This window comes from Rhodococcus sp. MEB032 (assembly GCF_030208925.1).
Taxonomy (GTDB): Bacteria; Actinomycetota; Actinomycetes; order Mycobacteriales; family Mycobacteriaceae; genus Rhodococcus_F; species Rhodococcus_F qingshengii.
On the sequence record NZ_JARVSY010000001.1, the window covers coordinates 515,373 to 621,991 of the forward strand.

The window sequence follows — 106,619 nt, forward strand, 5'->3', positions numbered from 1 at the left end:
TGCGCCAATCTGGGAAGAGTGGGTCGAGCGCTGGCCGGTGCCGTCGGCGATGGCAGCGTCGAGCCAGGCAGAGGTGCTTCGCGCGTGGGGCAAACTCGGTTATCCACGACGCGCGCTGCGGTTACACGAATGCGCGGGCGTCCTGGCTGCCGAGCACGGTGACGTGGTCCCGGAAGACGTCGATACCTTGCTCTCGCTACCGGGAATCGGTTCGTACACCGCCCGCGCCGTCGCGTGTTTCGCCTACGGACAGCGAGTGCCTGTGGTGGACACCAACGTACGACGCGTAGTTGCGCGAGCCGTCCACGGCAATGCGGAACCCGGGAACCCGTCCAACACGCGAGACCTCGCCGACGTGGCGGCGCTGCTGCCGAGGACGCGTGCGCGCGCCGCCACCTACAGCGCAGCTCTCATGGAACTCGGTGCACTGATCTGCACGGCGCGGAACCCGAACTGCGAGAACTGCCCTTTGCCGAACTGCGCGTGGGTCGCTTCGGGCAAACCGGCACACACCGGACCACCCAAGAAGGTGCAGAAGTTCGCGGGCACAGATCGCCAGGTTCGTGGAAAATTGATGGCCGTTCTTCGCGAGAGTCACCGTCCGGTCGAGCGCGCGCAACTCGACATCGTCTGGCCGGCCGATCCGGGTCAGCGTGACCGTGCGTTGCATTCACTGCTGGTCGACGGACTGGTCGAGCAGACCGACGACGGCCTGTTTGCGCTGGCCGGAGAGGGTACGGCTTAGCCGACTCGCAGCGGGGTGCATTCTTCGGCTGAGGGTTCGTCGGTCTGGAGCGGTGCGACTTCCGGATCAGAACGCCGAAGTACAGCAGGAACGGCAGGCACCACTGGATCGCAAGGCGCAAGCGTCGGAATCTGTAGGGCAGCGCCGGGCGGGGGCCCGCTGGTGGAGGTCGCCGACTCGGCGCCGATGTTCGGGCTATCCGTGGACACCGCGCGCGACCCGTCCGGCGACAGAGCGATCAGCAACCCCGTCAACATGAGTAGAAGCGGCAGTACTATTGCCGCCGCCCACCGGACCCTGTTGACGGGCCGGGCAGCCATGCCGCCACCGGACCGAACTTCGCTTCCGCGATCGGCCGCTACCAGCGCAGCCCCTATCGCCAGTTGGGTCCGCTCGCCGAGAAACAGGAAGCCGAGACCTGCCAGTTCAGCGGCTTCCGCGGACGGCTGCCGAGAGTCTTCCTTCACGAGCATGGCGACGAGCATCTTGGGCACAGGGTCTCGTTCGGCGACGAGGAGGTCCAATGTCGCAGCAAACGTCGAGCTGTCCGCAAGCAACTCGGCCGTGTCGTAACGATGCGCCGAGTCCACGACGCCTGCTCTCGGGTCGACGGCCGCGATCACGGTCTCACTGCCGTCCGGCCAGAACGCGAGAATCGGCGAAACACCAATGAGAGCGTCGACCGTCCGAAGGTAGGCAAGCCGTGCGTCGAGACCGTTGACCAACTCGATGTTCTCGAAAGGACTGGAGGACAACGAATCCGAGACAAGTTCGCGCACGTCCGCACGCTCGCACATCACTCCGACGACGGTGGGGCACAGATTCGAGCGCAGGGCTCGACCGGTGGCGACCTCGGCCGCGGAGGCGAGTGCGCGCGCCGACGCTTGCGGAGAGGGAACAGTCCCGTCTGCACCCCAGGGGTGACGGAACTCGTCGATCGAGCCAAGAAGGGGTGTGTCCGCATCTACGAGAGCTGTTGAAATTGACTGATTTTCGAATACAACGCCCAGGCTTTCACGCACTGGATCCTCCATTGACTGCTACTGACTGTTACGAGTGTTGCCATTCCTGCGAAGCTGTATCAGAACGTCAGGCCACCGACCGCCATTGCACCTGGTTCCAGCACCACATCCACCGGCGCTCGGCCGTCGACCGTGACGCGATACGTCCCCGGTAGCAGTCCGACAAACGAGAAGTGACCCTCGAACGGTTTCACCGTCCGCGCTGTCGCGTGCCCGCATTGATCGACGCCGTCGATCACCACCGCCTCCGAGATGCCCGATGTCACCAGACCTGAGATTCGTCCATCTGCCGAGACAGCAGCCCACTGGCTTCTCTGACCACCAACAGAAATCCCGTACGGATCACACACTCCCGGGGTGGTCGCCACCCGCACCGTGACATCGCCCGACCGCACGCGAACCGCCCCCCGATCTGCGGTGACCAGTGCAGCGATCGGTAGACCGTCGGCGTCTTCCCGCTTTCCCGCAGTCATCGTCGCCGTTCGGGTGAAGTACCGGTCCGCTTCCAGATTGCCTATCAGGCAATGTAATCCGACCTCGTCGACACCCGAGCCGTCTCCGCAGTAATCAGGCACGGACGGCAGAACGAAACCTCGAGGCACCGGAAGTTGCACGACCACGTCGGAGAGCGGGTTGCCCCGGACACCGATGTCGATGACATACGTCACCGGATCACCCTCTCGGACAATGCCGTTGGACGGTCCCGAATCGAGCCCTGGACCGTCAGCGGGATCGAAGGGCGGTGCACCGTCAATCGCCGTCAACTCGACGGTGAAGGGAGGCACGAACTCTCCCTCGGCCGCCAATCGAACATCCGACTGCATCGGCAGCAAGCCGAGCGCAGCAGCGCCGACCACCAGAGCTCCGGTCACGACAACTATGCCGATACCTCGCACTCCTCGGCGCCACGCTCTCGGCCGGAGTCCGACGACAACGGCCTTCGACCGCACCTCTGACAGACGAGTTCTCACGACGCTCCTTTCGATGTCTGACTCTCTCGGGCCTCCGACAGGCGCTCGCGGCCACATTTGGCGAATCCCGAGCTACGTTCAATAGAAGTCGCTCGAGGGACTCGAAAGCCAATGGTGACGGCGTGATTGTGTGGGTGAACTTCTCTCAGCCGGGGTGAATTCCCGGGTGAATTGCCCGGGATGGCACGCTCTGGATTCGCACCAGCTACGCTCCTCCCTGTAGATAGATGGATCGAGACAATCCGCCCAAACTCTTCAATCATTGCGGGGCGCGAAAGCAGAAAGGGTCCGCGCTGATGTTCGGGATGGACGGCCACGACTGGGCAGCTATTCCCGAAAGGCGCACCCTCGCGACGTCGATTCCCCGGCAAGCGCTCTTCGACAAACTTGACCGACGTGCCGCGCTGACCATCGTCCGTGCACCGAACGGCCACGGGAAATCGTCGTTGATCGCATCGTGGCTGCGCGCCCATTTGGCATCCGAACGAATACTCGTCTGGGTCTCGGCCCCACGGCCCTCGTCGACACTCGAAGATTTCTGGGCCGTTGTCCTCGATCGAATCCACGCTGCCGGAATCGCACTGCCCGACGTCGACGATCTCGCCGATCCTTTCACCGCTGTCGCCAAATCCCTGAACGCCCTCAGCCGCCCCGTGCTGCTCGTGCTGATCAGGCCGGATCTGATATCGGAACCAGAGTTGGACGATCAGTTGATCGAACTCCTCGCCCTCTGTCACAACCTGGACCTCGTGGTCACGCTCTCGGGCTTCGGCATGTTCTCCGAGCCGTACCTGCTCGACACGGACCACGAGGTGATAGGCGCGAGTGAGCTGTTGTTCACGAGAGCCGATACCGCCCATTTGCTCGCACAAGCTGACGTAAACACGACTGACGGTGATGCCGAACAAATCACATCCCTGACAGGTGGGCTGCCAGCGCTGGTTCGTGTCGCCGTTCCCGCCGTCCAGACATCGGGTAGCCGCAACCGCGAGCAGATGATCAGGAAGAACATCGCGCAGGCGATCGACGACTACGTGAACAAATCCGTTCTCATGACCGCTGATCATGTGGAACAACTCGAGTTCCTGCTCGCGACGGCCTTTGCGCGATCGATCACCGTCGACATCGCCGCCATGCTGTTCGAGTCCCAACACCCTGAGGATGGCGAGACCGTTCATCAGATTCGCGTGCGCCTGGCGATACTGGAGACAGCCGGGTTGTTGTCACGGGTCGAGACCGAAGCCGAAGAAACCTGGGAGCTGCCTCCCGCCATTCGTCGATCGATACTCGCGCACCAAAAGCGCGCTGGAGTCGATCCGGCGCAACGTCTTTCGTTCCTCGCACACAACCGACTCGACCACGGTCATCACGCGTCGGCGCTGGACTACGCGGTCGAGGCACAGAACTGGACCCTGGCAGTAGACATCGTCGAGCAACACTGGGTGACGATGATCGTCCACAATCTGGACTCGGTTCGCTCTGCTCTCCAACGGATTCCGGCGGAAGCAGCGGACAAACACTCTGCCGTGGAGGCAGGGCGCGCACTGTTCATGCATCCGAGCGAGCGCTCGACGGTAGTCGACTTGCTACCCGAATCGCCGGCAGAACTGTGGGCTCTCGGCGCTGAAGCCGGCGCGAAGGACGCCTTGAGCATTGCCTGCGTTCAATCGATCATGCTCAGGATGGCAGGCGAGTACGGGCTCGCAGCAGAAACCACCAGGCGCCTGTCTCATCTCAGTCGCAGTGCGCTGGAGAACAACCCGGAAGCGGTCAGCGCACAGCTCCCTCTCATGCGACTTCAATGGGCGATCAATTTTCAATTGAGCGGCAGGTTCACAGAATCCACGATCAAGGCACGAATGGCGTACCACGGCGCCCTGTCTCATGGAGTCGACTTCATCGCTCGTAACTCTGCGGGAAGTGCCGCCCTGAATTGGGCGCTGGCTGGTGAGCCGCGGCAGGCCACACACTGGTCCGAACTCGAACAGAAGCATCCGGACCCCGGCGGTTGGCTCGAACCTGTGGTCAAGATCGCCGGCCTGACAGCACGGGCGCTCACTGCTCTCGACACACTCGACTTCGCCGACGCACGTCTCGCATTGACCGAACTCGGTCTTCCGTCCGACACCGAGGAACTGTGGGCATTCGTCGTCTATGCGCATTGCCAATTCGCCTTGACCTCCGGCGACCACACTGCGGCACTACTGTTGCTCCACAATGCGATCGAAGCACATTCCAAGCAGTACACGGCTACATCCTTCGCGCTTCCTCTGTTGCAATCCGCAGAGATCGATCTCTTGCTCGCTCTCGGACAGGGGAACAATGCCGTAGCACTGGCCAAGGAGATCATCGATCCTGCCGCCAATCCGTGGACGCTCACGTCGGTGGCACGTTTGCGTCAGCGGATCGGCCAGAACGAGGCCGCGGTGGCGCTGTGTCACCAGTTCGACTGGTCTGGCGTATCCTATCCGCGGGCACAGATGGAATCGCTTCTGGTGCAAGCGGTTGCACACTCCGAGCTGGGTGAGCCACGCCTCGCCTCTCAGGAGTGGTCCAGAGCGTGCAGCATCGCGGATCAGACCGGACTTCTACGTTCGTTCGCGACCATCGCATCGGCGGACGTCGAGAAACTCGAATCGATGGCCGAAACGAAATCGCGTGCACTCGCCGAATTCTCGAAAAGGTCGCCTGCGGAATCATTTCCGGAATTCGTACATATCGTGGAGCTGACCGAACGCGAGCAGAAAGTCCTCTCACTCCTGGCGCTCGGCATGGGGTCGGCTGCGATGGCCGACAAACTGTACGTGTCCGTCAACACCGTCAAGACTCAACTGCGCACTCTCTACAAGAAGCTCGACGTACACAATCGAAACGAAGCGATCACGAGGGCACGCCAACTGCGCTTGCTGTAGTCAGGGTCGGATCTGATTTCGGACTACATTCTGTAGGCATGAGCACCGATTCCTGCGTCTTCTGCAAGATCGTCGCGCTGACCGAGCCGGCGATTCTCGTTCACGAGAGCGAGACAACTCTCGCATTCCTCGATGCACGGCCGGTGAGTCGCGGACACACCCTGGTGGTCCCCAAGCGTCATGCAGAGAACCTCGATGCTCTCGAAAGTCACGAAGGCGCAGAGATGTTCCGCGTCGGCACGCTCATCGCCGGAGCTCTACGCCGCTGCGACATCGCCGCTGACGGAGTCAACTTTCTCGTCAACGACGGGCGTGCCGCGGGCCAAACCGTGTTCCACTCGCACCTGCACGTCGTCCCCCGCCATCGCGGCGACAAGGCGAAGTTCGCTGCCGGACTCCTGGCCAGGCGAGCCGTCGAGCTGGAGCAGGTGGGCGCGTCGATCCGAAGTCAGCTCACCGTGTGAAGGAATTCCGTCACCACTTCGCGATAGCGCTGCGGTTGATCGTCGTGGACCAGGTGGCCTGCATCGGCAATACGTACGTACCGAGTTCCCGGCCTCTCGGCCATCTCTCGCATCTGTCCCTCAGGGGTGATGGTGAACTCTCCCTCGATCAGCAAGGTCGGCACCTCGATCGCCTTCCACTGATCCCAGAAATGCCTCGTGCCCCACTCCTCCGAGATGTCGCGGAAGGTCGACACGTCGCCGTGCAGGTACCACCCGTCGTCGCGGCGGTCGAAAGAATCGAGAAAGTACTTGCCGGCGACGGGGCCGAAGAATTCCTTCATCGCCTCCTCGGAAGCAAACGGCTGCGGCCACGCCGAGATCATCTGCGCCCAGTCCGCAGCGGTGCGTCCACGAAAGTCCGGGGCCATGTCTTCGAGGACCAGCGCACAAACCTTTTCGGGATGCGCGGCGGCGAAGCACCACGCATGCAGAGCCCCCATCGAATGACCGATCACGATCATCGGCTCCTCGATGGACGCAACCGCCGATGTCAGGTCCTCGACGAATGCCTCGGTAGTCAGTGCCGCTGGCGCCGGCCTGCCGTGACCGGCAGCGTCGAAGGTGTAGACGTGGCCGAACTCGCGGATCCACGGCACCTGGCGTCGCCACGTTCGGGAGCTGCCCATGAGGCCGTGCAACAACAGAATCGGTTGTCCCGTTCCACCTTCGTCATGCAACACGAGTGTCACGGTACGCGGTGAAGGTGCGCGGGTAATGTCGCTTGCATGGCAGTCGTGAAGATCAATGCAATCGAGGTCCCCGAGGGCGCCGGCCCCGAACTGGAGAAGCGCTTCGCAGCACGCGCTCACGCAGTCGAGAACTCCCCGGGCTTTCTCGGATTCCAACTCCTCCGCCCCACCGCCGGTGAGAGCCGCTACTTCGTGGTGACCCAATGGGAGTCCGAGCAGGCGTTCGCCGATTGGCGTGACGGCCCCGCCCGTGAAGCCCATTCCGGCGAGCGCGCGAAGCCCGTCGCTTCGGGTGCGTCGTTGCTCGAATTCGAAGTTGTCCTGGACGTCGCCGCAAAGAGCTGATCTCGAGCGATTGTGCCTGCCTTGGCGGGCACAATCGACGGTCATCTCGGCTTCACGCGTTGACACGGTGCGGGCTGTAGTGCAAAAGTTCGCATGTAAACGCGATGGTCCGACAGGAATCCGGTGAAAGCCCGGAGCGGTCGCGCCACTGTAATTCGAGGTGAAGTGCCTTTTTCGGCACGACTATTTCGACAGCCAGACACTTCGGCCATCGCATGGACCTAGGGGACGCGAAAATCCCAGGAGGCTTCGATGGCTCTCGCCTATTCTCCCGATACGTCGATCGATTCGACTCGTCTTGCTTTCCTCGCCGCTGCAGTAGTTCTGTTCGCGATGCTGGCTCTCTACCTGGTCGGATTCGACCAGGGCGCTATCTCTCGCACCGGCATGTACATGCATGAATTGATGCACGACGGTCGACACTTGATGGGCCTGCCGTGCCACTAGTCGACAATTTCACGAAGCTTCTCATTCGTGGTTTGTTGGCTGGTCTGATCGCAGGCATCCTTGCCGGCGGAGTTGCATTCGTGCTGGGTGAACCGCACGTCAACGCTGCCATTGCGATCGAAGAAGCCAACAGCGCCACCGGTGAGGTTTCCGGCGAAGCCGCTGGGCATTCGCACGGTGACGAAGAAGAACCACTGGTGAGCCGCGACGGGCAGCGCGCCGGGCTGTTCCTGGCCACGGCGCTTGCCGGACTGGCGCTCGGGGCGATCTTCTCGGTCGTTGCCAATTACGCTCGACGACTCACCGGAATGTCCGGGCCGTTGTTGGCGATCACCATCGCCGTCGGTGGTTGGCTGGCTATCGAGGCTGTCCCCTTTTTCAAGTACCCGGCCAATCCGCCGGCCGTCGGAGATCCCGACACCATCAACCAGCGCACACTGCTGTGGCTGGCCGCCGTGATTCTCGGGCTGCTGTCCGTCACCGCGGCAGCAGCGGCTGCAAAGGCAGTTTCCGGGCACGAGTTCCTCAGTGTGCGCATCGCTGCTCCGGTGGCTGCGTTCCTGGTGATCGTCGCGATCGGTTACGTCTCGCTTCCCGGCATCAACGAGGTGGGCGAGGACTTCCCGGCAACTCTGCTGTGGGAGTTCCGACTTTCCTCGCTCGCTACGCAGGCGACGCTCTGGCTCGTGCTCGGGTTGGCATTCGCCTTCCTCACCGAGCGCGCGACCAAGGACACCGAAGTAGCAAAGAAGTACGCCCTTCGCTGAACCTGCTGTGCGCCTTTATTAACCTCCCGCGGTTAATAAAGGCGCACAGCAGTTCTTTTTCAGCTCAGATGATGCACTTCTTGCAGTCCGTACACCGGCGTCGGGATGCCCTCGTAACGCGCCTTCAATTGCAACGCCAAGTACAGCGAGTAGTGGCGCGACTGGTGCAGATTGCCTCCGTGGAACCACAGCGCTTCCTGCTGCGTCGGCTTCCACATGTTGCGCTGCTCGCCTTCCCACGGTCCCGGATCCTTGGTGGTGTTCGACCCCAGGCCCCACACCTTGCCGACCTTGTCGGCGGTGTCCTGACCGATCAGATCCGCCACCCAGCCATTCATCGAGCCGTAGCCGGTCGCGTAGACCACCACGTCGGCAGGCAATTCCGTACCGTCTTCGAGGATCACGCTGTTCTCGGTCAGCTCACGAATGTTGCCGTGCGCGAGCTTGATGTCTCCATTGGCAACCAGTTCGGCAGCGCCGACATCGATGTAGTAGCCCGAGCCACGGCGTAGGTACTTCATGAACAGGCCCGAACCGTCGTCGCCCCAGTCGTGCTCGAAGCCCGCCTTCTCGAGGCGATCGTAGAAATCCTTGTCGCGCTCACGGATTGCGTCGTACACCGGGATCTGGAACTCGTGCATGATCCGGTACGGCAGCGAACCGAACGTGAGGTCCGCCTTGTGTGTCGTCATGCCGGCGGCCAGTGCTCGCTCCGAGTACAGATCGCCCAAGCCCAAATCCATCAGCGAATCCGACTTCACGATGTGCGTCGAGCTGCGCTGCACCATCGTGACGTCGATACCGTTCTCCCACAGTGCGCCGCAGATGTCGTGCGAGGAGTTGTTGGCCCCGATCACGACGACCTTCTTGCCCACGTACTGATCCGGGCCGGGGTGCTTGCTCGAGTGGTGCTGATCGCCGAGGAACTTGTCCTGCCCGGGGAACGTCGGAACGTTGGCCTTGCCGGACATACCCGTCGCCATCACCAACTGCTTGGGACGCAACGTCAACTTCTCGCCGTTGCGGTTGACCTCGACGGTCCATTCCTGGGTCTTCTCGTCGAACGACGCCGAGGTGCAGGTCGTGGAACTCCAGTACGGAACCTCCATGACCTTGGTGTACATCTCGAGCCAGTCGCCGATCTTGTCCTTGGGCGCGAACACCGGCCAGTTGTCGGGGAACGGCATGTAGGGCAGGTGGTCGTACCAAACCGGATCGTGCAGGCACAGGGACTTGTAGCGTCCGCGCCACTGATCGCCGGGTCGCTCGTGGCTGTCGATCACGATGGCCGGTACTCCGAGCTGACGCATCCGGGCGCCGAGCGCGATGCCGCCCTGGCCGCCGCCGACGATCACGACGTAAGGCTGTGTGGTGTAACCGAGTTCGCGGTCTTCGATCTCCTTCTGCTCGGCCCACGTGATGCGGTTCGGGTCTGCCCCATGCTTGGCGCCACGAGGCCGGCGAGTGCCCTTACCTTCTTCGTGTCCCTTCAATTCCTGCAACGACGTCAGCAGGGTCCAACCTTCATCTCCTTTCAAACGAAGGTGCCCGTGCGCGCGACCGGTTGCAGTCTCGAATTCGATCCAGGCCGACGTGACGCCGTCGGCTTCGTCGGGTGTCTCGGTGGTCCGGAATCCCGAAGGATCGGTGTCGTCGAGACGCTCGGAGAGCATGTCGGCAATCTGCTCGCGACCTTCGACGGTCTTGATGTTCCAGGTGAACGACACCAAGTCGCGCCAGAAGCTGTCGAGTGCAAATTTGCCTGCCACACGCTCGATGTCACGAGCCGCGAGGGCCGACTCGAAATCCGCCAGCCAGGCGTCGACGCGTTCCTGAGGTGTCACCGCCGTCAACTTCACCTCGGGGGTGACTGCGGAATCGATGGTTTGCGTCATCACTTCTCCTTGTTTGTGAATGTGACACACAGCACATCCCATAAGTGGCCCCGGTCACAAGCGTTGCAGTCTGTTGCAATCAGTGGACGCGGTGCCGGCGTCCGACACCGGTTGCCCGCACCGATGTGCGGGCAACCGACTCACCCCTCAGCAGGCTTGAATTTGCCGAGTCCCAGCGACTGAAATCCCACGACGTAGAACAACGTCCACAACACGGCCCAATCCACGAAACCCAGTGCATTGCCGTGTAATCCGTCGACAACTGCCGGCTCGTGAAGAATGTGCTCTGCTGCAAAGCGGTAATAGAACAAGAATGTGACCACCGCGAGCACAAACGTGAGCAGCGCGCGGATCGCCAGGTTGACCCCGTCCGCAAAGCCCGTGGGTTTGTTACCGAAGGCGTTGGCCCAGAAGATCATCCAGAATGCCCAGCACACACCGAGCTGCGCCGGGAATTGATGGATCACACCGCCCAACTCGGCAACGGCATCGCTTCCCAAAAGTGCCTTCACCACTGGAAGCGCCACGAAGTACAAGCCGGTTCCGACGGCGAAGTTACCGATCGTGGCTGCGAGCGCCGTCTTACCCCCGCCGCCGAACAGTCGCCACGGCCAGTTGTCGAGCGTCTGGCCAGTCAGGATCACGACCACCACGACGCAGTAGAACCACCCGAGCACGGTGTCGACGGTCATCAACGGATCCGTGGCGGACAGCGACACGGACGGCAGACCGAACACGAAGTACAGCGCCAGCGTCGGGACGGCGACAAACGCGATCTCACACAAACCCACCAACGGCTGCTTCATCCCCAGGGAAGTCCACGGCCAATGCTGCCAGTTCAGGACCACCATCACCCAGGTCCCAAAGCCGAAGAGTACGAACAGCGCACCCGCGAAATATCCGAGGCCGCCCTCACGATCGGCCGCGAAATCCGGGTACAAACTCCCCAAGCCGTTTGCCAGGAGCCACGTCACCACGACGGCGAAGACCGCGGTCGCGACCATGATCGCCAGGCCTTTCGCCGGCTGCGGGAGTCGGTCGAAGCCGGCGAACTCGCAATTGAAGCCGATGAACACCACAAAAAGGATTGCCCAGAAAAGCGCCGCGTTGAACGGCAGAGGATAGAAACTCCAGGGACTGGTGGTCGGATCGGCCAGAAGGTACCAACTCGCCACGGCCAGCACGAGAACGATCACGAGGTTCGCGATCCCGAACCCGATCCAGCGGCGTGACGGTTGTCGGCTCGGCGTGGCCGGTTCCGTGGGTGTGTCGACTGTAGCGGTCATGTGCCCTCTCCCAGATTGTCTCGCAAGATGATTCGCGAAGTGGTGGCGCAACTATGGAGCCGTCGCGCGGGGTACCGGGAGGGTTGCCGAGGGTTGCAACCGCTGCCCCATTCTGCGGAATTGCAACACGGTGCAACCCTTCCGCATTGTGGTCGCCGTCACATACAAATCACTCACCGGTTCACAACCGACTGGTTCACTGCTTACGAGGAGAAACTGCATGAGCATCACGGGCAAGGTAGTACTGGTCACCGGCGCCGGCCAAGGCATCGGACGCGGAATCGCTCTCCGCCTCGCCCACGACGGCGCCGACATCGCGTTGGTCGACCTCGACCAGACCAAGCTGGATGCGGTTGCCGACGAGATCAGACAGATCGGTCGTCGTGCGACGACGTTTATCGCCGATGTCAGCGATCGCGCGCAGGTTCACGCCGCAGTCGAACACGCGCACAGTGAGTTGAGCGGATTCGACGTCATCGTCAACAACGCGGGAATCGCTCTCGTCGGCCCGATCTCCGATGCGACGCCGGAAGAGGTCTCCAAGATCTGGAGCGTCAACGTCGACGGTGTCCTGTGGGGAATTCAAGCTGCAGCGGCAAAGTTCCAGGCGCTCGGTCAGCGCGGAAAGATCATCAACGCGTCGTCCATTGCCGGTCACGACGGGTTCGCCATGTTAGGTGTTTACAGCGCAACAAAATTCGCGGTCAGGGCCCTCACTCAGGCTGCGGCCAAGGAATACGCGTCCGACGGAATCACCGTCAACGCGTACTGCCCCGGCGTCGTGGGCACCGACATGTGGGTGACGATCGACAAGAGGTTCGCCGAGTTGACCGGTGCGCCAGAGGGCGCCACCTACGAGAAGTTCGTCGGCGGAATTGCGCTGGGTCGAGCTGAAACCCCCGACGACGTAGCCGGTTTCGTCTCGTACCTCGCTGGGCCCGATTCCGACTACATGACCGGGCAGGCCGGTCTCATCGACGGCGGCCTCGTCTACCGCTGACCGAGGTGTCTTCACTGAAAGCGGCGTCTTCGCCGAAAGCGGTGTCTTCACTGAAAAAGCGGTTGCCAGAGCCTGCGATGCCGCCCGGCGAGGATCCTCGCGACTACGCGAGGACCCTCGCCGCGGTGTACGACGCGACGATGGCCGGAGACCGCGCACCGGCCCGCCCGAGGGACGTGGTTCGCCAATCGTGGCAGCGCCTGCGCGAACTCGGTATCGATCCCGAGCACAGCCGGGTCGAACCGTCGATGGACGTCGCCGAACTCGATCTCCGTCGTCGTGAGTCCGGACTGTACGACGTCCTCGACGACGTGACACGCGGACTCGAATCGGTCACCGCGAGCGGTGAGAACATCATGGTCGTCGCAGATCTTCGCGGAACTGTACTGTGGCGCAGCGGTTCCCATCGCGTACTGGACCAAGCTGCGCGTCTGGGATTTGTCGAAGGGGCGAACTGGGCGGAGGACAACGTCGGCACCAATGCCATCGGAACGGCATTGGTGTCACGACAGGCGGTTCAGATCTTCTCGGCGGAACACTATGCGCGCAGCCATCATCCGTGGACGTGTGCGGGGGCGCCCATCCGCGATCCGCGGGACGACCGTGTCATCGGCGTCGTCGACATCAGTGGTCCTGCCAAGACCGTCCATCCCACGACGCTCGCTCTGGTCGACGCCGTCGCACGCCTCGCGCAATCACACCTGCGCGACAAGCATCGGGACAATCTCGATCAATTGCGTTCTGTTGCAGGGCCGATGCTTGCTCGTAGCGGATCACCGGCATTGGTGATCGATACTCATGGCTGGGTAGCGGCGGTCGATGCGCTACCTCATCGCTCGCGCGTGCTGCTCCCCGCGGCTTTGGCTCCCGGCAGGACGTGGTTCCCAGCTTTGGGTCTGTGCGAACTGGATCCACTTCCCGGCGGGTGGGTGGTCCGGCCGATCGCCACCGGCGAGAAAATCAGTGCGCCCACGGTGCATATCGATCTGCGCGATTCCGAGAACATGTCGGTGACCGTCACGTCGGGGTTGGGCGAATGGGCCTACTCCCCGACCCAGCGGCATGCGGAGATTCTGTTTCTCCTCGGATCCGAGAGGCGTGGACTGACCGCATCGCGGTTGGCGCAGGATCTTTTCGGTGACCCGGCCCGCACGGTGACCGCGCGGGCCGAGATGTCGCGTCTGCGCAAGAACCTTGCCGGAGTTGTTGCAGCGCAGCCGTACCGGTTCGTCGATGCAGCGCACGTCACGCTTTCCTGCCCCGACGACGGTGCACATCTGTTGCCGTTCTCGAACGCCCCGGCAGTTCGTGCCGCTCGCCTTACTCAGGCCGGTTCGGAGGCCTGAGTAAGCAACTGCAGAAACACCTCTTCGGGTTGAGCGCCGGATACTGCGACCGCACGGTTGGCGACGAAGAACGGAACGCCGCTGACCTGCAGTTGGCGGGCCATGGACAGATCTTCGCGAACAGCCTCGGCTGCGGCATCGGAGCCCAGTTGCTCGCGCACGACGTCGGCGTCGAGGCCGACGCTCACGGCCAGCTCGACCAGCACCTCACGGTCGTCGATCACCTTGCCGTCGCTGAAGTGCGCTTTGAACAGCGCTTCGAGGAGTTCGTTCTGCCGCTCACCCGCGAGATGCAGCAACCTGTGCGCATCAAAGGTGTTGGCGGCGATCACGGTGTCGAAGTCCAAGGTCAAGCCGACCTCGGCTGCCGTCGCGCTGACGTGGGCGAACATCTGACGTACCTGTTCAGGCGCCATCCCCTTCATCTCGACCAAGGCGTCGAGTTCGGTTCGTCCCTCTCCCACCGGGGTCTCCGGAGCGAGCTGGTACGAGCGCCAGATGACGTTGACGCGGTCCTTGTTCTCGAAACGATCCAGAGCCGAAAGGAACCTGGTCTTTCCGATGTAGCACCACGGACAAGCGACGTCAGACCACACTTCGATGGTCACGTCTTGGTCAATCACGATTTGATCAGTCACCGAAGGTGCAACAACGAACAGGGCCGGGATTAGTCCCGGCTCGCGTCACGAGGTCACAGAATCACGTGACCAGACCACACCGGAACGCGATCAACGACGCACTCACCCGGTTGGGCACACCGAGTTTGGCGAACAACGAGGAGATATGCGTCTTGACGGTGGTCTCACCGAGGTACAGCCGCTCCGCGATGACGCTGTTGGCCGCGCCTGTCGACAGGATTGTCAGCACTTCGCGCTCACGCTCGGTGAGCGAAGCGAGGGGAGTCAGGTCGGGTGCTTGCCGACGCGGCGCCGAGGCCACGATGGCACGTAGAGAATCGGAGCTGAACAACGAGTGGTCCGACGCCACCACCCGTACTGCCTGCTGGAACGCCTGTGGGGCCGCGTCCTTGCTCAGAAAACTGTGCGCGCCCGCCTCGACCGCCTGCACGACCATGTCGTCGACGTCGAAGGCGGTCATCGCAATGACCTTCGGCGGATTGCTCATGGTCATCAACTCTCGGGTGGCCTCCAAGCCACCGACCCGTGCCATCTTCAGATCCATCAGCACCACGTGCGGACGAAACCGAGTGACTTTGGCTGCGACCTGATCGCCGTCCTCGGCCTCGGCAACCACCACGATGTCCGGCGCTGCTTCCAGGATGTCCTTCATTCCGCGCCGAACCCAGGCGTCGTTGTCGACGATCAAAACTGTGATGCGCGAGTCAGCGTCCATAGTGCGCTCAGATTACCCAGAGCCCCCGACAGTCGGAGGGTGGGAGGGTTACGACGACCAGGGCACCCAGCAACTGACGAGGAAATCGTCCCCCAGCGCGCCTGCCTCCACCTTGCCGCCGATTTCTCTTGCCTGTTCGGCCAACCCGCGTAAGCCGGACCGCGAACCGATCGACGTCATGGGTGCAAGCTCGCTCAGCTTGTTGCGTGCGAGGATACGAATTCCGTCGTGCGGCGACCCGGTCACCGAAATGACGAGCATCTGGTCGCTCGCGTACTTCTGGACGTTGGTCAACGATTCCTGAACGACGCGATAACAGACGTGCCCCGCCAACATTCCGACATCACCCGGGAGCAACTCCGATTCGAGACGGCAGTGAATGCCCGCGGCGCGTGCACCGTTGACCAGATCGCCGATCGCGTCGATCCCCTGGTGCCCGCCGTGTTCGCGGCGATCACCGCTTCCCCTGAGCACTCCGACGATTCCCTTCAATTCGTCCAAAGCCTCGTGCGCGGTGGTTCTGATCATCGCAGCGGTGTTGACGACCTTCTCGGGATTGTCTGCCGCGCTGACCTGTAACCCACCGGCGAACAACGAAATCCGGCTCAGACTGGCCGCGATCGTGTCGTGCATGTCGCGCGCGATCCGCGTTCGTTCCTCGGTGCGAATCATCTCGTCGCGCATCACGTCTGTTTTCTCGGTGGCAAGATCCCGTACGTGCTCTGCCTCGACGAGTTCGGTTCTGGTCCGAATCAGGAGCGAGAGCGCCACGACGATGCCGACCATGACGGCTGCGACGAGCCACGGGATCCAGATGGCGACGTCGTATTGAACAACCGCCGAACCGTCCTTGGGTTTCATCGTTCCCATCGTGAGAACGGAGTACTCACGATTGCGAAAAGCGTCGTAGGTCAACGAAATTCCGCACGCGACGAAGACAGCTGCCGCAGCGGCAGCAAGCCGAGGCCCACGCGCGATCCGAGCAACGGCGAACAATGCGATGAGCGCCGCCGTCGCATCGGTGGGGAAGAACAACGGGCCGACCAGCGTAATCGCCAGAACCACCCAGGGATACTGATGGCGCCACACAAGCGATATCCCACCGGCCACGCCCAGGACGAACCCGATACCGACCAATACCGGTGGCATATTTCCCGACGCGCCTGCGATGCCCACCGTCATGAAGGAACAGAAAAGGCTGAACGCGACAGCGGCGGTAGTCCATACGCGTCGTCGCACAACGGTCCCTTTGGTGGTGATCACCGAGCAAGCGTATCCACCGCCACCGACGCCTCGAATCAGCCGAACGGGTGGACGAACCGCCAGGCTCCGACCGAAAGGATGAGGCGGACCGATCTTTCGACCGAAGCGGTGAGCAGTCCTCACATCGTTGACTTGTGCCATACCAACTCTCGAAAGGCGCACATCATGCGATCACTCCGCACTCCCCTCGCCCTCCTCGCCGTCGGCGCAGCCCTGTTCGCAACCATCGCCTCGGGCGAGACCGACGAAGCGAAGAAGGTCGACGACAACGGTTCTTCCGCCGCACCTGCGGCCGCCTTCGGAATCGGTGACGTCGTCGAACTGGGCGACTGGCGCGTCCAGGTACACGGCGTCGTCGATCCCTACGTCTCGACCAATCAGTTCATCACCGCTGATCCCGGAAACCGCTACGTCGTGGTCGACACCGAGGTCACCAACAACAGTGACAAGCCGTCGACGGTCTCGTCGATGATGTGCTTCGAACTGCAGGACTCGGCAAACAAGTCGTACAACATCACGTTCACCGACAGCAGCACGTCGAGTGTCGACGGAGAGCTTGCGCCGGGCGCTGCCAAGCGAGGCGAATTGGCGTACGAGGTCCCCGAAGCCGCCACCGGTCTGCGCCTTCAGTTCAAGTGCGATCTGTTCTCGTCCGGCTCGGCAACCATCAACCTGTCGTGAATCGTCCGGGCGATCTGCTGCTGAATCCGTGGGCACTGGTCTCGGTGGCCGTCATCTTGATCAACGACCACGTACTCAAAGGGGCATTCGGGAACACGATGACGGGCAAGCTGTCCGACGTCGCCGGTGTGTTCCTGCTTCCCCTGCTTCTGCTCTCGGTTCTCGAGGTGCTCAGGCGAAGTCTGGTGGGGCGAGCAGCGATCGCCTGGTCCATCGCGGTCACGGGGATCGGCTTCGCCGCCGTGAAGGTGATACCGCCGATCGGCGACGCATACGAGTGGGTGATCGGGTTTCTCCGCCTGACCGCAGGAGGATTCCGCGGAGATCTCTTGCCGATCCTGGTCTATCGCGATCCCTCGGACCTGTGGGTGCTCCCGATCCTGTTCGCGAGCTACCTGGTCGTCACACACCACCGCACTCGGGCGCCGGAGGGGGCGCCCGAGCGCGAGATGATCAGTCCAGGGCCGCATCCAACGTGATGTCGACGCCGGTCAGTGCCTTGCTGACCGGGCAGGTTTCCTTGGCCGCCTGGGCAACCTTGGCAAAACCGTCGGCGTCGAGGCCGTCGACCTCGGCGCGAACGGTGAGCTTGATTCCGGTGAGCTTGAATCCGACCGCGTCGGGGCCGAGTGACACGTCCGCGGTGATGTCGAGGCTCTGCGGGGTCCCGCCGGCCTCGGCGATCAGGGCCGACAACTGCATCGCGTAGCAGGACGAATGCGCCGCGGCGATGAGTTCCTCGGGGCTGGTGGTTCCGCCGGCCTCCTCAGCTGCGCGCTTGGGGAACGACACGTCGAAGGTGGCGACGCCCGAGCTGGTGAGTTCCACCTGCCCCGATCCGGCCTCGAGGGTGCCGTTCCAGGCGGTGCGTGCGGTACGAGTTGGCATTGCTGTCCCTACTTCCGTCTTCACATGATTCGGTGAACGCCTTGCGATCACGAACCTACCCGCGATACGTGAAGTCACACCTACTGTTTCGGACGGGACTACCCGAGGAGCGTCGCGGACAGCAGTTTCTCGACGCGGGCCTGCGCGGAGTTCTCCGAGGAAAAGTGCACGATTCGGCCGATGTCGAAGACCAGTCCGAGCGCCGCGTGGACGAGAAACCGCGCTTGGACGATCGACAACTCCGGACGCGCCTCGACACACAAGTGCGCCCACTCCTCGACGTTCAAACGCTGAATGTTGCGCAACTCGGTCCGTGATCGATCCGGCAAACTGCCGATCTCGGCAAAGTACACGGCCAACAGTTCGCTGGTTCCGAACGAAACCTCGACGTACATCTTCGCCAACGTCTCGACGGCCGCGAGAGGAGTCTCCGACTCAGCCAACGCCGAGCCCAACGTCATAGTCAGACGATCGGACGCACGGTGGAAGGCCGCAGCAAGAAGGTCGGCCTTGCTCGCGAAGTGCCGATACACACTCGACGCGTTGATACCCGCCGCGGCACCGATCTCCTCGATGCTCACGTCGTGGTAGCCGCGCTGATAGAACAGCAACACTGCTTCCTGAAGCAGCACTTCGCGTTTCGACGTCCGTACGAGGCCTGTTTTGCGTTCGGACGCCCCTGCCCTCGCGCCGTCCTCCTCGGCAGCGGGCAATTCGACGCCGATGACGGACCAGCATGCCGCAAGAATCAGCGCTTCGATCTGCTTGGCGGACAACGCGGATCGATGACCGGTGATACTGGCGATCACACTGAGCACGGCGGGCGCGATGAGTTCTACATCCGCCGGGTCGAGTTCCGGACGAACCGCTGCCAGCGGCTCGGCGATCCGAAGATTGAGCGTGCGCATTCCCACCCGCAATTGCTCACGATCCTCGTCGACCAGGTACCTGCCCTCCCATCGGTAGAGCCCTCCCCGGCGCCGATTCTCGATCGTCGCGCGGATGACACCCACCATCGTGGAGTTCAACTGCTCGCGTGGATTTTCGTTTCCGTGCACAGCTGGATCGCTGGCATCCAACAACGCCTGCGTCAGGTTGTTCACGGTGTAGACGAACAGGGCGTATTTCGTGGGGAAATGACGATAGAGGGCCGGACCGGAAATTCCGACCTTCGCTGCGATCTCGTCGATGCCCACCGCGTGGTAGCCACGTTCGCTGAATGCTTCCGCAGCAGCGGCCGCGATTTGCGCCTTCCGATTCTTCGGACGCGTCCGTGGTGCAGGGTCGCCGCCACGCACGGAGACGCGTGTCTGTCCGGGCACCTGACCCTCCACTTCCGTTGCTTTCTCTTGCACTGCCTTCGTCCGCTGCACCGCACTTCCACGGGCGCGAGTCCGAACGGATCATGTTAACCGTCGCGAAGGTCGCAATTCGCGCCCGGTACTGCTTCACCCGAAACCCTACAACGCAGTTGTAGCGGCGGACGGATTCCGGAAAAAGAGTCTTGACACCCGCTCTCTCAGCGGTGTTATGTTAGTGACGATTCGCACAACCTCGCACGTAGTCCGCTGGCGGGCTCGTTCCCTGCGGCGTGAAGTTTTCTTCGCCCGCAAGAGGGTTCGATGCCGAATGACCGACCGTAAGAAAGTAGTTGTGAGCAGATGATTCGCACTCGCTTCACCGAAATGTTCGGCGTTGACCATCCCATCGTGCAAGGGGGCATGATGTGGGTGGGACGGGCAGAACTTGTTGCGGCCACGGCAAATTCCGGCGCCCTCGGGTTCTTGACGGGCCTCACTCAACCCACACCGGAAGACCTCGTCAAGGAAATTGCTCGAACCCGCGATCTCACCGACAAGCCTTTCGGCGTCAATCTCACTATTCTGCCGTCGATCACGCCGCCGCCGTACGCCGAATACCGCCAGGCGATCATCGAATCCGGGATCAAGATCGTCGAAACCGCCGGTTCCAATCCGATCGATCATCTTCCGCGTTTCAAGGACGCGGACGTGAAGGTTATCCACAAGTGCACTGCAGTTCGACATGCGGTCAAAGCCGAGAGACTGGGCGTCGACGCCGTCAGCATCGACGGCTTCGAATGCGCCGGGCACCCAGGCGAGGACGACATACCAGGGCTCATTCTGATTCCGGCGGCCACGCAGCAACTCACGATTCCGGTGATCGCTTCAGGCGGAATCGCAGATTCACGTGGACTCGTCGCGGCGCTTGCGCTCGGAGCAGACGGCGTCAACATGGGAACTCGCTTCATGTGTACCGCGGAATCCCCTGTCGCACAATCGGTTAAAGAGCAGATTGTCGCAAACACCGAACGCGACACCAAGCTGATCTTCCGGACGCTTCACAACACCGCGCGCGTAGCCGCGAATGCGATCAGTGCCGAGGTCGTCGACATCGAAGCACGTGGCGACGCGCAGTTCAGCGACATTCAGCATCTGGTAGCCGGAGCCCGCGGACGCAAGGTCTTCGAGGACGGCGACCTCGATGCAGGCATCTGGTCCGCCGGACAGAGCCAAGGATTGATCAACGACATCCCGACCGTCGCCGACATGATCGACCGCATGGTCTCGGAGGCCGAACACCTCATCACCTCACGGCTTTCCGGATTCGTCACGGCTGTGAGCGCGGCATGACCGCCACCGCCGAGACGGGCTTTCGCTCCGAAATCACCGACGGTGTACTGCGATTGACCTTCGACCGCCCGAAGCGGATGAACGCGATCGATCTGCCCACGATGACTGCTTTCGCAGCTGCCGTCCACGACGGCGGCGCAGACCCGGCCGTTCGCACCATCGTCATCACCGGATCCGGTCGAGCGTTCTGCACCGGAGCCGACCTCGCCGCAGCGGCCGTCAACCCCGCAGACCCGAAAGTCGTCATGGATGCGGCGACTTCGCTGATTCGCGCCATCACCAGCGCCCCGGTCCCGGTGATCGCCGCGGTCAACGGCCCGGCCGCCGGCGTCGGAGTGTCCATCGCTCTCGCCGCGGACCTGACGTACGCCGCATCGAGCGCCTATTTCCTCCTCTCCTTCGTCAACATCGGCCTGATGCCCGACGGCGGCGCCAGTGCGTTGGTACCGGCAGCGATCGGACGCGCCCGAGCGGCCGAGATGGCATTGCTGGGCGAGCGAGTTTCCGCCGAGGACGCAGAGCGGTTCGGGCTCGTGTCCCGCACCGTCGCCGACGACGCGTTCGACGCACTCGTCGACTCCGTCGTCGATCGCACGTCGAAGGCTCCCCGACGCGCCCTCGAACTCACCAAGCGCGCGCTCAATGCGGTGACACTGGACCGCCTCGATGCTGCGCTGGAGCTCGAAAATACCGGTCAGGCAGAACTTCTCACTGGCGAGGACTTCAAAGAAGGCGCGATGGCGATGCTGCAGAAACGCGCGCCCCACTTCAAGTAATCACTGCGAATTTTCGTTAACAAAACCACTGTACGAATCGACGGCTCACTGTAGCCTGAGTCACACAATCACCCACGCATGAGAGGAACCCATCGATGGCCTCCACCGATGCAGTCTCCGAGGCGCAGCGTTCACGCCGCACCAACTGGAACAATCAGATCGCCAGGCATGCGCAGATGATTCCCGATCGCACCGCACTGCGATTCCTGGGCGATTCCATCACCTGGGGCACCCTCGACGCACGCGTCGAGAAGCTGGCGGACGCTCTTGCCCGACGCGGCGTCAGCTTCGGCGACCGCGTGCTCATCCTGATGCTCAACCGCCCCGAATACCTCGAGGTCGTGCTCGCGACCAACGCACTGGGCGCCATCGCTGTTCCGGTGAACTTCCGTCTGACACCACCCGAGGTCGCTTATCTGGTAAACGACTCCGGCTCCAAAGTCATTGTCGCCGAAGGACCGTTGGCTCCGTTGGCCGGAGCTGCACGAGCCGCGTCCGAGGGTATCGACATCTCCATCACCGTAGGCTCCCCCGCCGAGGGTGACAGCCTGAATTACGAGGACTTGATCAGCGAAGAGGGCGAGTCGCACGCGTTCGTCGACATCCCGGACGACACTCCTGCACTCATCATGTACACCTCGGGAACCACCGGTCGCCCCAAGGGCTCGGTGCTCTCCCACTCCAACCTGTCTTCGCAAGCATTGACCTGTATCAGGGCCTTCCACCTGTTCAATGCCGATTCCATCGGCTTCTGCGCGTCGCCCATGTTCCACATCGCAGCCCTCGGTTCCATAGCGCCGAGCCTGCAACTCGGCACGACCACGGTGATCCATCCGGTCGGCGCATTCGACCCGGGTCAACTACTCGACATTCTGGAAGCCGAGAAGGTCACCAGCTTGTTCCTCGTGCCCGTGCAATGGCAGGCCGTGTGCGCCGTACAGAAGGCGCAACCGCGAGCACTGTCGCTGAAGAACATCTCGTGGGGCGCCGCACCGTCGTCCGACACGATCCTGCGGGCAATGGCCGAAACCTTCCCGGACGCATTCAATGTCGCGGTCTTCGGACAGACCGAGATGTCGCCCATCACTTGCGTTCTCGACGGCGAGGATGCGATTCGTAAGCTCGGATCCGTCGGTCGGGTCATCCCGACCATCTCGGCCAGGGTCGTCGACGAGAACATGGACGACGTGGCGCCCGGTGAAATCGGTGAAATCGTCTACCGCGGGCCCACGATGATGAGCGAATACTGGAACAACCCCACCGCCACCGCTGACGCCTTCCACGGTGGATGGTTCCACTCCGGCGATCTCGTTCGAGTCGACGACGAAGGCTTCGTCTACGTCGTGGATCGCAAGAAGGACATGATCATCTCCGGCGGAGAGAACATCTACTGCGCGGAGGTGGAAAACGTCCTCTACGAACACGAATTGATCGTCGAAGCGGCCGTCGTCGGCCGCCCCGACGCCAAGTGGGGCGAGGTGCCCGTAGCGATCGTCGCGATGGCGCCAGGTTCAGCCGTGGACCTGACCATCGAGGAGCTGAGCAGCTTCCTCAACGATCGTCTCGCGCGCTACAAGCACCCGAAGGACATCGTCGTCGTGGAAGCACTGCCGCGCAATGCAAGCGGCAAGGTCGTCAAGGGTGAACTGCGAGAGAAGGTTCGAGCGGTCGACGCAGTTTCCTGACTTCACACGCAAACTGGCGGCACCTCCAGCGAGGTGCCGCCCGTTTGTGTGTGCCCGTCAAGCGCTCTGCGAATGCAACTTCCGATGCAGTTCTCGCACCAGCGGAACCAACTCCGGCACCGGGCCTTCGACCGGGACGTTCGGCGCAACCTCGTTGACGGACAGAGACTTCACCGGCGACGGAGCCACACCCCACTCCGCGAGCCAGTCGCCGAGTTGGGCCGAAGAGCAGATGTACACGATCCGTCCGAGGCCCACCCACGCGTGCGCGGCCGAACACATCGCGCAGTGCTCTCCCGAGGTGAACACCGTTGCCGTCGAACGCTCGTCCGGCGTCAGATACTGGGCCGCCCACCGAGCCAGCTCGAACTCGGGGTGGCGAGTGTTGTCGCCGCCCGCGATCCGGTTTCGATCTTCCGCCAGAAATGTTCCGTCGGCCGCTGCCAGGACGGAACCGAAAGGTTCGTCGCCCGCATCCAATGCTTCCGTTGCCAATTCGACGCAACGACGCAGGTGACCCAGTTCGATGTCGTTCATGTGTACGCCCTCTCCCGTGATACACGAAACGGGCGGCACCGGTGAGGTGCCGCCCGTTCGTTACCTACTCTGCTGTACTACTCTGCTGCGCTTTCGCTTTCGCCGGCCTTGGTCAGCTCGATCGGCGGTGCGTCCGGCACGTCGATCGGCTTCTTGGTAGGCGTGAACGTGAACTTCGCGTCCTCGCCCGAGCCTTCGCCGTCCCAGTTCTCGACGTCGACGAGCACGATGTGGCCGGGTCCGATCTCTCCGAAGAGGATCTTCTCGGACATCTGGTCCTCGATCTCGCGCTGGATGGTGCGACGCAGCGGTCGTGCACCCAGTACCGGATCGAATCCGCGCTTGGCCAGAAGCGACTTGGCCTTGTCGGTGACCTCCATGGCCATGTCCTTGTTCTTGAGTGCCGCCTCGACGCGAGCGAGCATCAGGTCGACCATCTGAACGATCTGCTCGTTCGTGAGCTGATGGAAGACGACGATGTCGTCGATACGGTTCAAGAACTCGGGACGGAAGTGCTTCTTCAGCTCGTCGTGAACCTTGAGCTTCATGCGCTCGTAGTTCGACTCCGTGCCCGTTCCCGAGCTGAAGCCCAGGCCGACTGCCTTGGAGATGTCAGACGTACCGAGGTTGGACGTGAAGATCAGCACCGTGTTCTTGAAGTCGACGGTACGTCCCTGACCGTCGGTGAGACGGCCGTCCTCGAGCACCTGCAGGAGGGTGTTGTAGATCTCCTGGTGTGCCTTCTCGATCTCGTCGAACAGCACAACGCTGAACGGCTTGCGGCGCACCTTCTCGGTGAGCTGGCCACCCTCTTCGTATCCGACGTACCCGGGAGGGGCACCGAACAGACGCGAAGCGGTGAAGCGGTCGTGGAACTCGCCCATGTCGATCTGGATCAGAGCGTCGTCGTCACCGAACAGGAAGTTGGCGAGCGACTTCGCGAGCTCCGTCTTACCGACACCGGACGGGCCGGCGAAGATGAACGAGCCCGAGGGACGCTTGGGATCCTTCAGACCTGCACGCGTACGACGGATCGCCTTCGAGACGGACTTGACCGCCTCTTCCTGGCCGATGATCCGCTTGTGCAGTTCCTCTTCCATGCGGAGCAGACGAGTGGTCTCCTCCTCGGTGAGCTTGAAGACGGGGATACCGGTCCAGTTGCCCAGAACCTCGGCGATCTGCTCGTCGTCGACCTCGGCAATGACGTCCAGGTCGCCCGCACGCCACTGCTTCTCACGCTCAGCGCGCTGAGCAACGAGGGTCTTCTCCTTGTCACGCAGGTTCGCAGCCTTCTCGAAGTCCTGCGCGTCGATCGCGGACTCCTTCTCGCGACGCGCGTCGGCGATGCGATCGTCGAATTCGCGCAGGTCCGGCGGTGCAGTCATCCGACGGATGCGCATTCGCGCGCCCGCCTCGTCGATGAGGTCGATCGCCTTGTCCGGCAAGAAGCGGTCGTTGATGTAGCGGTCGGCCAGCGTCGCCGCTGCCACGAGAGCACCGTCCGTGATGGAGACACGGTGGTGAGCCTCGTAGCGGTCACGAAGACCCTTGAGGATCTCGATGGTGTGCTCGACGGTCGGCTCGCCCACCTGAACGGGCTGGAAACGACGCTCGAGGGCAGCATCCTTCTCGATGTACTTGCGGTACTCGTCGAGCGTGGTGGCACCGATGGTCTGCAGCTCACCGCGAGCAAGCTTGGGCTTGAGGATGGAGGCCGCGTCGATAGCGCCCTCGGCCGCGCCCGCACCCACGAGGGTGTGCAGCTCGTCGATGAACAGGATGATGTCGCCGCGGGTGTTGATCTCCTTGAGAACCTTCTTCAGGCGCTCTTCGAAGTCACCGCGGTAACGGCTGCCGGCCACGAGCGACCCGAGGTCGAGCGTGTACAGCTGCTTGTCCTTGAGGGTCTCGGGGACCTCACCGTTGACGATTGCCTGAGCCAGGCCCTCGACCACAGCGGTCTTACCGACACCGGGTTCACCGATGAGAACCGGGTTGTTCTTGGTACGACGCGAGAGAACCTGCATGACACGCTCGATTTCCTTCGAGCGGCCGATGACCGGGTCCAGCTTGCCTTCGAGGGCAGCTTGCGTCAGGTTGCGACCGAACTGGTCGAGCACGAGCGAGGTGGACGGCGTGCCGGCCTCTCCGCGGGTGCCACCGGTTTCGGTGGGCTCTTTGCCCTGGTAGCCCGACAGCAGCTGGATGACCTGCTGGCGGACGCGGTTGAGATCGGCACCGAGCTTGACCAGAACCTGGGCTGCTACGCCCTCACCCTCACGGATGAGACCGAGCAGGATGTGCTCCGTACCGATGTAGTTGTGTCCGAGCTGCAGCGCTTCGCGCAGACTCAGCTCGAGGACTTTCTTGGCGCGCGGTGTGAAGGGGATGTGACCGGACGGAGCCTGCTGGCCCTGGCCGATGATCTCCTCGACCTGGCTGCGGACTCCCTCGAGGGAGATACCCAACGACTCCAACGACTTGGCTGCGACACCTTCGCCCTCGTGAATGAGGCCGAGAAGGATGTGCTCCGTGCCGATGTAGTTGTGGTTGAGCATCCTGGCTTCTTCTTGAGCCAGGACAACAACGCGCCGCGCGCGATCGGTGAACCTCTCGAACATCGCTCTCCCTCACACTCTCCGGCGGGCAGGTTCGAGACCGGATGTCTCGTCCCTGGTCGCCGCGTTTCGCTCCGGCACTACAGACTGATCGCCTCGCCGGTCAGCGGACTGACGTCCACGAATCGACAAAGGTTGCACGACCCCACTTATTACTCTAGAGGGCGCGAAGTCCACCTGCTGCTCCTCCACCCGATTGGCGGCGGAAGCCGGACTGCTTACCGTTCACAACGTCGCAGCTGAGGGAATCGTTTCCCGGTTCCTGTACGCCTGAAGCGAACAGCGATTTTCGACGCCTGATCAGCCGAATATCGGGAGTACCCGAGCGCACGGCACCTCACGCGGATTCGACGGATCCAGCGCGTTGAGCGTCAGAGTCGCCGTTCGCTGCGACGCCACCAGCGCGATGTGATCCGACAGGTCCTGCTCGCAACCGTCCTGAACAACTATGTTCGACGCGTTCGACGCGGCCAGTATTCCGCTGCTGTACGGAACGACCACTTGATCGAACCGAGTCACGATGTTGGTGTACTCGACGTCATCGGAGTAGACGCCCGCGTCGCGCAGTTCGGTGACGAAGCTGGCGTTGTCGAAATCCGGTCCCCCGACGCCTTCCGGCGGGCCGACCTCCGAGCCGTCCCACAACGGAGCGATGGAGACGATCTTGGAAACGTGCGTGTCACCGCCGAGGAACTTGGCGTAGTAGGCACTGACCGTCGTCCCCTGGGAGTGCCCGATCAGGTCGACCTTCGAGGCACCCGTCGCAGAGAGAACGTCGTCGACGAAGTCCGACAGCTGCCCTGCGCTGTCTCCGAGTGGTGCGAGACCGCCGGCCGCGGAAATCGGCCACGGCTGGTCCGTTCGATTCCCGAAGGTGAGCGCAAAAACGCAGTATCCCTCGTTGGCCAGTACGGGTGCGAGTACGCCCCAATTGGTCTGACGGTTGGCCGCCGTCCCGTGCACCAGGACGACGGGATCAGGATGAGCAGCGGAAGGCGTGCACGAGAAGTCGTTGGTGCCAGGGGCCGATCCGCCCGGGCTGGTCGCTTCGAGGGCGATTCCACTGAGGAAACCGGACGGAACGGGAAGAGGTTCGTTCGCCGACGCAAGAGACGGCGCGGACACGGCCACGGCTCCCGCCACAGCGAGAGCGCCCACGCATGTTCGAATCCCCACCGAAGGCCTCCGCATAGTGATCAACCCACGACGGGCAATACCGAGTTGCACGGTACCGGCCGCTGATGCGCGGGGTCGAGTGCATTGAGAGCAAAAGTCGCGGCGCGCAGCGATGCCGCGATGGCGAGGTGATCGGAGATGTCTTGCTCACAACCGTCCTGGACGACGATGTTGGTGGCGTTCGGCCCAGGCTCCAGCCCATTCGTATACGGCAGCACCAGTTCGTCGTAGCGGGTCGTGATGTTCGTGTAGTGAACACCCGGCGCGTAAACGCCTCCCGCACGGAGATTTTCGATGAACTCCGAGCCTGCCCCCATGTTCAGACATGCCTTGCAGATCGGGAATCCGGCCTGCGCTGCCTCGGATACCCCGAGTTCGCGAAGGCTGCGGCCGACACTTGCCTGCTCGTTTCCGAGCGTTCCCTTCCACAGCGACGCCACCGAGACGATGTTGTCCACTTTGTCGGCACCACCGAGGAACTTCGCGTAGTACCCGTTGATGATGGTGCCCTGGGAATGTCCGATCAGATCTACCGATGTAGCACCCGTGGCATCAAGTACTTGATCGACGAAATTCGACAATTGTGCTGCGCTGGAAGGAATTTCCTGCATTCCACCGATCGCCGACAACGGCCACGGTTGCTCGGGGAAGTTGCCGTACGTCAGCGCGAAGACGCAGTAGCCCTCGTTGGCGAGCAACGGCGCATAGGTGGCCCAGTTGGTCTGCCTGTTTCCACCCGTTCCGTGAACGAGCACAACCGGATTGGGATGTTCGGCAGTCGGTTTACACGAAAAGTCATTGGATCCCGGAGCTGAACCGCCAGGATTTCCCAACTCCTGAGGAACACCGGCAAGGAAGGCATTGGGCACGGGCAACGGAGCCTGAGCCGAAGCCACGGAGGTGAACCCGACGAGCATCAGAGCGGCAAGAACCACGCCCCCGAACAACCTGTTTCTGTGCACGACCGACTCCTCTACGAGAGATGCGAACCGTGCAGACGCTAACAAACTAGAACGCGTTATCAATCCGTTTCGGCAAAATGCGCCCGAATCCATTCGCGATCCATTTCAGACGGCCTTTTCGTAGGCTCGGCGCACCTCGGTGGAAATACGACCGCGGGCCGAAATCTCGAAGCCGGCACCCTTGGCCCATTCGCGGATGGCGGCACTCTGATCGCGGTCGGCAACGGGACGGGATTTGGTCACCGCTCCGTTGACTGATTTGGCGGAATTCGACTTTCTCGCATGAGGAATCCACTTTTTCAGTGCATCGCGCAGTTCCGCGGCGTGAGCGGCGGTGAGATCGATTTCGTAAGCAACTCCGTCGACGGAAAACTCCACAGTTTCGTCCGCGGGCGATTTTTTGTCCAGATCGTCAACCATCGTGACAACAACCTTTTTCACCACGACCATTCCTCCCCAGATCCTTCGATAAGCAGCGACAATAGCACCTGGACAAACGTCCTGTCTTGGCTCGTCAGGATGATTGGGACTTCTCGCCGCCGGGTATGCCGGTCGACTTGTCTTGCGACAAAGACAGTGCCGATACACTCCTCGCGACGCATCGGGGGATGCATCCAGACGGGGGAATCATGACAGACGACGGCTCGAGAAAAGACCTCTACCGAGCGCAATCTTCGCCTCCAAGAACAGCACTCTCGCCAGTATCGCTTACGGCGGACCCACGAATTTCACCATCTCCGGACGCCCTGCGATCCGGTACGCCGCAACCGTCACAAATATCCCGGCGGACAACGAATGCGATCCGCCCTCAGCACAATTCGATGTCGTCACCACACCCGGATACTCCACAGCCGAGGTCATGGTCTTCCTTGTCCAGTCGGATCAGGGACTACCTGACGCACTCAACCAGGGCACGATCGACCAAATCATCGCAACAATTCGAGAGTCCGAAACTCGGGCGACCGCGCATGGATGAATCCTTTGCCGCAGGCGAATGTCGTTGGGAACTATCGAATACCTTGGGAGCGCCCCAACTGAAAAAGGTTCGGCCGCAACATGTGCGGCCGAACCTTGATCGAAGTAAAGCTAGCGAGCGGACGGACGAACGATCGGGAAGAGGATCGTCTCGCGAATACCGAGACCAGTCAAAGCCATCAGCAGTCGATCGATTCCCATGCCGGTGCCGGTGGTCGGCGGCATGCCCTGTTCCATCGCGGCGAGGAACTCCTCGTCCAGCACCATCGCTTCGTCGTCGCCTGCCGACGCGAGGCGCGCCTGGTCGACAAAGCGCTCACGCTGGATGACCGGGTCGACAAGTTCGGAGTAGCCGGTCGCCAACTCGAATCCGCGGATGTACAGGTCCCACTTCTCGGTGACACCCTTCTTGCTGCGGTGATCACGGGTCAGGGGCGACGTCTCGACCGGGAAGTCACGGACGAACGTCGGCACGTACAGCTGATCGCCGCACTGGTGTTCCCACAGCTCCTCGACGAGCTTGCCGTGGCCGTAGCCCTTGTCCTTGGGAACCTCGAGGCCGACCTTCTCCGCCAGAGCGAGAAGCTCGTCGACCGTTGTATCCGGCGTGACCTCGGTGCCGATGGCAGCCGACAGCGACGGGTACATCTCGAGAACCTGCCACTCGCCACTGACGTCGTACTCGGAACCGTCGGCGAGGGTGAGGACCTGCGTGCCGAATGCTTCCTGCGCAACTTCCTGGACGAGTTCACGAATCATCTTCGCGGAATCGTCGTACGTGCCGTAGGCCTCGTACGTCTCGAGCATCGCGAACTCGGGCGAGTGAGTGGAGTCGACGCCCTCGTTGCGGAAGTTGCGGTTGATCTCGAAGACCTTCTCGATACCGCCGACGACGCAACGCTTGAGGAACAGTTCCGGCGCGATACGCAGGTACAGGTCGATGTCGAGGGCGTTCGAGTGCGTGACGAACGGGCGAGCTGCCGCGCCGCCGTGCAGCGTCTGCAGCATCGGCGTCTCGACCTCGAGGAAGCCGCGGCTCTCGAGTGCATTGCGCAGCGCACGGACAACTGCGACGCGCTTGCGGGCGTTGTCCCGAGCCTCGGGGCGAACGATCAGATCCGCGTAGCGCTGACGCACCCGGGACTCTTCGCTCATCTCCTTGTGAGCGACCGGCAGGGGGCGCAGCGACTTGGATGCGATCTGCCAGGCATCGGCCATCACGCTGAGCTCGCCGCGACGGGAGCTGATGACCTCACCGTGGATGAAGACGAAGTCGCCGAGGTCGACGTCGGACTTCCAGGCAGCCAGTGCCTCTTCGCCGACGCCGGCGAGGCTGATCATGGCCTGCAGCTGGGTACCGTCGCCTTCCTGCAGAGTCGCGAAGCACAACTTGCCGGTGTTGCGCATGAAGATGACGCGGCCGACGACGCCGACCAGCACACCAGTCGCCGTGTCCGGCTCGAGTTCCGGGTACTCCGCGCGGATCTGCGCGAGCGTGTGGGTGCGATCGACCGAAACCGGGTACGCCTCCTGCCCCTGCGCCAGGATCCGTTCACGCTTCTCGCGCCGGATACGGAGCTGCTCGGGGGTGTCGTCGACTGGCTGGGCTTCTACATCACTCACGGGGTACAAGACTACTGGGCCGTGTCCACCGCGTTTGTTGCTGGTAGCACCGCGGCCACCGCGAGCACGATTCCCGACAGCAGGTACAGCCCGACCCGAACGTGATTCCACATAGTCCAACCCGCCTCGTACGACGCCCATGCGGCCGCGTCGGTAGTGCTGACCGAGGCAAACGCGTCGTTGCGAGGGACGTGGTAGATCGCGGTCACCGCGAAGGACGCGAGCACCCCGACGCAACCGACGACAGCAAGGACCCAGCCGTCCGGTCTGGAGATCGCTGCCCAGATTCCAGCGGCGATCGCGGTGAGCGCCGATCCGACCAGCGGCAGCATCAACGCACTACGCGGCGCTTCGACGTTGATCGCCTGCATCGACGTGATCGCGGTATGTGCATCGACCGACCGCAGAGCGGGCATCACGAAGGACGAGAAGGCAAACAACGCACCACCGGCGACGAGCGCGCCGAGCGCAGTCACCCCGAGCAGCAGCTCCAAGAAAATCTCGGATTTCTTCACGACCAGACCCCCGTTCGGGCAGCCTCGGCGGCAAAAGTGGTGAAATCTCGAGCGGGTCGTTCCAGGACCTCTTCGACGACGCCGGTCACACTTTGATTTCGTCCGTCGAGAACCTCGGCAAACAGGTACCTGAGTAACTCCACGACGTCACTCGGGACGCCGACCTCCGCCATGCCGTCGGAAAACTGTTTGAGTCCAATTCTTTCGAATGTCACGAGACGACCCGACGCCGTCGAAATCGCATCCACCGCCGCCGCGAAAGTGAGCAACTCCGGACCTGTCACCTCGAGAACTCGGCCGAGGAGGTCGGTTCGAGTCAATGCGGCCACCGCCACGTCGGCGAGATCGTCGACGTCGATGAACGGCTCCCCCACCTCACCGACCGGAAGTGCCAGGTGGCCTTCCCGAATCGGATCGAGTAGGTACCCCTCACTGAAGTTCTGGGCAAACCAACTGGCCCGCACCACAGCCCATTCCAGACCGCTGTCGGCGAGAACCTGCTCGGCTTTCTGCGCCGCCGGTTCACCGCGCCCGGACAAGAGCACCATGCGACGAACCCCTTCGCGGTACGCAAGCTCCGCGAACTCCTCGATGTGGGTGCTCGATTCCGGAACAGCCAGATCTGGCGCATACGTCACATATGCCACGTCGACGCCGGACACTGCTGGCTGCCACGTCGCCTGATCGTTCCAGTCGAAACGCGTCCCGGATGTTCTCGACGCGATTCGGGTACGGATTCCCACCGCAGTCAGCCTCTGCGCAACGCGCGCACCGGTCTTACCGGTACCACCGATCACTACTGCCGATTGAATGTCGCTTGTTGTCGTCATGCACTCATTCGACCGCGGAGCATCAATACGATCCATAGCCGAAGGTCGCAGAAACATACGCCAGCGTCTACGGTCGAAGCATGGATGCATTGTCGATGATGCTGGCGGGATCGCGGGCGGAGGGCGCTTTTCTACTGCGCTCGCTGCTCGATCCACCGTGGTCACTACGTATCGAGGACCACGCACCGATCACCGTGCTGGTTCTGGTTCGAGGCAGCGCGGTCGTCGTCTCCGACACCGGCCAGACAGAAGAACTCGAGGCCGGCGACGTTGCACTGTTGCGCGGCCCCGATCCGTATACGGTCGCCGATCACCCGGACACACCAGTCCACGTACTGATCGACGAAGCACAGAATTGCGCTGCGGTCGACGGCACACCGCTCGAGGACATGTCGGTTCTCGGCGTTCGCACCTGGGGCAACTCGACCAGTGGTCAGACCGTCATGCTCACGGGCACATACCGTTTGGACTCCTATGTCAGCCGTCAGATCCTCGACAGCCTGACACCCGTCGCGGTAGTGCGACGCAGCATCGAAACCGCGCCGATGACAAACCTTCTGGAACAACAGATCGCCGCCGACGGGCCCGGACAGGAAGTGTTGTTGGACAGGCTCCTTGACCTGGTCCTGATCTCAGCGGCCCGGACCTGGTTCGCCGAGAACCCGAATCGATCACCGCGTTGGATCAAGGCCTACGAGGATCCCGTCATCGGGCATGCCTTGCGGCTCATACACAATCGGCCGGAGCACCCCTGGACGGTCGCGAGCCTGGCCCAGGAGTCCGGCAGCTCGCGAGCGGCCTTCGCGCGCCGGTTCACCAGCCTCATGGGGCTCGGACCTGTCGGCTATCTGACCGAGTGGCGACTGTCCGTGGCGGCAGATCTGCTCGCAGACCCGGCACGAACGGTGTCGTCGATCGCGCGAGAAGTGGGCTACTCGAGCCCCTTCGCCCTCACAACCGCGTTCACCCGTCATCACGGAATGAGCCCGAAGATGTACCGCCAGACCCGCTGTGCGCCTTTATTAACCGCCCGCGGTTAATAAAGGCGCACAGCAAATACCTCAATGAGCCGAAACCGCCGCCAACTCGCGGGAGCAATGACGCACTCCGCTGAGCGCACCGAGCAGGCCGGCGGCCTTGATCGCCTGGTATCCACCCACGAGATCGGTGGCCTTGTGCAGACCCAACTGCTGCAACGACGCTGCGGCCAGGCTCGAGGTGTAACCCTCGGAGCAGACGATCACCCACTCGACGTCGTGGTCGGTGGCCAACGCGAGGTGTGCGCTGCTGGTGGGGTCGAGGCGCCATTCGAGCACGTTCCGCTCGATCGCGAGTGCGCCGGGAAGAGTTCCCTCGATGGCGCGCTGCGCCTGCGGGCGAATGTCGACGAAGATCGCGCCGCGGTGGAAGGCTTCGGTGAGCTGGAAGACGTACATACGATCGATCTGTGCGCGAGCGTCGTCGAGCATTTGGTCGATGGTCATTTGGTGCCCCCCTCGGGCAGGTCGGTCAGCTCGGTACGGGTGCGGCGAAGTGTCCGGTGATCCGTCACTTCGTAGAAGGACATTGCCGTCAGCGGCGGCGAGTACGCGTGAACGCTCAGAGTCGGTGCATCAGAGCTGATTTCGATCGGAGCACCGGGAGCATCCGTCGAACGCACGACATCGTGAACCCAGCCGAGTGGGAACGAAGCCTGGTCGCCGGCGTCGAGCTGGCGTTCCACCAGGGCGTCACCGGCCCAACGGAATTCGGTGAGCGAACCACTGAGGACGGTCAAGGCGCCGAACGAGCCTGCGTGGTCGTGCAATTCGGTGTTGCGTTCGGGCACCCAACTGATGAGCCACACATCGACGTCGTCGTCCGCGTGCAAGCGGGTGGACCAACGGTCGAGCGTCGGGAAGGTGTCGGGGATGAGGTGATCGAAACGGCCGTCGAGCACGCCGTTTGCTCCCTCGTCGGTCAGACGCAGCAGATCGGCCGGGCGAAGGCGGGTAGGCAACGACGCACCACTCGGACGGCGTCCGGACGCCCCACGATTAGCGCTACGACCTGCGGAAACAGCACGATCAGCAGCGAGAGTCGGGGTCAAAACAGAGAGATCTGCAGAATATGTGGATAGCACGAGCTAGCTCCAAGGAATGTGAATTGGTCAAGGCAGCGGTCAGCCTCGACAACACTCCTGAGCACCCATGCAGCGATTCACGAGCACCATTGTGGCATAACTTTTGCAATCGCGAAACCGCTGGAACGAAACCATCGATCAGGCGACGGGTCGTCGACCGGATCCACGACGCGCCTGATTGCGCTCGAAGACCAACCTCAGCCCCTCGAGGGTGAGGTCCCGTTCGAGGTGATCGATGGTGTCGGACTCGGGAATGATCAGCGGTGCGCTGTCCCCGGTCGCGATCACGGAGACGTCGTCACCACCGAACTCCGGTAGTTCGTCGCGGACGCGGTTGACCAATCCGTCGACGAGGCCTGCAAAGCCGAATACCGCACCGGACTGCATGCATTCGACGGTATTCTTGCCGACCACCGAACGCGGGCGCACCAATTCGACCTTGCGCAGCGCAGCGGACTGCGACGCCAAGGCATCGGTCGAGATCTCGAGTCCGGGCGCGATGCAGCCGCCCAGAAACTCACCCTTGGCGGAAACGACGTCGACACAGGTCGACGTACCGAAGTCCACGACAATGCACGGCCCCTCGTAAAGATGGTGAGCGGCAAGGCTGTTGACGATCCGGTCGGCTCCCACCTCTTTGGGGTTGTCCACCAGCAGTGGCACACCGGTGCGAATACCCGGTTCGACCACCACATGGGGAACGTGACCCCAGTACCGCTCGAGCATCACACGGATTTCACGCAAGACGGACGGCACTGTCGACAGCGCCGCAACGCCGGTGATCTGATCGACATGAGAACCCAACAGCCCACGGAAGGTCAACGCCAACTCGTCGGCAGTCATCCGAGGATCGGTTCGCATTCGCCAGTCCTGCAACAGCTTCGAATACTCACCAGTCCCGGAGAACAGACCGAGAACGATGTTGGTGTTCCGGACGTCGACCGTGAGCAGCATGGATTACACCAGGCTGGATTCGCGCGAGGCCTCGAGCGTCGACAGCATGCGTGGGGTGATCAGACCCGAACCCTCCGGCGCGTGAGCCGGGTCGGAACCGAGTTCGATCTGCTTGTTGTCGGCATCGACGAAGACGACGCGCGGGGAGTACTCCTTGACTTCCTGCTCGTTCATCACGCCGTAGGCGATGAGGATGACCAGGTCGCCTGGCTTGACCAGATGCGCTGCCGCACCGTTGATTCCGATGACACCAGTTCCGCGCTCGCCGGCAATGACGTACGTCTCGAGACGCGCACCGTTGTCGATGTCGACGATGCACACCTGTTCGCCTTCGAGGAGGTCTGCGGCGTCCATCAGATCCTGGTCGACGGTGACGGAGCCGACGTAATGCAGGTCGGCGTGAGTCACGGTGGCGCGGTGGATCTTCGACTTCATCATCGTGCGAAACATATCCAGGTCCTTACTCGTGAAAAGTGCTCAGTGAGACAGCAGGTCGTCGATGGCGTCGGCGGATGGGTCGGTGTCACGCTCGAGGAAGCCGGTTCCCACCGCGACACCGACGTTGTCGATCAAACGGGTGGTTCCGAGCTTGGCGGCCACCAACAGTCGACCGTCACCTCGCTCGGGCGCGGGGCCCAGATCGACGCCCCGAACCTCGAGGTAGTCGACCTCGATTTCCGGAACAGCTGCCAGAACAGCGCGTGCGGTTTCCAGGATTGCTTCCGCTCCCCCAGCCGCCGCGTGTGCACCGGCGATCAGAGCGGCGGACAGCGCGACCGCTGCCGCGCGCTGGTTCTCGTCGAGGTAGCGATTGCGAGAGGACAACGCGAGACCGTCGAACTCGCGAACCGTCGGAACTCCGATGATCTGTACATCGAAGTTGAGATCCCACACCATCTGACGGATGAGCGTCAGCTGCTGGTAGTCCTTCTCACCGAAGTACGCGTGATTGGGTGCCGCGATCTGCAGCAACTTCGCCACTACCGTCAGCATTCCAGCGAAGTGAGTGGGGCGCGCTCCGCCTTCGAGTTCGCTACCCAACGGGCCCGGCACGACGGTGGTGCGCTGGCCCCGCGGGTACATCGTCTTGGCGCTCGGCGCGAACACCAATTCGACGCCCTCGGCGCGCAACAGGTCGAGATCCGCATCGAGAGTGCGCGGGTACGCGTCCAGGTCTTCACCGGCACCGAACTGGAGCGGGTTCACGAAGATGGAAACGATCACGACGGCGCCGGTGACCTTGGCCTGACGAACCAGTTCGATGTGGCCGGCATGCAGCGCACCCATCGTCGGAACGAGCGCCACCTGACGCCCGACACCTCGCAGTGCCCGCGAGACGCGCCGAAGCTTGTCCGGATCGTGGTGCACCGTCAGTTCGCCGCGCTTGTATCCGCCCTGCAGATCACTCACGACGGTCACCTCCCGTTTCAGTCAAGATGTCGAACAATTCGGTGGGGGCGCCCACCCGCTGGGCCGATCGCAAGGACATCGCCCGATAGCCGGCAGCGAGCTCCGGATCCAGGTCTGTCAGTACGCGCAAATGTGTGTCGACAGCAGCAGCGTCGCCGCGTGCCACCGGGCCGGTCAACGCCGAGGGACCGCGTCGTAGCGCGTTGTCCAAGGCCGCCGACAGCAGCGGCTGCAGGACTCGCTCGGCCACTCCACCCGGATCGCCGTCGACCAACTGCTGACCGAGCAGCTCGTCACCTTGCAACGACGCTCGCAGGGCCTCGACGGCGTCGACCACGAGCGTGACCAGGTGATTACTGCCGTGAGCCAGTGCGGCGTGGTAGAGCGCGCGGTTCTCCTCGCGCACTCGGACGGGCTCGCCGCCGATCTCGAGGACCAGTGACTGCGCGATCGCGTAACCGATGTCGTCGGCAGCGGTGATTCCGAAGCATGCCGACGACAGCCGTGCGGTGTCCTCGTCGTGACCGGTGAACGTCATCGCCGGATGGATAGCCAGGGGTAGTGCGCCCAGTTCGGTGAGTGGAGTCAGGATCGCGATCCCGTTGGCACCGGACGTATGGGCGACGAGCGTGCCCGGCTTGACGGCATGGGTGGCCGCCAGACCTCGAACAAGATCCGCAAGTTGATCGTCAGGAACGGCGAGAATCAGCAACTCGGAACGAGCTGCGACGTCGGCGGCCGGAAGAATTTCGGTATCGGGAAGCCGCTTCACAGCGCGGGCAACCGAGGCGCTGGAGACGGCGGAGCAAGCGCTGACAACATGACCGGCTCGCTCCAATGCGGCACCGACAGCTGTTCCGACCCTGCCTGCGGAGACAATTCCTACCGTCAATCGCGCAGGTGCAGGTCCATTAGTGATCCCGAAGGAAGTCACCGGATTCCTCTCGTTCGTTCCAGTCCCGCTCGGCGGGTACCAGACGTTCTGCGTCCGAGGATATCCTTCGCCCGAACCGTCATGCCATGGCCGGGCGAGTGATCTGCGACTCAGTCCTCTCGGCGACGGCGTCGACCGGAGCCTTCGGACGGGTTGTTCGAACTCAGATTCGCCATGATTTCGGCGACGGTCAATCCGTTGGAATGAGCACCACTGGCGGCATCTTCCGGAGCAGCACGGCGACGACGTCGCGGCTCCGCGTCAGGCTCCGCAGCGGATTCGGGTTCAGCTTCCGCGACAGCTTCGGGAACAACCGCGGGAACAACCTCGGGCACCTCTTCGACGACAGCGTCTTCGATGACGGCATCTTCGATGTTCGGGGCCTGGGCGGGAGCCTTGACTTCAGGCTCGACCGGCGCGACCGGCTCCGAATCCTTCTTCACCGAAACGTCTTTCACCGTTCGTGTCGGCGAGGAACTCACCGGAGAACTCGGTGCTTGGTTCCCGCTCTGGGGCTTCTGCGTCTCTTGTGGCTTCTGCGTCTCTCGAGACTTCTGGGTCGGGATGACGCGCGGCGCCACGAAGCTGCTGTCACGCCACGACGTCTCCGCGAACACGACGGTTGTCTCAGCAGTCACCGGATCGTCGTTGGGCGAAGCCAAGCCGCCGACGTTCGGTGCCGGTTGGCTGGGTCCGCTCTGGCCGGCGCCGGGGACGTACAACCCCGACGGTGCCGGCTGGTACGCGCCGTACGAACTACCGCCAAGTTCCGGTACTCGCGTCGAATCGGTCTTGAGCGCGGTCTGTTCGGGCAGCAGCCCACCTTCGAACAGTGCTTCGAGGTTTCGGCGCAGCGCCACCAATTCGGCGCGCAACCCGGCCAGCTCCTCCGCGTCCGCGGTCACCTCACGTCGCACGCGACCTTCGACGCTCAGTTCGTACTCGCGTCGAGCAGAAATTTCACGTTCGAGCTGCAGTTCGTACACGGTCTGCAGATCGGCAACCTTGGCTTTGTCCAGTGCCGACTCACGCCGATACTTGGTCATGGCGATAGCGCCGAGGGTGGCTGCCCACAGAGCGACGACCAGACCCACCCGAAGAAGCTGAACGCTGTTACTGAAAATCAGAAACAGCGAAGCAATGACAGCAAGTGCCAGAAGAGCAGCAATGATCATCTGGCTCGCGCTGCGCTTGCTTCGGCGCGCAGACTTCGATCGACCAGAATTTGTCATGGTTGCCAGGGTACTTGCCGAGACCGGGGTCGCCACGTACCTCGGTGGGTGATTTGCCGACCAGGCTGTCAGTGCGCAGGCTCGTCAGGTGTATCTTCCGGCGTCTTGCAACAATGTTCGAGCCACAGAGCTGCCGCTACCAGCGCAATTGCGGCGCCCAACCCCACCCACGCGCCCGGCGTGTCGGAGGCTGCAGCCTGCAGAACCGAGCGCTGTGGGATGAGATACACCAGCACTCCGACCCAGACACCGACGGTAGCTGAACCGACCAAAGCGGATGCTTTGGCCAATGCCAGCGCTCGGGCGGCGGTGATCGGATGAAGCTGTCTGAGCCCGTCGCCGACCTGCCGGTTTTTGACGCGTGAACGAATGACAAAAGCGAAGACGGCCTCGGCAACGGCCACGAAGTACAGCGACGCTCCCGCATAAACAGGGATGGGCGGCATCGAACCGTAGAACACGCGAATCAGAATCCAGGTGGCCACGGCCGCCACTGCGGCGAGTACCGCGAGTTCACTGATCCGGGTCGGCTTCAAACCCTTGTCGTTTTCGGTCACCGCGCAAGCACCACATCGGTAGTGCGGACACCTTCGCGCTCAGTGCGATCGAGGCCGTCGAGAATTTGTGCCACCGGCAACTTCTGGCCGTCGACGATCAGCGTCGCGTCAGGCTCGACGTCCAGCCAGGGAACGAGAACGAATGCCCGAAGATGCGCGCGCGGATGCGGAAGTGTGAGCACGGGATCGGAACTGACGACGCCTTCGCAGTCGACTACGTCCACGTCCAGGCTCCGTGGCCCCCACCGCTGTTCGCGCACCCGGTCTGCGGCTTCCTCGAGAGCTTGCGAGCGGCGAAGCCATTCAGCGGCATCGGCTTCGGGATCGTCGACCACCACCACCGCGTTGTAGAAATCCTGCTGCTCGACGCCACCCCACGGCGCGGTCGAGTAGACCGGTGAGACAGCAACGACGGCGCTGCCCAACCCGTCGACAACGGACTGTAGGTGAGCCACACTGTCGCCGATGTTGGAACCGATCGACAGAACAGCGCGCGTCATGCCGATCTGGTCCGATGTGCGACGACGGCGACGTCCGCAAAAACCAGCGGAATCGGTGCCGACGGTTTGTGGACAACAACCTCGACGCTCTCGACTCGCGAATCTTTCATGACGTCGTCGGCGATCTCAGCGGCGACGGTCTCGATGAGATCGCGCGACGGGCCGGCGACTATCGCTGCGGCGGCTTCCGCCAACTCGCCGTAGTGCAGGGTCTGCGTCAGGTCGTCCGACGCCGCGGCGGGAGCCAAGTCCATCCATACGGTGATGTCGATGAAGAAGTCCTGACCGTCACGCTTCTCGTGGTCGAACACTCCGTGATTGCCGCGAACCTTCAGTCCGCGCAATTCGATTCGGTCCCCCATGTCAGGCCCTTTCTCGTCCACGGTTCCAGGCGTCGACCACGGCAATGGCGTCGAGCGAAGCTTGTGCGTCGTGCACCCGAACTCCCCAGGCGCCTTCGCGCGCTGCAAGGGCGGAGACCACGGCCGTCGCAGTCTCGCGGCCACCAGGTGGACGCGGATTGCCGTCGGGATCGCTGAGCAGAGACCCGAGGAACCGCTTTCGGGAAGCGCCGACCAGTACCGGGAATCCGGTCGCGTTGAACTCGGGTAGTGCACGCAACAGTGCCCAGTTGTGGTCGGCGTTCTTAGCGAACCCGAGGCCGGGGTCGAGGATGATCGACGACGAATCGACCCCCGCCTTCAACGCCAGATCGACCTGCGACAGCAGTTCGTCACGGACATCGCGGACCACGTCGTCGTAGTGATCGGCGCTGCCACGATGGACATAGTCACCGGCCGAGCGCCAATGCATGAGGATCCAGGGCACTCCGGCGTCGGCCACAACGGAGGCCATGTCGGGGTCTGCGCGACCACCCGATACGTCGTTGACGATGCCTGCGCCCGCTTCGATCGCGGCGGCGGCGACGGAAGCACGCATCGTGTCGACGCTGACGCGAATTCCGGCTGCCACCAGTTCTTCGATCACCGGGGCAATTCGGTCCGCCTCGAGTTTCGGATCGACGCGGGTGGCTCCGGGACGCGTCGACTCGCCGCCGACGTCGACGATGTCGACGCCGATGCGTTGCAGTTCGAGTCCGCGAGCGATCGCCGCGTCACGATCGAGAAATTGACCACCGTCGGAAAACGAATCGGCGGTGACGTTCAGAATCCCCATCACGACCATCCGGGCCGGATCGCTGCCTGCAACGGGAGCCGCGGACATCTTGCTCACTTACGCAGGATGAGGTCCAGCGCTTCGGACCGCGAGGCCGCGCTGGATTGCAGGAGCCCACGAACCGCAGACGTGGTCGTGCTGGCTCCGGGCTTGCGGATACCGCGCATCGCCATGCACAGATGCTCGGCTTCGATGACGACGATGGCTCCACGCGGGTCGAGCTTGCGCATCAAAGCATCCGCGATCTGACTGGTCAGGCGTTCTTGAACCTGCGGACGCTTGGCGTACAGGTCGACGACGCGCGCGAGCTTCGACAAACCGGTGACCTTGCCCGACTTTCCCGGGATGTAGCCAACGTGAGCAACACCGTGGAAGGACACCAGGTGGTGCTCGCACGTCGAGAACATCGGAATGTCTCGCACGAGCACCAACTCCTGGTGACCCTCGTCGAAAGTTGTGTTCAACGCGTCGTCGGGTTCGGAGTACAGACCCGCGAAGATCTCCTTGTACGAGCGCGCAACCCGGGCCGGCGTATCGAGCAGGCCTGGGCGCTCCGGATCTTCACCGACCGCGATCAACAATTCCCGTACGGCAGCCTCTGCCCGCGCCTGATCGAACGGGCGGCCCGTTCCGAGCGACACCAGTTCACTGGCCACATCATTCACCGACAACCGAACTCTCCTCGAGAATTGTTCACAGGTCCCCCGCCGCAGAGCCTAGTGGCGCAAGGTCAGCGAGATCCGTCCGGTCCGTCCCAGCGAACGGTGCTCGGTCCCTCGTCCTCAGCCGAATGGTGCGGCGGAGGAGTTTGCGGCTGTTCCGGTGCGGGGCTCTGCCACTGGTTTTCACCCGACGGGTTTCCCCGGTTCGGATCGGCGAAAGGTCCACTGTCCGGGTACTGCACCGGGTAATCGGGCTGCGCGGGGTAACGGCGGCCGGGATGCGGCTGCTCCGGGTACGCCTGCTGCCCCGGGTGCGGCTGGCCGTACTGCCCCTGATCGGGCTGGGGCTGACCGTGTTGGGGCTGACCGTACTGGCCCTGCGACTGGTTCGGCGGGGTCGGATTCTGTCCACCGGTGTACCCACCCGACTGCTGTCCGGGGTACGTCGGCGACGGGTTCTCACGCGGAGGCCAACCCGGTGCCGACCATCCGGCGGGCGCTCCGTAGTCGGGTGTTCCCGGTTGCGGAGTCTGCTGCGGAGCACTCGGCTGCGGGTACGAAGGCTGTGCGTAGCCGTTCGAGGGTCCCTGGTTGCCGTTGTTGGGGAGACCACCGTTGTTGGGGAGACCACCGTTGGGTGCACCGCTGTTGGGTGCACCTGCCTTGACGAGAACAGGTGCGGCAGCGGGCTCCGGCCAGGTTTCGCCGCGCTCGATCGCGAGTTCGCGAGGAGTCTTCACCGGCGGACGATCCGAAGGCGTGCGCCCACCGAAATCGTTGAAAGCCGTGATGCGCGGACGCTTTTCGACGCCGGCAAGGATCTTCTCGAGGTCCTTGCGAGTCAACGTCTCACGCTCGAGCAGTTCGGTAGCGATGAGGTCGAGCGCATCGCGGTACTCGTTGAGGATTGCCCACGCTTCGGTGTGCGCTGCCTCGATGAGGTTGCGCACCTCTTCGTCGATTTCACGGGCGATCTCGTGTGAGTAGTCGGACTGAACGCCCATCGAACGGCCGAGGAACGGATCCCCGCCCTCCTGTCCGTAGCGAACCGCGCCGAGCTTGGCACTCATGCCGTATTCGGTGACCATCGCGCGGGCGATCTTGGTCGCCATGTCGATATCGGACGACGCTCCGGTGGTGGGCTCGTGGAACACCAACTCCTCGGCGGCGCGTCCACCCATTGCCATGACGAGACGAGCGATCATCTCCGAACGCGTCATCAAACCCTTGTCGTCCTCGGGCACGGTCATCGCGTGGCCGCCGGTGCGTCCGCGAGCGAGGATCGTGACCTTGTAGACCGGCTCGATGTCAGGCATTGCCCAAGCAGCCAGCGTGTGACCGCCCTCGTGGTACGCCGTGATCTTCTTCTCGTGCTCGCTGATGATGCGACTCTTACGCCGCGGTCCACCGACAACACGGTCCACCGATTCCTCGAGCGAGGCTTCGGTGATGACGGTTCCGTTTTCGCGTGCGGTGAGCAGCGCAGCCTCGTTGATGACGTTGGCGAGATCAGCACCCGACATTCCGACGGTCCGCTTGGCGAGACCTTCGAGGTCGGCGTTGGGATCGATCGGCTTGCCCTGCGAGTGCACGCGCAGGATCGCGCGGCGACCGGCGAGGTCGGGGGCGCCGACCGGAATCTGGCGATCGAAGCGTCCCGGACGCAGCAGTGCGGGGTCGAGGATGTCGGGGCGGTTGGTTGCGGCGATCAAGATGATGCCGGTGCGATCACCGAAGCCGTCCATCTCGACGAGCAACTGGTTGAGCGTCTGCTCGCGCTCGTCGTGTCCGCCGCCCAGGCCTGCGCCGCGCTGACGACCGACGGCGTCGATCTCGTCGACGAAGATGATGCAGGGGCTGTTCTGCTTGGCCTGCTCGAACATGTCGCGAACACGCGAAGCACCGACACCGACGAACATCTCGACGAAGTCCGAGCCGGAGATGGTGAAGAACGGGACGCCGGCTTCGCCTGCGACAGCGCGAGCGAGCAGCGTCTTACCGGTTCCGGGAGGGCCGTACAGCAGCACACCGCGCGGAATCTTGGCGCCGAGCGCCTGGTAGCGAGTCGGGTTCTGCAGGAAGTCCTTGATCTCGTACAGCTCTTCGACAGCCTCGTCCGCACCGGCGACGTCGGCGAACGTGGTTTTCGGCATGTCCTTGGTGAGCTGCTTGGCCTTCGACTTACCGAATCCCATGACTCCGCCGCGACCACCGCCGCCCTGCATCCGGTTCATGACGAAGAAGAAGATGCCGAACAGAATGATCATCGGCAGCACGAATAGAAGGATCGACGTCAGCCAGCTCTCCTGAGTGACCGTCGTGTTGAACTTGTCCGCACCGGCGCCTTCGACCTTGTCGAAGATCTGCTCCGACGCACTCGCGGGGTACTTCGCCAGGATCTGCGTCTTACCGTCGGTGGCGTCGTTGCCGTTCTTGAGCCACAGACGAACCTGCTGCTCACGGTCGTCGATCTGCGCCGACTCAACGTTCTTGGCGTCGAGTTGGGAGATCGCGACCGAGGTGTCGACGGTCTTGAAGTCGCGGGTGTCGTTGCTGAAGTAGCTGAAGGCATAGATCACCAACAGCACGACGGCTACGAGTAGCACGTTACGGAACACAGTCTTACGGTTCATACAGGTCGGCCGATGTGGCCGGTCCTTTCGAGAGTGCGGGTCTGCCAGGTCGCCTTCCGGCTGCCAACCGGACACCTGCAGGTTACCGCGATCGGCCCCATCGATGCCCGCCAGCGGCCGTGCCGCTTGGTTGGAACGGTCGTCACTGTGTTCAACGTGCGCATTGCCGATCAGGTTCCCGGGCTACGTCGCAGCACAGTTTCCTGTGAGCGAACATGCTCATAGTGGTTATCGTGCGCTTTTCCGACGCTCGTCCGTCGTTATTCGTCAGGCCGTTTCGGAGAGGATTCCCGCAACAGCGTCAGCGGCGCCCGATTGGTCACCGTCGATGATCCGGTGGGCGAGCTGATCGAGTCGCGCAGACAGTCGCGCCGAGGACTCGGGCACGTCTGCCTGCTTGGCGATGGTGTCGTCGAGATCAGCCAATAGGCCGCCACCGGCCAGGTGCCTGACGCAGCGCCATGTCTCGGCGAAGTTTCTCGCGGTCCCGTCGTCGGTCAACATCGCGACCCGAAGCGCAGCGTTGGGATTCGACGCCGCCGCCCGAGCCAGGCCGGCCATGATCGCCTCCCTGGCAGCAGTCAGTTCATCGACGGTTCGGTCTTGCAACCGCACTCCCGAGTCTGCAGACCTACCCGCGTCGGGCGTCGGAGCTTCGCGAATCACCGCACCGTTACCGTGCTGGATTTCGACTCTGCCCCGAATCTCGAGGGCCACGAGCGCTTGAGCCAGCGACGCTCGACTGACGCCGAGTTCGGCAGCCAGGCTGCGTTCGGGAGGAAGCCGATCGCCGGGCGAAAGGCCTTGAGCCTCGATGAAATTCGAAATGTGCTCGGCCAACTGCTCATACAGACGCGGACGCTTCAATCGTCCGGGCAGGCCCGAGCGCGAGCCGGGCGATGACGTCGAATTCATGCCTCGGAGTGTACTTGACAAATGGAGCAGTGGCAGAGAGGCTAGGCCAATTCCAAGTGATGCAGACCACAAGCTGGTCGCGAACGGATTGAGAGTTCGATGGCAAATGTCATAGCCCTGTCAGTACTTGTCCTGGTGTTCGTCATATCCACCGTGAGGTCGGTGAACATGGGTGCGCTCGCCCTGGTGGCTGCCTTCGTCGTCGGAACACTGGTCTTCACCGTCGATACCAGCGAGATCCTCGACGGCTTCCCGGCCAGCCTCTTCGTCATCCTGGTCGGCGTCACCTACCTGTTCGCGCTGGCCAGAAACAACGGCACGGTCGACTGGATCATTCACGCGGCAGTCCGCGCGGTCAGAGGACGAGTGGCCCTCGTGCCGTGGGCGATGTTCGCGGTGTGCGCAGCCGTGACCGCCATGGGCGCGGTCAGTCCCGCTGCCGTCGCCATCATCGCGCCGGTGGCAATGGGCTTCGCCACCCGCTACCGGATCCACCCCATGCTGATGGGCTTCATGGTCGTCCAGGGCGCAACTGCGGGCAGCTTCTCCCCTATCGGAATCTTCGGCGTGATCACCAACGACGTCATGCGTCAGAACGGCCTCCCGTCGAGCCCGGCCTTGCTGTTCGTCTCGACCTTCGCGGCCGCGGCCGTTGTTGCCGCAATCGCGTACGTCTCGTTCGGCGGACGCGCGTTGATTGCGCGCGGCGCCTCCGAACGCGTGCTCGTCAACGCAGTCGGCAATGCGTCTGGCGGGAGCGACACCATCACCGGTTCGGGTTCCGGCGACAGCTCGAAGGGTGGCGGCAAGTCCTCGGGTGGGACCGCTCCGCACGAGGGAGCGCTCAATCTCGAGCGCCGACTCACCTTGCTCGGACTGGCGTCGCTTGCACTCGGCGCCTTGGTGTTCGACCTCGACGTCGGATTCACCGCACTGACCGTCGCGGTACTTCTCACCCTGATCTTCCCGGCCTCCGCCCGCGGCGCCGTCGACAAGATCAGCTGGGGCACCGTGCTCCTCATCGGCGGAATCGTCACGTACGTCGCTCTTCTGCAGAACCAGAACACCGTCCAGTGGCTCGGGGATTCTGTTGCACACGTGGGGATTCCACTTCTCGCGGCGTTCTTGATCTGTCTGATCGGCGCGATCGTGTCGGCGTTTGCATCCACCACGGGAATCCTCGGCGCACTCATCCCTTTGGCAATTCCATTCCTCATGACCGGTCAGGTCAATGCAACCGGTCTGGTCATCGCGCTGGCAATCTCCTCGTCTCTGGTCGATTGCAGTCCGTTCTCGACCAACGGCGCGCTGGTGGTCGCGAACGCCGCTCCGGAAGAACGCGACGTGGTGTTCGGGCTGACGATGCGGTGGGGCATGACCATCATGGTGGTGACGCCGATTCTCGCCTGGCTGCTGTTCGTTGTTCCCTGGTCCGTCTGAATCTTCGCTCAAAGAAAGGGAACTCGCGATGAACAGCGAATCCACACTTCTGCGCTCCCTCGACCCCCGCATCTTCGACGATCACGGAGCGGCGGTCAGTTTCGGCGAAGGCGCAACCCTCTCTCGCGCCGACTTGTTTGCCGCCGCCACCGCGGTCGCCGATCAAATCCATGGTGCACAGCGAGTGGCAGTACAAGCCGCCGCCGGCCTCGAGACAGTGGTCGCCGTCGCCGGCGCACTGATCGCCGGTGTTGCCGTGGTCCCGATCCCGCCGGACTCCGGCCCGCTCGAACGTCAGCACATCATCGCCGATTCCCAGGCCGAACTGATACTCGGAGACGGACCGTCGGATTCGAGTATCCCGTTGATTCCCATCGATATTCACGCGCGATCTGCGACGTCCTATCCCGAACCGAGCGCGGCAGCTACCGCACTGATCATGTACACCTCAGGAACCACCGGAGCTCCGAAAGGCGTTGTCCTCTCGCGAGCATCGATCGCAGCGGATCTCGACGCGCTCGCTCATGTGTGGAATTGGACGCCAGAGGACACACTCGTCCACGGACTGCCCCTCTTCCACGTCCACGGGTTGATTCTCGGCGTGTTGGGCGCCTTGCGCGTGGGTTCGCCGCTGATTCATACCTTCAGACCAACTCCGGATTCGTATGCCGCAGCGGGTGGCTCGTTGTACTTCGGTGTTCCGACCGTCTGGTCACGCGTATGCGGTGAGCCCTCGGCGGCAGCAGCATTGCGATCCGCGCGCTTGCTCGTGTCCGGAAGTGCACCACTTCCGGTTCCATTGTTCGAGCGGATGAAATCGCTGACCGGGTTGGCTCCCGTCGAGCGCTACGGAATGAGTGAAACCCTCATCACCGTCAGCACGACGCACGACGGCGAACGTCGCCCGGGTTGGGTCGGGCACGCCGTTCCGGGAGTCAGGACGAGGTTGCGCAGCGAGAACGGCGAATTGTCGGCGCACGACGGAGAGCAGCTTGGGCAACTGGAAGTTGCGGGCGCCGTTCTCTTCGACGAGTACCTCGGGAACCCCTCGAAGACAGCGGAATCCATGACCGAAGACGGCTGGTTCCGCACCGGCGACATCGCGGTGATCGACGACAGCGGATTCCACCGCATCGTAGGTCGCGAGTCGGTCGACATGATCAAGTCCGGTGGATACCGCATCGGTGCCGGCGAGGTGGAACAGGCACTTCTGGCATACCCCGGCGTTCGCGAGGCCGCCGTCGTCGGTGTGCCGGACGACGATCTCGGACAGCGCATAGTCGCATTCATCGTCGGGGACGTAGCCGACTGCGCTGTGGTTTCGGACTTCGTCGCCGAATCACTGTCGATCCACAAGCGCCCACGCCAGGTTTGTCTGGTGGACAGCTTGCCCCGCAACGCTATGGGCAAAGTCCAGAAGAAACTGCTGACGACCTAGGCGGTTGGGTCAACGGTCGATCCAAAATTATTGGAGCGACCGGTACTTGACCGCTAATGCGAAGTCCGAGTCCTCGATACCTGCCAGGGCAGCCAAGATATCCGCCGAATGGCTTTCCAACACAATTGCTTTGATCGAATCAGAACTCACCTGCGGCTCGACAACCGGTAGGCCTCGCGAGGCAACCGCAGTGGAAGCAGCGATAAGCATCTTGGTTGCTTCCTTCTGCTGCCACGGCGTCAGTGGACGGGTGGTCACCATATCGATTGCGAACGTGGGAATCGGCTCGGCGCACACCGATCTGCCCTCGTCGACTGGTATTCGGCTCGGCCGGTTCAAGGCGATTACGGTCCAAGGCTCACCGGTCAAGAAGTCTTCGGGTAGCTCATGCGCCTTCGCCGCCATCAAAGACACCTGCGCAGAGACGGATGAACCTCGAAACCACCCCCTCCCGACAGTGACGAGCCCTCGGCCTCCGAGATGACGAACCGCAGGCAAGAACTTCGCACTTGTCTGCGGAGTCAGCTGCCCGATGCGATGGCCGTCGACACGGACCTCCACCACCTTCTTTTCCGTCCTCGCAGTGCTCACGTCTAATTCATGCAAAGTGACGAGCAATTCCAGCTCGCCCTCCGGCTCTACATAATTCCGAAGCACGTCGAAATGGTCGTCGACTTTGGTGACCTGGACAGAGGCGCCAGACGGTAGCAGCGTATACGGGATCTCAGGTGGTTCGTTGCCTGGTATCAATAGATGCGGTTCACTGAGCTGAATCTCCACGGAGACAGACAACTCCACTGGAGTTCCTGGCGTGTCGTCCCAAGAGTTGCGGTCGTAAGCACGGATCGATGCGGGCACTGTAGGCACCAACCCGCGCTTGATCAGCTCCGCCAAGCGACTGTGGAACAGGATCGCCCGCTCTCGCGCCAAGTAGCCGATCAAATAGTTCGATGCCCTGACCGAGACTGCATAGCGATCATGCGGATTGCCGGGCTCCGGGATGAGTTCCACCGTTCTACGGACGGATGTACCTCCAGGGTCGAAGTCGGAACCCAAAGTCGACCTGATCGCATCGGTATAGGCATGAACACCGACGACTTCCTCGTTGCACCAGTCTCCGCGCCCTCCCCAAAGCGGATATGGACACCACTGCCCACCAACGTCACTCATTTTCGTTCTACTCCTGTATTTGGTGAGATATGGAGCGCCTGCCTCCGAAAGACCGATTTGTCAACCTATTTCAGGAAGCAACGCACTAGGCTTTCCAGTCCACACCACGACTAAGTTGTCTCTTGCTCGAGTTGCAGCCACATACAGCAGCGACCTCTCCCTTTGAAGCGCGTCGTCACGCTCCCCCTCCGGGAGGGAATCCACCACATAGGACCGTGGAATCGAGTTCTCTCCCACTCCAACGAGAACAACCTTCGCGAACTCCATACCCTTTGCCCGGTGCATGGTCATCACCTGAGGAGTTCCCTTGGCACCTGATGAATTCCGGTCGACGAATGTTGCAGACGTCTCACGTTCACCCAGTGCGCGCGGAAGTGCTTGGCCCTCTTTCTTTGTGGGGACAAGCAAACCGATGGATTCTGCATCCGTACCAGCCGCTGTCCAAGTCTTCACGAGTTTGGCAACGACGTCATATTGCTCGGTGAGGTTCGATACCGAAATCTGTTGGGGTTTAGGCCCACTGCGAGCGGATCGGTACCCCTCTGAAGTCTCCGGCAGATCACCCAGATCGGTGAATTCTGCGCCAGAGAGAATCCCGAGGGCGTAGTGCAAGTTTTGTTCGGTCGTTCGGTAATTGAGCGTGAGGCGACGCGAGCGCCCCACAATGTTGATGCCGTACCGTCCGAGAACAACTCGTTGACCGTATATCCGCTGATGAGTGTCCTCTGCAAAGAACAGATCATTCTTACCTCCAGATACGAGAGCTCGAAGGAGCTGAAAACGGCTCGGGCTCAAGTCCTGAGCTTCATCCACGAGCACGTGATCGGCGAGTGCCGACGATCCGTCGCGCAGCACTGCTGCAGCGATGGCGGCTTTCTCGTCGAAGTCAGTCGAACCCGACGCCGCTCCAGACGCTCGGTAGCCGGCGATGACGTCCCACACCGCGTTTCGCTTCGACCGATTGAGTGACACCCCCCGCCCAGAGCGCTTCACACGCAAGTATTCTTCGCGCGTGGTGACAGAGTTCGGTAGAACTACCAAGCTGTACTCCGCTTCGAAGAACGAGTCCACTTTCAACTCATTCGGCAGATCGGCTCCGTAAGCACCGATCGCCTGTTTCCATGCATCGAAACCCTGATTCTTGAACACTTGCGCTGTTCGAGGGCCGAGAACTGTTGCAACTGCGCCGTTTACATCAGCACCTCCGCCAAGCTGACTTTCGTATTTGTGCAGGACGCGCGAAGCGATGGCGTCGACGCCGGCAATATATACACCTGGTTTTCCCATGTCGGCCGCGAGTGTCACGGTGGAATCAAGCTGACGAAATTGCGCCCGTAGGCTCTCTGCGAGGGTGGCGCCGTAGGTTGTGAGGATGATTCGCGCCGTAGGGTTCTTGCGATGAAGCTCGCGTGCGCGATGGAGAAGGACGACCGTCTTGCCGGTTCCTGCACCGCCAGTCAGACGGAAGGGACCGTTGATGTCTTTGAACGCATACGCACGCTGTTCCGGATGGAGAAAGATGCGCCATGCGGCGAAATCCGGACGCTCGATAGCTTCGCGAAGCTCGTCGTTGTCCTCGATGAACGCGAATTCCATTCGCGCCGCAGGATGCCGGAGGGCCCTGAGCAGTTTGTCGTCCTCGGTACCGTCATCGGATTCGACAGTATCGAGCGCGTACTTCTCCTTGACATCTGCCAATGACGTTCCCGTGAAGATGTCGACGAGAGCAGTGCCTTGCCACGTTGCCGGCGCCGTCTCCGCGTACTCGAGCAATGCATCAGGATCGTTGATGTCCAGAGCACCCGAGGCGAACTCGAGGTCCAGTCCCAGCTCCGTCAAATCTTCAGCTGTGAACTCACGCCGGCGTAAGGATTGTTCAATCGACGGCGTACGGTTTTCGGAAACTGCAACCGGCGCTGAGTAAACCGGCGCTGGAGCTGCATTTTCGACCGGCAGTAGCTCAGCGATACCGTTACGCGGATTGACGGCCATCCTTTGTGTCTGAGCAATCTTGATTGCCTCGTCGTGCGGGTAGGTACCGATGAATACGTACGATGCGTCCTGGCCGCTGCCTTGAACTTTGAACAGAACCGCACGATTGGAGAGGTCCACCCTTCCCGTCCGGGCACGCGGATCAGCTGAGTTGTTGATCGGCTCAATGTGCAGGCTCTTGTTGTCGTCGTTGGCCGACAGCTTCGCCAAAAACGCATAGGTTGCCTTGTGGAGACTCCCATCGATCTTGTCCAGTCCACGTCCGATGACAATCTGAGGCATCTACTCGCCTTTCACTGAATCAATAGTCACAGAAGGCGTCTGTGCAAGACCCTCTGCTTGGACAAGCTCGATTACCTTTTTCGCATCCACTGGGCACAGCGTCCATCCTGCCGCCGACAACCCCTCGCGATCCTCAGCATCAAGACCCAGATCGACAGCGATTCGCAGTGAAGGCCAGGATATTTCGAGAGGCACCCCTGCGACCTCCTCACCGACCTCCGGAATTGGGAGATCAGACGCGGCCAATCCGGTAACCAGCGACTGAGCCGCCTGAACCACCTCGTCGTACACCTCACGCCAAGGCCCGGTCAGTGTCACAGATTCACTTGGGCCCCCCGTGACAGTCGAGGCGGGCGACCCCAGATTCATCGATGAAGACGCCAGGTGCCGGCGCGTAGTCACGACCGCAGGAAGCGGACGCAACTCGAGCAGGTTGGACCAGCGAAGCCATTCCCTCCACAAATCGCGTGTCTCCATGGACAACGCAGAATCGTCGTCGTCGATGACGACGGCTATCTCTGCATCGTTGGGCGACTTTCCGGCGGGAACCCGCACCGCGATCGCGAATCCACGGTCTCGCCACGTGATCGTGTCCCCATTCGGATCCGCGAAAACACCACCGTCGATCAGCCGTCCCGCGAGCACCGCAGGTGCCGCACCGCCGGTCTGAGTTGCCGAGGCACTCATTCCCATGATCGCCAGGACCGGGAGCCAATGTGCAAGGTTCCGCCGCGACTGCGCTTGCGGGCTCTGCATCCACGCAAGCAGTAAATCAATGGCGGTGGCGAATACGAGGTCGACAGAACTCTTGGCAAGCTGATCACCTGCCATCTGCAGCAACCCCGGGACGCGCTCGGCGGCCAAGATCGGTGACGTCGATGGCTTACCCTCGAGATCTTGATGCGTCACGGCGACGACTTGGTAGCCACCGTCACGTAAGTTACGTCGTTTCTCCGCATCGTCCGCAAGCCGATTTTTCGAAGGACTGGCATGGAATTGCCATCCGTCGGTGAAGATCGCGGTCGGAGGAACACCCGGCGTCGCTGACGTCAGAACGAAGTCCGGCTTGCTTCCCAGGATATTTTCCTGAGGCCTCAAACTCCATCTGTTGGATGATCCGAGCGCCACGTCCCACGCGACGCCTCTGTCGGTCGGTTTCTCGACGATCGTCGCACCAAGCGCCCGGAGGCGCTCGGCAAACACGACCCGGAAGCGCCGTTCGAGGTTCGACTCCAGATCGACCATAGGCGGTTCATCCGAAGTTATGCTCCACGGCATCGCATCCGGAATCGGACTGTTGTCGTCCGTTGACACCTCCCGGCCGAGCAACAGCGACCGCAGGTGACGTGCAGCAGCACTCCGCGACGTGAATTTGACCTCGGTGAACGACGCGAACGGTAGCAGACACTTTTCGCAGGCAAGCTTCCCTTCGTGCTGGCATTCGCACGATACGACGACAGCGTGCGCCCTTCTCAGCACGTCCCAAATGGTACTGGGATCGGAAAGATCAGCGAGGTACCCCGTACCTCCGGGGACGATGTCGTGCAGCAGCAGACCGGGTCGGTTTTCGCCGTTCACGGCAGGATCGACCACAGCCACGATCTGCAGATGGTCCGGATCTCCGCCGATTCGTTCACGCAGCCCAAGTAGCAGCGCCGCGGACAGGGATGGAACTGCAAAGGAATCGCCCCACGTCACCGATGGCGGCAACCGCAAAACCAGTCCTTCGGTGGTCAATGACCGCGCCAATGCAATCGAGAGCGTCGACTCTTCCAATGCCTTGCGATACGAACACCAGGGACGGTGTTCACTCGGCGAGTTGCGCCGCGTGTCCGTGTCGAGCTTTCCGCATTCCGAGCACACCCGAAACATTGCAGACTCGATCTCGCCGCCCGCGAGAATCCGCGACGACCCACCGCTACGGCTGCCTCCGGTATTGATCCATCGGATCGTCATCGAACGACGATGTGTCGCTCCGAAGCCGAGTCCTTCGACGAACCAACGGCGGGTAAAGGAGGTCGGGTCGATATCCGCAGCAGTAATGATCGTGAACGGGTTACGGATTCGTTCTTCTTTGCCGTCGTCGATAGCCGCTTCTTCACGTCGAACCACGGCCGACACACTCGAGAGTTCTACGACGGGGAGGCGCTGGCCGATATCCGCAATTGCTGCTGTTCCACAACGCGGACATATCGCCGGAGGCTGCGCACCGTCCCCCAGGTCGGCGATGAAACCGCAAGCGGGACAGCAAGCCCACTCGTGCACAGCGTCGCCCTCGGCGCCGAGGTCGACGGCGTCGATGGCAATAGCGAATCCACTTGCGTAGAAGGTGGATCCGGGTGCGAAGTCGCGTAGGGCCTGGGCGGATCCTCGGGTGAGCTCGAACTCGGTGTGTTCGAATTCCTGAGTCTCAGGATGTATCCAGTTGACGGAGACCGAGAGGGTCACCGAATCGTCGAGCAACGTGTAGTTGGGAAAAAGCCCGAACGCTTCCAGCGCACTGATCCAGTATTCGGACCGCAGGGACGCGAGTTGCGTGCCGACCAGTCGCTGGGCGGCGAGAGCGGTACGGTACGCAACTTTGTCATCATCTGTGGCCACTGTGCTCTGCGCTGCTGCATGAAGTTGTGGAACAACCGCGTCCACTGCCTTCTTTCGGTGCTGCAGCGTCTCGATGCGTTGGTTCCATTCCATCGACGCGCTATGGCACCGGGACGCCAATTCGCTACTCTCGGGCCCACTCTGAGGTGTGGCAAAGTCGCGCAGTCGCTCAACTACCTCGCCGTCCAGCGATTGAAAACCGGCCACGAACTCGTCCACATAGAGCGTCGAATGTGATTCGGCATCGGATATGAGAGTGCCCAAGTAGGTTTTCGGTCCGGTCGACCCGAGAGCGTCAGGGGTGGTTCTCGGATGTGGCACATTCTTCAGGCGCGCCAATCGATCGGCAACCGAAGCGATGAACTGCCGACGAAGAATCTCTTCGGCATCCAGATACGTTGCCGGCGGTCGGACTGCGCCGTTGATCGTCGCATCCGGATTGGCGAAGCGTGGCAGTTGATCGCCACGTGCGGTCACGTATGCCAAGGCAAGCGCATTTCCAGTCAGTCGACCTGCACGGCCGACTCGCTGTAGATACGACGCGACGGAGCGCGGGAGCGATGACAGCATCACTGCCGACAGATCACCGATATCGATGCCCATCTCCAGTGTCGGAGTCGCGACGAGTACATTCGGCGCGTTTGGCGGCGGATTGGTTTCTTTGAACTGTGACTCGTACTCCAAACGCTTTTCGTCGGGCAACAGCGACGTGTGCTCACGCGCGACAACTCGACGAATGTCGGTAACGGTGTACATCTGTCGATAGAAGTTGTCATCGATACGTCGGCGTTCAAGGGTGCCTGCACAAGCCGCAATCAGGCACGGACCACCGACAAGTTGATCAACGGTGTCGTGGCCGCTGATGATCGAATCCCCGCAGTTGCTACACCCCAGCGAGACCGTCTTGTCGGAAATCTCACTATCGGAGATCGGACGAGCGACTACCGAATCCGGCGTCAGATGGAAGGTTCGAGTTCCACTACCGCCTGCTAACTCGCCTACGACATCGCGATGCCTTAGACGCTCGAACAGCAGTCGACTGAGGACTGCCCCCTCGGCTGGACTGACGGCAAGAGCTTTTGCCGTCCAGCTTGCGTACCAACCGCGGGCAGACGCCACTGGCTCGAAGTCGCTGTCGCGACGGTTGACCGTGCCGAGTACGGGGAAGCCCGGTGCGGAGTTCCCGCGGCCAAAACCTGGCATTCCTTGACTTCGTTTGCGGCCTCCGGTGATCCACCACCGGTTGCCGTCGTCGGTCCGGAACTTCTCGAACCATTCGTGCGCGATCGCGCCTCGGATTCGCATGTGCTCCAAGGTTCCTCGGACCCAACGAACCAACTGTGCATCGGTGTACGTGTCCAATGCCAGTTGCACGTCCTGCCCGTCGAGCACGTCTCGTGCACAGAGCAGCAACACCGAAGGCGAGACATCGACCTCGGCAAGGGCCGTCCCCGTACGCGTCAATGTTCGACCGACGCCGGCACGCAAACCGAATTCCATCGCTATATCAAGTTGAAGTCGCTTGGTGACAAAACCACTCAACGTCGCCGAAGCTCGACTCAGGCGCGCGGTACTCCAAAACTTCGAGAAGTCGTCCCGATCGGCGAGTTCAGGAGGCAGGAGTCGGTAGCGCTTGGCACGGTCGTTGCCCGCCATGGTGATCATCTTGTGGGCGAGAGCGTCGAGGTTGGTGTCGCCGTCCTCGAGTGCCTGACGGATCAAAGTTCGTAGCGTGAGAGCCCTGGATCGCGCCTGAACGAAACCGGCGCGATGTGCCGCGTCCTGAACACTGTCAGTGAAGACCAGCGCACGCTTCTCTCGCGGATCAAGGCCGGGGGTGCCGAACAGTGTCGAGAGCGATACCGACAGCATCGTCGCGATCGCGGAACCGAGAAAGCGGATTCCGTCACGTTGACGGCAAGACGGACATACATCTCGAATCGAATCCTCACCGGCGGTGTCGCCGACGTTGACCAACACGGGCACGGCGCCACCCTCGGCAACAACCGATTCGGCAGGCCGTTGTCGAGTGATGCGACGATCGTCGACTACCAGCCATGAAAGCTCGGACGCAGAAGTAGGTTTCGACGGAGCACTCGAGTCCGATGTCGAGTCAACCGCTGCCTCCCCTTCTACCGGTGCATGGATGAGAGCCCGGAAGCGGTCATCGTCAGCGAGCTTGCGACGCCGGATTGTAGAGTCGTCGACATCGAGATCCGTGCCGGTAGGTGCGAGTAGAATTCCCCAGCCGGATCGATTGCAGTGCCGGCAGTAGAGCGCGGGAAGGTACGGAGCCGCGAGTGAATCGTCATGAGAATCGTCGCTGAGCAGTAGACCGTCGTCGCCCCAGGCGAACTGGGGTGCCCCCGATGCTGCCCGATCCAGCCGGGTGAGCTCCCGAACCCAGAGATGAACGTCCACCGATGGTGCGGTGCGTCCCGAAACCGCACGCACGTGGCTGAGAGTCGTGACCAGCGCCCGTAGGGCCTGGGCTCTGATGTTTGGGTCGATGCGCGCGAGGTCTGACGCGAGGGACTCGTCTGTGCCCGCAAACAACGCAGGATCGGGTAGGTCGAGAATGGGTACTGCTGATTCGCAGCGTTCGACTATTCGATGAAATACTGGATGCGCTCGAATCAAATCGAGGCTGAGACCATCAATCTCGTTGTCTTCGAATCCGTTCGGCACCCTGTAGAGCGACCGAAGCGCAGCCCGCGATACGTCAACAGGATCAGTCGCACTGGAAGCAGATGCGAGCTCTCGAAGTCGTTTCTCGTCAATTTGTGCAACGGTGATCCCGGTTTCAGCGATTCGCGAGGAAGCGCCATCTGACCACTCCTGCAATGATTCTCGGGATTCGGTGACCACCGAATCAGCCGTGAATTCGTCACCGAAGACCGTGCGGGCAAAATCGAGCATGGTCGAGGAGTCATTGCCGTCTCCCAGAGTCGCCGACGTCGCGATCGGCGTGACGCGTCCTAGTGGGCGGGCGCGGTCTTCGTCTGAGATGCCGGTGTCACCGTCAACCCAATAACTCTTGAGAGTCATTCCGAGACGGCGCAACAGCATTGATACGTCGGTGCCCTGAGCGCCATCATAGGTGTGAAATTCGTCGAGAACCAGATATTGAAGGCTGTGAGCACTCTGTCGCCACAGTTCTGCATCAGCCGGGCGGAGCAGCAGCTGGTCAAGCATTTTGTAGTTGGTCAGCAGAATGTCTGGTGCGACGCTTCGGATTACGTCCCGGTCGCTGATCAGTCCGTCGGGGCCGACGGTCGTCCGGGTTGCGCCAGCTTCACCGGTGTAGAGCGCGGCTGTGATTCCGCCGAGCTCCTTGTGCTCGGTGATCAAACCGGCGAGCCGTTGCGCCTGATCGTTTGCCAGCGCGTTCATCGGATAGAGGACGATCGCCTTGGTGCCGGTCACGCCCTGGCGTTTCGCACGCAGAACGTGATCGAGAATCGGGTAGAGGAAAGCTTCGGTTTTTCCCGAACCGGTACCCGTCGTAACGAGAGTGGGCAACGGCCGCGACTTGTCAGGTCCTAGGTTCGCGCTACTGAGCCGCTCGAAGGCGGCGGCCTGATGGCCGTACGGCGTGAACCCCTCATACCATTCCAAGGAGTCTCGCCAGCCGTCTTCGGCAGGCCGAAATGGCATGCGCAGCCGCAGATATGGTCCGCGAAACATCCCGGTTGAGGGATGTTCGAGAAACGCATCCAATTCACGTCGTGCATCGGGGTCCGCAAGTGCGAAAGTAGTGCCGAGGTAGTCGAGCAGACTGGCAGTGATGCGCTCGGCCTGCGAGAGCGGCAGAAGTTCAGTGGCCATCAGTTGGCACCCGCTGCCGTGCCGCCCGTAATGCCAAGTCGGCGTTCGAATTCCGTATATGCCTCGCGCATGTCCGCTTCGCGGTCCAGGAACTGGAATGGCAATTCGTAGGTGTACGTGTTGCCTGCCGGGTTTGTGGCAGTGCGTTCGTCCTCGTTGATCGCGTCGCCCTTCTTGCGCCACACACTGAGGACTTCGTTGGGTACCACACGGCCATTGAAGTCGTAGAGGTACGTCTTTCGGTCAAACCCATACAGAACCGGGAATTGTGTGCGATAAATAGTGCAAAGCTCGTCCGCAGTGAGTCCGAGCCCGAGAGCAACTAGTGCGTCGATCTCGACCAATGCCTGACGACGATCCGCACCTATCCGCAGTGGACTCTCCGACGTCCACATTGGAGAAATCTCACCTAAAGGTTTACGGCGAGAGTGGGCGAAACCCCCAGCCCAAGCCTCTGCTTGCATCTCGACACCAAAGCACTGCTCCCACAAACGAGAGTATGCATCGGTGAGACAGTTTATACGAAGCGCCCTGAATGCAACCCCAGCCGCAATCTTCCCTGAAATTCTGGGCAATCTAGCAAATGTGCGTTCTATTATATCGTTTTTTGGTACTGCCCGGATAACAAAGTCGGATAAAATGCTCGCCGCCGTACCTGCCACTACTGCCAACTCATGCTCCGGCATCCACGCCGAACGAATTGTATTAACGTGTGCCGCCCCAGGAGGAATTATCGCGGGAGCGAGTGTCCGTTCACCGGTATTAGCAGCCATCCGGCGCCAAGCCACACGATACACATCTCGCGCAAAAACGGTGGCGATCACTCCGTCACGGTCAGTCTCCTCCCACGAGTTATACGAAGAGTCGTAGCGTTCTCGACTTCCGGATGGCTTGAAGGACGTAGTCGGAACACTTTCGGCGGCTAGGCTTTCATAATCGGTCGGGTACCAATCCTGGTTGTGCTTCATTTCCTTGTTGGGAACCTTGTAGCGTGGAGTACCCACAAATAGATGTGAACCCTGCAGTATTACATCAGCCCACGAATTAGCCACGCCCCACTCTGCCTCGAAAAGTCCTTTACGTCGGTCGATCGATTCATCCCAACCACGCGAATACTTGACATTGAGCTGACCCACCCTCGGCGACTGCGCAACCTTACTGAGAACATTCGCACTGGATTGGTTAACTGTATAGACCATTCGAGTTTGACGTACCGGACCCTCCCCCGATTCGGTCACGTCCTGCCAAGAAGCGAGCACCGAATCAGTGACTGTCACCACGCGATCACGGTGCGGTCTCAAATCCCAATTTCCATCCAAATCCTTCAGCCCTGGTTCATAACCTGTCCCGTCATGCCTTAGTGAGCGCTCCACAGTCTCCGGCAGGTAAAGCCAGCAGGAATTCAAGAATTCCACTTTCCTCGACGATCCGTAAATATTAACACCAAACATCTTCTGATCTTTTATCTCAAATAGTTTTCGTTCATTCACAAAGTGCCAATGGCGTCGCAATCGTTCATACGTCGCCTCCCTAAGACGACCGGCTTTTTCGTCAGTGAAATGAGATTCGAGATGTATTAATCCCACCCTCCCTCGACGCGAGTTATGCCGCCAAGTCTGCTCCATAAAGCATCTATAGAGATCGGGTTGAAGTCCCATAAGATGCGGGTACTGCCGCGCGTCGCCAACGAATGCTGCGGTTGCGGCGACATCCGACGTACCGCCCAGGACGAGGTCGCTGATGCCTTCGATTTCGAGTGTTGCATTACGTTTTGCCTTATACTCCGATTGGGTCGGCTTTACGGCGAGCTGAAACCACGGGTCGCCCTCCGAGAGAAGTGCATCGACGTCCGACCTCGGACGAACCCAAGGCGGGTTACCGACCTGGAGGTCGAAGCCTCCTCGAGAGAAAACAGCCGCGAAATCGAGTTCCCAATGGAAGAAGCCCTGGCGAGCGGCCAGGCGCTCCGCAACCACCAGCCAGGGCGAGTTCTTCTTCAGCTCATCGACTTTGGCAGCTTTCGCAAAGAGCAACTCGTTGGACTCAACTGCCTCGAGCTCGTCCCAAGACTGAATTGAGAACAAATTGAGCTGGCCGTGCTTCTTCTCCGGCTTCGATTCTCCGATGGAAGTGCCGAGCAGACCGGTCAAAGTGTCGATCCACTGATCCAAGGTCGGAGGCTGTACGAGATCGTCTTTAACCGTTGCGTCGTCGTCGACCAGCGGCCAGAACCACAGCGCACACCATGCGTCCATGACCCGACGCAAACGCCGATACGCGCCATTCTCGTCTGCCAACGACGCTTCGATCAGATCGCGCGTGACAACGGTTTCTGCGCTCTCGGTTTCACGTCCCCACACTGGAATCGGCCGACGGATCTCCCGCTCCGCGATCTCGAGGCGCTTGTGTGCCAGCAGCCACAATGTCTCCACACGGCCGGCGAGCTCTTTGAGTTTGCGAACCTGGGCAGTTGTCGGCTGGGGCTTGAGCTCTTTCCGCCATGTCTTCAGATCAGCCAGAGCGTCCGGCGCGAGCTCTTTTGCTTCCTTGGCCTCGACAGTCGAACCCCAGCCGCTGGTCGGCACCAAGAAGTGGTGGACACCGTCCACTACGTCATCGGCTTGCCCAGCAGGTTGTCCGCAAGGCGAACGTCGATCGGCGTGGCATCGAGCCATCCCCGAGACTTCAATTGCCCACTCGGAATAAGAGCACGCCTGGCACCGATGAGTGAATTACCACGCTTGAGATGCAATCCGAACCACGGCGCATCAAGATCGCGCGCCATGGTGTCCAACCATAGCGAGATTTCGGCGAACTCAACCGCAGTTGCATTGAGGTCCACGCCGTACACCTGATGAAGTGCTATGTATGCCTTTGCACGTTGCAGTTCAGTTGGGTACTCCTCAGGGTCAATACGCATGCCCAGCTCACGCTGCCGACGTGTCAAGTACTGATCGGCTAGCTGGCGCACTGCTTCGATAGCGAAAGCTCCTGACCCCAGGGCGGGCTCGCACACAGTGAGATCAAGAATTTCCTCAGCGGAAGTGATCGTTCCATCCTGATCGAGCAGCTCTTCGAGGGCCTGCCCCACCGTGAACTTCGTCAGCACCTCAGGGGTGTAGTACGAGGCCGATTGCTGACGTTCGCGGCCTGCCAAACGAAACACGAAGGTGCCCTGCTCATGTCGAACCTTGGTCGGCTCCCCGGTGAGCTCATCCTTCACAGTGACGAAGTCGGACTCGGCAATGCCCTCGATTCGCCCCTCCGGCACCACCCATGATCCTTTGGAGGAATCCCCGTTCTTCGCAACCTCGTAGAGCGTGTCCTTCGCGAAGAAGCCTGTGTAGCTCATCAATCCCTCGTACACCGCGCCGAGCTGATTGATACCGAGATCTGCATAGGAAATGAAGCCGCGATCTCTTCCCCGAGATTCTTTGCTCAACAACAGATTCCGAAGCACCTTCTGCACGGCAGAATTGCTCAGCTTGACATCATTTATGAACCCAGTTGCGCGCGGCCGAAAAAGATCAGCCTTGAGGTGTCTGAAGGTGAGCCCTTCAGTTCTCGATGCATCACCGGACAACCCGTCGTGACCTATGTCTACAAGTTCGAACAAGGTGTGCAACGAATCGTGGAAATGCGTACCGTTCTCGGCCCGAGGTGTGACCAGCTCGACGTGTAACAGCTCTCGGAGACGATCAAGGCTGTAGCCGCGCTCGTACGTCTGCTCACCTGTTGGTAGTACGCCGAGCTCGGGCCGGGCCTCGGCGTACAGCAGGAACAAGATGCGGTACAGGTAGCGAAGCGCTTGTCCCGCAAGCTCTTGCGCGTCCGAATCTGCCAGTGGAGCCAGTCCTTGCACGGCTCGCCGAGTGACGACGTCGTTGGCGATGAGTTCGATCGACAGCCGAACGCCCTCGCGCAGGTCCTTGGACACTCCAACGGTGTGCTTGGCGGACTCGTCGATCACCCCGGCCCACCAAATATTGCCTTCGGCATCGGGAGCAAGCGAGTCTGCCGCCAAGCAGGCTAATGCTCGGTCCGTCTCACCACCTCGTTTGTCATCATTTCGCTCGCAGATCAGCTGCAGGTCGACGGCGAGGTAGCGACCTTCGAGCCAGCGGCTTCGTTCGGTGATCAGGGCGTGGGACCCAGCGAGAACAAGAATGAACTGTGGACCGTCTTCCGCCGTCGACAGGTGGGAGAGCAATTGTGCCACTGAAGCCAGGTCTTCGCCGGGAACGTCCTCGTCGCCAGTCCTGAAAACTGTTCGCAGCGTCTTCTCGTCCTTGGCGATCAACTGCTCGACGCTGAGCTCCGCCCTACCTTCGACGATCACCAACGGTGCAGGCCCGGCCAATCCGCGAGTACGGACCGCAAGCGCAGGCCCCGATTCGGTGTCGGTTCCACCAATTCGCACAATCTCCCAGCGCACACCTTCGTACCCGAGTATCGAGCGAAGGTTCGAGTAGAGCTCACTCAGCGTTTGCTGGTCCGCAGCTTCACCCAAGCCCAAGAAGTCTCGCGTCAGATCACCACGTTGCGCGGTGAAACGCGAACGCGCAGTTGGTTGCCCGGCGGACTTTTCGGACTCCCATTGCTTGCGCCGATCGATCACTCGCGCGTTGAACGACTGAGATGTCGCGTCGGTGGTGAAGTAATGCTCGCTGACAAAATCCTCGCCGACAATCAGGGCATCAGATGTTGAACTCACTAGAGACTCTTCCCTGTCGTCGCTACATTCCGACTCGTCGAACTGTCCGGCACCGCGACGAGTAGCGGACGGACAAGTCGGCGGTCGGGATTCATAGATTGGGCGACTTCTCGCTCGTGTGACACTCGATCTGCCCGTTGACGTAACTCGTCACGTTGGATCAGCGCGTCGGCTTCGTGGGTCCACCGTTCTGCGCGTGAAGTCCATTCACTTACTCGTTGCCGAGTCTCGTCCCTGATCGCGCCTGCGTGTTCTTCGGCTGCAGAATCTGCGGCACGAACGGCTGCAGCAACCAGTAGCTGCAGGGCTTCGACGTTGCCGAGAGCGGCGGTGTTGATATCAGCGAGGCCAAGTACCGCAATTGCATGAGCCGCGCTCGGGTGCGGAGATGCGAGACCGAAACTTGGATTGTTCACATCAGGGAACGCCACGGTGTAGAACGACGCAGCGACTACCTGCCCACGTGTATTCGTTTGCGTTACCTGGACCAGCACCGTCGTATCCGGCACTGCCCCGCAGACCGCGAAAATCTGCCGTCGACCCAGATCTGCGAGCGACCGATCTGCAGCCCAATCAAGAATCGGATGAAGGGGCGCAAGGAAATGCGCCTCGGGCCACGTCGACGTCGACTCCCCTGCCCGCGCAGCGCGCAGTTCTTCCTCGCCCCGCAGTGCTGTGAGCGCCAGCTTGTAGGTCTCGGTGACCGACCGCGCCCGAAGATACGACTGCGGCAGAACCTGCAATCGCTGCTTCAGGTCACGCGGCGGGGTGAGACTGGCAATCGACTGCGCCTTGTGCACAGTCCAGGACACACCATTCGGCGCTGGTTTACTCGGCGTGCCGACGAACTCCTCCAAGGCATCAGAAAGATACTCGAACTCGGACGAATACAAACTGGTAGATGCCTCGCCGCTTGTCGGCGGCTCGGTGGGCACCGGCGATGACGATGCGTCCAGGCTTTCACTGGCAGCACCAATTTGGGCAAGAAGACCACTGAGTCCACCGCCTGAGGTCACCTGATCGACAGTCTTAACGACGGAATCCAGCGACTTCTCGCCGGCGAGAACCTGACGAATGGCCTCTTCCTCCGCTGCAACGTCGTAAGTTCCTATCAGTGAAGAAGATTCACCCAAAGCCTTGTGCGCCTCGTGTTCTCGCTCCACCAAGCGCGTCAGAACTCTCACGTCACCCGCAAAGTGCTTCGTCGACGGTGTCAGTAGCAAGGTCACAATCCGAGGGCGATGCCGTTGCCCGTACCGATCGATGCGCCCGTTGCGCTGCTCGATTCGAATCAGGCTCCAGGGAATGTCGTAGTGCACCATGTCGTGACACTGCGAGTGTAGGTTGACGCCCTCGGACGCAACGTCACCCGTGACCAGAATTCGAATGGGTGATGACTCGAGTTTGAATGATTCGACGATGTCCTGCTGCTCGACGTCGCTGAGTCCACCGTGCAATACCGTCACCTGACCAAGGTCGCGCCCCTCGGTGAGAGTCATCGTCAGGTCCTTCGAGAGGGCCTGTGCAAGTGCCTTCAGCGTCGCGACGCGCTCCGCGAACACGACAACGCGGGTGTCGCCGTTCTTTTTGACGCCGATTTCCGCAAGATAGTCGAGGAGCTTTCTGTACTTCGCAGACTCGCGCAGTGGTGTAGCGGCCACCAACTCGCCGAGATGATCGAGCGCCACGATTTCCCTTGCTGCACTTGCATCCTCCGGGTCCAACCGCTTTCGTCGTTCGACGATCGACTGCGTCAGCGCATCCGGAGACGACAGGAATGCTTTCGCGAGCACCCACGGAAACAACCGCGTCGAACCCGAATACGGCGACTGCCCCTTTTCAGGCCAGAGCCACACATCTTCGAGTTCGCGGGCTACTGCGTCCTCAGCGGCCGAGGCATCCACCGTGATATTGCGTGGTGGTTGACGTTCCGCCCAATCCGAGCCGACTTCGCTGGCAACATCGGGATGATGGCGATGGCGACGAATGACAAGCTTTTTGACCTGCTCGGCATCCAACTCACCTGACGGGGACACGGCACTGGGATCCAACATGCGAATCAGCTCGGCGAACGATTCGGCACGACCGTTGTGCGGTGTTGCCGACGCAAGAATCAACGCGTCGGTCCGCGACGCCAACAGCCGGGCGAGTCGGTTGTTTTGAGCGGCAACATTGGTGACGTTGTGGGATTCATCGATGACCACCGCGTCCCATTGCTGCTTACGAAGGTGGTTGAGGTAACGGTCGCTCTTGAGGGTATCGATGGAGATGATCACCCGTTTGTAATAAGTGAACGGGTTGCGAGTCGCAGGAAGGATCTGTCGAATGCGTTGAATCCCAGCAGAATCCAAGCGGACAAACGGCAGAGCAAACCGAGTCCACAGCTCCATCTGCATCTGCTCGAGGACGTGTTTCGGAGTCACGACGAGGATGCGATCACCACGACCACGCCGGACCAGTTCCGACAGAATCATCCCGATTTCAAGTGTCTTCCCGAGACCGACAGCATCGGCAAGCAGTATGCGCGGGCGAAGGTTGTCAGGATCCAGCGCCTGACGAACAGCCTTGTACTGGTATTCGAGTGGCCGGGCAAGTGCCTTGTGCGCAGTCGTGAGGCTGGGATCGGCAATCGCAACCGGGGTCTTGCGGAGCATCGATTCGAGCCACAACCGTGATCTACGGAATTTATCCGAGGTATCGGCCACCACCGTTACGTCTGTGGGATCGACCGGCACAACTTCATCCAGTGCAGTCGAAAACGATGCCTCTGTGTCGCGCACCAAGTCGGAGAGACCCAACACGTGCACTACGTATCCGTCTGACGTCGGTTCGACGGAGGACACCAACCATTCCTCATCCCGAACCTCCACTATCGAGCCGGGAGCAACGTTAAATGAATACTCGCCCCCGGCTGCTGAGCCGACGACGGGGGTAGCGCTGATTGTCACGCGTGGTGGTCCTCTCACTTCGGGCCGTGCCGGCTCGAAATCCAACCATAACGGTCGGACGGTTAGTGCGCCGCTGTTCCCTACCTACTCTGGAGTCAGACCGCCACAGCGGCACCAAGATCCAGCGCACCTTCCATCCCCAGGTCAGGAGCTACTGTTAAAACCGGCGTGTCGGACACTCGTGATCGCATCCAGGACTCCTCGATCTTGCTGTCCAGCTGCGCAGTCACCGGAACGCGGCCAAAGGCGGCCGCAAGCGCATGAACAGCCAACCTGGGCGGCATAGCATTCCCCACCTGCTGGGCCCAACCTTGCCCCGCCCATTTGTAGTCGAGGGGGAACGTCTGCAACCGACCAGCTTCGGCGGGAGAGAATCGTTCCTGTTCGTCCCCCATGTGGTCGACAATGCGGTTACGCGAAATCTTGCCGGTCACCGTGGCCGACGGCTGATCAGAAGTTCGCCGCCCCCGCGCGGAGGGAATTCCGCCCGAGCCGTAGTTGGACACAACCTCGAACCACTCGCCCCGCTTCAGAGCCGAACCCATGGTTTCCCATGGCAGCAAATGCGATTCTCCGGTTCCACGCACCATTCCCGCTCGGTACGCCTGGTGCGTGGGCACCGGACGGATCGGCGTCACCGTCCGGTTGGCGAGCAGCACCGCTCGGCGGCGGGTCTGCGGTACACCGAACTCTTCGGTTCGCAGGACTGTGCACACAACTTTGTAACCGAGCGACTCCAGAACCGGCTTCATCGCCTCCCACACGGGGAGGACCGTCTGAACCTGTTCGAGGACTACCGCTTCGTACGGTCGGCCGGCACCGTGCGCTTCGAGGACCCAACGCAGCGGTTCGAGCACCAGTCCGGTGCGCTCGTCATCGAGGCCCTTGAGCGAAGATGACACGTCTTCAGCCCGAGCCATGCGATCTACCAACTTCAGCACATCATCGAGAGCGTCCCGGCCGCTACCGGATCCCGCCACTGTAAACGTCTGGCACGGGGGCCCACCGGCAAGAATGGTTGCATTGGGGAATTTCTTCGGACCTAGCTCACGAACATCACGATGGTCAGTATCCAGGCCGGCCTCGATACGTGTTGCATGCGCATCGTCGTCCCATTCGACTCCGTGGGTACTCATTCCAAGCCACGTCGCAGCGACATCGATGCCTCCGGGACCGGCAAACAGGTCGACAACCGAGTGCGTGGACAGATCACACTGTGCGCTGCGATTGTCTTCCATAACGGCGAAGTTTACGACACCGATGGTCGACTCCAGCCACCACACAGCCGCATTGTCGCCTGGTCATCGTAGAGTCTGCGTCGAATGCGAATTCGCCCGTGACGACCACCACCGCATCCGAGATGTAAGGACCGACGCACCTCATGGCCAAAGTAATTGCGACCATAAACCTCAAGGGTGGCGTCGGAAAGTCCACAATGACCGCCGCACTCGCCGAGTTCATGGCGGGCATGTTCGGAAAGAGTGTTCTCCTGATCGACCTGGACCCCCAGACCAATCTCACAACGATGATGATAGGGACCGAACACTGGCACGAGCTCAACAACTCCGGTCGCACGCTGAAAGCACTGTTCGAACAGGCCCTCGATTCGCAAGCGCCAAAGTTCGACATCGACGATGCGATTCAACGAAACGTGTCACCGCTGGCGAAATTGGCCGGTATCGACCTCCTGGCGTCGTCACTCGACATGATCGAGATCTCCGAAGAAGTCGCAGCGTGGCAATATGACGAGCCGGATTCGCTGCAACCGCTTCTAGTTCTCAAAGAAGCTGTCGACACGGTGAGAGACCACTACGACTACATACTCATCGATTGTCCGCCTAATATGGGGATCATCACGCGCAACGGACTGATGTTGGCCGACGCGTACGTAATTCCGACGATTCCCGATGTGCTGTCCACGTACGGTATTCCGCAGATTCAGAAGCGTGTGCGGATGTTCTCCGAAAAAACTGGACATCACGTCCAAGCCCTCGGACTGATCATCACCAAGTATCGCGCGAACACCAACTTGCACCGAAACACCATCCAGCGGTTGCAGAACGCGGTCCTCGACTACGACGCATTGCCTGCTGCAGAACGCAAGCTCATCGAACGCCCACCTAATGTCATCCCCTATTGGATACCCGAAGCGACGGACATCGCAGCGGCAGCAGAGTTCTTCGACTTCGGCACCTTGAAAAACCGATACGGCGGAGGCAAGAAGGTCGACGATCTGAGAGACCTCACATCCCACGTAATGACGAATGTGGAGATCTACACGTGACACCAATCAACGACGAACTCGTCGCCGCCCAGACGGCGTTCGAATTGTCGATCAACAAACTGGCAGCTCAGGATCCGAACGCCGCGATCATTGTGCTGACAATGGGGAAACTCGTCGCAGAACACATTGCCGTTGGGGACGCCCGCCCTAGCGCCTCGCGGACCATTCGAACGGAAACCAAAGCCCGAAGAGTCAGCACACCAAGGGCACCAGCAGCCCTTGATCCCTTCGCAGCTTTTCGCAGCGACGGAGAAGATGGACTGCGCAAGGAACTGGGTGGTCTGGATCTCGAACAACTCCGAGACATCCTCCACCAATACGGGTTGGATCCCGACAAGCGCTCGATGAAGTGGAAGACGGCCGGCAAGGTCAGGGAACGCATTGTCGAGCGCGTCCGTGCTACGAGCACGCGCGACAACGCATTCCGCTGATCCAGTCCTCAGATCGACTCCAGGGCCTCGCTGAACAATCCGCGATCTTCATGACCGTCCTCTGGCGTTCCGAAAAGCAAGGCTCGGTCCAGATACCGGTTTCCCAACTCGCATGAGGTTTCCGGCAACAGAACGCAAGCGTGGCACGCAGCCAGATTCATCGCATCGGCGCCGGCACCCTGCGATTCGATGCAGACGGGATCGGCTGAACACCAAGACATTCGAGCCAAACCTTCAGTGAGAGCCGGGCCCAGCCGTTCGGTTTCTGCCTGCGATGCCACTCCGCCGAGGCTGCCTGCGGAATCGGAACTTGCGGTGTAGATCAACACACCAGCCATACCTGTATCGTCAACATAGAGCCGCTCTCGCAGTGACGCCGCCGGATACCCTGCTTCAAGCGACAATTGGTCGATCACCACATGCGCAAACGTATGAAGTGCAACACGAATCAGACCCGTCACAGCGCGTTCGTCAGGTCGCTGCAACGCGGGACCGGCAACCTTCTTGAACAAGCTCCACCGTTCGACCGGAAAACTCTCTTGTGCCCAGTCCTCCAGGGCATCTCGATGAAAAGCAATAAAGATGCCCTCGCCGATCACCTCGATCGCAGGCAACCAATGCGTCTTGTCCGGCGACAATGCGCACAGATTCTCTTCGTTGTCATCAAGCCTGGTAAAGCCATAGAGCGCGCGCACTTCCCGCAACCGAGTCACCTTGCGAACGTCGGAAATCAAGTGCTCGAAGTCGACGGGCACATCTCTTTCCAGGCACACAAAATCATCGTCAAGGCTCTCTTGTTCGCGGCCTTCGACAAGAGCGGCATATTCCTGGCGTCGGAGTGCCTCCTCGGTAAGCAGGTCGTCGAACGCTTCGCCTCTGCGTCGATCCAGCTCGGCCTCGAGCTGCTCTACTGAAAATCGACGAGAGTGCCCCGCCAGACTACGCAAAAGCGCGGGCGTTACCGCCTCAGGATCGCGGAGCGAAACCCAATGGCGGTCGACAAACTTGGCAAGTGCTTGAGAATACGGCGGGATCGAAATTGCCGATCTGACGGCAGGCAACCAGACGTTGGACGCACCACGCTGAACAGCCCGAGGTGTCTCTTCGCAGTGCTGGGACTCGTCGGGCCCCAGCCATGGGCGACGACCGGCACACTTACCGAACTCGGCCAGTGCCATCGGACCAGCTGAACCGTCGAGGGTCCTGGGTTGCACACCACAGGTACAGGTCAATTCCAGGTCGGCGAGCGACGAAGTCCGGCCCTGGGCGCGCAGGTGCATCGTGTGCTCCGATCCGCCATCTTGGCCCTGATGAAGCCATCGGAAGTAGGGGAATTCGTCGATATGCCCACGTGTGCAGGCAATAACCAGACGGAACGGGCTCAGTTCCGTTCGCTTCTCACACGAGCAGCGAGCAACTTCTCGATCGTTGGACAACTTTCCAATGGAATCGATTCTCCTGCACGACGGGCAGACCTGCGTGATGGGAAATCGAATCACCGGTATGTCGCGCTTGCGCTTCGATCCTGCAGGCGGAGCTTTCAGCTCGGACACTCCGAGACTTCGCGCAAGACGCGGTTCACTGATGAGGTCCGCATCACGCGCCTTCCACTCATGAATACCGGCAATCATGTAACTCGTTGTCTCCGAGGGGAACAGACTCCCGACACCGTACGTACTCAGCAGCTGAGTACGGCGAGCTTTCGCGACTGTCATGACTGGCTCCTCATTCGGATCGTGTACAGGGCGCTCTCCGCGTCGACATCGCGCAAACTCATCAAAGTGGGCCAGGGCGTCTCGGTTTGGGTGTATTCGATGTTGTCATCAGTGAGTGCAGACGAAGGCTCGATCAGAAGCGCGTCCATCGAATTCTTGCGATCCTGGTACTTCATGGAATCGCGGGACTTCGCCTCCTCGATCCATACCTTGAGCATTTCGTTCAACTGCTCCACGGTGTCTTCGCTCTCGTCGCTCGATGTCGCTTCCACCCGTCGTTCGATGATGGAGATCAAGTTTCGAAGCTCTTCCTCATGCGCAGGCGCAGCATGCGCGCCCCCTTCGCCCGACATCGGACCGATCATCATCCGCGCGAGGGATACAAAGACCCCGTGCAGCCCTCGATCTCGCGCACGCGCAGCGAATGGAGTTGCGCTCGTGGCTTCTACGGCACGGTAGAGGGCCTGATGGAACGGAACAAAATTCTCGAAGTGCGATCGATCTCGCGAACGAGCGGAGTTGAAGATCGTGACAACCAGCCCGGGATACTTCCTACCCACGCGGCTTGTGGCTTGGATGTACTCGGAGCTCGACTGAGGTTGCCCCATGACGGTCATCAACCCGAGCCGATCGATGTCCAGCCCGACCGAGATCATGTTCGTGGCCAGAACGATGTCGTCGGCGGTTCCCGAATCGTATTTCCGCTCCAGACTCTTGAGCCGCCTGGGGATTTCCGCTGACGAAACGCGGCTGGTCAACTCATTCGCAGACTCCAGCCGGCGCGCCTCGGTGCCGCCACGCCTGGATACGACGCCCAGTCGCTCACGAACGTCTCCTTCGACCTGCAGCATGGCACTGCCGAGTACTCGCAAACTGTTGAAGTATCCCAAGAGTGTCCAGTAGGGATCCCGAGTGCAGTCCTCGGACTCGATGTCCTGCGCTGCCTGCAGCAACGCACCATACGTCCTCACGAGGAGAGTCGCGTGGCTGGTGCCCGGACTCATCACGCCTACGTACATTCGAGTTCCTGCGGTGTCGCGCGGCGCCGGCTCAGCAAAGAACGACTGATCGGGATCAATTCCTGGGGGTGGGAATTGGCGCGACTCCCGGTCGAAAACCATCTTGATCTGCTCATCAGACCGGCGGATGGTGGCCGTCGACGCGATGATCTTAGGTCTTGATCCGGGCGCTCCACCCTTCCCCGGAACCGAACACGCGACATCCACTGCCGTCTCGTACAGACCGACCATCGACCCCAAAGGTCCGGATATCAGATGGAGCTCGTCTTGGATGATCAGATCAGGCGGGCTACCAACTCCGTCTCGCGCGAAGAGCTTTCCGACATCGGAACGCCAGGCCATCATGGCGAACTTGTCTACCGTGCCGAGAATCAGCTCGGGTCGATATTCGTAAATGTCCTCATCCACAACATAAACCGGCAGTCCGGCCGCAAAGTCGCATGCATTGTTGCGACAAGCGATAACGAGCTTCGGCTCAGGACTGGCTACGACCGAATATTTCGTGTGATCGAGAGTCTTTCCACACCAAGGGCACTGCGTCAGCTGGACCGGATTCGCCTCGGTGATCTCGGTTTCCGATCGCAGAGACCGCAACGATTTCTTTGCCTCGAGGAGCGTATTCGGTGTTCCCCCCCGACCTACCCACAAGCCGATCGAGAACGGTCTCGCGCCCAAGCTGCCGTCTGTAATTCGAATTCGTTCGAGAGCGCACATCAACATCGTCGCGCGTTCGAACTGCTGAATTGTCAGCAGACGCAGGGTGTACCGCATGATTACAGCTACGCCAATAGCGGTGTCATCGCGAATTCTCCTCAGGAGAACGATGAACGCAACCAGTCCCAGGTACGCTTCGGTTTTTCCGCCACCGGTAGGGAACCACAGCAAATCCGCGACGCCGCGCTCCGGGTGCTCTCGGTCGGAGATGCTAGGAAGATTGAGCAGGATGAACGCGATCTGAAACGGATACCAACTTTGATCAATTCCGTCACCGACAGGACCAGTGGCACCGGCACGAACCCAGACCTGTCGGGCACGCTGGGTTTGCATTGCAGAGTTTGCCAGGCGAAATGCCCGGAGAACCTCGGAATCTTTGTCGAGCAGCTCGATTCCCGATTCTATGCGATTCGCGGCCTCGCGCGCATTCTCGAAGTGAACGTCTGCGGTGCCATCGAGCGATTCAGGAATGTTCGTCTTGCCGGCCTTCACCGACCCTTCCAGCTCGCTGATCCACTCCCGATATGCGGTGACAAGCTTGCCCAACGTGGCGACCAGAGTCGCCTTGTCTGCTCCTGCGAGAAAAGACATTCTCAGATCGACGTCGGGTCCGACCTTCCCAGGCCGGGCGCGGGAAACCTCGTGCGTAGGCAACAGCGTCGTGGCGATGCGATCGGTGGTCGCCTCGACTCCACTCCAGGTGACGGCGCATCCGTGCCCGATGCCGAAGTTGCGTGCATTGCGGTACATCAATTCCGCCGAGAGCAAGTCACCCTCGCCGCCGAGCCTGTTCGGCGCACTACGGTCGACGATCGCAGGCACTTCGGTTGTCACGACAAGTTCGACCTGGAACCAGGCACTCGCGTCTTTGAGTTCACCTTTGTTCACCGAAAGCTTGTTCCGGAGAACGGCGGAGACCGTCACCTTACCGTCACGCGGTGTCCGAGTCAGAATGTACAGCTCCAAGCCTGGTGCAACATGCAGCTTCACTGCACCCTTCGTGGCCAGTGAATGGCGCACTCGTTCTGGCGTACATGCCTCTCTGGTCCAGGCGGTAGGCCGACTCCGTCCTCTGCGGCGTTTGCCACCCTGGTCTTGGTCGTCGAGCGTCTCGGAAGGTCTGTATCGTGCTGCCGACACATCGAAAGACACCTCGGATACCAGACCAACATCGACTGTGAACGTCAAACCCATCGACGAGGGGTAGCGCATCAAGGATTGCGCAACAGGTGAATCACTTTCACCTTCAATGGAATCCGCTTCGGCACTGTCGGGTTCCGGCTCCTCCTGCAGGGGCTCATCCGTCGGCCACAGCACGCCCACCACGTAGCGATCCAACGGTGGTTCTGCGAGCACCTCCGACGCGCCCTCTCCCGGACCGAGAAGATCGAGTTTGAGCTCCTCGACCATCTCCGCACGGAACCCGTACATCGCATCCAGCTCGGTCATGACGGTTGTCAATTCTTTCCATCCCATCTCGTGTTCCAGTCTGGTTGGACAAGGCCGGCGAGCCGGGGTACCAGCCAGATGCCGGAATCACCGACTCCCAATTCGTCGCTGACTTCGGGTGAACCTGCGACAGATTCAATCGACATCGTCGTTGCACCATTCAGAATCGTTGGCCAACGGGCATTTCCAATCATGAAGATTCGCCTGATATCTCGCCCGAACTGCTCGGATGTACGCGCAAATGCGACACCATCGGAATCCTTGACCAGATAGATTGGCGCATCGCGGTGGGTCCACTCCAGGTCCAAAACCAGTGTCACAGTTTGGCCGACGAGAGTACCGGCGGCAAGCAGACTCTGAACAGCAGGAGCGTTTTCACTACATTCGAAGGGCTCGTCAGTATCGATGTCGTTGACACGAAATTCAACGGCTCGAACGCGCTTCCGGCCCTTGAATTGCACTTTTTCCGTCCAACGCCCCGTCGCTGCTGCATCTCTCTCCATCCACGCCCTTGTGGGCTTGGGGCAACAACGGACGATTTCGTCACGAGCGCGGCTCAACGCGACATAGTTTCGCCGAGCGATGGCGAAGTCGTCGTTATCACGTTCGTAGTCTGTATCGAACAGGAAGACCCTCTCGAATTCGAGGCCCTTCGCACGATGGACAGTGGACACCACAACGTCCTCCGTGGCATCTGCCAACAATGCCGTCGGGATGCCGTATCCACCGATGACGCGCCTGATCCTCGAGAGATCGAGATCGTTCGGAAACTGCGTCCGACCTTCGGATTCCTTGAGCAGATTCCATGCATCGATCGGGTCAATCACCGACGTATTCTGCAGTGCAGCAATAACATCCTCACGGCGGTTCATGTTTCGCGGAAGCTGCTGAGCAAGCTCTGCAACCCATGCCCGAGCGCCGTGCTCTTGTGCAGTACGCCGCAGTGTATGACGGATGTTCAGGGCGGTGAGCTGTTGGGACACGCGCAAAGCGTCACCGTTGGTCTTCGTCAGGATCGCGGTGCTTCGTCCAGCGCGGTAAACATCAGTGAGCCACGCCGAGGAATCGACGCTTTCCAACCGGGAAATGAAGGCATCAACCTCTTCACGTGCTCGCGCTCCGCTGTCCATCTCACGGAGGCGAGACCCTAGCTCTACGACAGCAAGAGGGTCTTTCCCCCGCGCACGGAAATTACGTTGCAGACCCGTCGATTCAACATTCGCGAGACCGCGCAGCTCGCTGATCACGTCCAAACGCTGGGTTTGTTCTTCCGGAGAAAGCTGGAAATCGTAGAGCGCCTGATTCGGATCGCCAAGCGCAGTGAATCCGACTTCGTCCCCAAGTCGATCGATCAGCGCCAGCACGAGCTTCGCACGCTGCCCGACGAGGTCCTGTACCTCGTCGAGAACGACATGCTGAATGTCTTCCAACATCGGCAAATCAGCGTCTTCATCAGCCAAAAGCCCAACAGCACGTTCGATTCTTGCGTCGAAGTTGCCTTTTGGATCCTCACCCGCGTCGATGATCACCCGGTTGGCAAACGAGTCGAAAGTACGAATCTCGGCCTGCGCCAATACCCGTGTTTCCAATCGACTACGAACAGCGGATACTGCTGCTCTGGAAAAACTCAGAACGAGCACTTCTGTCGACAGCGATAAGTCGCACTCCCTTGCCAAGTGATCGAGTCTGGCAGCAACAACTTCGGTCTTTCCCTGCCCCGCGCCGGCAACTACCACAAGACGGTCTTCAGTGGCCGCCTCAGCTACTCGGCGTTGAAGTTCATCAAGACCGGTAACCGTTGAACCAGAATCGATCTCGAGCGATTGCGAGGGGCTTTCGCTCGCATCGATCGAGAAAGCGGGCGCCACAACCGACGCGGCCGCCGCAGCGCGACGGCGGTCACGAAAACGGGTAAGGATGTCGACGGGGTTCGCCCGCGCCCTGAGCCGGTCGCGAAACTTCGGTGTGTCCGAAATCGTGACAACGATTGAATCTGCTGCGACGTCTATCGGCTCCGTGCCGGTTGCGGCAGGAAGCTCCAGACGAGCGATCAGTTCCGCGAGTCGTTTTTCCACCAGGCTGCCCCAGCGGCCCCTGGTCACGTCTGAAATTTCAGCCTGTGTTTGCTCGGCGAGGTCGGGCCAGGGCGCCAGTATCGTGGTCACCGCGTCCTTCAGTCGCTGAATTTCACTCTGGTCCTGTTCCGCTGAGGATTCTCGAACCAGAAGTGCAGGGCTCATCGTGAGCGTCCACGCCACGTCGCTTCCCCATTGCCGATGGAGAGCCCTGGCAACTGCCGGACGGACGTCGTCGAATACACGGCTACGAACATGCGCGCCGACCGGGAGATCGTTCCGTTCGAGGACACTCGTACGGAACTGGAGCGACTCACCACCGTCTGCGGTCAGCCCGGTCGATCCAAGTTCGATGAACATCGGTTCAGCAGGATCGATGGTCAGAGCAATCCCACGCACATCAGTACTCGACGCCGTTTCGTCATCCCCAAGGTCGCCTTCAGCACCCTTTGCGATGATCCGCACCAGTCGCGCCGAGCGGAATGCGATACGGGTGTCAATTCCGTGCTCAGGAACGACCAGACGCCACGCTGCGATGACGGTATCGACCGTCCGAGCAGACAGCGAAATCGCAGTCTCGAGCTCATCAAGCACGTCGTACAATTCGGCGCTCTCTTGAACACGGCGCTGGAAGCGCCTCCACGTGTTCCACGTTCGGCGGTACTCACCGAACAACTCACTCAGGTCGAGGCCGTATTCGCGATAATAGAAGGGGGCGTGTGTATGAACTTCGCTCAGATCAACGACCAGCCCTTCCGCCGACCAGTCGCCCAAGTCGGAATCGTCGATGAGCTCATCCAACGGCCACGGCAACGGTGGGGGAATCTCCGTGGCAACGGTGTTTCCGCGCAGAACCTGAATTCCTACCGCCGTAGCAGTAACAAATGCGGCGAGTTCACCGAAGGAATCCGTCAACGGGGCTGTGAACGCATTCGAACCAACGCTGTTCACCAGGTTGCGTCGGCCCCGTTCATCAGCAGCCCGGGCTTGGACGAGAATCGCACCGAGCGACGCCACCGCGTCTTCTTGTACTCGAGAACTCACCCGGCACTCCTCTCCACCGCCAACCGAATAGCACGATAAGAGACTATCCGTCCGGTTTAGGCGTTCGCTGGTAGCCTCGCAATTCGCCAGGAAGACGAATGACTTACTGAATGACCTCGAGCGAGACTTCACGAAAAATCGCGCGCACGCGGTCGTCCAACTGTTCGTCGCTCAATATCGAGAAGTCGATGAACGCCATCAACCGACGCAGTCTGGGCACAGCGTCACGGAGAACCTTTCTCTGTCCTCCACCTTCGATCAAGATGCGAGCGATCGAACGAGCAAGAGGAGTTACTCCTGCTATCGACCTGCGTTCGGTAATCTGGTTGAGGTCACTCTCCGAGAGTTTGCGCAGGAGCGAGTAGTCCGCGACGCCGTCGACCACTGTCGCGAATGTCATTGCCTGCCACCACAAGCGAGCAAACATATGACGTGTCAGGTCAGTTGCGATCCAACGTTCAATGTTCTCTCCAGGGAATCGCCATCGGGTGATGTCAGGCATCGCCACGATTGCGAGGAAGTTCCACACTCCTCGGTGAGCTGCCTCCACTGACGTGATCTGCATAGTCCGATGAATCTCTTCTGCAGCAACGCGATCAAAGCGAATCAGGTCCGCGTTCCCTACCTCGCCCGGATATCCGCAATCATGCGCAATCGCTCGAATCGAGTCTGCCAACTCTTGTACACCAGACTCGCCGATTCGCTTCCCTCCACTCGCTGCATACGTCATCTGCGAGTGCGTAGGACGCGCCGCCCGCGCCATTTGTGAAGGATCTCCATTGAGCTTTTGCAATTCAACTACTCCCGACGCAAGACTCAATCGGGGCCACAGCTCGGTCATGAGAGCAACCTCCCAAATCCAATCGAACGTGCACCCGCCACAATCGAACTGTGCAAATCCATTGAGGAGCCCAGGATTGATTCGGCGGTCCACGCAGTGGGGTCGACAAGCACCCTGAGAGCAAGAGAACGAGCAGTGGCGCCGAATGATTCGCTATCACAACCTTCGAGCTCATCCCAACGCGCCAGCGACCATCGGACGATTTCGTCCACCAGGCCTTCTTCCATCTCTTGAATGAGTACCAATTGCTCGTCCGTATGGTTCCTCTCCCTCTGGACTGCCTTGACCAGCTTCTTGTCAAGCGGATTTATCAGGAGCAACAATGCCCCCATCGCAGGCTCGTCCGGACTCAGTGGCATTCGAAGATGCCAGCTGGCTCCCTCGTCGATGCCGAATGCGTCGAAATCGACAACCTCGGTAGGAAACATCGCTTCGGAGCCGGTGAGACGAAGTGCTTGCTCGTCGTTCCAGAGGATTGAGCCCGCGTGGCGCGCTTCTCCCACGAGCGGACTCAACCGATCCCTTTCGAGAACCAATTTCCTGGTCAAAGCGATAGTTGCACCGGCATATTGCGGATCGACTTCAATCTCGACATCGAACCGCCCGTCCGCGAGGGGTACGCGCTTCGCCGGTCCGACTAGGTAGGTGTCCAATGCTCGCCACCCGAAGTAGAACGCCAATGGCGAACCATCATCAAGCCTCGTATGCGCGCGGATCATCAACGGATCCGCATTTATGGTGCAGCGCAAGCGGAGTCCTGATCGATAGTCCCAATTCTCGACAGCCTCGCCCAGTGGCTCCCACTCACCTTCAACCATCCGTGACCAGATCGACGGCTCAATAGTCCCGGAACTCGGCACCAAATACGGACGAACGTCTCTGACGGCCATCAGCTTTCATCCTCTACAACAAAAGTTAGCCGCACGACCGCGTCCCGAGGTGGACGGACAGAAACTACCCATTTCCGGGGGTCTGCACGTCCAACAGAAATCTGACTTCCTACCCGATGTTCGCCCGTTTCAAGACATACCCAGCCCACGACCTCCGCCGGTTCCAGAAGTCCCCGTAACTCAATGCCACCATCGATCACAACGATAGGCTCCGCAACCACCAATTTTGTTGTGGGCCAAGCGGGTAACTCGACCGTAGCAACCACGAGCGCGTCGCCGCCACGCACGATCAGTTGCGGGCCCTCCACGATCCTTGGCTTGACAGCCGAACGACTGCCGGATCGACCTGACCGACGGCTCCCGTTTCGACTTGGTTGCCCTGCGCCATCGCCGGATGCACCTGCCACAAGTCCTGACAGGCGACCCGCGAGCGGAGCCAACGCAGCTTCGTGATGCAGATCAGCATCGACATCTCGAACCGAGGGCTTGAGCTTGCTCTTCACGTAAGTGGCTCCGAGACGAACTACGCCCAATGCTGTGCCATGTAGCCCACTCGTCACCCAATCGTCGTGAGTGGGGGGCTCAGCATCCGAGAAATACCGATCGGCATCGATGCCGGCTTTGAAGACTGCGCCATACTGAATCGCTTCATCCGGATGAGGGTCTCCAGATACATAATTCACGACCAGATCGGCTTGGCGCATTCGCGCGCAATGATGTGCGGCACCACTGAATGGGGCTGCCAGAGACAGCAGATAATTCTGCTTGATGGGTGCCATCGACTCGACCTTCGCGAAACGACCGATCTCCTGAGGCTTAGCCCTTCGAGCCGGCACATCGTATTCACCGTTCAGCGATAGCTTTCGATACGCATCGACGAACGGCTTCAATTCGATTGTTGCAGCTGGATCAGGTATCTGGACAGAGAACCCTTCGAACTTCACTGAACACCGCAAGCGGTTTTCCACCCCGTCAATCATTTTCGGCCACAGATTCCACAACATGGTCGAAGCGATGAACTCGGCAGCCGACTCCGGTGTGCGTTCCTGCTCTACGTCGCCATTTCGAACGGCTCCCAGGTCAATATCGATGATCGCTACAGTCGTACCGGTTTGCCCCTCAGCGAACCTCGGCAAGCCAAGGGCAGTTGCCATCTCTTCGGCATCGTCATCTACCAGTGCCTGCGCGATTTCACCTTCCAGCACGCCTAGCCAATGGCGTCCGGTGTAGCGAACGCCCTTGTCTTGGAAACCATCTCCCATGGCGGCACCGATCAATCGACGCTGCGGCTTACCGCGAAAGATGCAACGACTGTCAGCGACGATCACGTGACACCGACTGACGTTGTACAGAATTCCTTTGCCGAATCCGTAGGAGCCCCCACCCAGGTCGACTCCCTTCCTCTCACCTACATTTCTGATGAACTTGACGAAGTCCGCTCGCTCCCCTTCGAGTGGAGGTTCATCTGCTCGTAGTGGGCCACCAAGGCCAGTCGTGCCACGATCGGAAATCGTCAAGATGGTCGGCTGTCGGTCCAGCGCTTCAGCCAGGCCGAGGGACGCCCCTACCGGCCCTGGGAGAAGGAACTCCCGCCACCGTTCGAGCCTATTGCCTGTCAGTTGACGAATCTGCACATTGAAGTCGACCTCCCGGCCGGGAAGCGCTGCATCGCAGCTATTTTGAGCCGCTTCGCGAATGAGCACGGTGAGCGGATCCAGCTTGGGTTTCCCGAGTTGTCGACGGATACCTTCCGAAGCGGTAGATCCCTCAGCGGCGACCCGTTGTGACCACCACTGTGATCGCTCCGCAGCCTTTGATTTTCTCAATTGGACCCCGCACCTACCAGCTCATCGAGTTCTTCCTGATCAGATTCGATCTCGGCATCAGTCAAATCGACACTGACGTACGTCTGGGCAACCGGGCTTGTGTCGTCAGCAGCACCAGGGAAGACGAGAGCCACGCCGATGACGTCTTCAACCGCGTTCAGCGGCTTCCTTGAATCCTTGTTCTGCTCCAGCGGTTCTGACACCGGATCGATCGGATACAAGAGAAGTAGGCCCTTCCGTTGCACGGTTGCATCTTTGTCTCGCGCATCCATCAATGCACCTTCACTGAGCTTCCTCGCGACAGTCTTGGGTATGAAGTCAACCGCACGATGATCCTTCGACATCAGAGTCTTGATATCAGCCCGCTCGAGACCGTCATCCTTGAGCTGAGATCGAACGATCCGACCGAAGTCGAACCCACCCAGCCTCACAAATCCCTTCTCCTTCCCTGGCTCTGCAGCCAAAATTGCCAGGTTCCATTTGTCGAGCCTATTTTTCCGTCTTTGCTTCACGACATACTTGGCGATCAACTCGGCGTCGAGATCGGGCGAATCCTTATGCACGTGGTAATCACTCAAGAAGGTCAGCACATCGTCCGCATCGACATCGCGAAAAAGTACGGAGCCGGAGTCCAGGATGTCGCCTTGAATTCCCTTGGTACGAACTCGCGATACGAGACCGTCTGCAGCATCCTTGTTGTGTAACAGCCATTCCGAGTCTTGGGTGCGGAAGTAACGCGTCTGAACCCTCCTGCCGCCGTACGACGCATACGCGGGAATAGCGGCGCCCATCTTCGCTGTAATCCGGAGTGTGGGATGAGTCCTGATTCGAACGCCGAACTCCGTCGGTGTCAGATTCTCGGACTCGTACCTCTCGATGTCCAGTCGAATCTCACGCTCCACCGTCGCCAAATGACGGAACCACTGCCGCAGTTCCTCGGTCATCCAAATCCTGGGCAAGTCTTCGTAGCCTGGCCTGAATCCGAACCACCGTGCCATCTGCAGCAACGTGTCGTAGGCACCGGCTGCGCGGACGAAGTAACTGACGGTCAGCCCCTCCAACGTCAGACCGCGACTGAGAGTGTTCCCCCCGACCGCGATAGCGATTTGACCGTCAGTGGAGTAGTCGAGGCGGTCATCGCTTCGGAAATTGTCGATGACGATGCGACAGACCGACAAGACATCTTCGACCTTCGCCGACACTGCATCGAAATCGATTGATTTCAAATCGAATTCGGAGGAGTGCACCTTCCCTGTCTCGGATTCCCATAGCGCTCGCAAGCGATCCTTGGTCGATGCATCACCGGCAGTCCACCTTTTTGAAAGCCTCTCCACGTATGCATTCAATGGCCCCTTGAACTGGCGATGAATGTCCGTCTTCACCGAGGTGTGGATCAACATCGTCGAATGCCCGGCGTCACCGCGTGCGCGCCGCGCAGCCGTCGAGAGCACAAACCAATCGAGCGCATTCTCGAGGGTGGGCGGAATCGAAGGAATGAAGGACGCCGTCGCGGTCTTCCCCAGCGGACGAACGTCGTCTACGTCTTCGTCGGGAATGATCCGCACCATGTTGGAGCCGTCGAGGTCTTTCCCGTTCGCCTCGTCGCCCTCGACCGCATCTCGACCGAAGATTTTTTCAGTGCCGAAGTATCCCTTTGGTTCCGGGAGATTCAGAATGAAGTCCTTCGGGTACAAGTCGCCCCCGGCAGGATCGATCAGAATGTTTGCAAATGGCGTTGCTGTATAGCCAATATAGGTGCTTTTCGGCAGCTTCTCGATGATGCCCCGAATCAGGGGGTTGATGGTTCGAGTCTCCACACTTGCCTGATCTGCCTCGTCGTCGATGATAAGAGTCGGCACATCGGTGAGAGCTCGCTGTTTTACTGCCGGCTGTAACCACTTGTCCAAACGTTTCAGGACTGCGGCATTCTTCTTCACGACGGCAAGGATCACACCACTGTCGTCGACATGCAGTAGAGCCGTCGACTGCATGGCGGGCGCTCGAAAATCGTCATCCGCATTCGTCAGCTGCTTCCACTTGGTAGGCGTGAGCATATGAAGCTGCTCATCGAGACGCTCCTGCGTCTGTTTCCGTAGCCCGTTGTGAATTCCCGACAGCACAATGACGAATTTGTAACCGACATCCGCAGCCTTTGCGATCACAGCAGTGAAGTTGGTGGTCTTACCAGATTGCACATAGCCCACCACCAGCCCCTTCGCATCCCACGATGATTCGTTAGGACGCGGCGTGTAGGCAATGACCTTATTGGACGAGCCGTCCAAGGACCGGATCCGATCATCCGGCCACGACAAGTCTCCTCGGATGTAACGCTCGAGAGCAGGCCAATAAGTATCGGCGCTGGCATTCGGCCCCGCATACCAGGGCTCACGCGGCCCGTGGATGATCGGCGGACCGGCGGTGATCACTCCAGAGAGATGTCTGCGATACTCCGCCTCGAATTCATCGAGTTCCTCCGCGGTGAGCCTGCCTTTGAAACGCTTGAGAGCTGATTCCAACGACGTCTTCCTCGCCCAACCCGCAAATACCTCGTAGAAATCGTCCATCAACTCCATACCTCCGTGTCGCCTCGCGACTGAACGGTAGCGCAGAAATCGAAAAGGTTGCGTTAGAAACGATCCGTCCGGTCTGTCGCAGGCGAGCGACTTCGACCGAGGTTAGCTGTGGAGAGCCGAAACTTGCCGAAAACCTATTGCATAACCGACGCAGCACCGCGTCTAGCAAGAAGGATCCGGCGTTGCAGAACCCTTCCTAGAATCCAAGTGATGACTGGGAATAGTTGAGATCTGAGCTGGTTGGCGCGTTGGGGACGAGGCAAGTTCAGGTCAGTGCGAGCAGGCTCAGCCGCCGTAGACCTCGGGGTCCAGGGTGCCGATGTACGGCAGATCGCGGTACCGCTCGGCGTAGTCGAGGCCGTAACCTACGACGAACTCGTTGGGGATGTCGAAGCCCACGTCGCGGACGTCGACGTCGATCTTGACCGCATCCGGCTTGCGGAGCAGAGTGACGACCTCGAGCGAAGCGGGGTTACGCGTCTTGAGGTTGCGCATCAGCCACGACAGCGTGAGACCGGAGTCGATGATGTCCTCGACGATCAGCACGTGGCGACCGGCGATGTCCTTGTCGAGGTCCTTGAGGATGCGGACGACGCCCGAAGACGAGGTCGAGGATCCGTAGGAGCTCACGGCCATGAATTCCATCTGCGACGGGATCGGCAGGGCGCGGGCGAAGTCGGTCATGAAGAAGACCGCTCCCTTGAGGACGCCGATCAGCAGGAGATCCCCTTCGGGGGCGCCTGCCGGGTAACGCTTGGCGATGTCCTCAGCCAGTTCCGCCGTTCGTGCACGGATCTGTTCTTCGGAGATCAGTACCGATGCGATGTCGCCCTCGTACACGCGTCAAACCCTTCGTCGGTCTTCGAATCCGAGGATCAGCCTGCCACGTCGCCGGGCCGCCACCAACCTCGCCTCCGGTGTTCCGCCGCCGATCGCGACGCCGCCTTGCCCCCGCCAGTCGGTCACCAGGGCGTCGACTGCGCGTAACTGTTTGTCCGTCAATGCTTTTGCGCCGCCCTGCAGCAGCCAGGCGCGCAGAGCGCGTCGACGGATTGCGGTGGGCGCTTCGGCAAGTGTGTCCACTTCCACTTCCCCGTCGACGACAACCCGTAGGAGTAGGGCCTCGGCGTACTCGTCGAGCGCCTCACCGTCCTCACGCAACTGCGTCGCGGTTCGGGCCAATGCTTCGGGAACTCCCCCGCCGAGAATTCCTTCGAGCAGCGGCAACGCCTCGTGCCGCAGACGTACGCGAGTGAACTCGGGATTGTTGTTGTGCGGGTCCTCCCACGGCGTGATTCCCAGGTCGACGCAGGCCGCCCTGGTCACCGATCGCCGGAGGCCGAGGAGCGGCCGTCCCCAGGGAGCGTCGAATGCAGCCATACCTTGAATCGATCGCCCACCGGACCCGCGCGAGAGTCCGAGAAGCACGGTCTCGGCCTGATCGTCGAGCGTGTGTCCGAGCAGAACCGGGAGGTCAGCCCTCGCGTCGCGTAGGGCGTTATACCGAGCCTCACGCGCAGCGGCTTCGAGACTCCCACCATCGGCTACGTCGACTGTCAGCACCGTCGCGGTCCGGCAACCCAGCGCCAGCGCCTGGTCTGCGGCCGAGCGCGCGACGGCATCCGAACCATCTTGTAGGCGATGGTCCACGATCAACGCGTCGACCGAATCGGTTTCCGCCACCGCTGCTGCTGTCAGGGCCAACGAATCGGCTCCCCCGGACAGGGCGACGACCACACGGCGTCGTGGCTCGAATGCGAGCGTCCACGCCCGCACGGCCTGTCGCAGCGCCAGTAGGGCAGGCGTCTCAGGCAGCAGCATCTAGCCGAGAACGCGCTTTACCCACGCGTCGGGATTGTCGATCTCGTCGAGCAACGGCAAGGTCTCGGGCCCGGTCCAGATGGTGTTGAACTGCTCCATGCCGACCTTGAGAACCACCGCGTCGACGAAGGCCTTGCCGCGCACGTACTGCGCCATCTTGGCGTCCATGCCGAGAAGCATCTTGATGATCCGCTGCACGGGGTTGGACTTGCGCTGCCGACGCTTGTCGAAGGCCGCGCGGATAGTTGCCACCGACGGCACCACGGCGGGACCGACGGCGTCCATCACATGGTCTGCATGCCCTTCCAGGAGAGTGCCGAGTACAAGCATCCGATCCAGCGCGTCACGCTGAGGTTCCGCCTGCGAGGCGCGCAGCAGTCCGATGATGCCGCCCGCCGTCGCACCGTCACTGGAGTCGGGTTCCTTCCGCGAGCGCAGCTCTGCAGCAAGGCGCCCGACAACGTCGGTCATCGACTCGTCCACCGTCGCACCAAGCGTTTCGACGGATTCCTTCATGTACTCCGCTAGCCACGGCGAGGACGAGAACTGAACCCGGTGAGTGACCTCGTGCAGGCAGACCCACAACCGGAAGTCACTCGGGTTCAGCCGAAGGGACCGTTCGACGGAGACGATGTTCGGTGTGACCAGAAGCAGGGTGCCGTGCTCGCCGGTGAACGGGTCGTACTGCCCGAGGATCGCAGAAGACAGGTACGCCAGCATGGCGCCGGCCTGCAAGCCCGCCGGCTTTCCGACGATGAGATTGCCACTGCCGTCAGGGTCGGCGCCGGTGAGATGCGCCATCGACCGCGAGGCCGCCGTGATCCACCCGGCCCGGTCAAGCACGTCAGCGGCCGGGACCGGTAGACCGTCGGCCAGCCCGGTCACTTCACGAACCGGCAGTTCTGCGCGCTTGGACGCTTCGGCGAGTTCTGCGGTTGCCGTCTCGGCCGTGTAGCGAGACATCGCGGGGCCGCCGCGCGCCAGTTTTATCCCGGCTTTGGCGGCAAGACTCCAGTCGACGGCACCACCGAGCGGAGCCGAGGCTTCATCATCTTGTGGAGTCTTTTCGGCCACTATTGGCACCCGCAATTCCTCAATGCTCCGGCAATCGCGTCCAGGGCAGGACGGCTCACTTCTGGCGGCCGGTCATTGGACATCAGTGCGAAGGTGAGCACTCGCCCGTTCTGATCGACCACGAACCCTGACAACGCGCTGGCCGTCGACAGAGTTCCCGTCTTGGCCCGCACCCAACCCGCACCGGTTCGGTTTCCGGACGCGTAGCGGTCGGACAAACTTCCTGTTCCGCCGGCCACCGGAAGGTAGTCCAGCAGGGGGCGCAGTTTCGGATCACCGTCACCGGCCGCAGCCGTCATGACGCGATCGAGTACCTGAGCGGGAATGAGATCGTCGACGGACAGTCCGCTGGAATCGTGCAGCGATACACCGGTGTAGTCGAACCCGGCCGCCTGCAGGGTCTTGCCGGTCGCGTCGACTGCTCCGGTGAACGAGGCTTCGATTCCGGAGGCAATCGCGACCTCACGCCCGATGGTCTCGGCGAGCACGTTGTCGGAATGTTCCATCATCTGCAGCAGCCGGTCGCTCAGCGGCGCCGACTGCACGGTGGCGATCGGCTTGGCACCGGCAGGCGCCGCGCCGAGACTCACGTTGGCGGGATCGACACCGAGCGCCTGAGCGAGCACCTTGCCCGCGTCCAACGCGGGAGTTTCCGAACGCGGCGACTCGTCTTGAGTGCCGTCGTACCGACCACCTTCGATCATCACCGATTCGATCGGGGTGATGTAGCCCGCCGCGATGTCCGCGGTAAACCAGCCGGTGGCCATGTTGTCGCCCTTGAACAAGCTCGAATCCACCACGACGCTGTTCACCGGCGTACCGGCAGCCTTGATCTGGTCGACGAGATCCGCGATGTGCGCTGCGTTGGCGTAGTACCCGCTCTGCCCCTTCGGCGTCGCCGTCAGCGTCGGGTCACCGCCGCCGACCAGAACGACCTGCCCGGGGCTCGTTCCGGGCACCACCGTCGTGGACAGCCGGTGGTCGAGCGGCAACTTCAGCAGTGCCGCCGATGCGGTCAGCACCTTCGTCGTGGACGCAGGCGTCATCGGCGTCGACGGGTCTGCGCTCCACAGAATGTTTCCGGTGAGTGCATCAGCGACAACTCCGGTGAACTTCCCCAGATCCGGGTTGGCCACAGCCGGGCCGATCGCCGCGGCGATTCCCGCCGCGCTCGGGATCGGTGCGTCCGTCGGGACGGGCACCACCTGAGGTGACGGCGTCACGAGCGCAGGCTGCGGCGACGTAGTCACGGTCGCGCTGCCCGCGGTGTCGTCCGACGTACCGAGTTTCACGACGACAACTCCGGCGACGGCCAGTACAACCACTGCACCGACCGCCAGAAGGATGCGGAAGTTACGCCGTCGACTCTCTTCCAACGAGCCGATCTTCTTCTTTCCTTGGCCCGCCAACGCCCCTCCGTCTGTGCTCTGCCTACTGGGTGGTCAGGCAACCTTATCCTTGACCCGATATCCTTCCGACGAATCATTACCGACACGACAGCGAGGAATCGGCGTGGAGTTCGACGTCACCATCGAGATCCCCAAGGGTCAGCGCAACAAGTACGAGGTCGACCACGTAACCGGTCGCGTCAAACTCGATCGCTACCTCTACACAGCTTTCGGCTACCCGGCCGACTACGGCTTCATCGAAAACACCCTGGGTGAGGACGGCGATCCGCTCGACGCCATGGTCCTGCTCCCCGAGTCGGTCTTCCCCGGCGTCATCGTCGAGGCTCGCGCAGTCGCGATGTTCAAGATGGTCGACGAGGCCGGCGGAGACGACAAGGTCCTCTGCGTTCCGGCCGGCGACCCCCGCTGGGATCACATCCAGGATCTGGGTGACATCTCACAGTTCGAGCTCGATGCGATCAAGCACTTCTTCGTCCACTACAAGGACCTCGAGCCGAACAAGCACGTCGAGGCAGCCAACTGGGTCGGCCGCGCCGAGGCAGAGGCCGAGATCGAGGCTTCGATCAAGCGTCTCGCTGCCAACGGCGGTCACTGAGCTCGAGTTCTCAGGCCTAACGAAAATCCCCGCACATCGGAAGATGTGCGGGGATTTTTGTGCTGTTTTTACTCGCCCTTGCAGTTCCTACTCACCCTTACAGTTCCTACTCACCCTGGAAGACTGGCGGGCGCTTCTGGAAGACGGCGGTGATGGCCTCGGTCAGATCCTGCGAAGGCAGGAACGCCGCGTTCCAGGCTGCGACGTAGCGAAGGCTGTCGTTCACGCTCGCGCTGCGGGTGTGATCGAGCACGTCCTTGATCCCGTGGACGACGAGCGGCGGGTTGAGCGCAATCTCCTTGGCGGTCGCGCGCGCCGCTGCCAGTACCGCGTCGGCATCTTCGAAAACGTCGTTGACGAGGCCGATCTTCTCGGCGCGCGCTGCGTCGATGTCCTTGCCGGTCAGAGCCAACTCACGCAGGTGTCCGTCGCCGATGATCGCGGGCAGACGCGCGAGGCTGCCCATGTCTGCGACGATCGCGACCTTGACCTCGCGGATGCTGAACTTGGCATCGGCACTTGCGTAGCGGATGTCCGCCGCCGTGATCAGGTCGACGCCGCCGCCGATGCACCAGCCCTGCACAGCTGCGACGACGGGCTTGCGGCAATCTGCGACGGCATTGATGCCCGACTGCATGCGCTTGATCATGTCGTGGAACTTGGTGCGCGGGCCTGCCTGAGCCTTGTCCGCGAGGACGGCACCGAATTCACCGCTCATCGCCGGCAGGTCCAGTCCGAACGAGAAGTGCTTGCCGGAACCGGCGATGACGATTGCACGCACCTCGGGGTCGGCGTCGAGGTCGGCGAAGATTTCGGGGAGTTCACTCCAGAAATCCGGCCCCATCGCGTTGCCCTTGCTCGGCCCGATCAGCGTCACCTGGGCGATGTTGTCTTCGCGCTCGACGGTGAACGCATTCCAGCTCTTCTGTTCAGTCATTACTCAAGAGTAACTAAAGGTCCGGCTCAGCCGAAGACCGCTGCCTTCATCCGAAAATTCCTGCCTCGTCAAGTACCAGTACGACGAGGGTGACGGCCATCAGGGCGAACATGATGAGCATCGCCATCCTGGCCGCCCGCTCACTGGTCGGTGGGAAAACGCGCTGCGCCGGATGCTCGGCCACGTACTCGGACAAGGACATGGTCCTGGCACGTGAGCGTGTCGGATTCTGTACCGCTGCTGTTGTAGCCATGTCGGTGATCCTTTCAACTACGCAATCTCAGTCAGGTACCCCAAAGGTGAAGTACCCGACTGAGTTCGACTTCTCCAATGTAGACCCGCAGATCGAAGAAGTCAGCGTGAGTTTGGTGCGAATTACCTGAGAGTCAGTCCACACAGGGAATGCCGCCATTCGCGTCGGCCCGGATGGGTGATCCCTGCGCTCCCGTATCGGGAACGGTGCCGGCGGATACCGACGAGTCCGACTGCGCCGGAGCGGCCGAGAACACGGTCTGCGCATTGTCCTCACCGATCAGTACAGACACTGATTCGGCCGCTGCCTGCTCGTTAGGCACTGCGGCCACGCCCAACTGCTCGGCCAGCGCCTCTGCGACGGCTTTGGCGCCGACTCCATAGCTGACCACCGACTTTGCCGTCGCAACTGCGGTGCTCACCTCTCCGACTTCGACTCCCGACGCTTTCGTCGCCGCTGCCAACGCGGCGCCCAACCCGTCCGTCGCGGTTCCGTTGCGGATGTCCACAACTTCGTTCCCGGTCGAGACAGCAGTGTCCATCGCAGGTGCAGATGCCGAGTCACCTCCCGCGAAGATCCGCGACACTTCACTACGCAGACGCGCCGGATCGACCATGTTGACGTCCTGGCCGTCGACGGTCTCGTATCCCTCGATGGGCAGGGTGTAGAAGTCGATGTTCCCACCTGCGAGAGCGCTTGCCTGAGAAGCGAATCGGACGGGATCCATGGCAGAATCGATCACCACGTCCTTCTTCACCACGTCGGTCAGTGCCGTCATCTTCGGAATGTTTCCGATGACGCCGGAGCCCTTCAAGTTGGCGATCACCGCGCTGATGAAAGCCTGCTGCCGGTGGGTGCGATCCAAGTCCCCGTTGTCCAGGCCGTGGCGTTGACGGACAAACGAAAGTGCCTGTGACGCATCGAGAGTCTGAACTCCGGCCGGGAAGTTGGCGCCCGAGAAGTCATCCTGCACCGGATTGTTGAGGCACACCTGAACGGGGCCGATAGCCGAGACGACGTCGTAGAAGCCCATCAGGTTCACTTCGGCAAAGTGATCGATCGGAACCTTGAGCAGATTCTGCACGGTGGTCAGTGTCGACCGTCTTCCGACTTCACGCGCTTGTTGTTCTCGTGCAGCAGGATCCGTCACACCGTCCGCTATGAGTTTGGCGTCCGCATCAGCCTTCGCCATTCCGTACGCTTCCTTGATCTTGGCCATTCCGTAGCCGGGTACCGCGACGTAGTCGTCGCGTGGGATCGCCACTGCACTGGCCTTGCCGCCATCGCCCGGAACATGGAGCAGGATAAGCGTGTTCGTGTTGTATCCACCCACATCACTGTCCCCCGCATGCAGCTTGTCGGTGACGAACTCGGCCGGCAGGTCGCTGCCGTCCATCGCTTTACGACTGTCGAGCCCGATCAACAAGATGTTGGTATCCCCGTCGAGCGAACTGCCGGCGTCGTCACCGAGGGCGGAGAGCGCGTCCGATCGATACAGCCCCGACGTGAGATCCGACTGCACGTACCAGCCGATTCCGACGCCCACCAGAATCGTCGTCGACAGGGACGCCGCCGCCAGCTTGCGCCCCACCGAGAGCGTCGACCGCTGCGGTTGACGCCTACGCCTGTGCCTGGTTGCCGAGTGTCGAGGTCGCGGTTCCACGGCCGACACGCTATCCACCGTTCCTGAGTAGAACCTGTCGATACCGGACACGGCTGGTCATTGGCTGAAAGAACGCTGAGAATGAAGTCCGAATTAGGCAAATCTGCTCTAGGCTCCGCCCTGTGGACCGCCGACGCTTCCTCAGTACCCTCGCAGCAGCAACTCTGACCGGAACCGCCGCGGTGACCATGGGAACCGCGTGTTCGTCACGTTCGGTCGGGACGGCAATCGCTGCAGCCGACGAACCAACCGACCCCGTCCCTGTCCCGGATCTCCCGCCTGCCTTGTTGCCGCCTCCACCGCCGTCTGCCCGGGTGCCGCTGCCCGCCGGCGGATCGTTGACCGCGTTACCCGGCGGTGGGGATCTGTTTGCCCTGACGGTTGACGACGGAGCCAGCTCCGAAGTCGTGCGCCTCTACACACAGTTCGCAAAAGACACCGGCATCCGTTTGACGTACTTCGTCAACGGGCAATACAACTCGTGGACCGAAAACGCCGGACTTCTCAGACCGCTGGTCGAGAGCGGACAAATTCAGCTCGGCAATCACACCTACTCGCACCCGGATCTGACGTCCGTGTCGAAGCAGCAGATCGCCGACGAGCTGACGAAGAACGGCACGTTCCTTCGCAACACCTACGGCGTGGACGCGGCGCCGTACTTTCGGCCGCCGTACGGAAGGCACAACGCGACAGTCGATTCCGTGGCCGCGAGCGTCGGCTACACCGTGCCCACCCTCTGGTACGGGTCGCTGTCGGATTCTTCGTTGATCACCGAGGAGTACATCCTCCAAATGGCGAACCAGTACTTCAATCCGGGGGCCATCGTGATCGGGCACCTCAACTATCTGCCCGTGACCCACGTGTATCCGCAACTGGTGGACCTAATCCGGAGCCGGAACCTGCGGACCGTCACGCTCAACGACGTCTATCTGAAGCCGTGACGCCGTGGTGACCGCAGCCGACAACGAGGTTCCGGCCGACAACACGGCTCCGTCTGTGAAACAACGCACCGAGTCCTGGCTGCTCGCGGACATCACCGAGGAACCAGCCGGACATCTGGGGCCACACCGGATGGCGCCGAAGAAGGAGAAGCGCCACCCGTGGTGGAAGGTGATGTGTCTGACGGGTGTCGATTACTTCTCCACTCTCGGTTACCAACCCGGTATCGCGGCACTGGCGGCCGGCACGTTGGCTCCCATCGCGACAGTCGTATTGATCCTGCTGACACTCTTCGGCGCTCTACCGGTCTACCGGCGAGTGGCTCGCGAGAGTCCGCATGGCGAGGGTTCGATCGCCATGCTCGAGAAGCTGCTGCCCAAGTGGCGCGGCAAGATCTTCGTTCTCGTGCTTCTCGGCTTCGCAGCCACCGATTTCCTCATCACCATGACGCTCTCGGCTGCCGATGCCACGGCGCACCTCGTCGAGAACCCTTTTGCTCCAACCTTTCTCTCCGGACACACCGTCGCCGTCACCCTGGTTCTGCTCGCGCTCCTCGCTGCGGTCTTCCTCCGCGGATTCACCGAAGCGATCGGTATCGCTGTCGGATTGGTCGCCGTCTACCTCGCCTTGAACGTGGTGGTCATCTCCGTAGGTCTGTGGCACATCGCGACCGCGCCGTCGTTGGTCACCGACTGGACGCGCGCCATGACCACCGAGCACGGAAACCCGGCGATGATGATCCTGATCGCGCTGATCGTCTTCCCGAAGTTGGCTCTCGGTCTGTCCGGCTTCGAAACCGGCGTCGCGGTCATGCCGCAGATCAAGGGCGATCCGCACGACACCGAACAGAATCCACGTGGCCGCATCAAAGGTGCGCGGCGCCTGCTCACCACGGCGGCGCTGATCATGAGCGGATTCCTGCTGACGTCGAGCCTGGTCACCACCATCCTGATCCCAGAAAACGAGTTCCAACCCGGAGGCGCTGCCAACGGTCGCGCGCTTGCCTTTCTCGCCCACGACTATCTGGGTGAGATCTTCGGAACCGTCTACGATCTCAGCACGATCCTGATCCTTTGGTTTGCCGGTGCGTCGGCAATGGCAGGGTTGCTCAATCTTGTTCCGAGGTATCTCCCCCGCTACGGCATGGCGCCGTCGTGGGCCCGCGCCGTGCGTCCGCTGGTCCTCGTGTTCAGCGCCATCGCCATCACTGTCACGATCTACTTCGACGCCGGTGTCGACGCTCAGAGTTCCGCGTACGCAACCGGTGTCCTCGTGCTCATCTCGTCGGCGACCGTCGCCGTTGCACTGTCCGCTCGTAAGCACGGTCAGCGAAAGCTGTTCGTGGGGTTCAGTTTTGTCGCAGTTTTGTTCGTCTACACGACGATCGCGAACATCTTCGAACGTCCAGACGGTGTGAAAGTGGCGTCGTTCTTCATCGCCGCGATCATGGTGGTGTCCTTCCTTTCCCGGATCTCGCGAGCCTTCGAACTACGGGCAACCTCCGTCGAATTCGACGAGACCGCGCTGCAATTCATCGCCGAGGCAGCCGAGAAGGGTTACCTCGCGATGGTGGCGCACGACGTCGACCGTCTCGACGAGGACGAGTATCGGCAGAAGGAATCGCAGCAGCGCGCCGAAAGCAACATCCCGGAGGCGGAGTCGATCATCTTCATCGAAGTCAACGTCACAGACTCCTCCGAATTCAGCACCGACCTTCTCGTCCACGGCCGACAGCGCGGTGAGCACCGGATTCTCTGGGTCGACAGCCCGGCCGTCCCCAACACCATTGCGGCGGTTCTCCTGCGGACGAGGGACATCACCGGCGTGATTCCCGACGTCTACTTCGAGTGGACCGAGGGAAACCCGATCATGTACCTGCTCCGCTTCCTGTTCATCGGTGAGGGCGAAACCGCTCCCGTGACCCGTGAGGTCCTCCGCCGCGCCGAACCCGACCAGTCCCGCCGGCCACACGTCCACGTCGGTTGACGCGGCAAACGATGAGCAGAGGGTTGGTCCAGGCCATGCACCAGGGAAGATCGCACAGAAAGAAGTGCTGCGTGCCTATATTCAGGCGAAACTCGCGGATATCACATCTTGCGTGCGAGGCTCGCCCTGAAACCCATTGCGATGGTGCGGATCTATAGGACGATCGGCCCCCGCTGCACCCACACGTCGAAGCGACTGGCTATCGCAGGTTCGATTCGTCTGTCACCAAGCGATAAAGAACGTATCCAGAAAACACTATTATGGAGACGACGCAGAGTACGAGCATGATATCGAAGAAGATAGTCATGTTTCCCCTCATGGGTTCGACCAGAATCGATTCGTTTATCCCCGCGAAAGTTTCTCCGTGAAAATGTCCTGTTCCGCAGCTCCAATCGTGTGAAGGCGATAGCGCCTCACCACCCGAGGCACGGCTCAGCACTCCTGTGGAGTCGGATATGTGGCGGCATCGTGAGCAGAAGCAATGGGCGAGGTTTCTCCGACAGTCAATCGTTCACCGTTTCGCCGCTTCCTCACAGCCGCGGTGATCAGTTCGGCCGGCTCGTCGGTGACAGCGGTGGCGATGCACACTTGGGGCGCCCACCTCGTCTACAGCCCAACGCGTTCCGGCTTGGACCGCTTCATGCTCGGTCCCGCCGAACACGTCGGCCAGATTCTTCCTGCCGCCCACAGGACGGCGCGCCGCGACAGCAACACCCACCACTAAAGCCAGTGCCGTATAGAGCGCGATCACACCATGAAGGCCACCGCCGATCTACCGGGAGCGCCCGACGCAAACTCCGCTCTTGCAGGGCTCGGCACTGAACAAGTCTCAGCCAACCGACGGCACTTCGGTGATGGCGTCGGCGGTCACGAGCATGTCGATCTCGACGCTGTTGGTTCCGTCGCCATCGGTGACGCGCACAGTTACCCCTGCCAGAGCCATTGGTCGTCGTGCATTTCCGCCCAGAATTTCAATTCAGATAGCGACTTCCATCGAAACTGGTTGTTACACAGTCACTTAAGAAGGAGAACTGACACAACTTGAAAGTTACCGGTGAGATATTTCCACTGTTACCGATCGCCATCCGAGCAAAAAACCACGGGCCATCGGATCCCCGTCGCATGACGAAAGACGTGCGGGCCGATCCACATGATCAACTGTCTGCGCCGCCTCGGATGTCGTCGCGGTGCAGGGACGCGAGTTCGGCGAGGTGAGTTCCGACCCGATCAAGCGGGACACCGACCGTGACGAGATCGCGAGAACCTCGTCCTGCACCTATCCCACCGTATAGGTCGGCAGATGCACACAACGGACTAACGTCGACCACGTCCAGCGCCGTCGTCTCGACAGCAGGACCCACACCACCATCAAATGCCGAGAGCCGCGTGCATGGTGCGATATTGGGTGCCCCTTTCGCCCTTCCGGACTTACCCGTGGACGTGCAGACTCATACAGTTACTGTGGACGCGCAGTCACACTTAGTTTACTGTGGGCACATCTGAGATAGATGCCACAAAGGAGCCCGAAATGCAGTTCCTAACACTTCGTCGCACGCGGCGTAACACGCCATCTGTCCGGTTAACTCCGGGGCGCAATACCGTCAACGAACATCGCGACTACCACGACACTCTGCGCACACTGTCCGAGGCATCCTCGACAGGGCTCCACTTCGAGGCGTTCAAAGACATCGCCTGGAATTCGCCCGAGTTCGCCGCCCCCGCGGACGACCCAAGATGGACACTCCCCGCGGTCGACCCCTTGTCCCACACCGACTGGTACCGCGCGCTCTCACCCCAGGAACAACGGCGGGTTGCCCGGATTCGGCTCGCATCTATAACAAAGACCGGCTCCCAGTTCGAGCAACTGCTCCTTCTCGGCGGTACCCAGTTCTTGATGGGCCTGGCGAACGAGAACCCCGAATTCCGCTACTTCATGCACGAACTCACCGAAGAGACACACCACATCCAGATGTTTCAGGAGTTCACCAACCGGGTGGCTCCGGAGGTCCACGGTGCCCCAACGTGGCTTGTCAAGGCCTTCCCCCTGGTCGGTTCGCTGGGATCGCTGTGGCCCAGTTTCTTCTTTCAGATCATCCTCGCTGGAGAGGAGCCGATCGACCACATCCAGAAGAGCATCATGCGCGGCGGTGGCATTCACCCGCTCACCGACCGCATCATGCAGATCCATCTCGCCGAGGAAGCACGTCACATCGGGTTCGCCCATGCATGGTTGCGCCATCACGCTCCGCGCATGAGCCGATTCAACCGCCTCGCACTCGGCCTCACCACGCCTGTAGTCATGCGCATAGGGTTTTGGTCCATCGTCGTCCCGAGCCGGCAGGACGCGACGTTGCTGGGTATCCCCCGCAATGTTCTGCGCGAGACCTATTCGATGCGCAACCCCGATTTCCGGCGACTCCTTGCAGAGTCCTGCGCAGACGTCCGGAGCCTCGCCGACGCCAACGGAATGCGCACCCGGCTCACCCTCTGGTCCTGGCGGCTTACCGGAACCGACGGCCGGCTGTCGCGTTACCGCAACGAGCCGTCGAGGGCCGCGGCTTGACGATCTGCAACCCGCGACGCAGCTGCCCCTCTCCCACTTCGACAGACAGCTGCGTTACCCACTCACCGCGGTCGAGGCAATGGCGCACAGATATCAGCGCGCCAACCACAGGCCCACACCCGAATCGCCCCATCGAATTGTAGGAAGCACATCCATCGAGGCCGAACCGGCGACATCAGTGCCGGCGAAGACGCAACATTTCCAATGACATAGCGAATTCACTTTTGCTACTACAGGTTTCGGCACAACGTACTGCGAGCGACGTTCAGCACTTCCGCGATTCGGTCATGGATACGCCGTCGCCCTTCATCTTGGTCCGGCAATAGAGTCACAGCCCGACCACGCCGAGCAGAGCTTCTCCTGGATCGACGACGGCAACAACGGCCGCAACGAACAGCAGCGCCATCGCAATGGTCATCACAGCACCGAGCGATCCGAGGGCGACGAACATCCGACAGTGGGCACCGTTGATCGTGTCCGACGACCTGTAGCGTCGGAAGGCGATGCGGGTTCCGGTTGCGACTACAGCGATCACCACGGCGGTAGCGACAATCGCCGCCCAGTTGTAGTGCTCAACCTGTGTGAGCAACTCGAGCAGTGGCGGCCCGGAGTCTCCGCTCTGCACACCGTTCTCGATCAGAGACTGCGCTGTCTGCCCGTCCGCGTTGTCAGCGGAGAGCATCGGAAGCAGCGCGACTACGGGTGCGACCGTCGACTGGATGTTGAGCACAGCCACAAACACCGAAAACAATGACAGCACAGTCGTAGTGGCCGCCGCGACCACGCAACCTACGCCGGCCGTCAGAGATCGCCGCCACAGAGTCGCCGCGAGCAGACCCAGAACCGCGGTCAGCAGCACCGAGATGACGATCTTGATCGCGTGCCACTCGAACCAGTAGTCCACCATCTCCGCCAAGCCGGGAGGATAGGTGCGGACTCCGCTACCCCAGTAGTCGACCAAGCCGCGGCCGAGCAGCACACTCATGACGGATTGATCTTGGAACTGCGGATAGCGTCCGCGTAACAACGCGGCCGGGCCCAAAACGAACGCGGCCACCAATGCCGCTCCGGCGCATGACAACGCAACGATCGACCAGCGGCTTCGGTTGACGGACGTGCTCATTGACGACTCCCTTCCGGGAGAGAGTCAATCAGCAGGTACTCGACTGCACATCCATCTGCAGTACTACATCTGACGAACGAGGTACCAGCTCAGGATTCGATACTCGATCGCCGGCCGCGCCGGACTCTGGCAATCGTCACCGCGGCCAGGATCAACCCTGCAACCGTGATGAAGTCGGATTCGGTCACCCCGCGCGAAGGCCACGCTTTCGGCCGCCGCCGTCGAGGGTAGGACCGCCTTGGTGCTGGCCGTGCTTAGTGGACAATGCGAACATGACGACCTGCGCTCCTGCTCAAACCGTGCACTTTCATCAGAAGCATTACACGGCAGTGGTTTCTGGCGCGAAAGTTTCCACCGTCCGCTGGCGCGAAGACATTCACGAAGGGCCGGCAATTTTCATCTTCGATAAATCACCCGACCGCCCGCCCCCTTTCAGGACAGGTCACCGCTGTAGAAACGTACGATCTCGCTCATCTGTCGCCGCTAGCAGCCCGCCAGCCACCCGGCACCGACATGACGAATTTCGCAAGACAACTCCGGGTCAACTACTACCCCGAGATGCCTGAAGACGCTGTTGTTCAGGTGGTCGTCATAGCCACCGGTCACCACGGGGATTCGTCACTGCCCCCGACGTAGTGCAACCGAACTCAGCCATCGAAAACGTCTGTTGTACTTCCGTGTGCGTCGAGGTCTGCACTGCCGGCGCCGATCAGGTAGTTGCGGCCAATTCTGGCTGGGTTGATCGGTCCAGGCGCGCTGGCACTCGTCCGGGGTCAGCGTTGTCGTGGATCCTCTGCGACAGGGCCGCCTTCGTTTTCCCACCGATCCAGTGCGCGTTTTTCCTGCTTGGCGGCGGTGTCTTTGCGTGATCCGAGTGATTTTACGGTCTTGAGTAGTTCTGTGAGTCGGCCCATGACCGGACCATACTCGACTTTCCGGCGAAGCTGACCCAGGGTTGGACGTATCTCCATCTGAGATGCCATAGGAGACTTCGACGGCGTCGACAACCGCGAAACCCTCCGCCCCGCCCTGCTTGCACTACCCGCACGAGAACGCACGATCCGGGTGCAGGGCGGCGAATTGCCAGCGCGGGCCAACTCGGAGTGCGATTTCGGGACCGAAATGTTCGCGGCCAAACCGCGAGCACAACGGCGGCGACGCTTCGCACGACATCGCCGCGTCGTTCGGCGAGAACACTGGACCTAGGCCGGGAAAATCGGGTGCTTCAGCCGTCGCGATAGGGATAGGTTGTGGTGCGTGAGCGCACAAGTGATCATTCTGACCGGCCCACCAGGGGCAGGGAAGTCGACCCTCGCCGCGAAACTTGCCCGCGGTTACAGCAAAGGCGTTCATCTGCACACAGACGACTTCTGGCACTGCATCGTTTCGGGCGCGATACCTCCGTACGAGCCCACGTCCGATGCGCAGAACCAGACTGTCATGGATGTGATCGCCGGCGCCGCCTATACCTATGCTCGCGGCGACTTCACCACGGTGATCGACGGAATCATCGGGCCGTGGATGCTCCCCCACTTCCGAACACACGCGACACAGCACCCGAACTTGGCGGTCCACTACATCGTGCTCCGGCCGCAGCGCGACATCACGCTGAAGCGAGCCCAAGCCCGAACCGCGCCAAGCGCCTTGATCGACGAGGGGCCAATCCTCTCGATGTGGGATCAGTTCTCCGACCTCGGCGAGCTCGATGATCATGTACTGGACACGTCGGGCGACGAGGAAGAACAGAGTGCCCAACAAGTGGCAGCGGCCATTCGCGACGACCGTTTCCGACTCTTTGCACAGTAGCGGCTCAATCCGCCGGAAACCGTCTTGTTGCAGGCCATCTCGCGGGCCATACGAGGCATACCAGCCAGGGACCCTTCAACCGGAGTGGAAAGCCCTCTTTGGTTCGCCGACTGCGGTCTCGGCTTTCGCTGTCAGTCTCAGAATCGGCCGTGAACTGTTGAGACCAAGGCTGTTTCTGAGGCACCGGAGGATGAGACATGTTCCCTTATGTGGCTGAGAAAATGAGTGCAGATCACCAGCTAACCCTCGTCCGCCGACAGAAAACGGTTCCGGAGCGAAATCGATTTCAACAGTTGTCGAATCGACAGCGTGTCCGAGAAACCCGTCTCACCTTGTGGGGAGTTCATTGAACAGGTCTGACAATTCTGATTCGGGCATTTCATGGCCGCGGGCGGCCTCGCGTGATCCAGTGACCGCAGCTCAGGAACCGCCGTCCATCCTCGGTGGTGTCGAATCCTTCTGTGAGGGCGCGGAATGCGATGCCGCGACCGCCGAGTGTGTGGACGGTGCCGATGACGTGGCGGACACCGCTTCTGTTTGGGCGACGAATACCGATTCGAGTATGTTGCAACCGAACCGACCTACACACGATCTACCGGTGAATTTTGTCGAGTTGACACTATCGAAGGATGACACTTGGTTTTCGAATCCGGCCACCCGATGATGATTGCCCTCGACATTGACGGCACCCTGCACGTCGCGGAAGACACGAATCCGCTCGCGCACGAAACGATCAGCATCGCAGTGAGATCGGCTGTGCGGGCAGCTGTTCGATCCGGAGCCCACGTCGTGCTGTGTACCGGCAGAATCGCCCCCGCCACACGACCGTTCCTACTCGAGCTCGACATCATGACGGGGTTCGCGATCTGTTCCAACGGGGCCGTGCTGATCGATGCCGCAACCGGGAAAATCGCGGAGCAAGTGGTCTTCGATTTACGCACTCCCATCGCGGTACTACGCGAACAACTACCCGGCGCGATCTTCGTAGCCGAGAACCCGGGCATCGGGGTCAGAGCAACCGGCCGTGTCGACGACGCGGATATGCACCATGGCGAGGTCGAGCTGGTCGATATCGACAAACTTGCGACCACGCCGACCACCCGACGGGCGATCCACTGGCCTGGACGCAGTGGGCAGGAGCTGACCGAAGTCTTGTCTGCTCTCGATCTCCCCGGCATTCGAAGCCTGTGCTACGAAGACGAACCACTGGCCGACTTGACCGCAGCCGGCGTAAGCAAGGCTGCGATGCTGGAAAGGCTGCGCATCGACCTGGGCGTCGCCGCAACACGGACCCTAGCCGTCGGTGACGGCATCAACGATCTGGAAATGCTGGACTGGGCCGCTCACGGCGTGGCCATGGGTCACGCACCCGCTTCTGTGCTTGCCGCAGCCGACCAGATCTGCCCACCAGGCACCGAGGACGGTCTTGCCACCGCATTGTCGACATGGTTGCGATAGAACATCTGGGCTGTGCGCGGCGCGTCGTGGACGCCTTGGATCTCGGTCATCAGATCGTCGAAACGGAACATCGGCGCTGGGCGGTCGTCCCAGACCCGCTTGAGTGCGCCGGGTTTCATCTGCTCGAAGCCGACAGCCAATGCGCATTCGACGGTGCCGCTGGCGACGGCTTGGCGTGCGAGGAAAAGGGCCGAAGATCCTGTGGCGCCCTGACATCCAGCGGTGGAACATGTCTTGGACGTAATGGGTGAAGCACTCATTCTCGTACCCATCGCGTTCGTCAGTGCGGGTGTCACGAAAATGCGTGTGGGAGAGCCTGTTTCGATCATTATGATGCCTTCCCTCGAATCGGTAGAGTCGCCCCCTGTCACCATGTCGAGTACTTCTGTCAACTTCGCAATGCCAAACAACCGTCCCGGGCTCAGCACCATATCGGGCGTGCTCGACTACAGTCCCCTACATGGGACGGACCTGCGGAGTCGGACATGTGGCGGCATCGTGAGTAGAAGCGATGAGTGAGGTTTCTCCGGCCGTCAATCGTTCATCATTTCGCCGCTTCCTCACGGCCGCGGTGATCAGTTCGGCCGGCTCGTCGGTGACAGCGGTGGCGATGCCCATTTTGGTAGTGCAGCTTCTAGACGCGACGCCCTTCGAAGTCGGTATGGTGAACGCGGCTCAGTTGATTCCTTATGCGGTGCTCGGGTTGTTCGCGGGGGTTTACGTCGATCGGTGGCGGCGCAAGCCAATCCTAGTGTGGGCCAGCATCGGTCGAGCGGTAGCACTCGGCACTGTTCCGCTTCTGTGGCTCGCCGGCCTTCTGCACATCTGGGTCCTGGTCATCGCGTTGCTGTTGTTCGGCTCCTTCTCGGTGTTCGGCTTCGCTGCGATGCAGTCCTTGTTACCCCGGCTGGTTCCACGCAGCCAACTGGTGAAAGCAAACGCTCGACTCGACCAAGCCGACGCAGCAGCAACGACATTGGGGCCAACGGTCGGGGGCGCACTCGTAGGCCTGCTCGGCGCTCCCGTGGTGATTGCCGTCGACGCAATCAGCTATCTCGCTGATGCCGCACTCAATTCCGGTCTCGACGTAGACGAGCCGCGACCCGCTTCTCGCTCCCGCAACCTGATGAACGAAGTGCGTGAGGGTCTGAGATTCACCTACCGTCACCGCCTCTCAACCCACTCGCAATATCGACACACGTGTGGTTCCTCGCCAACGGAGCCGCGTTGACTGTGCTGTCTCTCTTCGCCCTCCGCTCACTCGGGTTCAGCGCCTACACATACGGCTTGCTTCTGACGACGTTCGGTGTCGCAAGCCTCCTCGGAGCGTCCAGTGCACATGCGATCGGCACGCGAATCGGACCAGGGCGAACGGTCATCCTCGCCCGCTCGCTGTATCCCCTCACCTGGCTTCTCGTTACCTTCGCGACCGACACAATTGTTGGCCATCTCCTGCTCTTCGCAGCTCTTGGCCTGCAAGGCTTGGCGGCAGGCGCGGAGAACGCGAACGAGATGGGCTATTGGCAAGCACACACCCCCGATGAGCTTCTCGGGCGCGTGAATGCCGCCCGGCGTTCCGTCAACCGCACCATGGCCGCCCTCGGCGCCGTGACAGCAGGCCTGTTGGTCGGCGCGATCGGCGAACGCCCCACCCTGATCGGCGTCACCATCGTGTTCGCCATCGCAGCAGGCACACTGGCGTTCTCGCCGCTGCGACACTCGGCGCGGGATCTCTGACCTCGGCGTTCAGCGCAGGTCTACCTCCGCGGCGGCCAAGTTCTCTGACAGCGTGTAATTCCTAGGAGCGTCCGTTCCAGGTGCAGGTCATGTTGACACTCGCAGACAGCATCCACGCATGCACGTCGACATCGAGGGTGCCACCCGGATCGCCCGCCTCGCCGCAGAATTCGACTGGACCTGGGCCGGCGACGACCTGGAACCATTCTGCGCACAGGCTGGATGGGACCTCGTCGAACTCAGGCATGCTGGCGGCTCGATTCGGACGAACTTTCATGTCAGCCGGCCGACGGCGAACATGTTCGGGCGGCAACACAGAATGGATTCGATCTCGATCTTAGTCACGGACGTGGCAGATGATGCTACGCCCATGACCGTGGTGCGTCCGTTGCTGGTCGAAGGATTCACGAACCTCGATGTGGCACTAACTGCACTCCTGGGGACAGCCACGAGCGCCGAACCTGAGGCAACTATCCGGTGGGATCTGCCGAAAGCGGTCATCACACTGAACCGGGGTGTCAGTGCGATCCACCTGCATCTGAAGAGTCCGGGATATCAGGCATGGGCGGATGAGCCCGAACCGGAGTACGAGGACGAGGACTAGCGATCGAGGTCATCTCCTGACCAGGTTCAGTCGAATTTTGTTGCCAGGAAGAATATTTCAGCAGAACGGTCAAAGTCGGTTCGCCTGGTGCATCGCACTGTGGCTGGAATGGATCGATGCCGTCGACGGCCTCCGAGCAGTCGAATTCTTCCTGAAGACCGACGAGGTGGGGCGGTGCACACGTATGCGCGGATAGGGTGGCTGTAGCGATATTTCCGTGCTGTACCTCCAGTCCGCTGAACCACACCCCTGGCAGCCCACTGAATTCAGCTTCCTGTGTACCCAAGCGATCCGTAACGTCGAAGTCAATCGCTCGGACGCTGTACGTGTCTAGATCCGCGGCCCCCAGGACATGCGATGTTGAGGTCTATGGTTATTGACGCGCCTCGCTCCCGATGTTCGGTGACGGTCCAACCTGCGGCGGGGGCAAGAGCCTCGACGCCATAGCTGCAACGCTCGGCTTCGGCAGATCCTCGGTCAGCCGCGCACTCCTGACGGTGCTGAGAAGATGAAAAGTGGGTCGGACAGGCTCTCACGAAACGCATGATTCACCTACGGCTGGAAGAGATTCCGGACGAAGGAGAGGCTTTCGGGGAGCGCTGCCCGCATCGTCTCGATATGACCGTTCGGATATGTGCGGAATGTAACTGGCTGGCGGTTGGCGGCGAGTTCGGCCGCGAGCTTCAAAGCCAGCGGTGCCGGCACCATCTCGTCCGTCAGCCCCTGTCCGAGGAACACTGGCCGGTCGTACCCGGTCGTCGGGATCTCCAGCATGCCGCGAGCAGCAGCCAGCACCGCGGGATCGTCGAGGGGCCGGTTCACCAGATCGCCGATCGTGACGTCGCCGAGGCCCGATGCCATGTCCTGGTAGCAGTCGGTTTCGGCTCGGGCCAGGGCATCCGTGCCGCGTGGTGTCAGGTAGCGATCGATGTCGAGATCGGGTCGCGCCGCCCGGAGTCCGGCCAAGAGGTACGAGACGAACACGGTACTGCCGGTCAGTGGCAAGCGGGGAAAGTCCGGCCCCACGAGTGGTGCAAGGTTCTCCAGATTGGACGGCGCCCCGGTCGCGACCGCGCCCCGATAGTCCAATTCGGGTGCGTACCGTGTGGCGATCGCTGCCGTGACCATAGCGGCCTGCCCGCCCTGAGACTGTCCGAGTGCCAACCACCGCGGTGAGAGCGACGGTTCGACCGCACGCGCGGCACGCACCATGTCGATCACGCTGTGCGCCGCCGACGGTCCGTCCAGGTACGCGTGGATTCCCGGCGTGCCGAGTCCCACGTAGTCGGTCGCGACGATCGCGTAGCCCTGCGAGAGCCAGTTCGTGAGGTATGGACTGCCGACGGTCCCGGTCACGGTGGGAGCGCACTGGTCGGAAATACCTACAGTGCCGTGAGCCCACGAGATGACCGGCCAACCGCCTTCGGGTGGATCGCCGGGGGGCAGGAAGAGCGCGCCCGTACTCAAAGCGGGCCGGTTCAGCGGTCCCGTGGACCAGTACGTGAGCTTTGATGCGTTGGCGGCGCCGGGAATCCAGAAGGAGTGCGGCAGGGAAGTTGCCGCGGTCACTGTGCCCGGCGTCGTGATTGGCGACGGTTCCTGCGCGTGGACGGGCGCGGTCGAAACGGCCGCGGAGGCGAGCGCGATCACCATCAATACTTGGCCGAGCCGTCGTCGGATCATTGCACCGCTCCCCGGGTTCATCCGCGTGTACGCCGACTACCATTCTGCGCGATCCGGAGGTGTCGGTATGCCGGTTCGACTACCTTCGGGTGCCGCTCCTGCAGTCGAGGGGCCAGCGGACTGTGCGCGACGAAGAACTTCAAGCCGAGGTCAGCCGTGTGCATACCGAGAATTATTCGGTCTACGGTGCACACAAGGTGTGGCTGGAAATGCGTAGTGAGGGCATTGATGCGGCACGGTGCACGATTGATGGTTGTCTTCGGGCTCGAATGCGCACGAAGAGGCATGCCCAAGGGCTACCTCGAGCATGATCGGTCCGTCGACGTTGAGCCAGTGAGGTGGGACTTTGATGCGAGGGTGCTCGAGGCTGCGGTTGGCGAGCGCTTCGCGGCGTTCGAGGCAGGGCAGGTGGTCGTCGACGTGCCGTCGATGTCGAACTACCTACCGATTCGTTCGACGCGCCACGGGGGGATATCCCGCCGCGGCCTGACCTTGATCGCACGAAATTTGTATCCGTCCTGGTCGATGACCGGCTCCCATTCGAAGTCGACCTGCTCTCCGACGACGAGAGCGCTGATCCCTCCGCCGATGCTGAAACTGTCGCCCGGCCGAGCGTTGATGACTTCGTCGGGGTGTAGGGCGCTGTAGAAGGTCCAACAACCGCCCGGAGTGTCCGCGGAGTCGATGACTCCCCAGCCTTCCTCACCATTCCACGTGGTGACGACACCGATCGCTGGGGTGCCGATCGGGGGCGCGATCGTATCGTCGAGGTCGGTGATGTCTAGATCGGTGACCTCGTGAACGGTGCCGTCGGGATCGATATCCCAAGCCCTGAAACCGGGCGGTCCCGGCGGCGTGTGGTCCTCGCCGACTGGCCACGCCTGCACGGTGTGAAAGTCGTAACCGACTGCCGGCTCGTCGAGTTGATTCCACTCGAACTCGACTTCCTGACCTTCGACCAAACCCGGGAACCCGTGGACCACTACAGATGTCCATGAGGTCCAGCTACCGCCCGGAGTGTCTGCGGAGTCGATCACGCCCTGCATACCCCCCACGTCCCAACTACGTACCACTCCTCGGCTCGTCATGACCTCAGTATGTCCAAGACCACGGTGGCTAATGAGCGGAACCCGAAAGCCTGTCCAGAACGGGCGGAACTGGGGTAACGAATCTGTGGGGCACTTGATCACCTATGCAACCCGGGACCAAAATTGTTTTCCTGCAACATTTCTGAATTTCTTAACGCGGTTCTTTTCGGGAAGTTCGAGAGGGTGATCACGTTGGGTATAAGCATTTTTTCGATGCACACGGTCATCGAAAAATCCGAACGCGTGAACGACCAGGAAGGCGAATAGACATTCACCAACATAGGCCCGAGGCAGTGGCGAGCATGTTGACCACGACCAGTGTCGACGATACGACCGACAGTGTCGCGAGCACGGCCGCAGTCACGGTGCGGAGACGAAGCGCGCAGACGACGAATGCCCCAGACCATACGGACAACGTCGCGATCACCAGCCATCCGCCACCGGCCATGTCGCGTTCCGCAGGTCCGTCACAGCTCGTGTCGATTGAATCCCACAGACCGAACAACACCAAGGTCGCCGCCACGAGCGTCCAGACCAATGCAAGGAACAACACGCCGATCTTCCGCCAGATGGTCACATCCTGAGCCTGCACGCGCAGCGACACCCGCGAATCCGTACAACTACTCAACGTCGACCGCGGAACTGGTCTCTGCGCACTTTTTCGCAGCGAGCGCCCTATTAACGACCTTGGTGTTCGTTTTGAGCTTGCTGGTGATGGCGATGGTTGCGCTGTCGACGTTCGCAGGGAAGATCCCGACGAGGTTTTCGATGATCCGTGCTTGCAGTGTGAGGTCTCGTTGCACGGCGAAGGAAGGTCCGAAGGCGCCGGTGGCGATCGCGAGCCCGAGCGAGCAAAGCGCCTAGCTGGATACGGGCCGACCAGAGAAGAAGGTCAGTCACGATCGGGTCTTTTCCTAATTGGTGTGTAGAAGCACGGACCGACGGAGCGGTAACGCTCACGCTGCTCTGCTGTTTCTGCGGGTGCACTGCCCGGCGGACTCCAGGGTTTTCCCGGCGCATGCGACGCCTTCTGGAAGAGAGGCAGCG

89 protein-coding genes, 1 pseudogene and 1 riboswitch (1 of these 91 only partly in view) are annotated in these 106,619 nt (G+C 61.2%); of the genes and pseudogenes, 30 read left to right on the top strand and 60 right to left on the bottom strand.

Annotation, left to right across the window (positions count from 1 at the left end):
- On the top strand, positions 1-745 hold the 3' portion of the coding sequence (locus tag QRN54_RS02320; RefSeq protein ID WP_007726916.1) for an iron-sulfur binding domain-containing protein. Its footprint begins 137 nt before the window's first position; the window shows 745 of its 882 coding nt (coding positions 138-882); its start codon lies beyond the left edge, outside the window; its stop codon occupies positions 743-745.
- On the opposite strand, the gene QRN54_RS02325 is transcribed toward QRN54_RS02320, so the two are convergent.
- Positions 742-1,767 (bottom strand): hypothetical protein, encoded by a 1,026-nt coding sequence (locus tag QRN54_RS02325; protein WP_285181519.1) that lies wholly within the window; start codon positions 1,765-1,767, stop codon positions 742-744. The two genes, QRN54_RS02320 and QRN54_RS02325, sit on opposite strands and share 4 nt — an antisense overlap.
- A gap of 59 nt (positions 1,768-1,826) precedes the next feature.
- Positions 1,827-2,738, bottom strand: a complete 912-nt coding sequence (locus QRN54_RS02330; protein ID WP_054781752.1) for a hypothetical protein — start codon at positions 2,736-2,738, stop codon at positions 1,827-1,829.
- Positions 2,739-2,965: 227 nt separating this feature from the next.
- Between QRN54_RS02330 and QRN54_RS02335 the strand changes: the two genes are divergently transcribed.
- Positions 2,966-5,650: a helix-turn-helix transcriptional regulator gene (locus QRN54_RS02335; protein WP_285181520.1), complete on the top strand. Its 2,685-nt coding sequence runs from the start codon at positions 2,966-2,968 to the stop codon at positions 5,648-5,650.
- 38 nt (positions 5,651-5,688) lie between these two features.
- Positions 5,689-6,114: an HIT family protein gene (locus QRN54_RS02340; RefSeq protein WP_003945905.1), complete on the top strand. Its 426-nt coding sequence runs from the start codon at positions 5,689-5,691 to the stop codon at positions 6,112-6,114.
- Here the strand turns inward: QRN54_RS02340 and QRN54_RS02345 are convergent.
- A complete protein-coding gene (locus QRN54_RS02345; protein WP_285181521.1) occupies positions 6,099-6,836 on the bottom strand; it encodes an alpha/beta fold hydrolase in 738 nt (245 codons plus the stop codon). The two genes, QRN54_RS02340 and QRN54_RS02345, sit on opposite strands and share 16 nt — an antisense overlap.
- 45 nt (positions 6,837-6,881) lie before the next feature.
- Here QRN54_RS02345 and mhuD point away from each other — a divergent pair, with 45 nt between their 5' ends.
- From mhuD to QRN54_RS02360, 3 genes are all read left to right on the top strand, one after another.
- On the top strand, positions 6,882-7,190 hold the full coding sequence (gene mhuD / locus QRN54_RS02350; RefSeq protein ID WP_007726927.1) for a mycobilin-forming heme oxygenase MhuD: 309 nt from the start codon (positions 6,882-6,884) through the stop codon (positions 7,188-7,190).
- Positions 7,191-7,278: 88 nt separating this feature from the next.
- Positions 7,279-7,417: riboswitch (cobalamin riboswitch) on the top strand.
- 25 nt (positions 7,418-7,442) lie between these two features.
- Entirely contained in the window at positions 7,443-7,637 is a 195-nt protein-coding gene (locus tag QRN54_RS02355; RefSeq protein ID WP_003945915.1) for a CbtB domain-containing protein, read from the top strand.
- Positions 7,628-8,404 (top strand): CbtA family protein, encoded by a 777-nt coding sequence (locus tag QRN54_RS02360; protein WP_285181522.1) that lies wholly within the window; start codon positions 7,628-7,630, stop codon positions 8,402-8,404. The genes QRN54_RS02355 and QRN54_RS02360 overlap by 10 nt, the downstream gene beginning before the upstream one ends.
- Before the next feature lie 59 nt (positions 8,405-8,463).
- Here QRN54_RS02360 and QRN54_RS02365 read toward each other — a convergent pair whose 3' ends face one another.
- Together QRN54_RS02365 and QRN54_RS02370 are read right to left on the bottom strand one after the other, a co-directional pair.
- Positions 8,464-10,299 carry a flavin-containing monooxygenase gene (locus tag QRN54_RS02365; RefSeq protein ID WP_020968370.1) on the bottom strand — a complete coding sequence of 612 codons (1,836 nt, stop codon included), beginning with the start codon at positions 10,297-10,299 and terminating at the stop codon, positions 8,464-8,466.
- 140 nt (positions 10,300-10,439) lie between these two features.
- Positions 10,440-11,585 (bottom strand): hypothetical protein, encoded by a 1,146-nt coding sequence (locus QRN54_RS02370; protein ID WP_285181523.1) that lies wholly within the window; start codon positions 11,583-11,585, stop codon positions 10,440-10,442.
- A gap of 220 nt (positions 11,586-11,805) precedes the next feature.
- Here QRN54_RS02370 and QRN54_RS02375 point away from each other — a divergent pair, with 220 nt between their 5' ends.
- The gene (locus tag QRN54_RS02375; RefSeq protein ID WP_020906092.1) at positions 11,806-12,585 is read left to right on the top strand and encodes an acetoin reductase; all 780 of its coding nucleotides are present in this window, start codon (positions 11,806-11,808) and stop codon (positions 12,583-12,585) included.
- A 77-nt stretch (positions 12,586-12,662) separates the two neighbouring features.
- Positions 12,663-13,931: a GAF domain-containing protein gene (locus QRN54_RS02380; protein ID WP_285181546.1), complete on the top strand. Its 1,269-nt coding sequence runs from the start codon at positions 12,663-12,665 to the stop codon at positions 13,929-13,931.
- On the opposite strand, the gene QRN54_RS02385 is transcribed toward QRN54_RS02380, so the two are convergent.
- From QRN54_RS02385 to QRN54_RS02395, 3 genes are all read right to left on the bottom strand, one after another.
- Positions 13,910-14,539 (bottom strand): DsbA family oxidoreductase, encoded by a 630-nt coding sequence (locus QRN54_RS02385; RefSeq protein ID WP_228232432.1) that lies wholly within the window; start codon positions 14,537-14,539, stop codon positions 13,910-13,912. The two genes, QRN54_RS02380 and QRN54_RS02385, sit on opposite strands and share 22 nt — an antisense overlap.
- 91 nt (positions 14,540-14,630) lie before the next feature.
- Positions 14,631-15,284: a response regulator gene (locus tag QRN54_RS02390; RefSeq protein ID WP_285181524.1), complete on the bottom strand. Its 654-nt coding sequence runs from the start codon at positions 15,282-15,284 to the stop codon at positions 14,631-14,633.
- Between the two features lie 48 nt (positions 15,285-15,332).
- On the bottom strand, positions 15,333-16,688 hold the full coding sequence (locus QRN54_RS02395; RefSeq protein WP_054781748.1) for a sensor histidine kinase: 1,356 nt from the start codon (positions 16,686-16,688) through the stop codon (positions 15,333-15,335).
- Positions 16,689-16,712: 24 nt separating this feature from the next.
- Between QRN54_RS02395 and QRN54_RS02400 the strand changes: the two genes are divergently transcribed.
- Complete coding sequence (locus tag QRN54_RS02400; RefSeq protein WP_003945701.1) at positions 16,713-17,228, top strand: DUF4352 domain-containing protein; 516 nt, start codon at positions 16,713-16,715, stop codon at positions 17,226-17,228.
- Positions 17,225-17,707 (top strand): hypothetical protein, encoded by a 483-nt coding sequence (locus QRN54_RS02405; protein ID WP_064688642.1) that lies wholly within the window; start codon positions 17,225-17,227, stop codon positions 17,705-17,707. The genes QRN54_RS02400 and QRN54_RS02405 overlap by 4 nt, the downstream gene beginning before the upstream one ends.
- On the opposite strand, the gene QRN54_RS02410 is transcribed toward QRN54_RS02405, so the two are convergent.
- Positions 17,682-18,116: an OsmC family protein gene (locus QRN54_RS02410; protein WP_042923588.1), complete on the bottom strand. Its 435-nt coding sequence runs from the start codon at positions 18,114-18,116 to the stop codon at positions 17,682-17,684. The two genes, QRN54_RS02405 and QRN54_RS02410, sit on opposite strands and share 26 nt — an antisense overlap.
- A gap of 98 nt (positions 18,117-18,214) precedes the next feature.
- Entirely contained in the window at positions 18,215-19,438 is a 1,224-nt protein-coding gene (locus QRN54_RS02415) for a TetR/AcrR family transcriptional regulator (RefSeq protein WP_042923747.1), read from the bottom strand.
- A 339-nt stretch (positions 19,439-19,777) separates the two neighbouring features.
- Between QRN54_RS02415 and QRN54_RS02420 the strand changes: the two genes are divergently transcribed.
- The 3 genes from QRN54_RS02420 to fadD5 all read left to right on the top strand — a co-directional run bounded on the left by QRN54_RS02420 (position 19,778) and on the right by fadD5 (position 23,228).
- Positions 19,778-20,767 carry an NAD(P)H-dependent flavin oxidoreductase gene (locus QRN54_RS02420; RefSeq protein WP_285181525.1) on the top strand — a complete coding sequence of 330 codons (990 nt, stop codon included), beginning with the start codon at positions 19,778-19,780 and terminating at the stop codon, positions 20,765-20,767.
- Entirely contained in the window at positions 20,764-21,543 is a 780-nt protein-coding gene (locus QRN54_RS02425; protein WP_075832067.1) for an enoyl-CoA hydratase, read from the top strand. The genes QRN54_RS02420 and QRN54_RS02425 overlap by 4 nt, the downstream gene beginning before the upstream one ends.
- 95 nt (positions 21,544-21,638) lie before the next feature.
- Positions 21,639-23,228, top strand: a complete 1,590-nt coding sequence (gene fadD5 / locus QRN54_RS02430; protein WP_054781987.1) for a fatty-acid--CoA ligase FadD5 — start codon at positions 21,639-21,641, stop codon at positions 23,226-23,228.
- A gap of 57 nt (positions 23,229-23,285) precedes the next feature.
- Here the strand turns inward: fadD5 and QRN54_RS02435 are convergent, their stop codons facing one another.
- The 5 genes from QRN54_RS02435 to QRN54_RS02455 form a co-directional block, all read right to left on the bottom strand.
- A complete protein-coding gene (locus tag QRN54_RS02435) occupies positions 23,286-23,765 on the bottom strand; it encodes a nucleoside deaminase (RefSeq protein ID WP_042923578.1) in 480 nt (159 codons plus the stop codon).
- A 77-nt stretch (positions 23,766-23,842) separates the two neighbouring features.
- The gene (locus QRN54_RS02440) at positions 23,843-26,386 is read right to left on the bottom strand and encodes an ATP-dependent Clp protease ATP-binding subunit (RefSeq protein WP_003945604.1); all 2,544 of its coding nucleotides are present in this window, start codon (positions 26,384-26,386) and stop codon (positions 23,843-23,845) included.
- A 297-nt stretch (positions 26,387-26,683) separates the two neighbouring features.
- The gene (locus tag QRN54_RS02445; RefSeq protein WP_058039262.1) at positions 26,684-27,541 is read right to left on the bottom strand and encodes an esterase/lipase family protein; all 858 of its coding nucleotides are present in this window, start codon (positions 27,539-27,541) and stop codon (positions 26,684-26,686) included.
- 38 nt (positions 27,542-27,579) lie between these two features.
- On the bottom strand, positions 27,580-28,476 hold the full coding sequence (locus QRN54_RS02450; RefSeq protein WP_047269726.1) for an esterase/lipase family protein: 897 nt from the start codon (positions 28,474-28,476) through the stop codon (positions 27,580-27,582).
- 150 nt (positions 28,477-28,626) lie between these two features.
- Positions 28,627-28,965 carry a histone-like nucleoid-structuring protein Lsr2 gene (locus QRN54_RS02455; protein ID WP_003945673.1) on the bottom strand — a complete coding sequence of 113 codons (339 nt, stop codon included), beginning with the start codon at positions 28,963-28,965 and terminating at the stop codon, positions 28,627-28,629.
- Between the two features lie 118 nt (positions 28,966-29,083).
- On the opposite strand from QRN54_RS02455, the gene QRN54_RS33720 reads away from it, so the two are divergent.
- On the top strand, positions 29,084-29,497 hold the full coding sequence (locus QRN54_RS33720) for a DUF8017 domain-containing protein (RefSeq protein ID WP_502944039.1): 414 nt from the start codon (positions 29,084-29,086) through the stop codon (positions 29,495-29,497).
- Between the two features lie 110 nt (positions 29,498-29,607).
- On the opposite strand, the gene lysS is transcribed toward QRN54_RS33720, so the two are convergent.
- Genes lysS through QRN54_RS02475 form a run of 3 tightly spaced genes read right to left on the bottom strand, consistent with a single transcriptional unit; the run spans position 29,608 to position 32,464 of the window.
- Complete coding sequence (gene lysS / locus QRN54_RS02465; RefSeq protein ID WP_003945834.1) at positions 29,608-31,119, bottom strand: lysine--tRNA ligase; 1,512 nt, start codon at positions 31,117-31,119, stop codon at positions 29,608-29,610.
- A gap of 11 nt (positions 31,120-31,130) precedes the next feature.
- Positions 31,131-31,634 carry an anthrone oxygenase family protein gene (locus QRN54_RS02470; protein ID WP_054826783.1) on the bottom strand — a complete coding sequence of 168 codons (504 nt, stop codon included), beginning with the start codon at positions 31,632-31,634 and terminating at the stop codon, positions 31,131-31,133.
- On the bottom strand, positions 31,631-32,464 hold the full coding sequence (locus QRN54_RS02475) for an NAD(P)H-binding protein (RefSeq protein ID WP_042451954.1): 834 nt from the start codon (positions 32,462-32,464) through the stop codon (positions 31,631-31,633). Before QRN54_RS02475 ends, QRN54_RS02470 begins: the two co-directional genes overlap by 4 nt.
- Positions 32,465-32,544: 80 nt before the next feature.
- Between QRN54_RS02475 and QRN54_RS02480 the strand changes: the two genes are divergently transcribed.
- A complete protein-coding gene (locus tag QRN54_RS02480; protein WP_081557316.1) occupies positions 32,545-33,504 on the top strand; it encodes an AraC family transcriptional regulator in 960 nt (319 codons plus the stop codon).
- A gap of 21 nt (positions 33,505-33,525) precedes the next feature.
- On the opposite strand, the gene QRN54_RS02485 is transcribed toward QRN54_RS02480, so the two are convergent.
- The 14 genes from QRN54_RS02485 to QRN54_RS02550 form a co-directional block, all read right to left on the bottom strand.
- Entirely contained in the window at positions 33,526-33,948 is a 423-nt protein-coding gene (locus QRN54_RS02485) for a rhodanese-like domain-containing protein (RefSeq protein ID WP_003945445.1), read from the bottom strand.
- The gene (locus tag QRN54_RS02490; protein ID WP_007726989.1) at positions 33,945-34,463 is read right to left on the bottom strand and encodes a cysteine dioxygenase; all 519 of its coding nucleotides are present in this window, start codon (positions 34,461-34,463) and stop codon (positions 33,945-33,947) included. Before QRN54_RS02490 ends, QRN54_RS02485 begins: the two co-directional genes overlap by 4 nt.
- Positions 34,464-34,724: 261 nt before the next feature.
- Entirely contained in the window at positions 34,725-35,540 is an 816-nt protein-coding gene (locus QRN54_RS02495; protein WP_007726991.1) for a type III pantothenate kinase, read from the bottom strand.
- A 3-nt stretch (positions 35,541-35,543) separates the two neighbouring features.
- Positions 35,544-35,990 (bottom strand): aspartate 1-decarboxylase, encoded by a 447-nt coding sequence (gene panD, locus QRN54_RS02500; RefSeq protein ID WP_003945761.1) that lies wholly within the window; start codon positions 35,988-35,990, stop codon positions 35,544-35,546.
- 27 nt (positions 35,991-36,017) lie between these two features.
- Positions 36,018-36,950: a pantoate--beta-alanine ligase gene (panC, locus tag QRN54_RS02505; protein WP_175280118.1), complete on the bottom strand. Its 933-nt coding sequence runs from the start codon at positions 36,948-36,950 to the stop codon at positions 36,018-36,020.
- Positions 36,943-37,884, bottom strand: coding sequence for a Rossmann-like and DUF2520 domain-containing protein (locus QRN54_RS02510; RefSeq protein WP_003945822.1), 942 nt, complete (start codon positions 37,882-37,884; stop codon positions 36,943-36,945). The genes panC and QRN54_RS02510 overlap by 8 nt, the downstream gene beginning before the upstream one ends.
- A 110-nt stretch (positions 37,885-37,994) precedes the next feature.
- Complete coding sequence (locus tag QRN54_RS02515) at positions 37,995-39,116, bottom strand: DUF6779 domain-containing protein (RefSeq protein WP_179090775.1); 1,122 nt, start codon at positions 39,114-39,116, stop codon at positions 37,995-37,997.
- Positions 39,117-39,184: 68 nt separating this feature from the next.
- Positions 39,185-39,652, bottom strand: coding sequence for a DUF3180 domain-containing protein (locus QRN54_RS02520; protein WP_153213529.1), 468 nt, complete (start codon positions 39,650-39,652; stop codon positions 39,185-39,187).
- 17 nt (positions 39,653-39,669) lie between these two features.
- On the bottom strand, positions 39,670-40,173 hold the full coding sequence (folK, locus tag QRN54_RS02525; RefSeq protein WP_003945848.1) for a 2-amino-4-hydroxy-6-hydroxymethyldihydropteridine diphosphokinase: 504 nt from the start codon (positions 40,171-40,173) through the stop codon (positions 39,670-39,672).
- Positions 40,170-40,535, bottom strand: coding sequence for a dihydroneopterin aldolase (gene folB, locus QRN54_RS02530; protein ID WP_003945780.1), 366 nt, complete (start codon positions 40,533-40,535; stop codon positions 40,170-40,172). The genes folK and folB overlap by 4 nt, the downstream gene beginning before the upstream one ends.
- Before the next feature lies 1 nt (position 40,536).
- Positions 40,537-41,397 (bottom strand): dihydropteroate synthase, encoded by an 861-nt coding sequence (gene folP, locus QRN54_RS02535; protein WP_020968349.1) that lies wholly within the window; start codon positions 41,395-41,397, stop codon positions 40,537-40,539.
- A 5-nt stretch (positions 41,398-41,402) separates the two neighbouring features.
- Complete coding sequence (gene folE / locus QRN54_RS02540) at positions 41,403-42,020, bottom strand: GTP cyclohydrolase I FolE (RefSeq protein WP_019746783.1); 618 nt, start codon at positions 42,018-42,020, stop codon at positions 41,403-41,405.
- Positions 42,021-42,079: 59 nt separating this feature from the next.
- Positions 42,080-44,644, bottom strand: coding sequence for an ATP-dependent zinc metalloprotease FtsH (gene ftsH, locus QRN54_RS02545; protein WP_285181526.1), 2,565 nt, complete (start codon positions 44,642-44,644; stop codon positions 42,080-42,082).
- A gap of 267 nt (positions 44,645-44,911) precedes the next feature.
- Positions 44,912-45,559 carry a FadR/GntR family transcriptional regulator gene (locus QRN54_RS02550; protein WP_007727006.1) on the bottom strand — a complete coding sequence of 216 codons (648 nt, stop codon included), beginning with the start codon at positions 45,557-45,559 and terminating at the stop codon, positions 44,912-44,914.
- A gap of 99 nt (positions 45,560-45,658) precedes the next feature.
- Between QRN54_RS02550 and QRN54_RS02555 the strand changes: the two genes are divergently transcribed.
- Entirely contained in the window at positions 45,659-46,999 is a 1,341-nt protein-coding gene (locus tag QRN54_RS02555; RefSeq protein ID WP_064688651.1) for an SLC13 family permease, read from the top strand.
- 28 nt (positions 47,000-47,027) lie between these two features.
- Positions 47,028-48,437 (top strand): acyl-CoA synthetase, encoded by a 1,410-nt coding sequence (locus tag QRN54_RS02560; RefSeq protein WP_285181527.1) that lies wholly within the window; start codon positions 47,028-47,030, stop codon positions 48,435-48,437.
- Positions 48,438-48,464: 27 nt separating this feature from the next.
- Here QRN54_RS02560 and QRN54_RS02565 read toward each other — a convergent pair whose 3' ends face one another.
- The 7 genes from QRN54_RS02565 to QRN54_RS02595 all read right to left on the bottom strand — a co-directional run bounded on the left by QRN54_RS02565 (position 48,465) and on the right by QRN54_RS02595 (position 67,210).
- Complete coding sequence (locus QRN54_RS02565) at positions 48,465-49,607, bottom strand: HIRAN domain-containing protein (protein WP_285181528.1); 1,143 nt, start codon at positions 49,605-49,607, stop codon at positions 48,465-48,467.
- A gap of 60 nt (positions 49,608-49,667) precedes the next feature.
- Positions 49,668-51,881 carry a 3'-5' exonuclease gene (locus tag QRN54_RS02570; RefSeq protein WP_285181529.1) on the bottom strand — a complete coding sequence of 738 codons (2,214 nt, stop codon included), beginning with the start codon at positions 51,879-51,881 and terminating at the stop codon, positions 49,668-49,670.
- Positions 51,882-58,310: a DEAD/DEAH box helicase family protein gene (locus tag QRN54_RS02575; protein WP_285181530.1), complete on the bottom strand. Its 6,429-nt coding sequence runs from the start codon at positions 58,308-58,310 to the stop codon at positions 51,882-51,884.
- Complete coding sequence (locus QRN54_RS02580) at positions 58,310-60,895, bottom strand: Eco57I restriction-modification methylase domain-containing protein (protein WP_502944040.1); 2,586 nt, start codon at positions 60,893-60,895, stop codon at positions 58,310-58,312. Before QRN54_RS02580 ends, QRN54_RS02575 begins: the two co-directional genes overlap by 1 nt.
- A gap of 23 nt (positions 60,896-60,918) precedes the next feature.
- Positions 60,919-63,024, bottom strand: coding sequence for a DNA methyltransferase (locus QRN54_RS02585; RefSeq protein ID WP_285181532.1), 2,106 nt, complete (start codon positions 63,022-63,024; stop codon positions 60,919-60,921).
- Entirely contained in the window at positions 63,024-65,972 is a 2,949-nt protein-coding gene (locus QRN54_RS02590) for a helicase-related protein (RefSeq protein WP_350318867.1), read from the bottom strand. The genes QRN54_RS02585 and QRN54_RS02590 overlap by 1 nt, the downstream gene beginning before the upstream one ends.
- A 95-nt stretch (positions 65,973-66,067) precedes the next feature.
- The gene (locus tag QRN54_RS02595; RefSeq protein WP_285181533.1) at positions 66,068-67,210 is read right to left on the bottom strand and encodes a DNA cytosine methyltransferase; all 1,143 of its coding nucleotides are present in this window, start codon (positions 67,208-67,210) and stop codon (positions 66,068-66,070) included.
- Positions 67,211-67,353: 143 nt separating this feature from the next.
- On the opposite strand from QRN54_RS02595, the gene QRN54_RS02600 reads away from it, so the two are divergent.
- Together QRN54_RS02600 and QRN54_RS02605 are read left to right on the top strand one after the other, a co-directional pair.
- Positions 67,354-68,256 (top strand): ParA family protein, encoded by a 903-nt coding sequence (locus tag QRN54_RS02600; RefSeq protein ID WP_042922676.1) that lies wholly within the window; start codon positions 67,354-67,356, stop codon positions 68,254-68,256.
- Complete coding sequence (locus tag QRN54_RS02605; protein WP_285181534.1) at positions 68,253-68,687, top strand: hypothetical protein; 435 nt, start codon at positions 68,253-68,255, stop codon at positions 68,685-68,687. Before QRN54_RS02600 ends, QRN54_RS02605 begins: the two co-directional genes overlap by 4 nt.
- Positions 68,688-68,695: 8 nt before the next feature.
- Here QRN54_RS02605 and drmB read toward each other — a convergent pair whose 3' ends face one another.
- From drmB to dacB, 11 genes are all read right to left on the bottom strand, one after another.
- The gene (gene drmB, locus QRN54_RS02610) at positions 68,696-70,402 is read right to left on the bottom strand and encodes an MrfA Zn-binding domain-containing protein (RefSeq protein WP_285181535.1); all 1,707 of its coding nucleotides are present in this window, start codon (positions 70,400-70,402) and stop codon (positions 68,696-68,698) included.
- Positions 70,399-73,584, bottom strand: coding sequence for a helicase-related protein (locus tag QRN54_RS02615; protein WP_285181536.1), 3,186 nt, complete (start codon positions 73,582-73,584; stop codon positions 70,399-70,401). The genes drmB and QRN54_RS02615 overlap by 4 nt, the downstream gene beginning before the upstream one ends.
- Positions 73,585-73,592: 8 nt before the next feature.
- Entirely contained in the window at positions 73,593-76,460 is a 2,868-nt protein-coding gene (locus QRN54_RS02620) for a UvrD-helicase domain-containing protein (protein ID WP_142006382.1), read from the bottom strand.
- Between the two features lie 346 nt (positions 76,461-76,806).
- The gene (locus QRN54_RS02625) at positions 76,807-77,544 is read right to left on the bottom strand and encodes a DUF6339 family protein (protein WP_042922682.1); all 738 of its coding nucleotides are present in this window, start codon (positions 77,542-77,544) and stop codon (positions 76,807-76,809) included.
- Positions 77,541-78,434: a hypothetical protein gene (locus tag QRN54_RS02630; protein ID WP_128637965.1), complete on the bottom strand. Its 894-nt coding sequence runs from the start codon at positions 78,432-78,434 to the stop codon at positions 77,541-77,543. The genes QRN54_RS02625 and QRN54_RS02630 overlap by 4 nt, the downstream gene beginning before the upstream one ends.
- Positions 78,434-79,762 carry a hypothetical protein gene (locus QRN54_RS02635; protein WP_285181537.1) on the bottom strand — a complete coding sequence of 443 codons (1,329 nt, stop codon included), beginning with the start codon at positions 79,760-79,762 and terminating at the stop codon, positions 78,434-78,436. Before QRN54_RS02635 ends, QRN54_RS02630 begins: the two co-directional genes overlap by 1 nt.
- A 494-nt stretch (positions 79,763-80,256) precedes the next feature.
- On the bottom strand, positions 80,257-82,824 hold the full coding sequence (locus tag QRN54_RS02640) for a Z1 domain-containing protein (protein WP_285181538.1): 2,568 nt from the start codon (positions 82,822-82,824) through the stop codon (positions 80,257-80,259).
- A gap of 294 nt (positions 82,825-83,118) precedes the next feature.
- Positions 83,119-83,673 (bottom strand): hypoxanthine phosphoribosyltransferase, encoded by a 555-nt coding sequence (hpt, locus tag QRN54_RS02645; protein ID WP_003941159.1) that lies wholly within the window; start codon positions 83,671-83,673, stop codon positions 83,119-83,121.
- A gap of 3 nt (positions 83,674-83,676) precedes the next feature.
- Positions 83,677-84,654, bottom strand: coding sequence for a tRNA lysidine(34) synthetase TilS (gene tilS / locus QRN54_RS02650; RefSeq protein ID WP_285181539.1), 978 nt, complete (start codon positions 84,652-84,654; stop codon positions 83,677-83,679).
- A complete protein-coding gene (locus QRN54_RS02655; protein WP_019746776.1) occupies positions 84,655-85,728 on the bottom strand; it encodes an Rv3626c family coenzyme F420 biosynthesis-associated protein in 1,074 nt (357 codons plus the stop codon). It abuts the gene before it with no gap.
- Positions 85,728-87,137: a D-alanyl-D-alanine carboxypeptidase/D-alanyl-D-alanine endopeptidase gene (gene dacB / locus QRN54_RS02660; protein ID WP_193595665.1), complete on the bottom strand. Its 1,410-nt coding sequence runs from the start codon at positions 87,135-87,137 to the stop codon at positions 85,728-85,730. Before dacB ends, QRN54_RS02655 begins: the two co-directional genes overlap by 1 nt.
- A 103-nt stretch (positions 87,138-87,240) precedes the next feature.
- Between dacB and QRN54_RS02665 the strand changes: the two genes are divergently transcribed.
- Entirely contained in the window at positions 87,241-87,732 is a 492-nt protein-coding gene (locus QRN54_RS02665) for an inorganic diphosphatase (protein WP_003941181.1), read from the top strand.
- A gap of 106 nt (positions 87,733-87,838) precedes the next feature.
- Here QRN54_RS02665 and QRN54_RS02670 read toward each other — a convergent pair whose 3' ends face one another.
- From QRN54_RS02670 to QRN54_RS02680, 3 genes are all read right to left on the bottom strand, one after another.
- Positions 87,839-88,669, bottom strand: coding sequence for a crotonase/enoyl-CoA hydratase family protein (locus tag QRN54_RS02670; RefSeq protein WP_007727023.1), 831 nt, complete (start codon positions 88,667-88,669; stop codon positions 87,839-87,841).
- A 46-nt stretch (positions 88,670-88,715) separates the two neighbouring features.
- Entirely contained in the window at positions 88,716-88,922 is a 207-nt protein-coding gene (locus QRN54_RS02675) for a hypothetical protein (RefSeq protein WP_124568973.1), read from the bottom strand.
- 133 nt (positions 88,923-89,055) lie between these two features.
- Positions 89,056-90,585, bottom strand: coding sequence for an LCP family protein (locus QRN54_RS02680; RefSeq protein WP_231915144.1), 1,530 nt, complete (start codon positions 90,583-90,585; stop codon positions 89,056-89,058).
- 122 nt (positions 90,586-90,707) lie between these two features.
- Here QRN54_RS02680 and QRN54_RS02685 point away from each other — a divergent pair, with 122 nt between their 5' ends.
- The 4 genes from QRN54_RS02685 to QRN54_RS02700 all read left to right on the top strand — a co-directional run bounded on the left by QRN54_RS02685 (position 90,708) and on the right by QRN54_RS02700 (position 96,073).
- Positions 90,708-91,526 (top strand): polysaccharide deacetylase family protein, encoded by an 819-nt coding sequence (locus QRN54_RS02685; protein WP_064075731.1) that lies wholly within the window; start codon positions 90,708-90,710, stop codon positions 91,524-91,526.
- Between the two features lie 4 nt (positions 91,527-91,530).
- The gene (locus QRN54_RS02690; RefSeq protein WP_285181540.1) at positions 91,531-93,510 is read left to right on the top strand and encodes an amino acid permease; all 1,980 of its coding nucleotides are present in this window, start codon (positions 91,531-91,533) and stop codon (positions 93,508-93,510) included.
- Between the two features lie 481 nt (positions 93,511-93,991).
- On the top strand, positions 93,992-94,234 hold the full coding sequence (locus QRN54_RS02695) for a hypothetical protein (protein ID WP_003941172.1): 243 nt from the start codon (positions 93,992-93,994) through the stop codon (positions 94,232-94,234).
- 804 nt (positions 94,235-95,038) lie between these two features.
- Complete coding sequence (locus tag QRN54_RS02700; protein ID WP_065456187.1) at positions 95,039-96,073, top strand: AurF N-oxygenase family protein; 1,035 nt, start codon at positions 95,039-95,041, stop codon at positions 96,071-96,073.
- Positions 96,074-96,401: 328 nt separating this feature from the next.
- Here the strand turns inward: QRN54_RS02700 and QRN54_RS02705 are convergent, their stop codons facing one another.
- Both QRN54_RS02705 and QRN54_RS02710 read right to left on the bottom strand, forming a co-directional pair.
- A complete protein-coding gene (locus QRN54_RS02705; protein ID WP_021333806.1) occupies positions 96,402-97,196 on the bottom strand; it encodes a hypothetical protein in 795 nt (264 codons plus the stop codon).
- Between the two features lie 773 nt (positions 97,197-97,969).
- Positions 97,970-98,110, bottom strand: coding sequence for a hypothetical protein (locus QRN54_RS02710; protein ID WP_156888902.1), 141 nt, complete (start codon positions 98,108-98,110; stop codon positions 97,970-97,972).
- Positions 98,111-98,453: 343 nt separating this feature from the next.
- On the opposite strand from QRN54_RS02710, the gene QRN54_RS02715 reads away from it, so the two are divergent.
- Together QRN54_RS02715 and QRN54_RS02720 are read left to right on the top strand one after the other, a co-directional pair.
- Positions 98,454-99,002, top strand: a complete 549-nt coding sequence (locus QRN54_RS02715; RefSeq protein WP_021333803.1) for an AAA family ATPase — start codon at positions 98,454-98,456, stop codon at positions 99,000-99,002.
- Between the two features lie 636 nt (positions 99,003-99,638).
- Positions 99,639-100,460, top strand: a complete 822-nt coding sequence (locus tag QRN54_RS02720; RefSeq protein WP_285181541.1) for an HAD-IIB family hydrolase — start codon at positions 99,639-99,641, stop codon at positions 100,458-100,460.
- Here QRN54_RS02720 and QRN54_RS02725 read toward each other — a convergent pair.
- A pseudogene (locus QRN54_RS02725) lies at positions 100,460-100,666 on the bottom strand (lipid-transfer protein); the annotation flags it as partial. The gene QRN54_RS02720 and the pseudogene QRN54_RS02725 overlap by 1 nt on opposite strands.
- Positions 100,667-100,971: 305 nt before the next feature.
- On the opposite strand from QRN54_RS02725, the gene QRN54_RS02730 reads away from it, so the two are divergent.
- Together QRN54_RS02730 and QRN54_RS02735 are read left to right on the top strand one after the other, a co-directional pair.
- Positions 100,972-101,691, top strand: coding sequence for an MFS transporter (locus QRN54_RS02730; protein ID WP_285181542.1), 720 nt, complete (start codon positions 100,972-100,974; stop codon positions 101,689-101,691).
- Positions 101,692-101,693: 2 nt separating this feature from the next.
- Positions 101,694-102,197, top strand: a complete 504-nt coding sequence (locus QRN54_RS02735; protein ID WP_285181548.1) for an MFS transporter — start codon at positions 101,694-101,696, stop codon at positions 102,195-102,197.
- Between the two features lie 61 nt (positions 102,198-102,258).
- On the opposite strand, the gene QRN54_RS02740 is transcribed toward QRN54_RS02735, so the two are convergent.
- On the bottom strand, positions 102,259-102,444 hold the full coding sequence (locus QRN54_RS02740) for a hypothetical protein (protein ID WP_230793181.1): 186 nt from the start codon (positions 102,442-102,444) through the stop codon (positions 102,259-102,261).
- Here QRN54_RS02740 and QRN54_RS02745 point away from each other — a divergent pair.
- A complete protein-coding gene (locus QRN54_RS02745; protein WP_232330045.1) occupies positions 102,394-102,801 on the top strand; it encodes a DUF6301 family protein in 408 nt (135 codons plus the stop codon). The two genes, QRN54_RS02740 and QRN54_RS02745, sit on opposite strands and share 51 nt — an antisense overlap.
- 552 nt (positions 102,802-103,353) lie before the next feature.
- On the opposite strand, the gene QRN54_RS02750 is transcribed toward QRN54_RS02745, so the two are convergent.
- Positions 103,354-104,484 (bottom strand): lipase family protein, encoded by a 1,131-nt coding sequence (locus tag QRN54_RS02750; protein ID WP_285181543.1) that lies wholly within the window; start codon positions 104,482-104,484, stop codon positions 103,354-103,356.
- 158 nt (positions 104,485-104,642) lie between these two features.
- Between QRN54_RS02750 and QRN54_RS33575 the strand changes: the two genes are divergently transcribed.
- Positions 104,643-104,795 carry a hypothetical protein gene (locus QRN54_RS33575; RefSeq protein WP_350318868.1) on the top strand — a complete coding sequence of 51 codons (153 nt, stop codon included), beginning with the start codon at positions 104,643-104,645 and terminating at the stop codon, positions 104,793-104,795.
- Between the two features lie 126 nt (positions 104,796-104,921).
- Here QRN54_RS33575 and QRN54_RS02755 read toward each other — a convergent pair whose 3' ends face one another.
- Positions 104,922-105,572 carry a hypothetical protein gene (locus QRN54_RS02755; RefSeq protein ID WP_230793171.1) on the bottom strand — a complete coding sequence of 217 codons (651 nt, stop codon included), beginning with the start codon at positions 105,570-105,572 and terminating at the stop codon, positions 104,922-104,924.
- 271 nt (positions 105,573-105,843) lie between these two features.
- Positions 105,844-106,176, bottom strand: a complete 333-nt coding sequence (locus QRN54_RS02760; RefSeq protein WP_065456196.1) for a hypothetical protein — start codon at positions 106,174-106,176, stop codon at positions 105,844-105,846.
- Positions 106,177-106,619: the final 443 nt, after the last annotated feature.

Bases quoted from the DNA above. Each gene is read 5' to 3' on its own strand.
- QRN54_RS02335 (WP_285181520.1), top strand. From the start codon at position 2,966: ATGGATCGAGACAATCCGCCCAAACTCTTCAATCATTGCGGGGCGCGA.
- QRN54_RS02340 (WP_003945905.1), top strand. From the start codon at position 5,689: ATGAGCACCGATTCCTGCGTCTTCTGCAAGATCGTCGCGCTGACCGAG.
- mhuD (WP_007726927.1), top strand. From the start codon at position 6,882: ATGGCAGTCGTGAAGATCAATGCAATCGAGGTCCCCGAGGGCGCCGGC.
- QRN54_RS02355 (WP_003945915.1), top strand. From the start codon at position 7,443: ATGGCTCTCGCCTATTCTCCCGATACGTCGATCGATTCGACTCGTCTT.
- QRN54_RS02365 (WP_020968370.1), bottom strand. From the start codon at position 10,299: ATGACGCAAACCATCGATTCCGCAGTCACCCCCGAGGTGAAGTTGACG.
- QRN54_RS02370 (WP_285181523.1), bottom strand. From the start codon at position 11,585: ATGACCGCTACAGTCGACACACCCACGGAACCGGCCACGCCGAGCCGA.
- QRN54_RS02375 (WP_020906092.1), top strand. From the start codon at position 11,806: ATGAGCATCACGGGCAAGGTAGTACTGGTCACCGGCGCCGGCCAAGGC.
- QRN54_RS02380 (WP_285181546.1), top strand. From the start codon at position 12,663: ATGCCGCCCGGCGAGGATCCTCGCGACTACGCGAGGACCCTCGCCGCG.
- QRN54_RS02390 (WP_285181524.1), bottom strand. From the start codon at position 15,284: ATGGACGCTGACTCGCGCATCACAGTTTTGATCGTCGACAACGACGCC.
- QRN54_RS02395 (WP_054781748.1), bottom strand. From the start codon at position 16,688: ATGGCACAAGTCAACGATGTGAGGACTGCTCACCGCTTCGGTCGAAAG.
- QRN54_RS02400 (WP_003945701.1), top strand. From the start codon at position 16,713: ATGCGATCACTCCGCACTCCCCTCGCCCTCCTCGCCGTCGGCGCAGCC.
- QRN54_RS02410 (WP_042923588.1), bottom strand. From the start codon at position 18,116: ATGCCAACTCGTACCGCACGCACCGCCTGGAACGGCACCCTCGAGGCC.
- QRN54_RS02420 (WP_285181525.1), top strand. From the start codon at position 19,778: ATGATTCGCACTCGCTTCACCGAAATGTTCGGCGTTGACCATCCCATC.
- QRN54_RS02425 (WP_075832067.1), top strand. From the start codon at position 20,764: ATGACCGCCACCGCCGAGACGGGCTTTCGCTCCGAAATCACCGACGGT.
- fadD5 (WP_054781987.1), top strand. From the start codon at position 21,639: ATGGCCTCCACCGATGCAGTCTCCGAGGCGCAGCGTTCACGCCGCACC.
- QRN54_RS02435 (WP_042923578.1), bottom strand. From the start codon at position 23,765: ATGAACGACATCGAACTGGGTCACCTGCGTCGTTGCGTCGAATTGGCA.
- QRN54_RS02440 (WP_003945604.1), bottom strand. From the start codon at position 26,386: ATGTTCGAGAGGTTCACCGATCGCGCGCGGCGCGTTGTTGTCCTGGCT.
- QRN54_RS02450 (WP_047269726.1), bottom strand. From the start codon at position 28,476: ATGCTCGTCGGGTTCACCTCCGTGGCTTCGGCTCAGGCTCCGTTGCCC.
- QRN54_RS02475 (WP_042451954.1), bottom strand. From the start codon at position 32,464: ATGACGACAACAAGCGACATTCAATCGGCAGTAGTGATCGGTGGTACC.
- QRN54_RS02480 (WP_081557316.1), top strand. From the start codon at position 32,545: ATGGATGCATTGTCGATGATGCTGGCGGGATCGCGGGCGGAGGGCGCT.
- QRN54_RS02485 (WP_003945445.1), bottom strand. From the start codon at position 33,948: ATGACCATCGACCAAATGCTCGACGACGCTCGCGCACAGATCGATCGT.
- QRN54_RS02495 (WP_007726991.1), bottom strand. From the start codon at position 35,540: ATGCTGCTCACGGTCGACGTCCGGAACACCAACATCGTTCTCGGTCTG.
- panD (WP_003945761.1), bottom strand. From the start codon at position 35,990: ATGTTTCGCACGATGATGAAGTCGAAGATCCACCGCGCCACCGTGACT.
- QRN54_RS02515 (WP_179090775.1), bottom strand. From the start codon at position 39,116: ATGACAAATTCTGGTCGATCGAAGTCTGCGCGCCGAAGCAAGCGCAGC.
- folK (WP_003945848.1), bottom strand. From the start codon at position 40,173: ATGACGCGCGCTGTTCTGTCGATCGGTTCCAACATCGGCGACAGTGTG.
- folB (WP_003945780.1), bottom strand. From the start codon at position 40,535: ATGGGGGACCGAATCGAATTGCGCGGACTGAAGGTTCGCGGCAATCAC.
- folP (WP_020968349.1), bottom strand. From the start codon at position 41,397: ATGTCCGCGGCTCCCGTTGCAGGCAGCGATCCGGCCCGGATGGTCGTG.
- ftsH (WP_285181526.1), bottom strand. From the start codon at position 44,644: ATGAACCGTAAGACTGTGTTCCGTAACGTGCTACTCGTAGCCGTCGTG.
- QRN54_RS02550 (WP_007727006.1), bottom strand. From the start codon at position 45,559: ATGAATTCGACGTCATCGCCCGGCTCGCGCTCGGGCCTGCCCGGACGA.
- QRN54_RS02555 (WP_064688651.1), top strand. From the start codon at position 45,659: ATGGCAAATGTCATAGCCCTGTCAGTACTTGTCCTGGTGTTCGTCATA.
- QRN54_RS02560 (WP_285181527.1), top strand. From the start codon at position 47,028: ATGAACAGCGAATCCACACTTCTGCGCTCCCTCGACCCCCGCATCTTC.
- QRN54_RS02565 (WP_285181528.1), bottom strand. From the start codon at position 49,607: ATGAGTGACGTTGGTGGGCAGTGGTGTCCATATCCGCTTTGGGGAGGG.
- QRN54_RS02570 (WP_285181529.1), bottom strand. From the start codon at position 51,881: ATGCCTCAGATTGTCATCGGACGTGGACTGGACAAGATCGATGGGAGT.
- QRN54_RS02575 (WP_285181530.1), bottom strand. From the start codon at position 58,310: ATGGCCACTGAACTTCTGCCGCTCTCGCAGGCCGAGCGCATCACTGCC.
- QRN54_RS02595 (WP_285181533.1), bottom strand. From the start codon at position 67,210: ATGGAAGACAATCGCAGCGCACAGTGTGATCTGTCCACGCACTCGGTT.
- QRN54_RS02600 (WP_042922676.1), top strand. From the start codon at position 67,354: ATGGCCAAAGTAATTGCGACCATAAACCTCAAGGGTGGCGTCGGAAAG.
- drmB (WP_285181535.1), bottom strand. From the start codon at position 70,402: ATGACAGTCGCGAAAGCTCGCCGTACTCAGCTGCTGAGTACGTACGGT.
- QRN54_RS02615 (WP_285181536.1), bottom strand. From the start codon at position 73,584: ATGACCGAGCTGGATGCGATGTACGGGTTCCGTGCGGAGATGGTCGAG.
- QRN54_RS02625 (WP_042922682.1), bottom strand. From the start codon at position 77,544: ATGACCGAGCTGTGGCCCCGATTGAGTCTTGCGTCGGGAGTAGTTGAA.
- QRN54_RS02630 (WP_128637965.1), bottom strand. From the start codon at position 78,434: ATGGCCGTCAGAGACGTTCGTCCGTATTTGGTGCCGAGTTCCGGGACT.
- QRN54_RS02640 (WP_285181538.1), bottom strand. From the start codon at position 82,824: ATGGACGATTTCTACGAGGTATTTGCGGGTTGGGCGAGGAAGACGTCG.
- tilS (WP_285181539.1), bottom strand. From the start codon at position 84,654: ATGCTGCTGCCTGAGACGCCTGCCCTACTGGCGCTGCGACAGGCCGTG.
- QRN54_RS02670 (WP_007727023.1), bottom strand. From the start codon at position 88,669: ATGACTGAACAGAAGAGCTGGAATGCGTTCACCGTCGAGCGCGAAGAC.
- QRN54_RS02675 (WP_124568973.1), bottom strand. From the start codon at position 88,922: ATGGCTACAACAGCAGCGGTACAGAATCCGACACGCTCACGTGCCAGG.
- QRN54_RS02695 (WP_003941172.1), top strand. From the start codon at position 93,992: ATGGGCGAGGTTTCTCCGACAGTCAATCGTTCACCGTTTCGCCGCTTC.
- QRN54_RS02700 (WP_065456187.1), top strand. From the start codon at position 95,039: ATGCAGTTCCTAACACTTCGTCGCACGCGGCGTAACACGCCATCTGTC.
- QRN54_RS02705 (WP_021333806.1), bottom strand. From the start codon at position 97,196: ATGAGCACGTCCGTCAACCGAAGCCGCTGGTCGATCGTTGCGTTGTCA.
- QRN54_RS02710 (WP_156888902.1), bottom strand. From the start codon at position 98,110: ATGGGCCGACTCACAGAACTACTCAAGACCGTAAAATCACTCGGATCA.
- QRN54_RS02730 (WP_285181542.1), top strand. From the start codon at position 100,972: ATGAGTGAGGTTTCTCCGGCCGTCAATCGTTCATCATTTCGCCGCTTC.
- QRN54_RS02740 (WP_230793181.1), bottom strand. From the start codon at position 102,444: ATGCCTGAGTTCGACGAGGTCCCATCCAGCCTGTGCGCAGAATGGTTC.
- QRN54_RS02750 (WP_285181543.1), bottom strand. From the start codon at position 104,484: ATGATCCGACGACGGCTCGGCCAAGTATTGATGGTGATCGCGCTCGCC.
- QRN54_RS02755 (WP_230793171.1), bottom strand. From the start codon at position 105,572: ATGACGAGCCGAGGAGTGGTACGTAGTTGGGACGTGGGGGGTATGCAG.